Annotated in this window: 123 protein-coding genes, 2 pseudogenes and 1 riboswitch (2 of these 126 cut by a window edge); of the genes and pseudogenes, 104 read left to right on the forward strand and 21 right to left on the reverse strand. The window is 34.1% G+C overall.

Features of this window, described 5'->3' with window-relative positions:
* Both gltS and KFV12_RS02835 read left to right on the forward strand, forming a co-directional pair.
* Positions 1-98: the 3' portion of a sodium/glutamate symporter gene (gene gltS, locus KFV12_RS02830; protein WP_111714081.1), read on the forward strand. Its footprint begins 1,093 nt before the window's first position; the window shows 98 of its 1,191 coding nt (coding positions 1,094-1,191); its start codon lies off the left edge, out of view; it ends in the stop codon at positions 96-98.
* 193 nt (positions 99-291) lie between these two features.
* A complete protein-coding gene (locus tag KFV12_RS02835; RefSeq protein ID WP_254257238.1) occupies positions 292-1,260 on the forward strand; it encodes an aldose epimerase family protein in 969 nt (322 codons plus the stop codon).
* A 213-nt stretch (positions 1,261-1,473) separates the two neighbouring features.
* Here the strand turns inward: KFV12_RS02835 and isaB (KFV12_RS02840) are convergent, their stop codons facing one another.
* Positions 1,474-2,046 (reverse strand): immunodominant staphylococcal antigen IsaB family protein, encoded by a 573-nt coding sequence (gene isaB / locus KFV12_RS02840; protein WP_254257239.1) that lies wholly within the window; start codon positions 2,044-2,046, stop codon positions 1,474-1,476.
* 248 nt (positions 2,047-2,294) lie between these two features.
* On the opposite strand from isaB (KFV12_RS02840), the gene KFV12_RS02845 reads away from it, so the two are divergent.
* From KFV12_RS02845 to KFV12_RS02875, 7 genes are all read left to right on the forward strand, one after another.
* Positions 2,295-2,456, forward strand: coding sequence for a hypothetical protein (locus KFV12_RS02845; RefSeq protein ID WP_240837430.1), 162 nt, complete (start codon positions 2,295-2,297; stop codon positions 2,454-2,456).
* Positions 2,457-2,773: 317 nt separating this feature from the next.
* Positions 2,774-3,673, forward strand: coding sequence for a hypothetical protein (locus tag KFV12_RS02850; protein ID WP_254257240.1), 900 nt, complete (start codon positions 2,774-2,776; stop codon positions 3,671-3,673).
* 149 nt (positions 3,674-3,822) lie between these two features.
* Positions 3,823-4,344 (forward strand): hypothetical protein, encoded by a 522-nt coding sequence (locus tag KFV12_RS02855; RefSeq protein ID WP_254257241.1) that lies wholly within the window; start codon positions 3,823-3,825, stop codon positions 4,342-4,344.
* Positions 4,345-4,462: 118 nt separating this feature from the next.
* Positions 4,463-5,074: a hypothetical protein gene (locus KFV12_RS02860; protein WP_254257242.1), complete on the forward strand. Its 612-nt coding sequence runs from the start codon at positions 4,463-4,465 to the stop codon at positions 5,072-5,074.
* Positions 5,075-5,210: 136 nt separating this feature from the next.
* A complete protein-coding gene (locus KFV12_RS02865) occupies positions 5,211-5,855 on the forward strand; it encodes a hypothetical protein (protein WP_254257243.1) in 645 nt (214 codons plus the stop codon).
* Between the two features lie 135 nt (positions 5,856-5,990).
* Entirely contained in the window at positions 5,991-6,653 is a 663-nt protein-coding gene (locus KFV12_RS02870) for a hypothetical protein (protein WP_254257244.1), read from the forward strand.
* A 146-nt stretch (positions 6,654-6,799) separates the two neighbouring features.
* Complete coding sequence (locus tag KFV12_RS02875; RefSeq protein ID WP_254257245.1) at positions 6,800-7,720, forward strand: WYL domain-containing protein; 921 nt, start codon at positions 6,800-6,802, stop codon at positions 7,718-7,720.
* Between the two features lie 48 nt (positions 7,721-7,768).
* On the opposite strand, the gene KFV12_RS02880 is transcribed toward KFV12_RS02875, so the two are convergent.
* Positions 7,769-8,269 (reverse strand): hypothetical protein, encoded by a 501-nt coding sequence (locus tag KFV12_RS02880; protein WP_302054740.1) that lies wholly within the window; start codon positions 8,267-8,269, stop codon positions 7,769-7,771.
* Between the two features lie 312 nt (positions 8,270-8,581).
* Between KFV12_RS02880 and KFV12_RS02885 the strand changes: the two genes are divergently transcribed.
* The 10 genes from KFV12_RS02885 to KFV12_RS02930 are packed head-to-tail and all read left to right on the forward strand — an operon-like array spanning position 8,582 to position 19,174.
* On the forward strand, positions 8,582-9,874 hold the full coding sequence (locus KFV12_RS02885; RefSeq protein ID WP_254257246.1) for an ABC transporter substrate-binding protein: 1,293 nt from the start codon (positions 8,582-8,584) through the stop codon (positions 9,872-9,874).
* A gap of 57 nt (positions 9,875-9,931) precedes the next feature.
* On the forward strand, positions 9,932-10,798 hold the full coding sequence (locus tag KFV12_RS02890) for a carbohydrate ABC transporter permease (protein WP_099581315.1): 867 nt from the start codon (positions 9,932-9,934) through the stop codon (positions 10,796-10,798).
* Positions 10,798-11,610: a carbohydrate ABC transporter permease gene (locus KFV12_RS02895; RefSeq protein WP_099581313.1), complete on the forward strand. Its 813-nt coding sequence runs from the start codon at positions 10,798-10,800 to the stop codon at positions 11,608-11,610. Before KFV12_RS02890 ends, KFV12_RS02895 begins: the two co-directional genes overlap by 1 nt.
* Positions 11,611-12,621, forward strand: a complete 1,011-nt coding sequence (locus KFV12_RS02900; protein WP_111714104.1) for a LacI family DNA-binding transcriptional regulator — start codon at positions 11,611-11,613, stop codon at positions 12,619-12,621.
* Positions 12,618-13,331 (forward strand): ThuA domain-containing protein, encoded by a 714-nt coding sequence (locus KFV12_RS02905; RefSeq protein ID WP_254257247.1) that lies wholly within the window; start codon positions 12,618-12,620, stop codon positions 13,329-13,331. Before KFV12_RS02900 ends, KFV12_RS02905 begins: the two co-directional genes overlap by 4 nt.
* Position 13,332: 1 nt before the next feature.
* Complete coding sequence (locus KFV12_RS02910) at positions 13,333-14,349, forward strand: Gfo/Idh/MocA family protein (RefSeq protein ID WP_099581307.1); 1,017 nt, start codon at positions 13,333-13,335, stop codon at positions 14,347-14,349.
* Positions 14,350-15,396, forward strand: coding sequence for a Gfo/Idh/MocA family protein (locus KFV12_RS02915; RefSeq protein WP_254257248.1), 1,047 nt, complete (start codon positions 14,350-14,352; stop codon positions 15,394-15,396).
* Positions 15,397-15,408: 12 nt separating this feature from the next.
* The gene (locus KFV12_RS02920) at positions 15,409-16,377 is read left to right on the forward strand and encodes a sugar phosphate isomerase/epimerase family protein (protein ID WP_111714108.1); all 969 of its coding nucleotides are present in this window, start codon (positions 15,409-15,411) and stop codon (positions 16,375-16,377) included.
* Positions 16,378-16,387: 10 nt separating this feature from the next.
* Complete coding sequence (locus tag KFV12_RS02925) at positions 16,388-17,497, forward strand: ABC transporter ATP-binding protein (RefSeq protein ID WP_111714109.1); 1,110 nt, start codon at positions 16,388-16,390, stop codon at positions 17,495-17,497.
* Between the two features lie 21 nt (positions 17,498-17,518).
* Positions 17,519-19,174, forward strand: coding sequence for a glycoside hydrolase family 13 protein (locus KFV12_RS02930; RefSeq protein WP_254257249.1), 1,656 nt, complete (start codon positions 17,519-17,521; stop codon positions 19,172-19,174).
* A 48-nt stretch (positions 19,175-19,222) separates the two neighbouring features.
* Here KFV12_RS02930 and KFV12_RS02935 read toward each other — a convergent pair whose 3' ends face one another.
* Entirely contained in the window at positions 19,223-19,633 is a 411-nt protein-coding gene (locus KFV12_RS02935) for a DUF2188 domain-containing protein (RefSeq protein ID WP_254257250.1), read from the reverse strand.
* 194 nt (positions 19,634-19,827) lie between these two features.
* Between KFV12_RS02935 and KFV12_RS02940 the strand changes: the two genes are divergently transcribed.
* From KFV12_RS02940 to KFV12_RS02955, 4 genes are all read left to right on the forward strand, one after another.
* Positions 19,828-20,151 carry an antibiotic biosynthesis monooxygenase family protein gene (locus tag KFV12_RS02940; RefSeq protein WP_111714112.1) on the forward strand — a complete coding sequence of 108 codons (324 nt, stop codon included), beginning with the start codon at positions 19,828-19,830 and terminating at the stop codon, positions 20,149-20,151.
* Between the two features lie 147 nt (positions 20,152-20,298).
* Positions 20,299-21,861, forward strand: a complete 1,563-nt coding sequence (locus KFV12_RS02945; protein WP_254257251.1) for a hypothetical protein — start codon at positions 20,299-20,301, stop codon at positions 21,859-21,861.
* Between the two features lie 279 nt (positions 21,862-22,140).
* A complete protein-coding gene (locus KFV12_RS02950; protein ID WP_254257252.1) occupies positions 22,141-23,091 on the forward strand; it encodes a hypothetical protein in 951 nt (316 codons plus the stop codon).
* Positions 23,092-23,185: 94 nt separating this feature from the next.
* A complete protein-coding gene (locus KFV12_RS02955; RefSeq protein WP_254257253.1) occupies positions 23,186-23,407 on the forward strand; it encodes a hypothetical protein in 222 nt (73 codons plus the stop codon).
* Here the strand turns inward: KFV12_RS02955 and KFV12_RS02960 are convergent.
* Positions 23,395-23,925: a hypothetical protein gene (locus tag KFV12_RS02960; RefSeq protein WP_254257254.1), complete on the reverse strand. Its 531-nt coding sequence runs from the start codon at positions 23,923-23,925 to the stop codon at positions 23,395-23,397. The two genes, KFV12_RS02955 and KFV12_RS02960, sit on opposite strands and share 13 nt — an antisense overlap.
* Before the next feature lie 195 nt (positions 23,926-24,120).
* On the opposite strand from KFV12_RS02960, the gene KFV12_RS02965 reads away from it, so the two are divergent.
* The 5 genes from KFV12_RS02965 (at position 24,121) to KFV12_RS02985 (ending at position 28,512) form a co-directional block, all read left to right on the forward strand.
* Complete coding sequence (locus KFV12_RS02965; RefSeq protein WP_254257255.1) at positions 24,121-25,131, forward strand: hypothetical protein; 1,011 nt, start codon at positions 24,121-24,123, stop codon at positions 25,129-25,131.
* Positions 25,132-25,320: 189 nt separating this feature from the next.
* A complete protein-coding gene (locus KFV12_RS02970) occupies positions 25,321-25,839 on the forward strand; it encodes a YdhK family protein (RefSeq protein ID WP_254257256.1) in 519 nt (172 codons plus the stop codon).
* 144 nt (positions 25,840-25,983) lie between these two features.
* On the forward strand, positions 25,984-27,000 hold the full coding sequence (locus KFV12_RS02975) for a hypothetical protein (RefSeq protein ID WP_254257257.1): 1,017 nt from the start codon (positions 25,984-25,986) through the stop codon (positions 26,998-27,000).
* Between the two features lie 350 nt (positions 27,001-27,350).
* Positions 27,351-27,548, forward strand: coding sequence for a DUF805 domain-containing protein (locus KFV12_RS02980; protein ID WP_254257258.1), 198 nt, complete (start codon positions 27,351-27,353; stop codon positions 27,546-27,548).
* A 331-nt stretch (positions 27,549-27,879) separates the two neighbouring features.
* Positions 27,880-28,512: a dynein light chain family protein gene (locus KFV12_RS02985; RefSeq protein ID WP_254257259.1), complete on the forward strand. Its 633-nt coding sequence runs from the start codon at positions 27,880-27,882 to the stop codon at positions 28,510-28,512.
* Positions 28,513-28,531: 19 nt separating this feature from the next.
* On the opposite strand, the gene KFV12_RS02990 is transcribed toward KFV12_RS02985, so the two are convergent.
* Positions 28,532-28,990, reverse strand: a complete 459-nt coding sequence (locus KFV12_RS02990) for a hypothetical protein (protein ID WP_254257260.1) — start codon at positions 28,988-28,990, stop codon at positions 28,532-28,534.
* Positions 28,991-29,086: 96 nt separating this feature from the next.
* Here KFV12_RS02990 and rbsK point away from each other — a divergent pair, with 96 nt between their 5' ends.
* A complete protein-coding gene (gene rbsK, locus KFV12_RS02995) occupies positions 29,087-29,944 on the forward strand; it encodes a ribokinase (protein WP_111714136.1) in 858 nt (285 codons plus the stop codon).
* Between the two features lie 30 nt (positions 29,945-29,974).
* On the opposite strand, the gene KFV12_RS03000 is transcribed toward rbsK, so the two are convergent.
* Positions 29,975-30,403 (reverse strand): hypothetical protein, encoded by a 429-nt coding sequence (locus tag KFV12_RS03000; protein WP_254257261.1) that lies wholly within the window; start codon positions 30,401-30,403, stop codon positions 29,975-29,977.
* On the reverse strand, positions 30,400-30,828 hold the full coding sequence (locus tag KFV12_RS03005; protein WP_111714138.1) for a hypothetical protein: 429 nt from the start codon (positions 30,826-30,828) through the stop codon (positions 30,400-30,402). Before KFV12_RS03005 ends, KFV12_RS03000 begins: the two co-directional genes overlap by 4 nt.
* A 141-nt stretch (positions 30,829-30,969) precedes the next feature.
* Here KFV12_RS03005 and KFV12_RS03010 point away from each other — a divergent pair, with 141 nt between their 5' ends.
* The 12 genes and pseudogenes from KFV12_RS03010 (at position 30,970) to KFV12_RS03065 (ending at position 43,602) form a co-directional block, all read left to right on the forward strand.
* Positions 30,970-31,866, forward strand: a complete 897-nt coding sequence (locus tag KFV12_RS03010; protein ID WP_199798202.1) for a carbohydrate kinase family protein — start codon at positions 30,970-30,972, stop codon at positions 31,864-31,866.
* A gap of 71 nt (positions 31,867-31,937) precedes the next feature.
* Positions 31,938-32,960 (forward strand): hypothetical protein, encoded by a 1,023-nt coding sequence (locus tag KFV12_RS03015; protein ID WP_254257262.1) that lies wholly within the window; start codon positions 31,938-31,940, stop codon positions 32,958-32,960.
* A 372-nt stretch (positions 32,961-33,332) separates the two neighbouring features.
* Positions 33,333-33,533: pseudogene (locus KFV12_RS03020) on the forward strand (sodium/glutamate symporter); the annotation flags it as partial.
* 187 nt (positions 33,534-33,720) lie between these two features.
* On the forward strand, positions 33,721-34,479 hold the full coding sequence (locus KFV12_RS03025; protein WP_254257263.1) for a DeoR/GlpR family DNA-binding transcription regulator: 759 nt from the start codon (positions 33,721-33,723) through the stop codon (positions 34,477-34,479).
* Between the two features lie 119 nt (positions 34,480-34,598).
* Positions 34,599-35,489, forward strand: a complete 891-nt coding sequence (locus KFV12_RS03030) for a carbohydrate ABC transporter permease (RefSeq protein WP_111714142.1) — start codon at positions 34,599-34,601, stop codon at positions 35,487-35,489.
* Positions 35,486-36,310 (forward strand): carbohydrate ABC transporter permease, encoded by an 825-nt coding sequence (locus KFV12_RS03035; RefSeq protein ID WP_111714143.1) that lies wholly within the window; start codon positions 35,486-35,488, stop codon positions 36,308-36,310. Before KFV12_RS03030 ends, KFV12_RS03035 begins: the two co-directional genes overlap by 4 nt.
* 33 nt (positions 36,311-36,343) lie before the next feature.
* Positions 36,344-37,666 (forward strand): ABC transporter substrate-binding protein, encoded by a 1,323-nt coding sequence (locus KFV12_RS03040; protein WP_254257264.1) that lies wholly within the window; start codon positions 36,344-36,346, stop codon positions 37,664-37,666.
* 15 nt (positions 37,667-37,681) lie between these two features.
* Positions 37,682-39,004: a CehA/McbA family metallohydrolase gene (locus KFV12_RS03045; protein ID WP_111714145.1), complete on the forward strand. Its 1,323-nt coding sequence runs from the start codon at positions 37,682-37,684 to the stop codon at positions 39,002-39,004.
* Entirely contained in the window at positions 38,994-39,710 is a 717-nt protein-coding gene (locus tag KFV12_RS03050) for an HAD family hydrolase (RefSeq protein ID WP_254257265.1), read from the forward strand. The genes KFV12_RS03045 and KFV12_RS03050 overlap by 11 nt, the downstream gene beginning before the upstream one ends.
* Positions 39,710-40,744 carry an ABC transporter ATP-binding protein gene (locus tag KFV12_RS03055; RefSeq protein WP_254257266.1) on the forward strand — a complete coding sequence of 345 codons (1,035 nt, stop codon included), beginning with the start codon at positions 39,710-39,712 and terminating at the stop codon, positions 40,742-40,744. Before KFV12_RS03050 ends, KFV12_RS03055 begins: the two co-directional genes overlap by 1 nt.
* A 172-nt stretch (positions 40,745-40,916) precedes the next feature.
* Complete coding sequence (locus tag KFV12_RS03060) at positions 40,917-42,449, forward strand: AbgT family transporter (RefSeq protein ID WP_111714148.1); 1,533 nt, start codon at positions 40,917-40,919, stop codon at positions 42,447-42,449.
* A 1-nt stretch (position 42,450) separates the two neighbouring features.
* Positions 42,451-43,602: a M20 metallopeptidase family protein gene (locus tag KFV12_RS03065; protein ID WP_254257267.1), complete on the forward strand. Its 1,152-nt coding sequence runs from the start codon at positions 42,451-42,453 to the stop codon at positions 43,600-43,602.
* 46 nt (positions 43,603-43,648) lie between these two features.
* Here the strand turns inward: KFV12_RS03065 and KFV12_RS03070 are convergent, their stop codons facing one another.
* A complete protein-coding gene (locus KFV12_RS03070) occupies positions 43,649-43,924 on the reverse strand; it encodes a hypothetical protein (protein WP_254257268.1) in 276 nt (91 codons plus the stop codon).
* A 188-nt stretch (positions 43,925-44,112) separates the two neighbouring features.
* The gene (locus KFV12_RS03075; protein WP_254257269.1) at positions 44,113-46,182 is read right to left on the reverse strand and encodes a RecQ family ATP-dependent DNA helicase; all 2,070 of its coding nucleotides are present in this window, start codon (positions 46,180-46,182) and stop codon (positions 44,113-44,115) included.
* Positions 46,183-46,387: 205 nt separating this feature from the next.
* Here KFV12_RS03075 and KFV12_RS03080 point away from each other — a divergent pair, with 205 nt between their 5' ends.
* The 4 genes from KFV12_RS03080 (at position 46,388) to KFV12_RS03095 (ending at position 49,832) form a co-directional block, all read left to right on the forward strand.
* The gene (locus KFV12_RS03080; RefSeq protein ID WP_254257270.1) at positions 46,388-47,176 is read left to right on the forward strand and encodes a hypothetical protein; all 789 of its coding nucleotides are present in this window, start codon (positions 46,388-46,390) and stop codon (positions 47,174-47,176) included.
* A 172-nt stretch (positions 47,177-47,348) separates the two neighbouring features.
* Positions 47,349-48,467, forward strand: coding sequence for a G5 domain-containing protein (locus tag KFV12_RS03085; RefSeq protein ID WP_254257271.1), 1,119 nt, complete (start codon positions 47,349-47,351; stop codon positions 48,465-48,467).
* A gap of 172 nt (positions 48,468-48,639) precedes the next feature.
* Positions 48,640-48,789: a hypothetical protein gene (locus tag KFV12_RS03090; protein WP_254257272.1), complete on the forward strand. Its 150-nt coding sequence runs from the start codon at positions 48,640-48,642 to the stop codon at positions 48,787-48,789.
* A gap of 89 nt (positions 48,790-48,878) precedes the next feature.
* Positions 48,879-49,832 carry a hypothetical protein gene (locus KFV12_RS03095; RefSeq protein WP_254257273.1) on the forward strand — a complete coding sequence of 318 codons (954 nt, stop codon included), beginning with the start codon at positions 48,879-48,881 and terminating at the stop codon, positions 49,830-49,832.
* 12 nt (positions 49,833-49,844) lie between these two features.
* On the opposite strand, the gene KFV12_RS03100 is transcribed toward KFV12_RS03095, so the two are convergent.
* Entirely contained in the window at positions 49,845-50,273 is a 429-nt protein-coding gene (locus KFV12_RS03100) for a hypothetical protein (RefSeq protein WP_239242434.1), read from the reverse strand.
* Positions 50,274-50,567: 294 nt separating this feature from the next.
* On the opposite strand from KFV12_RS03100, the gene KFV12_RS03105 reads away from it, so the two are divergent.
* The 3 genes from KFV12_RS03105 (at position 50,568) to KFV12_RS03115 (ending at position 54,051) form a co-directional block, all read left to right on the forward strand.
* The gene (locus KFV12_RS03105) at positions 50,568-51,362 is read left to right on the forward strand and encodes a GNAT family N-acetyltransferase (protein ID WP_240837385.1); all 795 of its coding nucleotides are present in this window, start codon (positions 50,568-50,570) and stop codon (positions 51,360-51,362) included.
* A 378-nt stretch (positions 51,363-51,740) separates the two neighbouring features.
* Positions 51,741-53,375 (forward strand): hypothetical protein, encoded by a 1,635-nt coding sequence (locus KFV12_RS03110; RefSeq protein ID WP_254257274.1) that lies wholly within the window; start codon positions 51,741-51,743, stop codon positions 53,373-53,375.
* A gap of 106 nt (positions 53,376-53,481) precedes the next feature.
* Positions 53,482-54,051 (forward strand): hypothetical protein, encoded by a 570-nt coding sequence (locus KFV12_RS03115; protein WP_254257275.1) that lies wholly within the window; start codon positions 53,482-53,484, stop codon positions 54,049-54,051.
* Positions 54,052-54,321: 270 nt separating this feature from the next.
* Here the strand turns inward: KFV12_RS03115 and isaB (KFV12_RS03120) are convergent, their stop codons facing one another.
* Entirely contained in the window at positions 54,322-54,912 is a 591-nt protein-coding gene (gene isaB, locus KFV12_RS03120) for an immunodominant staphylococcal antigen IsaB family protein (RefSeq protein WP_239242430.1), read from the reverse strand.
* A 140-nt stretch (positions 54,913-55,052) separates the two neighbouring features.
* Between isaB (KFV12_RS03120) and KFV12_RS03125 the strand changes: the two genes are divergently transcribed.
* Entirely contained in the window at positions 55,053-55,535 is a 483-nt protein-coding gene (locus KFV12_RS03125; protein ID WP_111714160.1) for a DUF805 domain-containing protein, read from the forward strand.
* 111 nt (positions 55,536-55,646) lie between these two features.
* Positions 55,647-56,528 (forward strand): Ig-like domain-containing protein, encoded by an 882-nt coding sequence (locus KFV12_RS03130; protein ID WP_254257276.1) that lies wholly within the window; start codon positions 55,647-55,649, stop codon positions 56,526-56,528.
* Between the two features lie 34 nt (positions 56,529-56,562).
* Here the strand turns inward: KFV12_RS03130 and KFV12_RS03135 are convergent, their stop codons facing one another.
* From KFV12_RS03135 to KFV12_RS03145, 3 genes are all read right to left on the reverse strand, one after another.
* Positions 56,563-56,751 carry a hypothetical protein gene (locus tag KFV12_RS03135; protein ID WP_111714162.1) on the reverse strand — a complete coding sequence of 63 codons (189 nt, stop codon included), beginning with the start codon at positions 56,749-56,751 and terminating at the stop codon, positions 56,563-56,565.
* 169 nt (positions 56,752-56,920) lie between these two features.
* Positions 56,921-57,100 (reverse strand): hypothetical protein, encoded by a 180-nt coding sequence (locus tag KFV12_RS03140; RefSeq protein ID WP_099581244.1) that lies wholly within the window; start codon positions 57,098-57,100, stop codon positions 56,921-56,923.
* Between the two features lie 50 nt (positions 57,101-57,150).
* On the reverse strand, positions 57,151-57,864 hold the full coding sequence (locus tag KFV12_RS03145) for a GntR family transcriptional regulator (RefSeq protein WP_367304763.1): 714 nt from the start codon (positions 57,862-57,864) through the stop codon (positions 57,151-57,153).
* 124 nt (positions 57,865-57,988) lie between these two features.
* Here KFV12_RS03145 and KFV12_RS03150 point away from each other — a divergent pair, with 124 nt between their 5' ends.
* From KFV12_RS03150 to KFV12_RS03170, 5 genes are all read left to right on the forward strand, one after another.
* Positions 57,989-59,893 carry a beta-glucoside-specific PTS transporter subunit IIABC gene (locus KFV12_RS03150; protein ID WP_254257278.1) on the forward strand — a complete coding sequence of 635 codons (1,905 nt, stop codon included), beginning with the start codon at positions 57,989-57,991 and terminating at the stop codon, positions 59,891-59,893.
* A gap of 12 nt (positions 59,894-59,905) precedes the next feature.
* Entirely contained in the window at positions 59,906-61,345 is a 1,440-nt protein-coding gene (locus KFV12_RS03155) for a 6-phospho-beta-glucosidase (protein WP_254257279.1), read from the forward strand.
* Between the two features lie 62 nt (positions 61,346-61,407).
* The gene (locus KFV12_RS03160) at positions 61,408-62,223 is read left to right on the forward strand and encodes a Cof-type HAD-IIB family hydrolase (protein WP_111714166.1); all 816 of its coding nucleotides are present in this window, start codon (positions 61,408-61,410) and stop codon (positions 62,221-62,223) included.
* Positions 62,224-62,353: 130 nt separating this feature from the next.
* A complete protein-coding gene (locus KFV12_RS03165; RefSeq protein ID WP_254257280.1) occupies positions 62,354-62,836 on the forward strand; it encodes a hypothetical protein in 483 nt (160 codons plus the stop codon).
* A 37-nt stretch (positions 62,837-62,873) separates the two neighbouring features.
* Complete coding sequence (locus tag KFV12_RS03170; RefSeq protein ID WP_254257617.1) at positions 62,874-63,335, forward strand: DUF805 domain-containing protein; 462 nt, start codon at positions 62,874-62,876, stop codon at positions 63,333-63,335.
* Positions 63,336-63,351: 16 nt separating this feature from the next.
* Here KFV12_RS03170 and KFV12_RS03175 read toward each other — a convergent pair whose 3' ends face one another.
* Complete coding sequence (locus KFV12_RS03175; protein WP_254257281.1) at positions 63,352-63,768, reverse strand: 6-pyruvoyl trahydropterin synthase family protein; 417 nt, start codon at positions 63,766-63,768, stop codon at positions 63,352-63,354.
* Between the two features lie 223 nt (positions 63,769-63,991).
* On the opposite strand from KFV12_RS03175, the gene KFV12_RS03180 reads away from it, so the two are divergent.
* The 3 genes from KFV12_RS03180 to KFV12_RS03190 all read left to right on the forward strand — a co-directional run bounded on the left by KFV12_RS03180 (position 63,992) and on the right by KFV12_RS03190 (position 68,389).
* Positions 63,992-65,371, forward strand: a complete 1,380-nt coding sequence (locus KFV12_RS03180) for an MFS transporter (protein WP_254257282.1) — start codon at positions 63,992-63,994, stop codon at positions 65,369-65,371.
* A 180-nt stretch (positions 65,372-65,551) separates the two neighbouring features.
* Positions 65,552-67,042, forward strand: a complete 1,491-nt coding sequence (gene mqo / locus KFV12_RS03185) for a malate dehydrogenase (quinone) (RefSeq protein ID WP_254257283.1) — start codon at positions 65,552-65,554, stop codon at positions 67,040-67,042.
* A gap of 387 nt (positions 67,043-67,429) precedes the next feature.
* Positions 67,430-68,389, forward strand: coding sequence for a bile acid:sodium symporter family protein (locus tag KFV12_RS03190; RefSeq protein ID WP_254257284.1), 960 nt, complete (start codon positions 67,430-67,432; stop codon positions 68,387-68,389).
* On the opposite strand, the gene KFV12_RS03195 is transcribed toward KFV12_RS03190, so the two are convergent.
* A complete protein-coding gene (locus KFV12_RS03195; protein ID WP_239242421.1) occupies positions 68,375-68,839 on the reverse strand; it encodes a GNAT family N-acetyltransferase in 465 nt (154 codons plus the stop codon). The two genes, KFV12_RS03190 and KFV12_RS03195, sit on opposite strands and share 15 nt — an antisense overlap.
* A gap of 152 nt (positions 68,840-68,991) precedes the next feature.
* Between KFV12_RS03195 and adhP the strand changes: the two are divergent.
* From adhP to KFV12_RS03210, 3 genes and pseudogenes are all read left to right on the forward strand, one after another.
* Positions 68,992-69,159: pseudogene (gene adhP / locus KFV12_RS03200) on the forward strand (alcohol dehydrogenase AdhP); the annotation flags it as partial.
* Positions 69,160-69,330: 171 nt separating this feature from the next.
* On the forward strand, positions 69,331-70,233 hold the full coding sequence (locus tag KFV12_RS03205; protein ID WP_254257285.1) for a nuclease-related domain-containing protein: 903 nt from the start codon (positions 69,331-69,333) through the stop codon (positions 70,231-70,233).
* A 288-nt stretch (positions 70,234-70,521) separates the two neighbouring features.
* The gene (locus tag KFV12_RS03210) at positions 70,522-71,079 is read left to right on the forward strand and encodes a CAP domain-containing protein (RefSeq protein ID WP_240837344.1); all 558 of its coding nucleotides are present in this window, start codon (positions 70,522-70,524) and stop codon (positions 71,077-71,079) included.
* Between the two features lie 55 nt (positions 71,080-71,134).
* Here KFV12_RS03210 and KFV12_RS03215 read toward each other — a convergent pair whose 3' ends face one another.
* Positions 71,135-72,613 carry an aldehyde dehydrogenase family protein gene (locus tag KFV12_RS03215; protein WP_254257286.1) on the reverse strand — a complete coding sequence of 493 codons (1,479 nt, stop codon included), beginning with the start codon at positions 72,611-72,613 and terminating at the stop codon, positions 71,135-71,137.
* Between the two features lie 382 nt (positions 72,614-72,995).
* Between KFV12_RS03215 and KFV12_RS03220 the strand changes: the two genes are divergently transcribed.
* From KFV12_RS03220 to KFV12_RS03280, 13 genes are all read left to right on the forward strand, one after another.
* The gene (locus KFV12_RS03220) at positions 72,996-73,451 is read left to right on the forward strand and encodes a C40 family peptidase (protein WP_099581212.1); all 456 of its coding nucleotides are present in this window, start codon (positions 72,996-72,998) and stop codon (positions 73,449-73,451) included.
* A 92-nt stretch (positions 73,452-73,543) separates the two neighbouring features.
* Complete coding sequence (locus KFV12_RS03225) at positions 73,544-73,810, forward strand: hypothetical protein (RefSeq protein WP_254257287.1); 267 nt, start codon at positions 73,544-73,546, stop codon at positions 73,808-73,810.
* 4 nt (positions 73,811-73,814) lie between these two features.
* Positions 73,815-74,318 carry a GNAT family N-acetyltransferase gene (locus KFV12_RS03230; RefSeq protein WP_254257288.1) on the forward strand — a complete coding sequence of 168 codons (504 nt, stop codon included), beginning with the start codon at positions 73,815-73,817 and terminating at the stop codon, positions 74,316-74,318.
* A gap of 411 nt (positions 74,319-74,729) precedes the next feature.
* A complete protein-coding gene (locus KFV12_RS03235) occupies positions 74,730-75,374 on the forward strand; it encodes a C40 family peptidase (RefSeq protein ID WP_254257289.1) in 645 nt (214 codons plus the stop codon).
* A 158-nt stretch (positions 75,375-75,532) separates the two neighbouring features.
* The gene (locus KFV12_RS03240; protein WP_096077221.1) at positions 75,533-75,961 is read left to right on the forward strand and encodes a hypothetical protein; all 429 of its coding nucleotides are present in this window, start codon (positions 75,533-75,535) and stop codon (positions 75,959-75,961) included.
* A 23-nt stretch (positions 75,962-75,984) separates the two neighbouring features.
* Positions 75,985-76,191 (forward strand): helix-turn-helix transcriptional regulator, encoded by a 207-nt coding sequence (locus KFV12_RS03245; protein WP_436970161.1) that lies wholly within the window; start codon positions 75,985-75,987, stop codon positions 76,189-76,191.
* A 1-nt stretch (position 76,192) separates the two neighbouring features.
* On the forward strand, positions 76,193-76,618 hold the full coding sequence (locus KFV12_RS03250) for a DUF2178 domain-containing protein (protein ID WP_170122418.1): 426 nt from the start codon (positions 76,193-76,195) through the stop codon (positions 76,616-76,618).
* Between the two features lie 17 nt (positions 76,619-76,635).
* Positions 76,636-77,058 carry a hypothetical protein gene (locus KFV12_RS03255; protein WP_254257290.1) on the forward strand — a complete coding sequence of 141 codons (423 nt, stop codon included), beginning with the start codon at positions 76,636-76,638 and terminating at the stop codon, positions 77,056-77,058.
* Between the two features lie 290 nt (positions 77,059-77,348).
* A complete protein-coding gene (locus tag KFV12_RS03260) occupies positions 77,349-77,810 on the forward strand; it encodes a GNAT family N-acetyltransferase (protein ID WP_254257291.1) in 462 nt (153 codons plus the stop codon).
* Between the two features lies 1 nt (position 77,811).
* Positions 77,812-78,327 carry a methylated-DNA--[protein]-cysteine S-methyltransferase gene (locus KFV12_RS03265; protein ID WP_111714184.1) on the forward strand — a complete coding sequence of 172 codons (516 nt, stop codon included), beginning with the start codon at positions 77,812-77,814 and terminating at the stop codon, positions 78,325-78,327.
* Between the two features lie 11 nt (positions 78,328-78,338).
* Positions 78,339-78,683 (forward strand): zinc ribbon domain-containing protein YjdM, encoded by a 345-nt coding sequence (locus KFV12_RS03270; RefSeq protein ID WP_146608854.1) that lies wholly within the window; start codon positions 78,339-78,341, stop codon positions 78,681-78,683.
* Positions 78,676-79,818 (forward strand): DUF418 domain-containing protein, encoded by a 1,143-nt coding sequence (locus KFV12_RS03275; RefSeq protein ID WP_254257292.1) that lies wholly within the window; start codon positions 78,676-78,678, stop codon positions 79,816-79,818. The genes KFV12_RS03270 and KFV12_RS03275 overlap by 8 nt, the downstream gene beginning before the upstream one ends.
* 90 nt (positions 79,819-79,908) lie before the next feature.
* On the forward strand, positions 79,909-80,412 hold the full coding sequence (locus KFV12_RS03280; RefSeq protein WP_099581194.1) for a hypothetical protein: 504 nt from the start codon (positions 79,909-79,911) through the stop codon (positions 80,410-80,412).
* Between the two features lie 41 nt (positions 80,413-80,453).
* Here the strand turns inward: KFV12_RS03280 and KFV12_RS03285 are convergent, their stop codons facing one another.
* Positions 80,454-80,831, reverse strand: a complete 378-nt coding sequence (locus KFV12_RS03285; protein ID WP_099581192.1) for a hypothetical protein — start codon at positions 80,829-80,831, stop codon at positions 80,454-80,456.
* Between the two features lie 228 nt (positions 80,832-81,059).
* Between KFV12_RS03285 and KFV12_RS03290 the strand changes: the two genes are divergently transcribed.
* The 23 genes from KFV12_RS03290 (at position 81,060) to KFV12_RS03400 (ending at position 105,782) form a co-directional block, all read left to right on the forward strand.
* The gene (locus KFV12_RS03290) at positions 81,060-82,499 is read left to right on the forward strand and encodes a DHA2 family efflux MFS transporter permease subunit (protein WP_254257293.1); all 1,440 of its coding nucleotides are present in this window, start codon (positions 81,060-81,062) and stop codon (positions 82,497-82,499) included.
* A gap of 83 nt (positions 82,500-82,582) precedes the next feature.
* Complete coding sequence (locus KFV12_RS03295; protein WP_111714188.1) at positions 82,583-83,683, forward strand: YkvI family membrane protein; 1,101 nt, start codon at positions 82,583-82,585, stop codon at positions 83,681-83,683.
* An 86-nt stretch (positions 83,684-83,769) separates the two neighbouring features.
* A complete protein-coding gene (locus KFV12_RS03300) occupies positions 83,770-84,801 on the forward strand; it encodes an alpha/beta hydrolase (protein ID WP_254257294.1) in 1,032 nt (343 codons plus the stop codon).
* 66 nt (positions 84,802-84,867) lie between these two features.
* Entirely contained in the window at positions 84,868-85,785 is a 918-nt protein-coding gene (locus KFV12_RS03305) for an NAD-dependent epimerase/dehydratase family protein (RefSeq protein WP_111714189.1), read from the forward strand.
* Between the two features lie 224 nt (positions 85,786-86,009).
* Positions 86,010-86,627: a DUF47 domain-containing protein gene (locus KFV12_RS03310; RefSeq protein WP_111714190.1), complete on the forward strand. Its 618-nt coding sequence runs from the start codon at positions 86,010-86,012 to the stop codon at positions 86,625-86,627.
* An 11-nt stretch (positions 86,628-86,638) separates the two neighbouring features.
* Positions 86,639-87,649 (forward strand): inorganic phosphate transporter, encoded by a 1,011-nt coding sequence (locus KFV12_RS03315; RefSeq protein WP_239242405.1) that lies wholly within the window; start codon positions 86,639-86,641, stop codon positions 87,647-87,649.
* Positions 87,650-87,715: 66 nt separating this feature from the next.
* Positions 87,716-88,249: an alpha/beta hydrolase gene (locus KFV12_RS03320; RefSeq protein WP_254257295.1), complete on the forward strand. Its 534-nt coding sequence runs from the start codon at positions 87,716-87,718 to the stop codon at positions 88,247-88,249.
* 143 nt (positions 88,250-88,392) lie between these two features.
* The gene (locus KFV12_RS03325) at positions 88,393-89,082 is read left to right on the forward strand and encodes a GntR family transcriptional regulator (protein WP_254257296.1); all 690 of its coding nucleotides are present in this window, start codon (positions 88,393-88,395) and stop codon (positions 89,080-89,082) included.
* Positions 89,083-90,630, forward strand: a complete 1,548-nt coding sequence (gene gntK, locus KFV12_RS03330; RefSeq protein WP_254257297.1) for a gluconokinase — start codon at positions 89,083-89,085, stop codon at positions 90,628-90,630.
* A gap of 5 nt (positions 90,631-90,635) precedes the next feature.
* On the forward strand, positions 90,636-91,994 hold the full coding sequence (locus tag KFV12_RS03335) for a gluconate:H+ symporter (protein WP_133454260.1): 1,359 nt from the start codon (positions 90,636-90,638) through the stop codon (positions 91,992-91,994).
* A gap of 173 nt (positions 91,995-92,167) precedes the next feature.
* A complete protein-coding gene (locus KFV12_RS03340; RefSeq protein WP_111714196.1) occupies positions 92,168-92,809 on the forward strand; it encodes a Bax inhibitor-1/YccA family protein in 642 nt (213 codons plus the stop codon).
* A 113-nt stretch (positions 92,810-92,922) separates the two neighbouring features.
* Positions 92,923-93,636, forward strand: a complete 714-nt coding sequence (locus tag KFV12_RS03345) for a YebC/PmpR family DNA-binding transcriptional regulator (RefSeq protein ID WP_099581170.1) — start codon at positions 92,923-92,925, stop codon at positions 93,634-93,636.
* A 65-nt stretch (positions 93,637-93,701) separates the two neighbouring features.
* Positions 93,702-96,458, forward strand: a complete 2,757-nt coding sequence (locus KFV12_RS03350) for an acyltransferase family protein (RefSeq protein ID WP_254257298.1) — start codon at positions 93,702-93,704, stop codon at positions 96,456-96,458.
* Positions 96,455-96,832 (forward strand): GNAT family N-acetyltransferase, encoded by a 378-nt coding sequence (locus tag KFV12_RS03355; RefSeq protein ID WP_254257299.1) that lies wholly within the window; start codon positions 96,455-96,457, stop codon positions 96,830-96,832. Before KFV12_RS03350 ends, KFV12_RS03355 begins: the two co-directional genes overlap by 4 nt.
* A gap of 137 nt (positions 96,833-96,969) precedes the next feature.
* Positions 96,970-97,749 (forward strand): SDR family NAD(P)-dependent oxidoreductase, encoded by a 780-nt coding sequence (locus tag KFV12_RS03360; protein WP_254257300.1) that lies wholly within the window; start codon positions 96,970-96,972, stop codon positions 97,747-97,749.
* 153 nt (positions 97,750-97,902) lie between these two features.
* Positions 97,903-98,283, forward strand: coding sequence for a GntR family transcriptional regulator (locus KFV12_RS03365; protein WP_133422565.1), 381 nt, complete (start codon positions 97,903-97,905; stop codon positions 98,281-98,283).
* On the forward strand, positions 98,270-99,172 hold the full coding sequence (locus tag KFV12_RS03370; protein ID WP_254257301.1) for an ABC transporter ATP-binding protein: 903 nt from the start codon (positions 98,270-98,272) through the stop codon (positions 99,170-99,172). The genes KFV12_RS03365 and KFV12_RS03370 overlap by 14 nt, the downstream gene beginning before the upstream one ends.
* Positions 99,144-100,115 carry a hypothetical protein gene (locus KFV12_RS03375; RefSeq protein ID WP_254257302.1) on the forward strand — a complete coding sequence of 324 codons (972 nt, stop codon included), beginning with the start codon at positions 99,144-99,146 and terminating at the stop codon, positions 100,113-100,115. The genes KFV12_RS03370 and KFV12_RS03375 overlap by 29 nt, the downstream gene beginning before the upstream one ends.
* A complete protein-coding gene (locus tag KFV12_RS03380; RefSeq protein WP_254257303.1) occupies positions 100,069-101,049 on the forward strand; it encodes a hypothetical protein in 981 nt (326 codons plus the stop codon). The genes KFV12_RS03375 and KFV12_RS03380 overlap by 47 nt, the downstream gene beginning before the upstream one ends.
* A 50-nt stretch (positions 101,050-101,099) precedes the next feature.
* Positions 101,100-102,587: a phospholipase D family protein gene (locus tag KFV12_RS03385; protein WP_254257304.1), complete on the forward strand. Its 1,488-nt coding sequence runs from the start codon at positions 101,100-101,102 to the stop codon at positions 102,585-102,587.
* A 488-nt stretch (positions 102,588-103,075) separates the two neighbouring features.
* Positions 103,076-103,182, forward strand: a riboswitch (SAM riboswitch).
* Positions 103,183-103,252: 70 nt separating this feature from the next.
* Positions 103,253-104,269, forward strand: a complete 1,017-nt coding sequence (locus KFV12_RS03390; protein ID WP_254257619.1) for a methionine ABC transporter ATP-binding protein — start codon at positions 103,253-103,255, stop codon at positions 104,267-104,269.
* A complete protein-coding gene (locus tag KFV12_RS03395; protein ID WP_239242395.1) occupies positions 104,259-104,924 on the forward strand; it encodes a methionine ABC transporter permease in 666 nt (221 codons plus the stop codon). The genes KFV12_RS03390 and KFV12_RS03395 overlap by 11 nt, the downstream gene beginning before the upstream one ends.
* Positions 104,925-104,942: 18 nt before the next feature.
* Positions 104,943-105,782: a MetQ/NlpA family ABC transporter substrate-binding protein gene (locus tag KFV12_RS03400; protein ID WP_254257305.1), complete on the forward strand. Its 840-nt coding sequence runs from the start codon at positions 104,943-104,945 to the stop codon at positions 105,780-105,782.
* Between the two features lie 138 nt (positions 105,783-105,920).
* On the opposite strand, the gene KFV12_RS03405 is transcribed toward KFV12_RS03400, so the two are convergent.
* Positions 105,921-107,288, reverse strand: coding sequence for an N-acetylglucosaminidase (locus KFV12_RS03405; RefSeq protein ID WP_254257306.1), 1,368 nt, complete (start codon positions 107,286-107,288; stop codon positions 105,921-105,923).
* A gap of 75 nt (positions 107,289-107,363) precedes the next feature.
* The gene (locus tag KFV12_RS03410; RefSeq protein WP_111714205.1) at positions 107,364-107,909 is read right to left on the reverse strand and encodes a TetR/AcrR family transcriptional regulator; all 546 of its coding nucleotides are present in this window, start codon (positions 107,907-107,909) and stop codon (positions 107,364-107,366) included.
* A 144-nt stretch (positions 107,910-108,053) separates the two neighbouring features.
* Here KFV12_RS03410 and KFV12_RS03415 point away from each other — a divergent pair, with 144 nt between their 5' ends.
* The 3 genes from KFV12_RS03415 to KFV12_RS03425 all read left to right on the forward strand — a co-directional run bounded on the left by KFV12_RS03415 (position 108,054) and on the right by KFV12_RS03425 (position 111,106).
* Positions 108,054-108,704 carry an HlyD family secretion protein gene (locus KFV12_RS03415; protein WP_111714206.1) on the forward strand — a complete coding sequence of 217 codons (651 nt, stop codon included), beginning with the start codon at positions 108,054-108,056 and terminating at the stop codon, positions 108,702-108,704.
* Between the two features lie 12 nt (positions 108,705-108,716).
* Positions 108,717-110,492 carry a DHA2 family efflux MFS transporter permease subunit gene (locus KFV12_RS03420; RefSeq protein WP_254257307.1) on the forward strand — a complete coding sequence of 592 codons (1,776 nt, stop codon included), beginning with the start codon at positions 108,717-108,719 and terminating at the stop codon, positions 110,490-110,492.
* A gap of 83 nt (positions 110,493-110,575) precedes the next feature.
* On the forward strand, positions 110,576-111,106 hold the full coding sequence (locus tag KFV12_RS03425; protein ID WP_111714208.1) for a ribonuclease FAU-1 family protein: 531 nt from the start codon (positions 110,576-110,578) through the stop codon (positions 111,104-111,106).
* A gap of 33 nt (positions 111,107-111,139) precedes the next feature.
* Here KFV12_RS03425 and KFV12_RS03430 read toward each other — a convergent pair whose 3' ends face one another.
* Positions 111,140-112,009, reverse strand: a complete 870-nt coding sequence (locus tag KFV12_RS03430) for an SDR family oxidoreductase (RefSeq protein WP_111714209.1) — start codon at positions 112,007-112,009, stop codon at positions 111,140-111,142.
* Between the two features lie 363 nt (positions 112,010-112,372).
* Between KFV12_RS03430 and trpS the strand changes: the two genes are divergently transcribed.
* The 4 genes from trpS to KFV12_RS03450 form a co-directional block, all read left to right on the forward strand.
* Complete coding sequence (gene trpS, locus KFV12_RS03435) at positions 112,373-113,371, forward strand: tryptophan--tRNA ligase (protein WP_254257308.1); 999 nt, start codon at positions 112,373-112,375, stop codon at positions 113,369-113,371.
* Positions 113,372-113,433: 62 nt separating this feature from the next.
* Positions 113,434-114,177: a TatD family hydrolase gene (locus KFV12_RS03440; protein ID WP_254257309.1), complete on the forward strand. Its 744-nt coding sequence runs from the start codon at positions 113,434-113,436 to the stop codon at positions 114,175-114,177.
* A 15-nt stretch (positions 114,178-114,192) separates the two neighbouring features.
* On the forward strand, positions 114,193-115,083 hold the full coding sequence (locus KFV12_RS03445) for a LysR family transcriptional regulator (protein WP_254257310.1): 891 nt from the start codon (positions 114,193-114,195) through the stop codon (positions 115,081-115,083).
* Between the two features lie 73 nt (positions 115,084-115,156).
* On the forward strand, positions 115,157-115,343 hold the 5' portion of the coding sequence (locus KFV12_RS03450) for a GTP pyrophosphokinase (RefSeq protein ID WP_111714212.1). The gene runs 470 nt beyond the window's last position; 187 of the gene's 657 nt are visible here — the first part of the coding sequence; it begins with the start codon at positions 115,157-115,159; its stop codon lies beyond the right edge, outside the window.

Raw genomic sequence — 115,343 nt, forward strand, 5'->3', positions numbered from 1 at the left:
GAAAAGCGTTTTTAATTGTACCAGTCGTAGGTGCATTTTTAATTGATATATTTGCAGTACCGATTATTATTACAACTATGAATATGTTTGGAAATTAGTTGTTAAGTTTTATTGTCCTCAAAAATTTTATTTTTGAGGATTTTTTTTAAATATATAAATAAATTATATGATGAATATTGAAAATAGATTAATTAAATAATTTATTATCTTAATAACGGGTATATTCATTTAGAAATTAAAAATATATTTTGGTGAGAATGACTTAAATTTATAAATTAAGGTGTGAACACATTGAATAATCAAGGATACAAAACTTACACAATTTCAAATAACCAAATAACAATTGAATTAACAAATCTAGGTGCAATTATGAAAGGAATTTTAGTTCAACATAATAAAAAAGAAATAGATATTGTTCTTGGATTTGATAAAGAACAGGATTACTTCGAAAATGATTCAACTTATTTTAGTGCTGTAATTGGTCGTAATGCCAACAGAATAGAAGATAGTGTGTTTACATTAGAAGGTAATAAGTATCAATTAGAATCAAATGATGGTGATAATAACTTACACAGTGGTTCAGAAGGCTTCAACAAGAGAGTATGGGATGTTAAATCATATGATGATCGCAGTATTACTTTTTCAATTCTTAGTCCTCACTTAGATCAAGGATTTCCTGGGGAATTAAAGATGGAAGTAACATACGCACTTAATGACGATAATGCGCTAGAAGTGACTTACAAAGGTCAAAGTGACAGATTAACTGTATTTAATCCGACGAACCATAGTTATTTCAATTTAAATGGGCATGATAGTGGTGACGTTCTACATCACGAGTTATGGCTAAATAGTCATAAATACAGTGAATTAAATGATGAAAGTATTCCTACTGGTAAACAGATAGAAGTGACGGATACGAATATGGACTTCACAGAATTGAGAAAGTTCTCAGAAGATAAGACGGATGAATATGATGATAACTTTATTTTAAATAGTAATGATATTCATCAGAAAGCTGCAACGCTTATTGGTGATGTTACTGGTATACAGATGGATGTTTATACGAACAGTCCATGTATTCAACTTTATACCGGAAATGGTCTAGATGATGTATATGGCAAGAATGGTACGGTTTATAACAAACATAGTGGTGTGTGTTTAGAAACACAATTTGAGCCGAATAGTGTAAATTCAAATAATCCACCTTTAATTGATGGTGAGCTAGAATATAAAACGATTTATAAGTTTTCGGGATTTTAATATAGATCTAGACTGTGAAATATGCTGCAAGTCTGATTAAATAATTGAAATCCGCTTATATGTAATGTATCGATTAACAAGAAACGCTTCAAGTGGGGTTAGTATATCTAACCCCACTTGCAGCGTTTTTTATAAAATATAATCCACTCGTACACAAGCCTTTCTATTGGTTATACGAGAGGAGAAGAATTAATGGTTTTTCTCTGAATCTATTTAATAATCTACTTTATCACTGTTACTAGCAAAGAGGAAGATATCAGTCACTTTGCCTTTTTGATCGAAAGAGAATGATATTTCGCCGTACTTTGTAGGCACAGCTAAGCCTGTAATTTGTGAGTCGTCTGATTGAGTTCTTGTAGCTACCTGACCTAGGTATGCTTTCTCAATTGTCTGTATTGAAATTTTACCTTTTTTAACTGGTAAATATATGCCGATAATTTTTCCGTCTTTTTTAAATGCAACAGTATCGTGTTTTTTCACTAAATATTTCTTATCAAACTTTTTCTTATACTTAAAATCATGATACGCCTTAATTACTGGTTTTAGGTTTGTTTTCCCGAGCTGTGTCGTTACTTTCCATCCATTAATTGTTACATTACTTTGTTTCACAGCATTAATGAAATGTTTATCTGTTACAAATTGATAGCTATCTCCAGTGTAACCGTTCCATTTGTAATAAGGCTTAACTGATTTAGCAGTTGTTGTCTTAGCATCAACGGTTTGCACACCGTTCATAGTCATCAGTAAAGTTGTTGCAATCCCTAAACTTAATATCACTTTCTTCATTATAAATCCCTCTTTTCTGGCGTTTTTTAAACCCTATAATGTTATTTCTATTTTATTATAATACATTTTTTTACATTATGGAATTATTTATCTATTTGAGTATGCTAGTAAAATTATGTTTATTTTCTTGAAAACAATTTATATTTATAGATATAAGTGATAAATGAGGTGTTCATATGACTGAAAAAAAGTTGAATCAAATTTTAGAAAACTAGGAGCGTATTGAAAAACGATTAGAGAATATTGAAATGTTGCTTGTAAATCTTGCAACGTCTTTCGGTGAAGTTGAAGAATACGTTGATGTGTCATTTAAATATGATTTAATTCAGGAAAAATATGCTGATAATCATTTATTTCAAAAATTTTTACGTGACTTAGAGGAAGAGATGGATGAAGATCTACCGTTTTAATTGATTGTTATAGAAGATTAACGTAATAAAATATGCTATAATATTTCTATCACTCGTAATTCTTCAGCAAGCGTGACCCGCATTCGTATGATTGCGACCATAAGCTACGTGTAATCGTAGCCGCCCTGGAGTGGAGGATACATTAATTAGATTATTATGAGATTATATAGATGAACGCCTTTCAAATTGATTGGAGGGTGTTTTTTTACTATGTGACACATATATATTAAATTTGATTATTTTATAAAATTTTCTAGAATAATTAAGCGCTACCATTTATAATTTTTATAATAAATATTATGAATGAGGTGGCATATATGGTTAAAAAAGGTATTGCAGCATTATTATCTGTTGGATTATTAGCAAGTCCGGTACATGTTACAGAAGCCAAAACAGCAAATGCACCATATTTAATGTATCAAATTACAACAGCAACAGGTTTCGTTAATGGTTCTGGTGATGAATATGCAACGGCATATGTTTATCGAGGTAATGTAAAACTAGGAAGCACAAAAACAAGTAAATATGGATACTTTCATATACCAATTAGTGCCCCGAAAAAAGGTCAGGTTTTAACTGTATTTACAGTGAAAAACGGTGTGAAGAGTAAAGTTATAAAATTTAAGGTAACTAAAACAAACACAAAAGTTAAGCAAAAGAGTTTAAAGAAGTTTACTACTGAAGATAAAAATAAAATCAATAAAGAAATGTATAGATATTTAGCAGCTTATGCAAAGAAACATAAGAAAGGAGTTTCAGATTACTATTTCTCTCATGGTTCAGCAGGTTACGGAGACTGGTATGCAATCACTGATCAAGGGTCAGTACAGACACAAGATAACAATTACCCAGGATATTACGGATTTCCGTTACATGATGTAGGTGGTTTTATTATGTATACACCAAAGTCAGGTCAATATGGTATTGAAAGAAATCATTATGAAAAGATTACAGGTTTTGGTGGACTACATGAACTGTATAAGCCAAATACATCTGCTGTTAAATATATGATGGCTGATAACGGTAAAGTTTATGAAATTAAAGGAACGACAAATAACACGAGCGGGTTATATATTCACCCGGCAACAGGATTTGGTGAACTGACTGATAAAGGGACTTATGGACAGTATGGTCCAACTGTAAAGTTTAAACCGACGACTAATAAAGCATTGCAACAAAAGTATACAAGTGTGATCAAAAAGTATGTCAAAAAATAATTATAAAAATATGTGTCATTGAGTAGATAAAAAAACAGAAATTCCGTTCGGAGTTTCTGTTTTTCTTAAAATTACCTTAATAATCATCGAAAGCCGATTCTAATCTTATAACTCCATGATATGATGAGCGTAAGATTAGGAGGAGTAATATGGGATATATTCTAATTATGGTAGGTATTTTAATATGTAGCATGCTCATTTTAGTATTCGCCAAGTTACTGCATTTTTTGATTAAAGAAAGATTAAAGCTACAAACGATTTATACAGCTTTAATGGTAATCGTACTACTGCCATTACTTACAATATTGATTTATAATGAAATCGGAAACTATTGGTCTAACCCTACTCAAGAAGATTCCAAACGATTGGGAGAGATGATTGTAAAGACAATCAATAGCCCGGATTATAAAAAGATTGCGCGTAAAGAGACAATTTATGCGATTGAACCTATGATGTCACGTTTTAACCGTCCGAAAGATTCTTATTTATATGAAGTAAATGTCGCGACAGACAAAGATACATATACTTTTTCTTGTGATGAGAATGCATGGGTGAAAGCACCTAAATGTAAGAAGATAAGAGTCGGTGGATGGGGCGGAGCATTTTATTATGAAAATGGTCATACCTTCTTCAAAGGATATAAAGGCTTTAAAGATGGAAAGGAGCAATGATAGTCACTATCTGAGGCATATAAATATCCCCAAAATAATCATTCAAAAGTGACTGCTAAAAGATGGATTACATACTACATTACAGTTAAGTGATAATATAAACAAAGGGGGTTAACAGATGAAAAAAGTTTTAGTATCGACACTTGCTGCTGGGTTGTTATTGTCATGTTGTTCTTTTAATGAAGCAAGTGCAGCAACGAAATATAATTTAACATCAAAGTCAGTTGCGGATAAGATTAAACACAGTACTTTAGCACCAAACGGTATTAAGATAGGTAAGAAACTGAAAGAATATCGTTTCAAGAAAGCATATACATTAATGCAATCGACTCATGGAGGTTATTCACCACTAAATCCACCGACAAGATTAATAGATGAAGTAAGTACAGTTGGTGCAACAGGATTCTCAGACTTACAAGAGCATATTTCTTTTGGAAATCGTAAGGTGAAACGTATTGTATTATCAAATTATTATAATACAAATATGAATGCGATCCGTAAGGTCTATAAGAAACCTGTTCTATCAGTTACGAGCAGATCGAATATGGGTGGAATTGATATTGTTCAGGACCATTATAAGTTTGCAACGTTTGTATATACGAAGTTTGATAAGAAACTGATTAGTGTACATTTAAATAACTTTAAAACAACTGCTGAGATTAAGAAATTCAGCAAAGTACTTAAGACCAAAGAATACTATCCAGCAATTAAGAAAAGTGAATGGAAGTAAAGACTGAAGTCCAGATGAAAATCTGGGCTTTTTTTGTGGTAAAAAGTTAATTCAGTAAGACAAAATTTGTCTGAAAATGAATATATAATTTATTAAGTACATAATACTTAAACAAAATACATAGAGGTGAATGGCAATGAAAAAAATGTTAACAGTTATTCTTGCAGGGTCGATGTTAGTAGGATTAACAGGAACACATGATGCAGAAGCGGGTACAAAATTAAACTTATTAAGCAAGTCGACAATCAGTAAGGCTAAAGCTGGTAAGCTTACTCTTGATGGTGTTCAATTAGGGAAATCTATTGGTTATTATAAAGGTAAGAAAGGATATAGAATTTATGAACTACCTTATTATCCTCTTAATAAAGACGTCGATTGTGTTGTGACAGGTAAGTATGGGGAAGGAATTGCTCACTTTACATCTCATAGACCTATTAATAAAAGGTATATTACACAATTAACATACTCACCAAAAACTGAAAAATATAATATCTCTACCATTAGAAAGTATTATGGTAAGCCGATAACTAGTGCATATTATGGTTATACAATGGATGGAACTGTGGAACTAAAAGTTGATTACTATAAGAACGTTAGATTTCAATATTTAAGACATGTTGATATGGTTACGAAGAAACGTTTAACACCATATATATTATATAAAGCTCAATTGACGAAAAGTAATACCTTGCAAAAAGTTTATGGGTGGAAAAGAATTGATAAAAAATATGGAATTTTTTCAGGAGGACCGGCAGTTTTAACTAAAAGTGAATGGAAATAATGTTATAAATCTCAGGGAATTATTATTGAGATTCTCATAATAAAGAGAACCATAAAATACTTCGGAACCGACAGAAACTGACTTATTAGGTTGTTATGATGAAATTGTATTGATTAACTGTAGAGGAGAATGACGATGAAGAAATTATTAGTTTCGAGTGTTGCAGTCGGTTTATTAGTAAGTGGATTAGTAAGTGTAAATGAAGCGGAAGCAGCAAAAGCGAATATTGATTATTCAAATCCAAGTGTTGCGAAGAAAGCTAAAGCTGGGAAACTGTCTATGGATGGATTTGTGATCGGTGCGAAAGCTTGGAAATACAATAATTCACAATATTATAGAGATGGTTTCAGAGAATTTTGGCCAGAATCACAAGATGGCTATCATCCAAATGATGATGATGAAGATGATGTTGCTTACGTTGATTTTCAATCTTCAAGTAAAATAAGTAGTAAAAATAAAAAAATTACACGTATTGTTGATAAAAATATTAGAAAATTTAGAACAATTTACAGATCTAAAATGTTAAAGGTATATGGTAAACCTTTAAGAACTCAAACAACTATTGCACCATATCATTATGACTATTCAAGAGTTGTAGATGTTTATAAAAATATTACATTCTTTTATTCATATAGAGAAGGTGACAATGAGCAGCCAATGTTATCAAGCGCAGTTATTTTCCATACGAAAAATAATTCTGATTTAGAAAAATGGTATTATTATGCAGCAAATGATGCTGGATCTAATGGAAATAATATGACCGAATATATCAGTTCAAGCAAGTGGGCAAGTTACTAAGTTCAATATACTTATAGATAGAAATATACATCACCGAGACTTTTGTCTCGGTTTTTTCATTTTCTGATAGACAAAAATTATATTATGCTCCATTATATTAATTATCATATAATAATTAAATATAATATAAATTTGAGGTAGCATAGATGGAACAACACTTTGATAACAAATCGGCAGCAATGTTAGACTTATATTTTTTACTGAATAATAATAAGTATGTTACTTTAGATTATTTAATGCGCAGGTATAATCGTACAGAAAGATCGGTATTACGTTATGTGAAAGGGTTAGAAAATTTTATTAATGCAAGTGAACGTGAGTTAGATGAGCACGCTGAGCTAAGCAAGATTGATTATTTAAGACATAAAGGTGCGTATACATTAGTCTCTCCTCAAGTGGATGATCACACTGCGGCGTTATTAAGCATGCTGATTCAGATTAAAAGCTTAACGCCGTATTTATCTAAAGAAACAATAGAATTTGTTAAGAGTACGTATAAGACACATAATATTAAACAGCATTATATCCATGCGTTTATGAAAGATTTTGAGATGGATCAGGAAGTGTTCCCGCCACACCTTTTAGAAATTCAGGAAATGATAAATAATCATGTAAAGATGAGTGTGACTTATTATGATGAGGATGGTAATGAGATAACTGAGCGTGGAATCACTCCGATTCGTATTTCATACCAGTATTATCACTTCTATTTGCATTATTTCTATAAAGGTAAAGTGAATACCTTAAAGATGATTGACATTATACAGGTGAAGCAATATGGTAAGAAGGAAGCGGAAAGAGAATTTGATACGAAATCAAAGCTTATTTTAGAAATTGATGCTTCATATTTTCAGACGTTTAAAGAAGAGAATCCTGTGATTAAGCGTGAGTATTTAAGATTACCAAACGGGAACTATAAAATTGCAGTGAATATGACAGAAGAGGATGTTTATTTTCTGTGTTATCGTGTGTTCCCACGTGTAAAGATATTAGAACCTGTTGAGTATGTAAATTCATTTAAGAACAAGATGAAGGGTCTATATATGATGTATGAGGAAAGTGAGTAACATTTTTTCTAAATAAAACCCGACAGTGCCATCCACTGTCGGGTTTTGTTATGCATTTAGCAATTCATACGCCCCGGCTGTTACTGCCAGGTCATAATATGCGGCGCCAACTGATTTAAAGATGGTTACGCCTTCTGTTTCATTTTTGTCAGTTAAATCTTTTAATAACGTTGCCTGGTTGAAATCGAAATGCCCGTCTTGTTCAGCCTGAATGAATTCTCCTGCTTCATGCTGTGCACCATGTAAATCATCCAGGACAATTGTGTCTGCGTGCTTGATTGATGCTGTATCGATTTCTCGCATTTCAGGTAAGTATGATCCGACACCATTAATGTGTACGCTTGCTTGGAGGTCTTTATGGTCAAAGACACTTTCTTCTGAGCGTGTGGCACAGTTTATGATATCGGCATTTTTAACAGCTTCTGTTACATTCTCGAACACTTGAATGTCACTTGTAACACCAAAGTCTTCAAGCTTTTGTTTAAAGTCTTTCGCTTTCTCATAAGTTCTATTATAGAGATTAATCGTCTTTATATTCCTTACTTCAATAACCCCCTAAAACTTTCTTTTCTAATTTTTTCTCCATACATTTCTCCCCTATGTTGTGCATGAAATTAAACAGTACTTAAATCATCTTATTATTAAAAGAATTTTCTAACAATTGAATTTTTAAGAATTATTAGAAAATTAAACTGATATTTCTATGAGGTTATTGCACTTAAAAAGTATTGAAAAAGTGTTAGATAAAAAAGTTATGCAATCGTTTGCAAAAAAATATTGCACTATCAAAAATAATGTGATAATCTTTAGTTGTATTAAATGAAAACGTTTTCCTAAAAACTAAACAAAAGGAGATTGACGATGAAGAAAAAGACGTATTTATCGTGGGTAGCATTAATTGTATTAACCCTTGTATTAGCGGCTTGTGGTAACTCAGGCTCAGGCGGAGGTACTGCAAAAGATGGAGACAAAACAACAGTAAATGTATTCCAGTTCAAAGTAGAATTCAAACAGCAGTTTGAAGATATGGCAAAAAAATATATGGCTGAACATCCTGATGTTCAAATCAATATCGATACTGTTGGTGGTGGTAATGACTACGGTCAAGCTTTAAAAGCAAAAATCGCTTCGAAAAATGAACCAGATATTTTCAATATTGGTGGTCCAGAAGATTTAGAAGTTCACAAAAATCGTTTAGCTGATTTATCAGATATGAAAGCTACTAAAGCAGTAATTAACGAAGATTTATTAGCACCTGTTCAAAAAGATGGTAAAACTTACGGTATCCCAATGAACCAGGAAGGATATGGTTTAATCTACAACAAAGAAATCTTCGAAAAAGCTGGTGTTAAAGCTGAAGATATTAAAACTTTAGATGATCTAGAAAAAGTTGCAGAAAAAATCGATGCTAAAAAATCAGAGTTAAAACTTTCTGGCGTATTCGCTTTACCTGCAAAAGAGAAATGGGTGTTAAGTGACCATGCTTCAAGCATGTTCTTAGCAACTGACTTTGATAATGATATTAAAAAAGCTTCTGAAGCAAAAACGTTAACATTCTCTAAAGCTGATCAATTAAAACAATACTTAGATATTCAAAACAAATATTCAAAACAACCTGTTGCATCTTTAGATTACTCTCAACAAGTTGAAGAATTATTCTCAACTGGTAAAGTTGCAATGATTCAACAAGGTAACTGGGCATATCCTACAGTTGAAGGTGTAAACCCAGAACTTGCGAAAAATATTGGTTTAATCGCAGTTCCAACTGGTGATAAAGAAGTTACAATGCCAGTAGGGGTTGCAAACAACTGGGCAGTTAACAAAAAATCAGATGAAAAAGTTCAAAAAGCAGCAAAAGATTTCTTAGACTGGTTATATACTTCTGAAGAAGGTAAGAAAATCGTTGTAGAAGATTTCAAATTTATTCCTGCTTATAAAGACTATGATACTGATAAGATTGCTGATCCATTATCAAAAGAAATCTACAAATATTCACAAGAGGGTAAAACTTCTGCCTGGGTATTTAAAGGTTATCCAACTGGATACACTGATGACGCTTTAGGTGCTTATTTACAAGATTATTTAACTGGTAAATTAACATTTGATGAAGCAATTAAAAAATCACAAGATGCTTGGGCAAAAGCACGTAAATAAAAACTTAAGGGAGAACGCTTCGGTGGTTCTCCCTTTTTTAAACAAAGGAGTGAGCATATGAAGACGAAAAGTTTAGCTTTCTGGTTATTTTTATTACCTGTATTAGTAGCTTTATTTATGGTAATTATTATTCCGTTTATATATGGTATTTACTATTCATTTACCAATTGGAATGGAGACGTTAGTCAAACACCTGGATTTGTAGGGTTTCAGAACTATGTTGATTTATTAAAAGACGATACATTTATCAATGCATTAATGTTTACATTTAAATATTCGATTGCGGCGATTTTCGTCATTAACTTTATCGGTTTAAGTTTAGCATTAATTGTAACAAGTAAGATTAAATCAAAGAATTTACTAAGAACAGTATTTTTCATGCCCAACTTAATCGGGGGATTAATTCTAGGGTTTATCTGGCAGTTTATCTTTACGAAAGTATTTGCAATGATCGGTGAAGCAATCGGTTCTACTGCGCTGCAAGGTTGGTTAAGTGATACACATACAGGTTTCTGGGGAATGGTCATCCTTTCAACATGGCAAATGGCAGGTTACATTATGATTATCTACATCGCATATTTAGAAAATGTACCAGATGATTTACTGGAAGCGGCGGAAATTGATGGTGCGAATGCTTGGCAACGTTTCAAAAATATTACCTTCCCAATGGTAGCACCTGCATTTACAGTATGTATGTTCTTAACGTTATCAGGTGCATTTAAAATTTATGATCAGAACTTATCTTTAACAAATGGTGGCCCAGGTAACTCAACGAAAATGTTAGCGATGGATATTGTAGATACAGCATTTAAGATGAATCACATGGGTGAAGCACAAGCGAAAGCGGTTGTATTCTTCCTTATCGTAACAGTGATTAGTTTAACGCAAGTATACTATAACAAGAAACGTGAGGTGGAAATGTAATGGCTAAAGTCAGAAGATGGGGATTGGAAATATTAGCAATTATTTTAGGTTTAATTTGGTTATCACCGTTTTACCTGATGATTGTAAATGCTTTTAAGACAAAGTTAGAAATCTTTGATAATACTTTAAAACTTCCGGCAAACGTTACTTTCCAGAATTTTAAAGATGCTTTTGAACAGTTATCTTTTTTACGTACATTCTTTAATTCAGTGCTTGTATCAGTGATAGCAGTAACATTAATTATTATTTTCTCAAGTATGGCAGCATACGCTTTAAATCGTAATAAAAGTAAGGTTTCAGGCATCATATTCTTCTTATTCGTTGCAGCGATGCTGATACCTTTCCAATCAGTAATGATTCCACTTGTTAAGATATTTGGTGATTTACAAAGCTTAAATATCAGTGGATTAATCTTTATGTACTTAGGTTTCGGTGCAAGTTTATCTATTTTCCTATACCACGGTGCATTACAAAGTATCCCGAAATCATTAGATGAAGCAGCTATGATTGATGGTGCAAGTAAATGGCAGGTTTTCTGGTATATCATATTCCCGATGTTAAAACCAATTTCAGTTACAGTAGGTATTTTAAATATTATTTGGATTTGGAATGACTACCTATTGCCAAGTTTAGTATTAGGTGCTGGTCAGGAAACAATTCCACTTAAATTATTCTTCTTCTTTGGACAATATACGAAACAGTGGCACTTAGCTTTAGCAGGATTAACTTTATCAATCATACCGGTTATTATCGGTTACTTCTTTGCACAGAAACATATTATTAAAGGCGTATCGGATGGGGCTGTGAAATAGTTGGTAACAATCAAGGATGTAGCTAAAAGAGCGAGTGTATCACCTTCTACTGTATCGCGTGTGATTAGTAATCATAGCGGTATCAGTAGTGAAACAAAGAAGAAAGTACAGAAAGTAATGGACGAAATAGGTTATACACCAAATTTATCTGCACGTTATCTTGTAACGAAACAGACAAAAACAATATTACTCGTGTTAAAGACTGCTTCGATTGAAATGAGACAGAACCCCTTTTTCACTGACGTATTAATCAGTGTTTCAAAGGTCTGTAAAGAGAATGGATATTCAACGATTACGACAACAAGTATCGATGAGCAAGCACTATTTAAAGAAGTTAAGAATTATTTAGATAGTCGTATGATTGACGGTGTTATTTTACTATACTCAAAACAAGACAAAGTAACAGATTATCTAAAGTCAAAATCTTTCCCGTTTGTAGTGATCGGTAAAGCGCTTGATGATAATTATCCTGTTATGTATATCGATAATGATAACGTAAAGGCAAGCGAACAGTTAACGGAATATATGGTAGAACTTGGTCACAAAAACCTACTATTTATTCGTGAACAAGGTGATTATGAGGTAAGTAAAGATAGAGAATGGGGATTCATCAATGTTTGCAGAAAACACGGTATTGATTATGAAGTATTAGAAGGCACGCTTGAATTAAAAGAAGCTGAATCTATATTTAAAGAAATTAATATTGAAAGATTTAGTGGTTTGATTACATCAGACAGTATGATGAATTTGTTAGTTTTAAATATACTTTATCAGATGAAAATTAATGTACCTGAAACAATACAGACCGCAACATTTAATGACTCATTTTTAAGTGAAACTGCATGTCCATCACAAACTGTCGTCAATATTTATCCGGAATCACTGGGCAAAGTAGCAGCAACGAATTTAATTGAACTATTATCAGATAAAGCATTTCCAATATATAACGTGATTATTCCTACAACAATAATTGAAAGAAACTCAACACAAATGATTGGAGCGAGCAGATGAATATTACAGTATGGAATGAATATAGACACGAAAAAGAATCAGAAAAAGTGAGACTTCATTATCCAGAAGGGATTCATAAAGTTATTGCAGACTTTCTAGAAGGTGATGTAACGACCGCAACACTTGATATGCCTGAACATGGTTTAACAGAAGAAGTCTTAAATCGAACAGATGTATTAATTTGGTGGGGACATAAAGCACATGATGAAGTCAGTGATGAAATTGTTGAGAAAGTGCATCAAAGAATTTTAGAAGGTATGGGGTTTATTGCCTTGCATAGTGCGCATTTCTCAAAAGTATTTAAGAAACTCATGGGTACAGGCTGTGATTTAAAGTGGAGAGAAGCAGGAGAAAAAGAAAGAATCTGGGTAATCAAACCTGCACATCCTATCGCCGAGGGTCTGCCAGAATACTTTGAACTCGAAGAAGAAGAGATGTACGGTGAACACTTTGATATTCCGGCACCAGATGAATTATTATTCTTAAGTTGGTTTGAAGGTGGAGAAGTATTTAGAAGTGGTGCTACTTTTACACGTGGTAATGGCAAGATTTTCTACTTCCGTCCTGGTCATGAAACGTATCCGACATACCATAACGAATATGTTCAAAAAGTCATTAAAAATGCAGTGAATTGGGTGAAACCAACTCAATCAACATATCCAACGTATGGTAATCATCAACCGATAGAATCGTTACAGAAAGGTGAATAATATGGCACAATTAAATGTAGGTATTATTGGAGTAGGTAGCATTGCTACACATAGACATATCCCTGAATATCAGCTTTTAGAAGATGTAAATATCGTTGCATATTGTGATATTGTACAGGAGCGTGCTTCTGAATATGCAGAACAATTTGGTGGCAAAAGTTACGATAACTATAAAGCATTACTACAAGATGATTCAATTGATGCAGTTAGTATCTGTACACCAAACTATTTACATGCTGAGATTGCGATAGAAGCTTTAACAGCTGGAAAGCATGTCTTATGTGAAAAACCGATGGCAACAACGATTGAAGATGCAGAGCGTATGATCGAAGCAGCAACAAACTCAGGAAAACAATTAATGATTGCTCAAAATCAACGATTTACAGAAGCACATGAACTAGCTCGCGAAACACTTTCACAAGGTAAGCTAGGTAAAATTTATTCATTCAAAACAACTTTTGGACATGCTGGTCCAGAGTCATGGAGTGTGGACGGTGCAAATAGCTGGTTCTTTGACAAAAGACGCGCTTTTATTGGAGCTATGGGAGATCTAGGTGTTCATAAAATTGACTTAATGCATTATTTATTGAATGAAACGTTCACTGAAGTTGGTGCGATGATCGAAACAAGTGAAAAAGAAGGTACTGTTGATGATAATGCAGTCTTTATTTTGAAAACTAAAAGTGGTGCTATAGGAACAATGAGTGCTGCATGGGTGTACAAGGGTGAAGAAGATAACAGTACAATTATTTATGGTGAAAAAGGCATATTAAAACTTAACACAGATTCTGAATTTAACTATATCTTTATTGATGAAGAAGGCAATAAAGAAGCATATAAATTAGGTAAGATACAAACAAATGACGCACAAACGTCAACAGGTACGATAGAGCGATTTATTGAAGCGATTCAAGGTGGTCAACCAGTACCAGTAGATGGGCAGGATGGATTAGCATCATTAAATGTAATCGTAAAAGCTTTACAATCAGCACAAGAGAAAAAAGTGGTGAAGATTTAAATGGAACAAGTAAAGATTGGTATCGTTGGAGCAGGAGGAATCGCAACAGGTAGACACATCCCTACATTCCAGCAGTTCCAGGAAGTTAGTGTAAGTCATATTTATGATATCGATGCTGAGAAAGCAAAGATTGTGGCAACTGAGTTTGGTATAGAACATGTTTGTGATACGTATGAAGAAATGCTTGAAGCAGTAGACGCAGTAATCATTACTACTCCGAACAAGTTTCATGCACCTTATACAATCCAGGCACTCAATCGAGATGTTCATGTGATGTGTGAAAAACCGATGGCATTAACGAGTGAAGAGTGTGATGCGATGATTGAAGCAGAGGAACGTAGTGAAGGCGTATTACATATCGCATATCATTATCGTTTCATGAAAGAAGCAATAGCAGCTAAACAAATCATTGATCAAGGCGGTATCGGTGAACCTCTTGTAATTAACGTTAAAGCAATGCGACGTCGTAAAGTACCTGGTTGGGGAGTGTTTACGAATAAAGATCTGCAAGGTGGCGGTTCATTGATTGATTATGGATGTCATCTAATAGATTTAGCGATGTGGCTAGCAGGAGATATTAAACCTATTGAAGTAAATGGAACGACATATAATCGTTTAAGTAAAGACAACCATGACATCGTCAATGAATGGGGAAATTTTGATGCATCCACTTTTGAAGTAGATGACCATGTTACAGCATATGTTAAGTTTGATAATCAGGCTTCAATGTTATTTGAAACAAGTTGGTCAGCAAATATTGAACATGATGAAGAATTCATTAGTATAGCAGGTACTAAAGGCGGCATTAATGTATTTGATATGAAATACAATACAGCTTCAGAAGGTTTGATGACGACAACCACGATAGATTACGTGCAGGAGAAAAATACTTTCGAGTATTTACAGGCTAGCAATTTTATTAGAACAATCTTGCATGATTCAGTATTAAAAGTGAAATCTGTTGAAGCACGTAACGTATCTAAAATAATTGAAGCAATTTACTTAAGCAGTGCACAAAACAAAGCGATAAAAATTCAAAATAGTTAGGAGAAGATCACGATGAAATTAGGCGTATTCAATCCTTTATTTAATGATTTATCATTTACAGAAATGTTAGATTATGCACATAAAGCAGGTTTAGAAGCAGTTGAAGTAGGAACAGGAGGAAATCCTGGTAGTGCACATATTGATGTAGATTTATTGCTGGCATCAGAAAGTGCACGTGAAGAATATTTAGCAGAATTCTCAAAAAGAGGATTGATGATCAGTGCATTTAGTTGTCACGGTAATCCGATTTCACCAAATGAAGCTGAACGCGTTGATTCAGACAATGCTTTAAGAAAATCAATTAAACTAGCATCATTGATGAATGTTCAAGTTGTGAACTGCTTTAGTGGTACAAGTGGTGCAGATGATAATAGTAAATATCCAAATTGGCCGGTAGTAGCATGGCCAACCGAGTATAAAGATATTTATGAATGGCAATGGGAACAAAAACTTATTCCATATTGGAAAGAAATAGCGGAACTTGCAAAAGAGCATAATGTAAAGATTGGTATTGAGTTACATGGTGGATTCTTAGTGCATTCACCTTATACTATGCTGAAATTACGTGAAGCTACAAATGAATATATTGGTGCAAATTTAGATCCGAGTCATATGTGGTGGCAAGGTATTGATCCCGTAGCAGCAATTAAAATTTTAGGTAAAGAGCATGCGATTCATCATTTCCATGCTAAAGATACATATATTGATCAGGATAATGTCAATATGCATGGTTTGTTAGATATGCAGCCGTATGGAGATGTTCTAACACGCAGCTGGACGTTTAGAAGTGTGGGTTGTGGACATGACAAATTCGTCTGGTCAAATATGATGAGTGCATTAAGAACTTATGGCTATGATTATGTAGTCAGCATTGAACATGAAGATCCATTAATGAGTGTTGATGAAGGTTTTAGCACAGCAGTTAAGAACTTAAAAGAAGTACTAATAAAAGAAACGCCTGCAAACATGTGGTGGGCATAGGAGTGATATCATGGCAAATATTAAATTAGAACATATTAAAAAGACATATCCAGGTGGCAATACAGTCGTTAAAGATTTCAATCTTGAAATCCAGGATAAAGAATTCATCGTATTCGTTGGACCTTCAGGGTGTGGGAAATCAACAACATTAAGAATGATTGCAGGACTTGAAGATATTACTTCAGGTGAATTTACAATTGATGGTGTAAGAATGAATGACGTTGCACCGAAGAATCGTGATATCGCAATGGTATTCCAAAATTATGCGTTATATCCACATATGACGGTATTTGATAATATGGCATTCGGTTTAAAATTAAGAAAATTACCGAAAGATGAGATTAAGCGCCGTGTACATGAAGCAGCTGAAATATTAGGACTTACAGAATATTTAAATCGTAAACCAAAAGCATTATCTGGTGGACAACGTCAAAGGGTTGCACTAGGTCGTGCAATTGTCCGTGATGCAAAAGTGTTCTTAATGGATGAACCATTATCTAACCTGGATGCTAAATTACGTGTCCAAATGAGAGCGGAGATTTCAAAATTACATGAAAGAATTCAGACAACGACTATCTATGTAACACATGACCAGACAGAAGCGTTAACGATGGCATCACGTATTGTCGTATTAAAAGATGGAGATATTATGCAGGTTGGAACACCGCGTGAAGTGTATGATCATCCTGAAAATATATTTGTAGCGGAGTTTATCGGCTCCCCACCAATGAATATCTTTGATGCAACACTTACTGAAAATGGTGTAGTTATCGGCAATAAAACATTTGAAGTTCCAGGTGGTATTATGAAATCATTAAAATCTCGTGGATACGTGGGGAAAAATATTAAATTTGGTATCAGACCAGAAGATATTCATGATGAGACTTTATTTATCAATGCTTCATTAAAAACTTCATTTGATTCAACAGTGACAGTAAGTGAGTTACTTGGTTCTGAAGTGATGATCTATTCTCAATTAGAAGGACAGGAATTTATTTCTAAAGTAGATGCACGTAATGATTTATATGCAGGAGATAAGATTACATTAGCATTTGATATGAACAAAGCACATTTCTTTGATGAAGAAACAACAGAAAGAATTAAAAATGTAAACGAGTAAAAGTGCACGAAGGAGAAAGCGATGAAAAGACAGTGGTGGAAAGAAGCGGTTTGTTATCAGGTTTATCCAAGAAGTTTTAAAGATTCAAATGGAGACGGTATTGGTGATATTAACGGCATTACTGAAAAGTTAGATTACTTAAAAGCATTAGGTATTGATGTCATCTGGGTATCTCCAATTTATGATTCACCAAACGATGATAATGGTTACGATATTAGTGATTATCAAAATATTATGAGTGACTTCGGTACGATGGAAGACTTTGATCGATTATTACAAGAAACGCACCAACGTGGTATGAAACTTATTATGGATCTTGTGGTTAATCATACAAGTGATGAACATCCTTGGTTTATAGAAGCAAAGACATCTGAACACTCAGAGTACAGAGACTGGTATATCTGGCAGGATAGTAAAGATGGAAAAGAACCGAATAACTGGGCAAGTATCTTTGAAGGATCTGCATGGGAATATGACCCGGTATCTGAACAATATTATTTCCATACGTTCAGTAGAAAACAACCCGATTTAAACTGGGATAATCAAGAGATGCGTCATGCAATTTATAATATGATTAACTGGTGGCTGGATAAAGGAATTGACGGGTTCAGAGTAGATGCTATCAGTCATATTAAGAAATCATTTGATAAAGGTGATATTGAAAACCCAGTAGGATTAGAATATGTTCAATCCTTTACAAGACATATGAATCAGCCTGGTATACAGACGTACCTTGAAGAATTAAAGAGAGAAACATTTGAGAAGTACGACATAATGACTGTTGGTGAAGCAAATGGAGTTACAATTGAAGACTCAAATGAGTGGGTTGGAGAAGAAGATGGCAAGTTTAATATGGTCTTCCAGTTCGAACATCTTAAACTTTGGGAGATTCATGACAAGAAACTCAACATCTTAAAATACAAAAATGTATTGAATAACTGGCAAGTTGGACTTCATAACAGAGGATGGAATGCGCTGTTCATAGAAAATCATGATAGACCAAGAATACCGTCTACATGGGGTTCTGAAGACTATCGTATGGAAAGTGCAACTGCTCATGGTGCAGTATACTTCCTTCAGCAAGGAACACCTTTTATTTACCAGGGTCAGGAAATTGGCATGACGAATTATCCGTTTACTGATATTACTGAATTTGATGATGTACATGCGAAAAATATCTATAATATGGATCTTGCTTCCGGTAGAGAATCAGATGACATTATTGCAGACTTGCAACTCAATTCTAGAGATAATTCTAGAACACCGATGCAATGGGACAATAGTGAAAATGCTGGATTTACAGAAGGTACACCATGGATGAAAGTTAATCCGAACTATACTATGATTAACGTGCAGGAAGAAGAAAGAAATGAGCATTCAGTATTAAACTTTTACAAAAAAATGATTCAGTTTAAAAAATCACATGATATCGTTACTTACGGTGACTTCAAATTAGTTTATGCAGAAAATGAACATGTATTTGCATATCTGCGAACGTTAGATAATGAAAAGTTATATGTTATCGGAAATTTAACTGATCAGGAAGTGACATTACAATCAGAAAATATTCAATATAACTCAGAAGATATCGTTTTAAATAACTATGCAATTGAAGCACACAATGACACATCATTATCATTAAAACCATTCGAAACAAGAGTATATTATGTGAAATAAAGAAAATCCCTTGAGTTTTCAAGGGGTTTTTACTATATATTATAAAAGTTATTCACCTTTCTTATGCTCGATCACTTTACTACCTTTATTCTCAGCAATTTCTTTTGCACGGGCAACTGCCTCTTTTTTCGTATCGAATGTTTGAGATGCACGTTTAGAACCTTTTGTCTTCACTTTCCATGATTCATCTTCGTAATACACTTCAACATCATTATCCATTAAATCAACATTCACTGAATCGTCTTTTTTATGCTGAGTGATCTTTTTATTTTTTAAATCATCCAGTTCGTCTTTTGTCGCATCTTTATACCAGTCTTGAGCTTGTTTCGTGGCGATAGGGATTAAATCTTCTTCTTTGTAACCTTGTTTCAACATTGCGTTACCGATATCGATGGCTTTCTTACGCTCGAGTTCATCAAAGTTCTTCCAGCTATTAGGATAATCTTTCATTGTCCACATGTCGAAACCTCCCAAAAATTATATTCAATTTATATATAACCTGTAATAAATTTCTTAAGCACTTAATATTAAAAAATTTATTTTACTAACAAATATAGTTATATATTATTATGATGATCTCACGAAAGAATGCAGTTCTATTATCTTTAAGATGAGGTTTAATATCTGATAAAATAAATAAAAGGAGTGATAATGTGATTACAGTAAATATTTATTATACAGGAATTAACGGCAATGCACGAAAGTTTGCTGAGGAAATGAAGCGTACAGGGATAGTAGACAGAATTAAAGCACAACCAGGGAATACGCGTTATGAATATTTTATACCAGTTGATGATCCTGAAACAATCTTATTAATCGATAGCTGGGAGAATCAAGAAGCAATTGATAAACATCATGCTTCTGAAATGATGGCAGAAATAACAGAGCTGCGAGAGAAATATGATTTACGTATGAAAGTAGAGCGCTATGTATCGGATGAATTAGGAGAGCGTGATGCGAAGTTTATAAGAGAGTAGACCTTCCTTTATTGGGAGGGTTTTTTTGTATATAAATTAAATAAGTATATTAAATATTTAATTAATTTATATTAATCTAATGATATACTTAAGATATAGAATAATACCTATAATTTAATAAATTACTATATAATGGGAGCGTATATTATGATGAAAAGAAACTTAACAATTGGTGCTATGATTATTCCAACCTTATTATTAGCTGCGTGTAATACAGAGAAAAAAGAAGAAACGGTTAAAACAGAAGAACAATCAACTGATAAAAAATCTGCAAATAAAACTGATAATAAGACATCAACAGCAACTGAAGAAAAACAAGATGACATTAAGAGTTCGATTGATACAGAAGCATTAAAGAATATAGATACACTCTCAGACGATTTTAAAAATGAGTTTGAAAGTAATAACCAGATTGGATATAAAGGATTAGTTAAAGGTTTAACTTTTAAAGAAGTTAAAGCTGCAATGGGTGATTTTGAAATTAAGAATCTTTATTACAAAAATCATGGTGTCGTATTTCAAGAATATCCTAACATAGAAATTATTTTTGGTGATGGTTCAGAAGGTGTACCAAGTGATAATGAAAAAATATCAACAATTTACTTTAATCAAAATGGTACATTAATTCCCATGGAAGATTTAGAGCCAGTATGGGGAACACCTAAGCATACTGGTTTTTGGGTTGGTGGCATATTCTTAAAGTATTATGAAAATCCAGATGGTACCTATACGGAAGTTGAAATCGGCAGAGGAGAATACTCAGGCGTACGAAAGTTGACTAAAGAACAATATACCGAAGCATTACGTTCAAGTTATACAGTTAGTGATACAGATTTAACATTAAATGTAATGCATCATAATGTTGCAGAAGGATTGATCAGTAACTTCTTTAGTATTGAGAATGTAAAAGTAGGTAGCGATGCGTCTGCAGTTACTGAATTATTCGGAAATGGCAGTAAAGAAATTGGTAAATACTCGGTTGATGAAGATGGAGACATAGTAACGAAGGTTGCTATGGATATTAGTGGAGATAAAATCAATATTGAACAATTACGTGAGTTCTGGGGAAGCAAATATACTGAAGAGAATGACGGCGATCAAATCGTAACGATATATGACGTTCAACCTGATGACGGATATGTTACGAAAGCGATAAGTGATAGCAACGGTATCGTTCAGGAAGTAGGAGTATATTCAGATGACTACTCAGAAAGTTCTAGTGATTCTTCAGGAGATGCAAGTAGTTCTGAAAATGTTGTAGATGATGCCAATATCGACATGGTAGATGGTATAGCGCATTATAATCTTCCGGATATTACGACATTTAAATTTGGATATCAATTTTGTACCAATAATTTTGAAATATTAGGTTATAAAGTCGGTGACGATGCGGGAGATTTAATTGAACAGTTAGGTGACACAGTAGAAGAGAAATCGGGAAGAAGCGGTAGCCATACTTATGTATACGATAACTTTGAAGTATCGATTAAAGATGGCAAAGTATTTAGCTATATTATGCAACCGACGGATCAATATCCTGAATTCGTGAGTCTTGCAGGACAATGGGATTCTTCACCTGATTTTGAAGATGAGCATCACATGCGTTTTGATAATAATAAGACGAATGGCTTCTATGTAGAAGTTTACGACAACGGTGAAGGGTTAGTAAATGGTATTGCGATATTTGGTGAGAATTATAGTGGTAGATAATTGATATTATTATGGTTATATTTTGAAAGCTCAAAATCAACGATGAAATAATTGAATAGACTCAAATATATTTTTAAAGATGAATGTAGTTATTATATATATCATTAAGCTGAGACCATAATAAGCGATTCAAAGTCCAGATAAAAAATCTGGGCTTTTTTCTATAAAAAAATTTAATTAATAATAATATAATATGTAACATATTTACTTTAATTGATATAATTTTATATATAAACGTGTATTACATTTAAATACAAATTAAACAATAGGAGTTTTGATATGAAGAAAATCGTGAGTATTGCAGCGAGTACTTTTATTCTATTAGCAGGATGTTCAAATGAATCAGCTGATGAAGCTAAAAAAAATGAAGATACTAAACCGAAAGTTGAAAAAACAGAAGAGAAGTCTAGTGTTGAAAAGAAAGAAGTGACAGATAACAGTACAGAAACTGAAGAAAAAGTGGAATCAACAGAAAATAGTAATAGTGCAGTGAAAGTGGAAGATAAGGCAATAGATGCTGAAGATGATATAAATTTAGATGAAAAAACTAAGATCGCCTTAGCTTTCTTTGCTGATGGTATTGAAAATTATAGTTTAAATGCTGAAGAGCTACTCACTGGAAAATACGTAAAGCAAGGCCCACAGGGTGAAGAAGCTAAACGGGTTTATAGAATATTATTAAGAGAAGAACAGGGTCCAAGTGATGCTAACAACATGAAGTTTTATACTGTATATCCGAGTAAGGGGATGTTTAAATCTGTTGTAGGAGTTAGTGATGAAGAAATTTTTGTTGCCGGTACGCAGAATGATATTAATCTTATTGATATTCACGATTCATCAAATGGAGTCTTAGTCAGTACAAAAGATTTGTATGAAAAGTATAAGAATAACTCTGCACTAAAAGAATTGGCTGAAAAAATTGAAATTACGGATATAAATCCTATGCAAAATGAAGCAACAAAATCAGAGTTTGATTTACATGAAAGTGCAACTGCTATGTTAACAGCTAAGCAAAATATGATTAATGAGGTATTAGCATTTGAAGGTGTTGAGTATTTTGAAGATTTAGGGCTGATATCGGATGATGTAAGAGTAAATGAAAATACAGGGGAGTTCACGCTTAATTTAAGAAATCAAGATTTAGAAAAAGTAGCTACATATAAGTCAGCAAATTCAGGAGTAGTGAAAATAGATCCACAAGGCAATAAGATGGATAAAGGATTTAAATAAGCATTAGTGAGTAGTAACAATTTATCTTCACATTCACTAACCATTTTTTGTCCACTCCGTTTGATATACTCTTATCAAATAGGAGGGGATTAAAATGAAGAAAGTTTACTCAGGCATTCAAACTGCAATTTATAATAAAACATATGACTTAGAAGAAGCGATCGCATTAAAATTTGGGAAAATTTATATTAGTGATGAATATGTCCTAATCAACAAACCGATAGAACTTAATCGCAATATTACTTTTGAAAATTGTGTCGTCATTTTAGGTGAGAAGGGCAGAATACTGATGAAATATTTTATCTACAATTTATGAAAACCTCGTATAGCATTAATAATTTTTATTGCTATGTGAGGTTTTTTGATCTTTTTTGATATACTCGTTTTCACGACTTTTGTAATCTTGTTATAATCTATCACTTCTAATTTTCCATCCATTAATTTCAATGTTAGCCATGGATATGACGGATCTTCTTCATTAAAATCATGCATGCGACCGATGAATTCTTTGTCATGTGCTACTGTGACTTTTACAAGACTGTCTCCATGATGCCAGAGCGAAATATGATTCTCGTCTACGCTATGATCGATATCGATATTATGTTGGATGCGTTTGATATTTGTATAAAGATGATTCACCCAGTCTATTTTAAGTAATGTTTCTAAATCATATTCATAGCCAAATTGTTCTTCGAGTATATGTTCAAAGTTATAGTCCAGCGTATTTTTAGCTAAATATAAGTCTTCTCCGATTAAATCTTTTAAGTTATAAATATCATGTTCATTTAAAAAGTCACGATCTTTCTCGCGGTACGCAATAAATTTTGGTTCCATATTATCACCTTGCTTTCTTTTTTATAATTGTAAATATTAATAGATAAGCTGACAATTATTTATTATTAAACAAAATATTATGATAACCTAAAGTATCACCAATTAATCGAATAAATATTATCTTTATTTTATTTAGATTGTATTTCCTATTTAAAACTATTAAACTAAAAGAAAAAACTGTAAAAGAGGTAAATTATGAAAAAGACTGGATTAGCTTTACTAGCTTTAGGAATGTTATTACCAACAGCAAATGCTCAAGCGGCAACGAAAGTTTCAGAATTAAAGGTTGGTAACCAGGATTATAACGCAACGATATTAAAGGATACTGTAGCTTTTAACCGTGAAACTTACAATTTATCTGCAAGTAAACAGAAGACACAATTAAAAGCTGGTACGAAAGTTGTTGTTACAAAGCATAAGTTAGTTAAAGGTTATAATTTCTTAGTGCTCAAAGGTAATCGTTATATTCCTGCAGACGATAGTTTAATTGAAATCAATGAGGCATTAAAGTCAAATATTGATTATGATAAAGCACATTTAACAAACCGTGCGAAATATTTACTGAAACAAAGTGCTAAGAAAAAATATGCGAAACAATATAAATCTTTCTTAACAGTATTAGATAAAGATTATCAAAACTGGATGAACGGCAAAGAAAACATGATGGTACTAAGTTTAGTCGGTCAAAATGTATCTATTACTGGTGAGGGGCGTGACCTAATCACTTATGCTGAATGGGTTAAGCGTAAAATGCCGAAAATTAAATTGAATCCGCAGCCGAAAGATACAGCGAAGGTTGATATTTTATCGGATCAATTTATTAGTGACTTTATTAATAATAAAAATAATATTGTTCGTGGTCATAAAGTTGGAGAAAAAGCGACTGATGTTAATAAAGATTATAAAGTTAGTGATGCTATGGTAACATACGTAGGTGTATTCCAGTATGGAAGAAACGCTGGTTTCTCTGTGGATGAGAAAACTGGTAAAGTAAATAAATTAATTTATGTGCCAAGTAAAACTGTGACGTATGATCAGATTATCAGTAAATACGGTCAACCGAAAGAGACAGCATTCTCAAATAAAACGGTATTAGAGCACATCTTATCTTATGATAAATCAGACTATGGTTATAAAGTGCATGTCGGGTTAGATAGTTTTAAAGGAAATGTGAAGTATATTATTAAAGAAGAGATTAAGAAGTAATTTTTTATTTAAGTAAATAGGTACCACATAGAGATTCTGGCTTAGGCTAGAGTCTCTTTTTTGTTTTAACTTATAATACATATATTAAATGGATATTTACTTGTGAGGATATAAAACTTTAAAGTTTGACTTATACCCCTATAGGGTATAAAATGAAGTAGAATTAATAAACTTGAAGGAGTGAAACATATGAGAAGAATAATTGCAGTAGTTGCGAGTGCAGGTATTTTGTTAAGTGGGTGTGGTGCAAATGAAGAAGCGAAACATGACGAGCATGCACATATGAATCACAATAGTGAAGCTACGCCAGCAAACATGAAAGTTGCAGAGAATCCGAAATATAAAAAAGGTGACAAAGTCACATTAACTGAAGGTCATATGCCAGGTATGAAAGATGCAGAGGGTGTTGTAAAAGAGGTTTATACAACTTATGTGTATGAAGTGAGTTATCAACCGAAGAATGGTGATAAAAAAGTAAGTCATCATAAATGGGTGGTAAACGAAGAGTTAAAAGATGCACCGAAGTCTGGCTTGAAAAAAGGCGATAAAGCTGAGATGACTGCTAATCATATGGATGGTATGAAAGGTGCAGAAGCAACAATTGATGATGTTCATAAGACAGATGTCTATGTTGTGGATTATAAAGATACAAAAACAGGTAAGACGGTTAAAGATCATAAATGGATGACTGAAGACGAGTTAAAATAATTATGTAGTATAATTCTCCGTATATGTAATTACATATGCGGATTTTTTTATATTAAAAATAAGTAAATTATTAAAAATAATATTTATTCATACACAAAATTAGTAGATAATAGAAGTAATGAATAAATTTTAAAGGGGCTTACTATGAAAAAGTTATTACTATTATCTATGACAGCAATGTTGATGGCGGCATGTGGCAATGAAGAAGAAACGAAAGAAAAAGGTGCGTCAAAAGTAGAAACTGAAACATCTGCATCTACTGAAGAGAAGAAAGAAGTAAGCACTGAAGAAAAAGCGAAAGAGACAAAAAAAGTAGTAGAGAAAAAAGATTCTACGGAAGAGAAAAACTTGAGTGATAAATATCCTTACATGGATGAAGATGGCCATATCGATATTTTGTCTGATGCGTTTATCAATGCATACACGAGACAAAACCGTATTTCAGAGTTTGCAGGTATAACGCAGGGTATGGAGGTTACTGAAGTTGAAAAGATATATGGTAAACCAACTCATGATGGTAAGAGCAGAATAAGTAGTAATCATGAGCGTTTTGGTGATATTGCGATAGAAAATACAGATTATAAAGTTTCTCAGATTTATATTAATTCATCAACGCCTCATACACGGGAAGAAATTCTTGCTAAATACGGTGTTGCTACTGAAGTTTGGAAAAGTGATGATGGAGAAGTGATTTCATTAGTTTATAACAATAATCATTCAAACGGATTCCAGCTTATCCTCCACTTTGATAAGAATGATAATTTTATCGCAATGGAACAACAACCAGAAACATATCAAATGACTGGAGAATTGATCGTAAGTGATGATGATGCTCCGAGTGCAAATGAAACACAAGCTAATAAAAGTGAGGTATCTTGTAGTTATGATAATTCTCCGGAAGTATCAAATGAAAGACAACAAAAATTACGCACAATAGCTATCGCAAATAAATGTTTAGATGATTTTGAAAAAAATCCATCTGACACAGAATCTCAAACGATTGCGTGGAATTTAATGATTAGAGGTTCTTCTCCAGGTAGTTTTTCAGGTTATCCAGATGTGAGAGCAGCTGCTGAAAAAGTGTATGATAGATTAGGTAAATATGATGAAAGAGCACTTGAGTTTAAAGATGATTTTATCAATCCATGGCCGAAAGAATAGATAAAAACTTTCAGAATCCCTGCTATAGCTTTAAACTTAGGGAAAGGAAATATTCATTCATAAAATGAAGCATCGAATTGGTACAAAATCTTTAGCTCGGGAGAGTAATTATTAATGATTCTCCCGTGCTTTTGTTGTACAAAACATAAAAATTTTTTATAATTAAAGCAACAAATTACACACCGTGGAGGGCTTATGCAGAATAGATCAATGTCTTTTTGGGAAGCAACGTAGTTATTTTGGACGAGAGCATTTGATTTTAGTGGACGTTCACGAAGAAAAGAATTTTGGGTACCGGTATTCACACAAGTCTTATTTTATATTATTAGTGTAGTGATTTATCTTTTATTATGATATCAGGGTTATCTGCGATAGACACATCTTCAACTGATGGTAATCATGAGGCTTTTGCATTTACTACTATTTCAATTGCTGTAATGATTGTATTTCTATGTTTGATTAGTTTAATCTTGTTAATACCTAACATTTCTTTACTTGTACGTCGTTTGCATGACATTGGTAAGAGTGGTAAATGGGCTATTTTATGAATTGGTGTACCGAATATTTTATATTATGTTATTTCTTTTACTAAATACTCTGGTGGCGATACAGATTTAATGGGTATCTATCTTGTAATTAATTTGATTATTGTTATTACTTCTCTCGTATTTTTTGTCTGGACGATCATTTGGTGTGTACAAGACTCACAACCTGGTCCTAATCAATATCAAGACAATCAAGATCCGTATCATCTAAGATACGGTTCTTTTTCTAAATTTAATTGCACCAAATTATAGACGATTTCGTATAAATGTACTCTAAAAAACACTTATGTTATAATCTAGTTGATAATAATAATACCTAAAGGAGTGATTGATGATGAAAAAATTACTCGTAACAGGACTTGCAGCTGGATTAGTATTAACATCAGTAAATGTACAAGCAGAAGCAGCGACACCTAAGAAGATCAATATCGCAACAGAAGCTTTTGCGAACAAAGCAAAGAGCGGTAAATTGACAATCAATGGGTTAAAAGCTGGGCAAAAGGTGAGTTACTATAAGAATAAAAAAGGTGTTCACTATGAAGACTTCTTAGTGGGTAACAAACCGGGTTATGATTCAGTACGATCACCAAATGCATTAGCATTTACAAACTTCCAGGAGAACGTACCATTTATGAAACGTACGATTACGCAGGTGAACGCAGATAATATTAAAGCAGTGTCTCGTAAGAAGATTCATCAAGTTTATGGTAAACCGCTGTATTCTATCCGTATCGGTATCCATTCAGAAATGGGATATGTAGATTTTTATAAAAATATAAAAATCATTTCAAGCGAACAATATAACAAAGATCATACAAAATTAACGAACGTCGTTGTTGACCGCATTGCTTTAATCAAAGCAAATGATTTAAAAACATTGAAGAAATGGCGTAACATCGATAAAAAATACGGTGGCGATCAATGGACTATCATGTATTTAAAAGGATCTGTCTGGAAAAAAGCATAGCACACAAAAAACAGCACATTTAAATTGTGCTGTTTTTTATGTTAATGTATTCTATTTCATCTAGATTGATTTTCACGATTTGTTTACTGAATAGATGTTTTACTTCTATATTGATTTCTTTATTCTCCCAATGCGTATCTGTACTTTTGCCTTTGATGATCGTTCCGTCTTTTAACTTTATTTCGCACGATACATCACTATAATATGATACGTAATGATGGTTATAATTCAAATAGCCTTCATCCTTCGCAATATGGTCGTAAATTTGTAGGAAATCTTTTTTCATTGCTGCAATTCTGGGGATTTGTTCTATCTCATCAGGATCGAATTCATAGCCAAATTCACTAAATAATAGTTCATCATATTCATAGCCGATCATTCTAAAAATATCTTCAAAATCTTCTTCAAACTTTTCCGGATCTATATTATATTTTCTCAGCGTTGCTTTGTCTTCTTCTCTTAATATCACTGTATCCATTTAATCACCTCATTTTTGATAGTATAACAAATAAATTATGTATGTAACGTGTTATTTTCTATGTATTTCGTTATGATAATTTTAAGAGGTGAGTATATGATATATGTTATCGGAAGTATGTCTGTAGATTTAGTTGTGCAGGCAAACAGGTTACCAAAGAAAGGTGAAACAATCCTAGGAGATGCTTTCTTTATGACAGAGGGTGGTAAAGGTGCAAATCAAGCTGTCAGTGCTGCACGCCTTGGTGCAAATGTTTATATGGTAGGTTGTGTTGGGGATGATAATTTCGGTGAGATGATTGTAACGAATATGAAAGCGAATAAAGTTAACGTTGAATATATAGAGAAGATTGATGACTGTGCAAGTGGCACTGCGCATATTACATTAGCGGATAATGATAATTCAATTATTGTTGTACCTAGTGCAAATAGTGAAGTTTCAATTGAATTAGTAGATGAAGCACTAAATAGTATGGATCAAGATAGTATTATACTACTACAAAATGAAATTCCGAAATCCATCATTGAATACGTTATTGAAGAAAGTTATAAAAAGAAGATAACGACAATCTATAATCCAGCTCCGTTCATTGAAATCAATCCTGAATTACTGAAGAAAGTGACGTACTTTACACCGAATGAAACTGAAGTAAAGGCGATGTTTGGTGAGGAATTTAACGATGTGATTGAAAAATACCCAAAACAAATGATCGTGACGCTTGGAGAACAAGGAGCGACGTATTTCGATAGTGAGTTGATTAATATTCCAGGTATGAAAGCAGAAGTTATAGATACGACAGGTGCAGGTGATACATTCAACGGTGCACTTGCTGTAGGCATAAGTGAAGGTATGTCATTGAATGATGCTGTACAATTTGCGAATCAGGCAGCTGCTCTTTCAGTGGGAGGATTAGGTGCACAAGGTGGCATGCCTTATAGACATGAAATAAAATGAAAATAAAAAAACACCAGTGAAAGTAAATGATTATCTTTCACTGGTGTTTTGTCGTTCAATAAACGCTGCGTAGTCTTTTTTAAATTTCATATTTGTTCTAATCATCCCAATCGTAAATACACTCCAAATAAAGCCTATAAGATTCATTAGAAATATATCATAGTGCTGGAAATATAAATAGATACTTGAAAAGAGGTTTATTAACAACAAGCAAACTGCGAAAACTAAACTGACTTTTTGATATTTTAATCGATATGAATATTTTTGACTTTCATTATCAAAATCATCGTATTTAATTTTTGCTTCCGGCCAAATGAATAGGAGATAACCAAACATTAAGAATGAAATAAAAATAATTTCTAGTGGATGAAGATGACCATTACCCGTTAAAAATAGATATAACAAAAATGCGGTGAAAATAGAGAAGTAAATATAATATTTTACTAAATATTGCTTCAAATCGTCTTTTCTTCTTTCATTTCACGACGTAACTCATAGTAGCGCAGCCATTTAAATAGGACATACAAAATAAACATAATTATAGTCGTGTAGTGCATATTGCTTCCTGGAATGTTTGGTGGTGAGAGATGGATTACAATATAGCCGAGACCAATAATAATAGATAATACAATGCTGTATGTAATGCAGTCCTTTAAATACCATTGTGCAACGAGCCATTCTTTAGCTTTGTTGGTTTCCAGGTATCTTTTAATTTGTGTAATCGTATCTGCATAGCAAATCAATAGCATCATTGTAAATGCATATACCGCGAATAAAGTATACTTCGGATAGTATATAAAGATAAATGCACAAGCTACAATGATAAGACCAACCATACTCGTAATATAAAATTTTTTATTGTGTTTAATATACCACGATATCATGTCGCCACCCCTTTTGTTCAATATACTCATTATAAACCACAAATTAGGAAAGTTGAAGAAAATGGTATATTTTTTCTAGAAAATTTTATGATTAATTGATGAAACTGTTATAAAATGAATTTAATAAAGGTAGGTGTGCTTATGAAGTGTTTAGTGATTGGATCAACTGTTGCTGATATTATGATTTACATGGATAGATTACCGACGAGTCAAGGTGATGAACATATTAAAAAGCAGATGATGGCAGTAGGTGGGTGTGCGTTTAACGTTGTGAATGTATTGCATCAGATGGGTGTAGATTATACTTTTATATCACCAGTAGGAACAGGTATGTATGGTGATTTTGTGAAGAAAGAATTGAATCGTCTAGGTATACAAAGTGAAATACATCTAAGTGGTGCGAATGGATGTTGTTATTGTTTCGTTGAAGAAAATGGTGATAGAACATTCTTGTCCCATCACGGCGTGGAGTATTCATTTAATCCAGAATGGGTAACGGATTTAGATATGACTTCATTTGATTATATTTATGTGTGTGGATTGGAGATTGAAGAAACAGATGGCGATAAGATTATAGAAATGTTGAAAGAAGTTTCAGGTCAGATTATCTTCTGTCCGGGTCCTCGAGGTAAATTAATTGAACAGAGGAAAATGGAAGCACTTTACGCGTTGTCTCCGATCATTCATTTAAATGAACAGGAAATAAAAGAATTAACCGGGATAGAAAATATAGAAGAAGCGGTACAAAAAATGTATGACTGGACACATAATACAGTCATTGTGACGACTGGTACAGAGGGTGTAATTTATTATGATGGTAAGCTGCACAGTGTAACAGGATATAAAGCTGAGGTCGTTGATACAATAGGCGCTGGAGATAGTCATACTGGTGGCGTAATGGCAGCATTAAGCGCCGAGAAAACACTACATGAAGCCATTGATTTTGCAAATCTAGTATCGAGTAAAGTGGTCGGTGTGAATGGTGTGCATTTGGAGAACGCTGAGTATGAAACACTACGTCAACTTATGCATAATTAATATTCGAAATAGATTGTTGTTTTCTGTAAATGATAGTATGATTTAGGTAAATCGCATTGGAGGAAAATGAAATGAAAAAAATTGCTATTAGTGCATTAACTTTAAGTTTGTTGTTACCCACTTTACCTGCTCACGCCCAGGTTACACCATCAAAACCATCAGAATTAAAAGTAGGGAATAAAGATTATTCTGCAGTGATGTTGAAAGACACAAAAGTTATGATTAGAAATTCTCTGTACAATTCAAAACAAAATATCAAAACAATTAAAGCTGGAACTAAAGTAACGATTACTAAACATAAATTAGTACGAGGTTATAACTATTTAGTACTTAAAGGTAACTATTATATGCCTGTTGATGATGAAAATATTAAAATTACTAAACCTTCAAATACATCAATTGACTATAATGAATCTTTAAGTGGATTGGCCGTAAAAAGATTGAACGAGGCGAAAAATAAGAAATACTATAACGCTTATAAAGAATATACTATTTCAAAAGATTACTTATATAAACCTTGGATAGATAAAAAAGAAATTTCAATCATGCTAACTTTAGTCGGCGGAGATGGAATAATCGAAGATGATGCGTACGGGTTAATGACCTATAAAGATTGGATTCAAAGCGGTAAACCAAGCAAGGAAGTATATTCTAAACCGAAAGAAGATACAGCAAAAATTGATTTTACATCGAAACAATTTATAAAAGAATATGTGAACAGTAAAGAAAATATAGTTCGTGGCCATAAAGCTGGAGATATTTTAGGTAAGGTAAATAATGATTATCGTGTATCTCGTACGTTCAATACGACGATTGGTGAGTTTGATGCTGGTAATAATGCTGCTTATCAAGGAGCGAGAAAAGGTTCAAAGATTGTTGCGACTAAACTTATTTATGCACCTAAAGACGGGGTATCATATTACGCAATTAAACGCGCATACGGTAAACCGGTAAGTTCTAAACTTTCACGTAAACACATTGTAGAACATATTCTAAAATATGATAAATCAAAGTATGGTTATGATTTATACGTAGTGTTCGATAGCTACAAAGGTAATTTGAAGTATATGTATAAGACGCCGATAAAGAAATAAGTATTCTTGCACCTAGTTTATCTAGGTGTTTTTTTGTAAAAAATAGTTAATGACAATTTACACTCATCGTGAAATAATGGAAAGAAAGATTATAGACAAGGAGCTTTCTATAGGACTGAACAATATATTACAAAGTAAAGAATCGAGGTTATGAATCAACGAAAAACAGAAAACGAGTAATCGGCAATCTATCTAATACTAAGTAGTGGAACGAAATAAAGTTAATGATAGATGTGTTTAGTTGATTCTAGACGAAATGAAAGAAATGTATAGTATCTCTCTATCTCTGATGGAGCTTGTTATAAATGGTGAAAATCTCAATAAGGCAATAAAAAGAGTTAAGGCAAACAAAGGAGCAGCTGGAGTTGATGGTATGACAGTGCAGTGATGGTAGCTGGTTTCTTAGGTCACGGATTAGGTGCAATACCTAACGCTATGGTCAATATGGACTCCGTTACAAAATTATTCGGACCTTCACAAAGAGCATTTTTAATCGTACCTGTTGTAGGTGCATTTTTAATTGATGTATTTTCAGTACCAAACATTATTATGACAATAAATTTATTCAGTTAATACAAATATGTAAAAGCTCAGAATTTTTTCTGGGCTTTTTGTTTTTTTGTTAGATTATTACAGAGTATTATCATGATCATCAGCACTTATCCCCATCTACATTAAAATTTAATATTATTGCATAATATTTGGATTTGTGGGAATGTATAAGTATTACTGTGTAAATGCACAAAAAGGAGTGTGTATTGTGACTGTTGATGAGAGATATAATGAAATTTTAAATTTATTGTTAAAGCATAAGAAACTTCGCTCTAAAGAAACTGCGCATTTATTGAATGTGTCGTTCGAAACGATACGCCGTGATTTTGAAGCATTAGAATTGCAAGGGAAGTTAAAGCGAGTACATGGTGGTGCTGAATATATTGAACCGAAGTCGGATGTGGAGAAGAATTTCATAGAGCGTGAGAATTTATATGCAGAAGAGAAGAAAGAGATTGCCAGAAAGGCAACGCAGTTTGTAAAAGAGGGAATGTCCATTGCATTAGATGTGAGTACGACAAATACAGCGATTGCGAGACGTCTTGCCAGGAAGTTTAACCGCTTAACCATTATTACCAACAGTCTTCCCATCATAGAGATTGTTGCTAAAATAACAACTTTCACAGTTATTGTGCCAGGTGGCGTGTTATATAATCAGGAACGTTGTATTATTGGGGATGTTGCGATTGAGCATATTAGCAAATATAATATTGATTTGTTCTTTATGAGTTTAAGTGGTATTGATATGCACAAAGGTTTTACAGATTATGGTATGGAAGAAGTGAAAATAAAAAAGGCATTTCGTGCACGTGCACAAACTGTAGTGGCTGTTGCCGATCATAGTAAGTTTGATAATGTATCCCTTATACATCTGGGAGATGATCAATTATGTGATGTAATAATTAGTGATGAGCGATTGGCTGAAAATATAAAAGAGAAATATGCGAGTAAATATAAAATTATATAGATGGATGGATTAAACACACAAATTAATTTGTGTGTTTTTTATGTGTTTACACATAATTTACATATTATTAACATTGAATACATAATTACCTTGTATATTAGCATTGAAAGGAGATCAACATGAACAAGAATAAGAAGTTATTAAAAAGCAATTGGCTGACTTTATTATGTTTTATTCTGCCTTGTTTAATTCCATTAACAGCATTCTGGATTTTTCCGATGTTCTATAGCTTTTATATCAGCTTTACAGATTGGGATTTTATGAGTGAAGAATACAATATGGTTGCATTAGGTAATTATCAAAGTATTTTAACTGATGAGCAATTTTACAAAGTACTATGGAATACATTTTACTTTGTCGTTGGAACGACAATTCCTACTTTAGTATTGGGGTTATGTTTCGCGTTGCTTGTTGTGAAGAAGATTCATCTCGGTGGCATATACAGAACATTATTATTCTCGCCGTGGATTACGCCGATGGTTGCTGTGTCAATTGTCTGGTCATGGATCTTTGAACCAAAAATAGGTATTCTCAATCAAGTGTTAGGGATGCTTCATTTAGGACAACCTGGATGGCTACAATCATCACAGTGGGCGATGGTTGCCGTTATTATTGTCACAGTTTGGAAAGGTATTGGCTGGGCGATGATTTTTTATTTAGATGCTTTAAAGAAAGTGCCGAAAGAACTTTATCAGGCTGCATCAATTGATGGTACACCACCATTTAGACAGTTAATGAAGATTACATTACCGATGATCTCACCTACGACATTTTTCTTAGTGATTATTCTGGCAATTGATGCCCTGCAAGCTTATGACCAGTTCCAGATATTAACGCAAGGAGGTCCGGCAGGTTCTACTAGAACGATACTGTACATGTATTATCAGATGGCCTTTGAAGAATACAATATGGGTCGTGCGACAGCACTTGCAACGATATTAATCGTAATTACAGCGATACTTTCAGCAATACAGTTCTATGTTTCTAAGAAGTGGGTGCATTATCAATGAGGAAATTCAATTTAACGATTAGACATGTAATATTAGCGCTTGCAAGTTTCCTGATGTTCTTTCCGTTTCTATGGATGATTCTCAGCGCGTTAAAGACGAAAGATGAGATATTCCAGGTGCCATTTAAATTGTTTCCTGCATCACCGAAATGGCAGACATTTAATGAAGCTTTTCATTCAGCACCGTTTGCAACATACATATGGAATAGTACGTACACGTCTATTGCGATTGTATTAATTCAAACAGTGACTTCAGCATTATTTGCTTATGCACTGACTCAAATGCAATGGAAAGGTAAACATACGTTGTTCTCGATTGTCATGGGAACGTATATGTTACCTGCTGCGGCAACTTACGTACCGAGCTATATTATTTTGAGTAAATTAAATTTAATTGACAGCCATATCGGATTAATTATTTCGAGTGCAGCGAGTGTTTACGGCGTGTTTTTATTCAGACAGGCATTCAAACAGATTTCTAAAGAGGTGATACAAGCTGCACTGATTGATGGTGCGAGTCACTTTAAGATTTTATTTAGAATTATGTTCCCGTTAACGAAACCGACATTTGTTACGTTTATGTTGATCAGCTTTGTACAGAATTATAACAGTTATTTATGGCCTTCGTTAATCTTGCAATCTCAAGATAAGATGTTGATAACGAATGGTTTAAGACAATTCTTTATTGAAGGTGGAGCATACGGTGTGAAGTGGCCGGAAGTAATGGCAGCTTCAACGTTCACTATCTTACCGTTACTCATCTTGTTCTTTGCGATTCAAAAGGTATTTGTAAGTGGTATTTCAGACAATGGTATTAAATAAATTATTAATCATAAACTAAGGGAGAATGAAAAAATGAAAAAGTTTATTTATGCAGGTTTATCTTCTATTGTATTAGCAACAACATTAGCGGGTTGCGGTGGTACTTCAAATGGTGGATCTAATGGTAAGGTTGTAGAGTTAAAAAAAGGTGACAAGGTAGAAATCGAGTTCTGGTATGGTCTAGGTGGTAAATTAGGCGATCAAATGAAGGAGAAAATCGAGGCCTTTAATAAATCACAAGATAAAGTTGTAGTAAAAGGTGTTCAGCAAGCAGATTATGATGAAACTTATAAGAAATTACAAGCCGCTGTCGCAAGTGGTAAGACACCAGCTTTAATTTTAACAACAACGGACACTGGTAAGATTATGGCAAAGAAAAAGATTTTAACAGAGTTAACGCCATACATTGATGTTAAAGATGATTATGAAACGAAAGATATTATTGAGACTTTCCTAAAGGATGGGCAGTTTGAAGATAAGCAATTCACCTTACCAGCATACGGTACAACACAATTAATGTATTACCGTAAAGATGCTTTAAAGGAAGCGGGATTAACTGAAGATATCTTTAAAGACTGGACGAAATTTGAAGCAGCAGCAAAGAAATTAACTAAGAAGTCTGGTAATAAAGTTGAGCGTTACGGCTGGTCGCCGATGTGGGGTGCTGACAACTTAATGGATATCGCTTTCTCTAACGGTGGTCAAGTAATTGACGAATCAGGTAAGAAAGTAATGATCAACTCAAAAGAGTGGGTTGAAGCATGGTCAATTATTGATCGCGGGATTAATAAAGATAAGACGATGAAAATCAACTCTGGCGGCCAAGGTTGGGAATACTGGTATAAAACAATTGATGAAGTAATGCAAGGGAAATCAGCGGGTTATATCGGTTCTTCAGGTGACCAGGGAGATCTTGACTTTAAACAATTAGCAGCAGCTGAACAACCTGGATTTAATGGCAAGAAAGGAGCACCAGTTGCATCAAGTCAACAGTTAGCGATTCCATCTAAAGCTGAAGCGAAACAAAAAGCAGCGGCATTTGAATTTATCAAATTCTTTGAGAAGGCAGAAAATACTGCAGACTGGTCAATGAATACTGGTTATATCGCAGTGAGAAGTTCAGCAAAAGATGATGCAAAATTTAAAGCTTACGCTAAGAAACATCCACAAATCTTAAAGCCTATTGAGCAGGCAGAACATGCTTCAAGCTTATTTATCGATCCAACTAGCGGCAAGATACAAGATGCAATCAAAAAAGCAGCTGACAAAATGGAAATTGAAGGTAAGTCAGCGAAAGAAGTATTAGATGAAGCACAAAAAGAAGCACAAGCAGCTTTAGATAATAGTGCTAAATAGTAAGGGGCCAGTCAAATGAACAAAGCTATAGGTACAATTTCAATAAGAGGATTCCAATATCCTCTTATTACTTTTAATATACAATGTGAATTCTGGACTTATGTCCGTTTGTATCAGGGTGATACATTAGTGTATCAATATATCGGTAGAGATGCTGAATTAGTGGTTGATTTAGCAGATGTATCTTATGGGCAATCACAATTATTTGATGATAGCGATCTTACTTACGTCGTAATGGACGTGCAGAAGTTTACGATGCCGATTGTTAATGTTGAAGTAACTGATGGTAAGCCTGCGCATATCGAAGAGCATCATCATATTATTCAGAGTATGACAGATAAAAGTATAACAGACAAACGTTTTTATAAAGGCGACTTGCATGCGCATACGAACCTTACTGATGGTAGTTTAACACCAGGTGAATTGGTTGCACATGCAAAGGAAGTGGGCTTAGATTTCTTCTTTATTACAGATCATAACTTTTACCATACAATATGGCCAGAGAGTGATCTGTTAGTACTTCCAGGTGTTGAGTTTACAGGTAATACAGGGCATTGGAATGCATTAAACCTTCAGGATACCATCGATATGTATTCAGATGACTATAATATTGAATCTATTGAAGGCACGCATCGTTTGATGGATAGAATGCGTGATAAAGGTACGTTAGTGAGCATTAACCATCCATTCTTGACAATTTGGTCATGGTTACATGATGAACTGGATTTAACGAAGATTGATAGTCTTGAATTATGGAATGATCCAAGTTATAAGGATAATCCTCAGGCAACAGAAGATGCTTTAAAGTTCTGGCACGCATCACTTGTAACGGGGCATCGCATTACAGCAGTTGGAGGTAGTGATTTCCATCATCTAATTGATGTGAAAGATAACAATAGAACAAATGCATTAAATGATCCGACAACACATGTATATTGTGATGGACTAAATAAAGACAATTTACTCCAAAGTATCCGAAATGGCCATGTATTCGTAACGAGATTTATGGATGTTGAAGCATTCAGCGTTACTGTAAATGATAAAGCAGTAATGTTTGGTGAGACAATGAATACAAGTGGTAACTTACTAGTGTCATTTGAAGTTAAAGGAGAACCTATAACGGCAGAAGTAACGCTATTTACGAAAGATAAACGCTATGTTGCTGCTTTAGAAAATAATGTTGCTACATTTAATATTGAAGTTGAGCCTAATGATTTCTTTAGATTTGAACTAAGGAACGAAGAGCTAATAGCATTTACAAATCCAATTTATCAAGGTGTAATCGAACGTACTACAACAACATATAAAGAAGTGAAGGCATTGATGTATGAAGTATAAGTTAGTCATATTTGATAAAGATGGTACCCTGCTTAGATTCGAATCAGTATGGGTAAAAATTGGTCATAATATTGTAGACAGCTTTATAAATTCGTATGATATTCAAGTTGATAAAGAAGATATATTACAAGCATTAGGCTTAGGTGCAGATTACATCGAACCTGCTGGCATATTATCAAGTGGCACAACAAACGACATTATCAAGGTGTTTAAAGGTTACACTAATGATGCAAGAGTTGAAACATGGACGCGCAAAAATATGGACGCACTCGCCAATCAATATGAACATCAGCTTGAAATGATTAAAGGCACGGACGTTGTACTGAAAAAATTACAGGAAAAAGGTTACCTGTTAGCAGTTATTACAGCGGATGATTATATTAGTACCGATAATTTCTTAACAAAGTTTGATATTCGCCATTACTTTAATGAAATTATCACAAGTGACAGAGTCCCTGTGCAAAAACCTAATCATTTAATACTGGATTCACTTATAGCAAAATATCAAATTAAGACGAGTGAAATGGTTATGGTTGGTGATACACCTATCGATATGCAGTTAGGTAAGAATGGCAATATTGGACTTACGATAGGCGTATTAAGTGGGACGAGTAAGCATGAACATTTGCACGAGGCAGATATTATATTAAATGATGTGACAGAATTAATTAAAGACGACCAATTGATTTGGGAAGAGGGATTTTAATGCTGAAAGTAGAAAATATAAATAAAAGATATCACAAAGAGCAATGGGTTTTAAAAGATATTAACTTTGAAGTAGCTGCTGGTGAGTTCTTTGTACTTGTAGGACCTAGTGGTTGCGGGAAAAGTACTCTGCTTAAGATGATTGCAGGATTAGAAGATATTACTGAAGGTAAGTTATTTATAAATGATACGTTAGCAAATCATTTACATCCGAAAGATAGAAGTCTATCGATGGTATTTCAAAACTATGCGCTTTATCCTCATATGACGGTAGAGAAGAATATATTATTTACCCTGGAAAATAGAAAAGTGCCTAAAAATGACCGTCAGCAAAAGATGATGGAAGCGGCAAAGCTTGTAGGATTAGAAAGATATTTAAAGAAGAAGCCGGGTGAACTGTCAGGAGGACAACGTCAACGTGTAGCACTTGCTCGTGCAATTGTAAGTGAATCTAAGATATGTCTGATGGATGAACCATTATCTAACTTAGATGCAAAGCTGCGAGGCCAAATGCGTGTAGAACTACGTCAGTTACAGCAACGACTGGGGATGACGATGATTTATGTTACACATGATCAAGTCGAAGCAATGACGATGAGCGATCGTATTATGGTCTTAAATGACGGTCATATTCAACAAATCGGTACACCGTTAGAAATATACAATAATCCCGCCAATAAATTTGTAGCAAACTTTATGGGAAGTCCAGCAATGAATATTGTTAGAGGACATTTAATTGATAACGCGATTAAGTTTGGTGATTTCAGTCTCCCTGCAACGATTAATCATCAAACGATTGATGTAGGGTTTAGACCTGAAGATGTGTACATTGATCAAAATGGAACTGCAGTAACAGTTACCGCATGTGAAATATTAGGAGATACGACAATTGTGAACTTTAATATTAGCGATGAGAAATGTATCGCCAAATTCAATGAGCAATTACCATTGAATATTGGAGATGTCATTCATGTTCGTATTAAACAAGATAAAATTAAATACTTTGATGCAGAACAAGGTGCAGTCATCGCATAACTACCGGACAAAGATACTTTGTTCGGTTTTTTTAACTTAAGTGACAGCAATCATTTAATACGCTTTAGTACGATATCGTATTAAATGATTTGAAATCACTAAATATTATCGATATGATAGTAATTAAGTTATCCTTAACTGAATTTTCTAATAATTAAATGGAGGAGATGTAATGAGTGAGAATGTAAAAAAGAAAAGTATGATGGACAAGTTTTTAGACATGATTGAAAAAGCCGGTAATAGATTACCTGATCCAGTTGTTATCTTTATTAGTCTTTGTGCCATTATCTTAGTGGCATCAACAATAGCGAGTTTCTTTGGTCTATCAGCAAAGAATCCTACCGATGGAAAAGTAGTGAAAGCAGTTAACTTATTAACGCCTGATGGTATTGCGAAAATTATTTCAGAAGCGGTCCCGAATTTCGCTGCCTTTCCACCTTTAGGATTAGTACTTGTCGTGATGATAGGTGTTGGTATTGCTGAGAAGACAGGATACTTTGAAACGTTAATGAAATATACGATTGAGAAGACACCACGCAAAATTATAATTCCGATTATTATATTTGTAGGTATTATGGGAAATGCTGCAGGAGATGCAGCAACAATCGTCTTACCGCCTATTGCAGCATTAGTGTTTATAAAGCTTGGTTATCACCCAATTGCGGGACTTGTAATGGCATATGCAGCTGCGCTTGGTGGATTCTCTGCAAGTTTAGTAATAGGTATGACTGATGCACTAGCTGTGTCATTTACAGAACCTGCAACAAAACTTATAGATGGCAGTGTGAAAGTGAATGCTGCAATGAATTATTATTTCTTATGTGCATCAACAGTCTTGTTATTATTTGTAGCATGGTTTGTAACGTCAAAGATAGTTATTCCGAGGTTTGGTAAGTACACAGGACATATTGAGGAAGGTGCAGAAGAGAATCACGTATCAGATAGAGAGCGTAAAGCGATGTTATTTGCCAATATTAGTGTACTTGTTGCAATGGCAGTTGTAGCACTTTTAGCGATACCTGAAAGTGGTTTATTACGCAATGCAAAGACAGGTTCATTAATTGATGATTCACCGTTAATGAATGGGATTGTACCAATTATTACAGTTCTATTCTTAGTTCCAGGATTGGTTTATGGAATTGTTGCTGGGACGATGCGTTCAACACGTAAGTTCTCTGAAATGCTTGCAGAATCAATGAGCTCGATGGGTGGCTTTATTGTGATCGTATTCTTTGCTGCACAGATGCTGGCATTCTTTACGTGGAGTAATTTAGGAACAATTATCGCAATTAAAGGTGCTGAATTACTAAAAGGGCAGAATGGTATCGTATTAATACTAGGTATACTAATTTTGTCTGGATTTATAAACATGTTGATAGGTAGTGCCTCAGCGAAATGGGCAATACTCGCACCAATTTTAGTTCCGATGCTGATGCTTTTAGGTATACATCCAGCATTTACACAAGTTATTTACAGAGTAGGGGATTCGATAACAAATCCGATTACACCGATGATGCCTTATTTACCATTGCTATTATCGTATGCTCAGAAGTATCAAAAGGATATTGGATTAGGAACAATGATTGCAGCATTAATGCCGTATTCTGTTGCATTCGGTATCTTCTGGACGATTCTATTACTCGTATGGTTTTACTTAGGCATTCCAGTGGGACCAGGTGGACCGATTCATTTAGGAGGAAATTAATATGATAGATTATCAGCAATACGAAGATAAAGTAATACAATATCGCAGACATTTACACCAGAATCCAGAACCGTCATTTAAAGAATACGAAACGACAAAATATATAAGGGATGTGCTTCGTAGTTTAGAACACTGTGAAGTAATTGAATTAACTGAAACAGGTACTATCGGTGTTTTTAATAAAGGTGGTAATAAAAAAATTGGTCTGCGTGCAGACATTGATGCACTTCCGATACAGGAGGAGCGTAATGATTTAGACTTTATGTCACAACATGATGGCCTTATGCATGCATGTGGACATGACGTGCATACAGCAGTCTTACTCGGCGCTGCACATTACTTTAATGATCATGCACACGAACTGACAAATGAGATACATTGTATCTTTCAGCATGCTGAGGAATTAATTCCTGGTGGTGCGCGTGAATTAGTTGAAACAGGCTATTTTGAAGGATTTGACTTTATATATGGACATCATATCTGGGCAACATTGCCACTTGGGTATATTGATATAAAATCAGGTCCTGCAAGCGCCAATTCAGACTTATACCAAATTGAAATTCAAGGTAGAGGTGGACATGCCAGTCAGCCGAATAAAACGATAGATCCGCTGCTGATAGGTAGTCACTTCGTCAATGAAATTCAAAGCATTGTATCAAGAAAAGTAGATCCATTTGAACCCGTAGTCGTATCGAATACAGTATTTTTAGCAGGCAATGTTAATGGTGCTAATGTTATTCCGGATAAAGTTACATTGGCAGGGTCAGTGAGGACAACAACACCTGAAAATAGAGAAATATGTAAATCACAAATTGAAAAGACAATAGAACATCTATGTCTGGCAAATGGTGCAACCCATAAAATAGATTATACGATAGGATATGATGCAGTTTATAATGATGAAGTACATACACAATGGGTAAGAGAAATTGCAGAAAGTAATTACCCGGGAAAAGTTGTCTCTGAGCCAACGATGATGGGAGGCGAAGATTTCAGTGCGTATCAACAAGTAGCACCATGCGTATATATCTTTATAGGAAGCGGCAGTGAAGGATTTGATTATCCACATCACCACCCTAAATTCGGAATAGATGAATCAAGCTTTAAAGTAGCATTTGAAATGTTTGTCAATATCACATTAAGCTATAAATAAGAGAAACTGAAGAAACAGTGCGCTGAAACATTCAGCGCACTGTTTTTCATTGAAGATTGCCACGCTTTCTAGCTAAATAATCTTCTAAACATCTCAACCACTTTCCGATTGCGATAAGCGTATATGTAATAAGTAAGCCGATTAATATATTTAATCCTGGGATGTGATATGGCGAGAAGTGAATGACAAAGTACCCAGTAATAACAACAAAGATAATAAAGCCTGAATATGTTGCTGCATCTTTTAATAACCATTCACTGATGAGCTGCTTTTGGGCATTCACATTTTCGAAGCGACGTTTAATTTGAGTAATTGTATCCACATATACGAATAAGGGAATAAGTAGTAGACAGTATATACCAATGAATCATACTATCTATCCCCTTATAATTTTTCTATATTATAACTGTTTGATTTTAGAGGATAAATCAAAATAGGATATATTTGTTATATATATTGCTGAATTTTATATAATAATACTAATATAATGTATTAAAAAAGGCAGTTTTTTTATTCTCCGGCACCCGTATTCACAAGTGCGAATGGATATACCGCTTTTGCATGAACTAAAAGTTTTGATGCGACGACTGTCATTGTCCAGCGGGAATTGACGGTATCGTCAATGAGTAGTATGTGTTTGTCTTCTATTAAATCTTCGTTTTGAATAGCAATGGTTTCCTGGATATTTCTTTCCTGCATGATTGAGTTATGCATCTCGCTTTGTTTGTAACCAGGCTTTATTTTTACGACTGCATCGATATATTCGATATGGTTATACTCAGCTACAGCTTGTGCAAGTTTGTTAGTGAGCTTAGGTCGTCTCAAACTTGGAACTGCTACGATAGCGTCAATCTGATGTTCTTGTATCATGTCTTTAAGGAATTGGCTGATCTGTAAAGTCGTCTGTTCTGAGAAATGAAGATTGTCGCGTTCATACATAAATTTACGGCCGACAGGTGAATAGGCATCTGTTGTATACGTCCATCCTGTCTTAAATTGTAATGATTCATCAATCTTTTTATTATTCGACCAGCGTTTACGCGGTGAGATTTCCCCGTGTAATTTATTCTTATACTGGCTTGCGATAGATAGCATTGGATGATTTTTATCTATCGTTATGAATTCACGATTTCTACAATGTGCACAAATACCACACTTTTCCTGTTTATCTGGTGCATCAAGTTCGTCAGCGATATATTTCATATAACAACCGTCGTAATTGATAAATCGTTTTAAATGCTCGAGTTCCTGTAAACGCGTTACGTTTAATTGCTGCTGTAATTGAGCATTCTCTTCAGCATTAAAGGGTTTATCTGGATTGATGACGTACTTTCGCTTATCCATTAATATGTATTCATGGACGAATAAGTATTTAAGTACCGATCCAAGCTTTGTGACATTCATATTGAAGTGAGGCAGAATATCGTTTCTGGTCATACCTTCAGGATGCTGGCTAATGCGCGTTAATATTTCTGATAATAATTTCGGGTCTTTATTCGCACTTTCTATAAATGCGTTGATGATCGCTTCATCTTCATCACCATGAAGTAGCATTGCAAGCGCTGGTTTACCGTTACGTCCTGCACGTCCAATTTGCTGATAATATGAAATTAAGTTTTGTGGCAGCTGGAAATGAATAACGAAACCGATATTTGATTTATCGTACCCCATACCAAGCTTCACTGTTGCAACAATTACACGTACTTCCCCGTTATGAAATGCTTCAAGCGTAGTTACGCTAGTATCTTCGCCATATTCGTTCTGCATACCTGAATAATAAGGTGCGGCCGAGATACCTTGTTCAATTAAGAACTGTGTAACAGATTCACACTCTTTCTTCGTAAGACAATAGATGATACCTTGTTCTTTGTTCAGAAAAGGATGGTCTGTGAGAGATGCCGCTAAGAAAGCAAGTCGTTCTGCCTTCGATTGTGCTGGGTTCACTTGAATCGAAATATTTGAACGGATTAAATTACCACGAAATACCTGGAGATTTCCGAGTTGCGATTTAATATCTTCAATGACACGATCGTTTGCTGTTGCAGTTGTGCCAAGAATTGCGATTGAATCTGGTAAATCTTTAACGAGGTTCACAATACGCTGATAATCAGGTCTGAAGTCATGACCCCAGTCTGAAATAGAGTGTGCTTCGTCTACTACAATAAGCTCGATATCATTCACTTGTGATAATGCTTCAATAAATCTTGCATCAGATAATTTCTCAGGAGAAACAATAATGGCATCAACCGCACTAAGCCGTGCATAAATATCATCCCATTCATCTTTGTTATTGCTATTGATCGTTACGACATCTAAACCAAGTTTAGCAGCAGCATCAATTTGATTGTGCATTAATGCAAGTAAAGGACTGATGATAACAGCAGGACCGCTACCATTTTCTCTTAATAACTTAGTAGCGATGAAGTATACAATCGATTTCCCCCAGCCAGTTTTTTGAATCACCAGCGTCTTCTGTTTATTTACTACCGCTAATATCGCTTCCAGTTGACTTTCTCGAAAGTTAGCTTCAGCTCCGTATGTTTCATGTAACATCTCTACCGCGCGCTGTTTAAAATCCATTTAGGTGACCTCCGTAGTTAATGATATTCATATTATAACATTTGTGATATTTGAATTTGTTTGTACAGTTATTGTAAAGATTGAGTAAAAAGAGTTTATGGAAATTAATATTTTGATTTTTATTAATAATAATATAATTTTAAATCGTCTAATTAATATTTATAAGATATAATTACATTAAATAACATATGAATTGAGGACGACGATGAGAAAATTAGTATCTATTATAGGCGTTACGACACTAATGCTTGCTGGTTGTGGAGAAGAAGAAGTTAAAGAAAAAGGTGCAACAAAGATAGAAAGCAATACAACTTCAAATAGCGATACATCGAATCAAAAAACATCAAATAGTCAAACAAAGGAAAAATCTGCACAAAAAGAAATTGTTGAACAAACAACTGAAGAGAAAGAAACAGTTGAAACAACAACTGAAGAAAAGACAATAGAGCAAAATAACAAGTCCGCTGTAAGAGAATTTACGCAAGATGAACGTGAAGCAATGACTGAAGAATTTTATGCATGGGGAGCAAAGCGTGCTGAAATTGGTGGAATGGCATTAACAAGATACTGGTTTACGCATGGTGCTGCTGGTCGTGGTGATTGGTATGCAGACTCACCTGATGGAGAGATACTTACTCAAGATAATGATAATCCTGGCTTCGATGGATTCAAAATTCATGCAGTTAGCGGTGTAGCCTTCTATACGAGAAAAGATGGTGAAACAGGTGGACGTGAATTGGATAGTACAATTACAGCTGTTGGTTATAGTGAAGATGCGAAAGAAGGAACAAATATTCATAAATACTTACTTGCTGATAATGGAAAGGTTTATGAACTGATCTTACCTTATGAGAAAGCATGTTTCTCATGCGGATTTGGTGAGTATGATGATAATGGGACAAGAGGAGAATACGCTCCTGGAGTACAATTCAAAATTTCTGGCGATAGTGCTGCACAAGCTAAATGGCAGGAGATTTTAAGGAAATATCAATAATAATAAAGACACTATTATGGTGTCTTTTTTTGACTATATTTTTAACGAAAATTTGTATAAATAAGCATAGAATATTATACCAATTTAACAAAATATTCATATAATGTTAGTCTATTATTCATCTGTATGACATAAGAAAAATATTAAAATAATATTATAGGAGCAAACAATTATGAAAAAAATTCTATCTTCGATATTAGTAGGTTCAATCATCTTATCTTCAGCACCAGTTGTAAAACAACAAGAAGCACAAGCAGCAGCAAACGGTAGTGAATATTATGGGCAACAGAAATACGAATTATTATCTGGTTTAAAATACCACAAGTTAGAAATTGAAGGTTTAAAAATGGGCATGAATTTAATGGAAGCGAGTAAATTAACAAACATTCACCCTATTGAATCTAGATTTACTGGCGATCAATTTAATGGAAATTACGATGGAGTAGCTAATCGAAATAAAACTGTAGTTGGATTTGCTGATTTTCAAGAAAATGTGCCTTTAGAGAAACGTGTTATTAACCGAATTTACGTATCTGCTAATCATGAGATTTTTAAAGGTCAATTACATTATGCTGATTACGGTTCAGTAACAGGTATGGCACCGGTGTATACAATTAAAAATAATTTTAACAATAATAATACACTGGCTATTTTATATCCTAGTCTGACAATTTTATCTATAAAAAGTATGAATCATTATGGCTTCTACATGACAGATTTCGAAAACGATACTGAAGCATATAAATTCTATACATTCATAAAGGATAATCCACATGAACTGAATGCAATTAAAAAGTCCGAGTGGGATAATAATGTGACAGTACAAAACAGATTCCATCCAGAAAATATTACATTACCTTTTAAAACGATAAATAAAGATGATCCAACATTAGAAAAAGGAAAAACAGTCGTAGAAAGAGAAGGAAAAGAAGGAAAAGCAGTTCGTATACGCGAAATCTCGCAAGCAACACCTTATCCAACAGTAGCGAGTAAAGTAGAAACAATTACGCCTGCTGTTGATAAAATTGTACGTGTGGGAACAAAAGAACCGGTTGTAATCACTAAAAAGCAAGTGACTGAAAAGAAAGTTATCGCATATAAAGTTATTATAAAAAAAGATGCGAAAAAAGCTAAAGGTTATAAAAAAGTTATTAACGGGAAAAAAGGTTCAGTTCTTACGGTAAAAGAGGAAACATATGAAAATGGTAAGTTAGTAAGTACAGAAGTTATTAGTAAAACTAAAATCCCAGCAAAAAATAAAGTAATCATAATTGGTACAAAGAAGAAGTAGATTGTTTATTTATGTTATATTCGATTGATTTTTCTAATTCTATTACACCTATTTTGAAACCTTTAAAAATACATCCACTTTAATAAAGATTTTAATATATTTGGTATAGAATATGAGTTATATTCTATTGAATGGGGTATTTATTAACTATCTTATTGAGGAGGGGTTAAAGATGTCAAACGTTGATAAAGATATAACAAGTAACAGACGTGAAGTCATGCCAGAATCAGTTATTGATGGTGAGATGAACGAAAAGGTTAAAGATCAGCTTGAATTACAGCCTGGTGAGAAGAAGGTTAGTAAAGAAGATCAAGATAAATAAAGTTTAGACGTCCTTTATAGGGCGTTTTCTTTTTATAGGAAATATACATATTTATCAAGTTAATGTATAATGATGGAAGTGAATGAGAGATGAGTGATGAAATGAAACGTGTATTAATCAGTTTAGCTGTGATATTTTTATTGTCGATAGCAGCATTTTTTGTAGTTCATAATATGCAGAAAGAGCAATCTATTGTCGCAACGAAAGATATTAAAAAGATTAAAGATTCATATCAATATTACGATGAAGCTAAATTACATGTTGATGAACTTGCAATGGAACAATTGGATGATTTATCAATGCGTAATGATTTCTTTAAATTAAAAGATGGTAGCTATTTTAATTTAAGAACATATATGGGAAACAAAGTTGGTTACATTATGAATAGTTACTTAACATTTGATAAGACTGGAAAGACAAAGGTGGCGTTTCCGAAGGTTATCAGTCATCAATATATGAAAGATAACAAATTTATTGATAATACCTGGTCGATTAATACACCTGCAGGTAAACTTGATTATCAATCTGGTGCTATTGATAGAAGTGATGATTCAGTTAATCTCTTTATAGAGAGTGATGATGGTAAGCGCGGGGTATTAATGGATAAAACACTGAAAAAAGATGTGACGTTGATCGGAAATAACGGTGAATGGCTGGATAGTGAGAATAATCGTATCGGTACTGACGCATCTTTAAGAAAGTATAATGATCCACAAACCGCAGCAAATGCGGTATTGAAGCAAGTGTCAACAACGGGTCAACTTGTTGCAAAGTTGAATAATGGTGAAGCAACCTTCTTCTTTTACAGAAATAAATATGGTCCTGTAGATGAATATACGGTGATTCCTGTTTTAAAGGATAATACAGCAGGTATTTATCATAAATTTACGCTTGCAGGATTTAATGAATCGATTATCGATTACGAGTTCAAATATGCTGTAAAAGGTAATGAATATCATATTATTTTCAATGATGATTTCAAACATGCAGACAAGTTTAAACATAAAAAAGTCAGCGATAATATCATTATCGCTGTGAAATAAAGTGAACCACTTCTAATGTGAAGTGGTTTTTCTTTTGTTCAGTGCAATTTGAAGTTCTTCTTTCTCCATAAAGTAACGCACACCATATCCGAATACACCTCCGGCAGGCAGGAAAATAAGCATATAATATGGAGTAGCAAATAAATCAGGTAAGTGTTTGAAATAAATGATTGTGCCATAAATGATGAAAATTATTAAACTCTCAACGACATTGTTTCGAAAGTTAACTATATTTGCTTTATGAATTGCTATTTTGTTGGCAGGATCTATCATTTTAGTTTTATACTCAGCAATTAATTGTCTTACTGAAGTAAAGTAATAAAGAATCATAAATGAAAGTAATATGAGATCTTTATATATTCCGATATTAATCATCCATATCATTAAGACGAGATAGAATAATGTGAACATGAGGATTTTAAAAGAAATCTTCTTAGTCATAACGCACCTCGTTTACTTTTTATGTATATTATATCTTGAAATGGTTATAAAAGGAAGAGTGATAGTTTTCAACTTATTGCATTTGTTGTAAATTTAGTACTCACTATATGGTGCATCCTGTGGTGTGCTCAAGATTCTGAACATGGAACAAACAAATGGGGACCAAATCCGAAAATAATAAGGCAAGATAGATACTATAATCCTTATCAACAAAATGATACTTATCGCAGATGATACGGGTCTTTTTTAGTACATTTTAGTATGATAAATATAAAATGATAAGGGGAGAATAACATGGGAGATCAAAATATAAACAAAGCAGTCATTCAACCTAGTTTTGCAAATACGCATAATGACGCTGACGTATTTGAAGAAAACGAAAGATATATTCATTACCACACACCGAGCCAGCTCGTTAAATATTATGCCAATTACTTTCAATATAAAGTGACGCCGGATGTTGATACTTTTATGACAGACTATGAAACGCAAAAGACATTTCATGAACAACGTGGACAAAAACATGCCCTGTTTATATTTCCTGAGAATGAAGTGCTGAATGATGCGTTGCAGGAGAAAGCAAAGGCTTTAGGATTTATTGTTGAAAAGATGGAGCTTTATTTATTGAAAGAGATGCCGAAATCAAAGGATTCAGAGATTGAAGTTGTTCAAGTATTAAACGATGATGATGTATTCCTGGACTTTCTTCAAATATGTCGTGAAGGGGACTTAGAGTATGGTGAGGAATTTGCTGATCTGAAAGAGCGCACGCATCGACGTGATTTATTGAACCCGCAAATCCTGCAGTTTGTTGGGTATCAGCATGGATTTCCAGCTGGTAAAGTTGAAGCGGTGGAAAGTGCGCAGTATGTGGAATTAGATGACTTCTACGTGTTGGATGCAATGCGTAAGCAGGGCGTTGGAACAGCATTACAACAAGCAATATGGCATTATGCAGAACAAGTTGGTAAGCGAGTGATCTTAATTGCTGACGGTAATGACTCACCAAGAGAAATGTATCAAAGACAAGGGTACGAGTTAGTGAGTGAACGTTATGAATTGTTGCGCGTGCCATCAGCGGATAATTGAAAAATTTTAAATAAAGTGATTGAGTGAATCATGGCCGATAAATTGAATTTATCGGCCATGAATCTTGGATTTCCATCGATTTCATAAATGATGGCCGATAAAACGAAAATATCGGCCATGAATCTTGGATTTCCGTCTATTTCATAAAATGATGGCCGATAAAACGAAAATATCGGCCATGAATTTTATTTTTCGGCCGATTTCATAAAATGATGGCCGATAAAATGAAAATATCGGCCATTAATCTTCCTTAAATATTATCAATTGTAAAAACTAATCAAGAATAGTTCAAACATGTACATTAATTCTGGATATTTTTACATATTATAGCTCAATAATTGTAAAATAAAAGTAATTAAATCGTTCTGGAGGATATGTATGAAAAAATCATTAATCATTGCTTTGTCTTTAACGACATTACTAGCAGCATGTGGAGAAGAAAAAATTCAGGATAAAGGTGGGACAAAAATAGAAAGTAGTAATGCATCTAACGATACTACGAATACGAAGAACAGTGAAACTAAAAATTCATCTGAAAAGAAGATTGTTACAAAGTCTTCAGCAAAGAAAACAGGTAAAACTGATATTATGACATCGTCTTTTCATTCAATGTATATGCGAAATGATCATAGATTTTCAGTGGACAAAATCAAATTCGGTATGACTAAAGATGAAGTGGAAGCAATTTACGGTCCGTCACTTGGTAAAGGTAATGATCTTTATGGATTAAAGACGAGTGCATTATATGACGTATATGCAGTAAACTATGATAATCAAAATAAAGTACGTCAGATTGTCATTAATCCTAATAAGAAAATTACAAAAAGTGAATTCTTAAGAGTATATGCCAATCCTAGCTCTGAATTAGATTACCCAGGTAATACACTTGAATACAATGATAACGATAATAACGGATTTAAAATTCGAGCAGCTTTTGATGATAATGATAATTTAATAGGACTAGCTCAAGTAAATGATGCTAAAGGTATGCAAGAATCAAGCGATGATACAGCGATTGATACTGAAATGCAAGATAAATTTAAGTCTGCAATGTTTAATTATACAGAAGATAAAGGGAAAGCTATTACGGGAAGATATTTAAATCATGGTAGTGGTATCCCTACAGATTTATTCACCAATACTGAAGATGGGTTAATCTTATTACAAACGATGCTTAATCCAGGTGCCGATGTGCACGATATAATTGCAGAAGCAGGAGTTATAATGTATGACGCAAAAGACGGTACAACTGGAGAACATAAAGCAGCAAATGATCCTTCAACTGCTGAAGGCATTGGTGGTATGATGACGTCTGATTCTGATACAACCATTTATTTATTAGCGAATAACGGTAAAGTATATGAATATCACTTCAAAGGGAATAAAGGATTAGGATATTTTGCGCTATATACTGAATCATGGGGCTTCGACACTTCAAAATTGCCAGAATTTAAAGAAACAACTGATCCTGAAATTAAGAAGATTGCTTCAGAAGTATTAGCAGGTAAATCAGTGTCTAAACCTACTTCAGAAAGTAAAGAAAACAAGACAAAAACAAAAAGTCAGTACAGCTTTATAGATGAAAACGGGAAAATTGATATTAAAGACCCTGCATTTAAACAGTATTTCTTCCATGAAGCGCATACTGAAGATTTTGCAGGAATAAAGGTTGGTATGACTCGAGAAGAAGTAGAGGCATTATATGGTCCGGTTGAAAAGAACCAAGGTTATGATATGCATCAAGGTGGGCTAGATAGAGTTGGTGATATATCTTTAGCGATGGGTCAAGATGATAGAGTCGGTGCAATCTACATAACCCCAGGTGTAGAAATGACTGATGCTGAATTTAACAAAGTTTTTGGTGAACCAACTGAAATTGTAAATGATGACTTATTGGGACCAGTGAAAATATATAATACGAATAAAAATAATGGTTTCCAGATAGTGATTGGAAATGCAGGTGGGACAGTTCCGATTTTTATCAATAGGCCAGAAGGACAATATTTTAATTAATATTGAGCTCACTATTTATAGTGGGCTTCTTTTTTATTATTTCTCTGTATATAACGTGTAAATATAATTATTTTTAGCTAAGATTATCATAAGAAGGAGTGATGGTATGATTTTCGTAATTGGAGAGGTATTTAAAGAAAAATTAGCATCCGATAGTATGTCTGAAATTTTAAATACGATGCCACTTGCGCTTGCGTTACCTTTAAATGACAAAGGATATCGTATTCACTTAGGTACTCGTTTTAAAGATAGAGAGGATTTGCAGGATATTAAAGATTATTTGGCAGAAAAAGATATCTTTTTCAATCAATTTGATGACTATGATACATATACGTTAGATGACTGGGACCTTGATTACATTTATGATGCCTATGATACGGATACTTTAGCATTCTTCTCAAATGTGGGAGATGACACGATTGAGAGTATGGCAAGCTTCGGCAATAATTATGATTGTAAAAGTGTATTATATATCAATAAATTATTTATTAGTAAGGAAGCATTGCAGCTTATGTCTCATTGTTTTATAGAGGAGCAATATGTTCAGGGTTACGAAAGTGAAATCCCGAAAGATAAGATAACCATCATTCCAAAACATATCAGTGATACAGAAGCGGCACAGCTGATGATTGATAAGATTATTGAGATAGAGAAAGCATTAAATAAAAAAAAATAAAAAATTTTGCTTCACCGTATAACTAGAATATAAATTAAAAACGCTTATCCAGAAGGATAGGCGTTTTTAACTATATCGGTGCTGTGCTTTGAAAAATTTAATTATTTCATAGATATTAATAAGAGCTAAAATGATTGCAACGAAAGCAAGTGTAACTTGTCCAAAGCCATTATAATGTTCAAGTTGATAAAGAAAAATTCCTAACACAAATGAAGCAGTGAGCACTGTAAACCACAGTAACTTTCTATGTAAATAGCAGCTGTTAAAAAATTAATATCCAAAAGTAATCGTAGTTGTAGAAAGGATATATACTTTATTTAATTTTTCATTTTTATCGAAATGGAATTCTGCTGAACCAGATTTTGTTCTGATAACATAAGATTCAGTATAGAATTTTTTAGTCTTACTATCTTTTAGTTGACCTTCTTCAATTTCATATTTTCCATACAACTTCTTAATTTGTGCTAATGAAACTTTTCCTTTTTGTACTGGCATCTGAATAACGAAATACTCTTTACCAGCTTTAAGACCAAGTGTGTCATATTTCTTAGTTAATAATTTGCTGTTGAACTTTTTATGTTCATTGTATTTTGCTAATGCCATCAGCGCAGGATCAGCTTGTTTAGCAGTGACGCTCTTAGTTACTTTCATACCATTTACCGTTACGTTTGAGTTCAGTAACGCACGTTTGAAATCTTTATCCAGTACGAATTTGTGGCTGTAACCTGTGTAACCATTCCATTTGTAATAAGGTGCAACAGTCTTCGTTGATGACTTCACAGGTGTCTTAGCATCAGCGACAGCAGGTGTTAGACCAAGTAGAAGTGTTGAAGCAATTCCGACTTTTAATAAATTTTTCATAAAATATTCCCTCTTCCTTTTTTTTCTTTTAGTATAAGACGAAAAACTGTAAAAATATAGAGAATCATTTGAAATTTAAGGTAAATTTAAGGTTTAGATGAGTATATATAATGCTAGAATAATATAAAAGGAGTGATACAATGGATGCTTATATCAACTTCTGGAAAAATGCATTTAACTTCAAAGGTCGTTCAAACAGAACAGAATTTAATATGGGGTTCTGGCCACACATCTTATGTATCATCTTAGTATTTACGATTGGTCCGATGCTTGGATTACCGAAACTGGGATTTAATTTGAAGACACCTTTGTTTGAGATGTTATTCGATTTAAACTGGCAGTTATATCATCTTTTGATTGTAGTCGTATTTTTAATTCCGCTCATCTCATTAATGATGCGTAGATGTAATGATTTAAAGATTGAGGGTATTCATGCGATGCTAATTGGATTTTTTCCAGTATGTTATACATTCTATATTTTATTATTTGCGATTATGGGGCAAGGTTTACCTGGAGATGTGATATGGATAGAAATAATATTTTACGTTATTATACTGCTGCCGATTATTTATTTCTTTTATATGTTATGTATATTTTCATTTAAAAAGGGCAGCGAATATTAATATCAACTCATTTGTAAATATTTTGTAAATAAACCTTCGGACTGAGCGTAATAAAGAAATAATTTGTGTATAATGAAACCGAATACAAAATTAACCTTGGAGGTTTAAATCATGAAAAAATTATTACCTGTAGTGCTTGGTGCAACGCTAGTGTCATCCTTAATTGGTGGAGAAACAAATGCCGCTTTAAAGAAGCCGGTAACAGTTTGGAAAGTAAGTAATACTGCTGGTTTTGTGGATGTAGATGCAGCAAAGAATAGTACGGTTTATATTTATAAAGGTGGTAAATCTTTAGGTAAAGGGAAAGTCGGTAAATATGGTAGTGCTAATGTTTCGATTCAACCTCAGAAAAAAGGTACTGTGCTACGCGTATTCTATAAGACAGCTAAAGGTATAAAAAGTCCCGAAACGAAAGTAACTGTAACGGGTAACTATAAAATGAAAAAGCAATTAGCAGTGAAGAAATTTACTTTAGCAGAACGTTACGCAATTACTAATGACTTCGTGAAATGGGCATCGGTTAAGGCAAAGAAAGAACATAAAGCTGTGACAACTAAATTCTTTGATCACGGAGCTGCAGGAAAAGGAGATTGGTATGCTGGAACACCTCATGGTCATATGCAGGTGCAGGATTTTAATAATCCAGGCTATTATGCATTTGGGTTACACGCTATCGGAGGTGTAGCTTTCTATAGTCCTAAAGATAATCAGTATGGTTACTCTAAAGACGGATATAACACGTATACAGCTGAGGGCTATTTTAACATTGCTAAACCTAAGACTTATGTTACAAAATATGTACTGGGTGATAACGGCGTAGTTTATGAACTGAAGAAAAAACGTGAACATATGAGTTTCTCAGCTGGTTTTGGTGAATATAATGATAACGGATATGGCGGAACATTCACACCAGGTAAAGGTTACAATATGATTGTTTCAAAAGATAAAGCAGCACAAGCTAAACTGAAAGCAATTATGAAAAAATATCAATAATAAAGACACGCACAACCATGATGGTTGTGCGTGTTTATTTTATATTTGATTGATTTTTGATGTCTTTAAGCAGTTCAATCATTTCTTGATTTTGTCTGATGATATATTTCGTATTCTGGCGTGTGTTGTAAATATGTGATAATACGAAGCCGATGATAAGCGCAGGCAACAAATACATAAGGATGTATAGGATGGACATTACAGATACTCCAATCCATTCCATTAGAAATCATCCTTTCTGTTTTGCTTCAATAGAGCGATGATTTCTTCGTTTTGTTTAATTAACTGTGATGTATTCTGATAATTTTTATAGATGTACTTCACAATTAGGATAATACATACTATAGGGAGAAGAATTGTTAACAAGGAAAAGACTAATCCTGTTATACTCATCATAATGTTTGTCCTCCACCTTTATTATTTTGCTTCAACAAAGCGATGATTTCTTCGTTTTGTGCAATGATCTTCTCTGAATTTAATTTCGTTCTGTAACCATCCATTAGGATAAGAAAGACTATGAGAATAGGAACAAGACTAATTACGATGGATACCAATGCTTCAAACCAAGCCATAACATTACCACCTTCTACATTTTTATTCCATTATAACATAAAATGTATATTTAATAGTTTGTAGCCTGTACAAAAAACTTCGAATGTTTATAGTGGTACGTAATCTTTGAGAAATCAAATGGCTCACCTGTTGCAAGGTAGACAACTTGTTCTAAAAACAGAGCAGGATTACCTTGTTTCAGTTCAAGTTTCTTAGCATCGATGTCATTGAGTTCATCAATATGCATATAAATATCAGCAAAACTAATATTAAACTTTAAAGCATCTGTTAAGTAATTAAAGATGGATCCTTCAGCAATTTCATTGTTCAAATATGGAACAAGTTTAACCGGAAAGTAAGATACTTCAATACATAAAATATCGTTATCAATTCTTCGCAAACGTTCTACGTAATAAACTTCTTCATTCTCTTCCAGATGCAGATTCATCTTTACTTCGTCATCTGCGTTCATTCTTTCTAATTTCAGAACTTCAGATGTGATATTGAATTCCTTTAAATCTGCAGTAAATCCTCTATTCGTCAGCAAACTGACATATCCTTCACGACGTTGACGTCTCACAAATATCCCGCTTCCGCGCTGCTGAAATATTGCACCACGTTTCTCAAGTGTATCGAGCGCTTTCGTGATGGTGCTTTTTGAAACGTTATGCTGTTTCATGAGTGATTCAACGTTTGGTAATTTAGTCCCCTGTTCTAATTTCTGGTCATATATACTTTGTTGAATAGTTTCTGCGATACTTTCATATTTGTTCAAATTTAACACTCCTAAATATCTACTTGTCACTAATTATACATTATTTATATTATTTCGCACTTGTTTAATTAAACCGGTTCAATTAAAATGAAAATGTATAATAAATTAGAACGTAATCAATGGAGATGATATTATGGCAAAACAAGTGAGAAACTATGAACAACTCGCTCATGATATTTTAGGGGCAGTGGGTGGAGAAGAAAACATTGTTAATGTAGCAAGATGTGCTACACGTTTAAGATTGGTATTAAAACGTTCGAATCCTGAATTTAAAAAGAAAGTGTCAGAAATGCCTGGAGTTATAACGGTAGTTGAGAACGGCGGACAATTTCAAATCGTAATCGGACAACATGTTGGTGAAGTATATGATGCATTTACTAACATTACAAATGTAGAAGATAATACAGAGGAAAACATGCAAAAAGGATCGATTCTTAACAGAGTCATTGCTACAATGTCTGCAGTATTTGCACCATTCATCTATATCTTAGCAGCAGCGGGGATTTTACAAGGTATCTTAATATTAATTAACTTAGCATGGCCAGCTTTTGCGAAGACGGGAACTTATGAAGTATTTAGCTTCATTTCATGGTCACCATTCACATTCTTACCAATTTTCATTGCTTTAACTGCTTCTAAACATTTTAAAGTCAACACTTATATTGCTGTTGTTTGTGCTATGGCTTTAGTAAGTCCTACTTGGGCTGAAATTGCAGGACGTATTGCTGAAGGAGAAAAGATAACATTTATGGGGATTGCACTTTCACAAACAGTGTATACTTCTTCAGTATTACCTCCATTATTCTTAGTTTGGATTTTATCTTATGTTGAAAGGTTCTTTAATAAAGTTTTCCCAGAGGTTGTAAGATCTTTATTTGTTCCGTTAATGTGTATGGTAATTATGGTTCCTTTAACAATATTATTAATCGGGCCATTATCAACATTATTTGCAAATGGTGTAGCTGATGGCTATAACTATTTAGCAGAGAATTTACCAATAGTAGCTGCAATTATTATTGGTGCATTTTGGCAGGTGTTTGTTATCTTTGGTGTTCACTGGGGTATTACACCTGTTGTCCTTGCTAACTTCGATAACTATGGTCGTGACTCTTTCCAAGCTTATCAAACAATCGCTGTTATAGCACAAGTTGGTGCTGTATTGGGTGTATTCTTAAAATCAAAAGTTCAGGAAACAAAATCAGTTGCATTATCAGCAGGTATTACTGGTATTTTTGGTATCACTGAACCTTCTATTTATGGTATTAACTTGAGATTTAAAAAACCTTTTATTATAGGTTGTATATCAGGAGCTGTTGGTGCGGTAGTAGCAAGTTTCTTTAATCCATACTATTACGTTTATGCTGGATTGCCTGGACCGTTAACAATTGTAAATGGTATCAGTAAAGATAACCCATCATCGTTTATCGGAATATGTATTGGCGTTGCAATTGCAATTATTTTACCGATTGTATTAATTATGATGTTTGGTTATGGTGAAGATACAGCTAAAGCTGTTGATACGAAATTAGATACACCAGAAGATATTGAGGATGAGGATAACATTATTACTACTGAATCATTAGAACAAGTGGTTGTTTCTCCGTTATCAGGTAAGTTTATTCCATTGAATGAAGTTAAAGACCCGGTATTTAATAGTGGTGCAATGGGTAAAGGTTTTGCGATAGATCCTTCAGAAGGTATTGTATCTTCACCAGTTGAAGGTTCGATTGTTATGACAACACCGTCAAAACATGCAATAGGTATAAAGAGTAATGATGGTGTTGAAGTTTTAATACATGTTGGTTTAGATACTGTTGAATTAAAAGGTGAACATTTTGATCTTTTAGTAAACGAAGGTGATAAAGTTTCAATTGGACAACCATTAATTCATTTTGATAAAAAAGCAATTGAATCAAAAGGTTATTCAACTGTAACTCCAGTTGTTGTGACAAATACAACGAACTACAATGATGTCATTATTGACAATACAAATACGTCGGTTTCAAATTCAAATAGAATGATAACAATTATTAAATAGGAGGATTTTAAAATGACGAAACTAAGCAAAGATTTTTTATGGGGTGGCGCACTTGCCGCACATCAATTTGAAGGTGGCTGGAACAAAGGTGGCAAAGGTCCATCGGTTGTTGATGTATTAACAGCAGGTGCACATGGTGTACCACGTAGAATCACTGATAAAGTAGAAGATAATGAATTTTATCCGAATCATGAGGCGATTGATTTCTATTCAAATTATAAAGAAGATATTGCAATGTTTGCTGAAATGGGACTAAAAGTATTACGTACTTCAATTGGATGGACACGTATCTTTCCTAAAGGCGACGAATTAGAGCCGAATGAAGAAGGGCTTCAATTTTATGATGACGTTTTTGATGAATTATTAAAGCATAATATTAAACCGGTTATTACATTAAGTCATTTTGAAATACCTTTACACCTAGCGAAAGAATATGGTGGATTCAGAAGTCGTGAAGTAGTAGACTTCTTTGCGCGATTTGCGGAAGTTGTGTTTAATCGATACAAAGATAAAGTTGAGTACTGGATGACATTTAACGAAATCAATAACCAGATGGACGTTAATAACCCACTTTTCTTATGGACGAATGCTGGGATTCAAGTACAACCAGAAGAAGATGCACGTGCAGTGATGTATCAATCAGCACATCACCAATTATTAGCAAGTGCAAAAGCAGTGATTATCGGAAAGAAAATCAACCCTGATTTTAAAATTGGCGCAATGGTTTCGCATGTACCTGTTTATCCATACTCATGTCACCCGAAAGATATTATGGCTGCAGAAATTGCTAACCGTGAAAGATTCTTCTTCCCGGATGTGCATGTAAGAGGTAAGTATCCAGCCTATGCATTAAAAGAACTAGAACGATTAGGTGTTTCGCTACCGATTGAACCTGGTGATGAAGAAATCTTAGCTCAGGGTACAGTGGACTATTTAGCATTCAGTTATTATATGTCTACAACGGTTAAGCACGATGTTCACAATGATAATACCGGTGATATTGTTAATGGGGGATTATCGAATGGTGTAGAAAATCCACATATTAAGTCATCTGACTGGGGGTGGGCAATTGATCCTGTTGGATTACGATATGTATTAAACACACTTTATAACAGATATCAAATTCCATTATTTATCGTTGAAAATGGATTTGGTGCCATTGATGCGGTTGAAGCAGATGGTTCAATCAATGATGATACGCGTATCGAGTACTTCCGTTCACATATTGAAGCGGTTAAAGATGCTGTATTAGAAGATGGTGTAGACTTACTAGGATACACACCTTGGGGTATTATCGATGTTGTATCATTTACGACAGGTGAAATGAAAAAACGTTACGGAATGATCTATGTTGATCGTGACAACGAAGGTAAAGGCACAATGAAACGTAGTAAGAAGAAATCATTCGACTGGTACAAAAACGTTATTGCTACAAATGGTGAAGAACTATAATTAAAACAATAAGGATTTTGACAATTGTCAAAGTCCTTATTTTCAAATAGGAGTGTGTATTTATGGCTAAAGAAATTAAATTAATTGCTTTAGATTGTGATGGAACTTTAATAGCTGACGATAGAACAATTACAGAAAGAACGAAAAAAGTACTGATGAAAGCGCAGGAAAAAGGAATTAAGGTAGCACTTGTATCAGGACGCCCGAGAACAGGATTTAAGTTTGAGATAGAACAGTTAGCGCTTGATAAACATCATGGCATAATAGGTGCTTACAATGGCGGTATGGTTATAGATATTGAAACGAATGAAGTGAAATATAAACAGTCATTAACGAATCAGGACGCGAAAGATTTTCTGAAGGCAATAGCGCATTTAAACATTATCCACATCGTTGATAACGGTACAGATTTATATGCAAACGATGCAGATAATCAATATGTCATTCATGAATATCGTGATCATGGACTTAATTTTAATCTCACACATGATTTACATGAAAGACTTGATTTTGATCCGATGAAGATTTTACTTACAGCAGATCCTGACCGTATAGATGAAATTGATGAAGAGATATTATCGATCTGTGGGGATACCTTTGGTGCAATACGGTCAACACCATTTTATTTAGAGATTACTGCTAAAGGTGTAAATAAATCCAGTGCACTCGACCATATTTGCGAAGGATTAAATATTGCTAAAGACAATGTCATTGCATTTGGCGATCAACTAAATGATATGGAAATGGTTCGAGATGCAGGTATCGGTGTTGCCATGGGAAATGCGCATCCAGATTTAAAGCAGGTTGCTGATATTGTAACTGATGATAATAATAATGATGGTATCGCAAAAGTACTCGAAGAGATACTTGATTTATAGTTTCTGTGATGAAGGGCGTGCGAAAGTGCATCTTTTTTATTAGTTTTTTTCTGTATTTTCTGACAATAATATTTACTTTTTTTTAAGGCATTGTATAATATTGTTAATACAACAAAAAGAGGTGGGTTAAATGGGAGAAGCATATAGAAGGTTCTGGAATCTTACATTTGTAAATGACGAGCGAGACACACGATTTCAATTTTGGTCTTCCATGTTGATTCAGTTCATCCTATTATTATTATTTACCGGAATCTTTATATTTTTATTTACAAATCGTTTCCTACTTTCTTTTGTCTGGTTGCTTGTATTTTTAATTGGTATTATGGTCATTATCTGGCCAACTGCAAGTGCGGCAATGCGAAGAGTGAATGATGTTGGGATTAACTCGTCTTTGTTTAAGAGTATGAGATTTTTATATTCTATATTATTATTAGGTGGGGCTTTAATTTATTTATTAAAAATATTTTTTAATATCAAGCTATTAGAAATAAGTCATTTCAATGCTTATATGATGATGGTATTTTCGAGCTATATCATTTTTATATTGTGGTATTGCACACTGCCTAGTAATCGATATAACGGTTATAATTCATTGAAAGAATTAAATAAATAATATTATTATTTATTAATTAATATAGAGGTGAAATGTGATGCAATCCTATCTGAGATTTATTAAACATGCATTTGATTTTGATTCTAAAGATTCGAGACAACAATTTTGGCTTCCATTTTTAATACAGATGTTTATTTGTATTGTAATCTTGTTTCCTTTAATAAAGGCAGAAGAAGGGGAAAACATACTTGGAAGATTGCTGTTTGTTATGATAGTAATGCCGGTAGTATTAATACCAATATATAGTGCTTTTCAAAGAAGGATGCTTGATGTAGGAAAAGACTCAAAAATATATAAATACTTCAATATTTTTTATATGTTTTTTGGAGTGATTTTCATGATTTATGGATTATTATATTTTTTTTCTGACATTAAATTATTTAAAGATGAAATAATATTACCTATCATTTTTTTATTTTTTGGTCTAAGATTTATATTTTTGTTATATTATTGTGCGTTACCAACAAATAAATTTAAAAGTACTACGGATAGTATTTGATATCCGTAGTACTTTTTTAATTTTTATTTATAGTTACGCTGTGATTCTTTGTTTCGTATAATGTTAGAGTTTGAATAGAAGATACGTGGTCAAGTAGATGCTCAAACTGTTCCCATATGAAATAAGCGATATTCTCAACAGTTGTATTCATTTCTGGTAGTGATTCGTTGAGGATGGGTGCATTTAATAGTGGTGCAATTTTTTCATTATAGTCACGTTCTATTTGATAGAAGTCTATAGCGAGGCCATATGTATCAACTGGACTTTTGATGCTAATATCAAATTTGTAGTTATGATTGAATAAATCTTTATGTTTGCCGTTTGGAAAGAAGATACGGTTGTTCGTTGTAAATGTGAAGGTCAGGTTCAGTAAGATATCTTTTTCGTAATAAGCTGTTTTTTTGGGTTGTTGAATATGTTCTAATAGGCTCATTTTATGCTCCTTTCAGAGTTTGATGCATCGTTATTCTAATCTATTTTAATCGTAAGGTATTTTTTTCATATATTCAAATTTATATTGCGGAGATAAAAGTTTTATAATATTTCATTAGTTTTTAAACTAAATTTTCAGAAAAAACTTACTTGTTGTTATGCTAAAATAATAAAAATGTGGGTATAGATTAACTGTATAAAAAGTAAAAAAGGGAGTCTTTCGCATGGATACACCTTATAATGGTGGTAGAAAATTAGTTCTAGGTATTGTGCTTGGTATATTAACATATTGGTTATTTGCTCAGTCGCTTGTTATTGTTGTACTAGATTTGAAGCATCATTTTAACAGTAGCCTTGATGTCATCAATATCGCTGTCAGTTTAACGGCATTATTTTCAGGAATGCTTGTCGTTGGTGCTGGTGGTTTAGCGGATAAAGTCGGTCGTGTAAAGATGACGCAGATCGGTTTAATATTAAGTATCATCGGTTCATTTACAATGATCGCTACACATATGACTGCTTTTTTATTAATTGGTCGTATCATTCAAGGTATTTCTGCAGCATGTATCATGCCAGCTACGTTATCAATTATTAAAGCATATTACGATGATAAAGATCGCCAACGAGCGTTAAGTTATTGGTCATTTGGTTCTTGGGGTGGTTCTGGTTTATGTTCTTTATTTGGGGGGATGATTGCTAAGAACTTTGGATGGGAATGGATATTTATTATTTCAATTATTTTCTCAGGTCTTGCGATGATATTAATTCACGGCACACCGGAAACAAAATCTGATGAACCGAACGATATGAAGTTTGATTTAATTGGTTTAATTACGTTGATCGTTCTGTTGCTAAGTTTAAATATCGTGATTACGCAGGGTGGTACGCTTGGTGTTACGTCACCTATATTTATTGGACTTATTCTATTAAGTATTGTGAGCTTTATTGCATTTATAATGATTGAGAAACGTCAAATCAATCCATTGATCGATTTTCATCTGTTCCAGAATAAACCATATTTAGGTGCTGTTATTTCAAACTTTTTATTAAATGCAGTTGCAGGTACATTGATTGTAGCAAATACATATATTCAGGAAGGTTTAGGCTTTTCTTCAAGCAAAACCGGTATGCTTTCTATCTTATATGTCGTAATGGTTTTATCAATGATTATCGTTGGTGAAAAGTTATTGCAGAAGATGGGAGCTAAAAAACCGATGTTACTTGGTTCTGCGATAGTATGCGTAGGTATTGTGATGATTTCACTGACATTCTTACCGGAGAATATTTATATCATAAGCTGTGTGCTAGGCTTTGGTTTATTTGGATTAGGACTTGGTCTATATGCCACACCATCTACTGATACTGCAGTTGCTACAGCACCCGTAGAAAAAGTAGGTGTCGCATCAGGTATTTATAAGATGGCTTCAGCTTTAGGTGGCGCTTTTGGTATTGCAATCAGTTTGGCAATCTATAGTTTCTGTATGAAATTTGGATTAGAGAAAAGTGCGATGATTGGAATACTTGCGAATGCTGTGATGGCTATCATTTCTTTTGTTGCCATTCAAATTACAGTTCCTAAAGACGATTTAAGAAAGAAGATATAATTTTTGAAGACCTCATTGATTGAGGTCTTTTTTAGGCTTCAATCAGCTATTATTTGAAGAAATAATAATAAAATAATGAATACGGTTACAATATTTTTGGATTTTTATTATACTAGTATTACAAATGATGAAAAAAGGTCTATAATGGAAATATATTATAGATGTGTTGGGGGATATAAAATGAAAAAAGTATTTAAACAAACTGACGTAATATTAATCGGTGGCGGGATAATGAGCGCGACTTTAGGTGTATTACTTAAAGAACTTGATCCGGCAATAAATATTAAAGTATTTGAAAAACTTTCAGCACCTGGTCTGGAAAGTTCAAACGTATGGAATAACGCAGGAACGGGTCACTCTGCATTATGTGAATTAAACTATACGACTGAAGATAAAGATAAGAATATCAATATCGATAAAGCTGTGAATGTTAATGAGCAGTTTCAATTATCTAAACAATTCTGGTCTTATTTAGTGAATGAAGGCAAATTGAAGCATCCTCAGGACTTTATCATGCCGGTACCGCATTTAAGTTTTGTTGAAGGTGAAGACGATATTCGTTTCTTAAAGAATCGTTTAGCAGCTTTTAAAGATAATCCATTATTCCAAGGTATGGAGTTAACTGAAGATCATGATAAGATGCGTGAATGGGTGCCATTAATGATGGAAGGTCGCGACCCGAATGAGCGAATTGCTATCACACGTATGGCAGCTGGAAGTGATGTAAACTTCGGTGCATTAACACAAGACTTATTTGATGTGATGAAATCATTTGATGGTGCAGTGACACACTACGAACATACAGTAAAAGACATTAAGCGTGCTGAAGATGGCAGCTGGAATGTTAAAGTATATGATCAAAATAGTAAACAAACAGAAATCCATAATGCTAAATTTGTCTTTATCGGTGCAGGTGGTTATTCATTACCATTATTGCAAAAGACAAAGATTCCTGAAGCTCGTGGCGTTGGTGGATTCCCGGTAAGTGGTTTATTCTTGGTGTGTAAGAATCAAGAAGTCGTAGAACAACATTTAGCCAAAGTATACGGTAAAGCTAAAGTTGGTGCGCCACCGATGTCAGTACCTCATTTAGATACGCGTTATATCGATGGTGAACGCGGGTTATTATTTGGACCATTCGCTGGATTTAGTCCAAAGTTCTTAAAGACGGGTAAATATACAGATTTATTAGCATCAGTAAATCCAGGAAACGTAACAAACATGTTGTCAGCTGGTGGTAAAGAGATGAAATTAACACAATACTTAATCTCTCAAGTATTACAAACACATGAACAACGTATGGAAGAGTTACGTGAATTTGTTCCAAATGCAGAATCGAAAGATTGGGAAATCGTTGTTGCTGGTCAACGTGTGCAAGTCATTAAAGAAACTGAAGCTGGTGGTAAAGGTACACTACAATTTGGTACTGAAGTGATTACTGCTGAAGATGGCAGTGTTGCAGCCTTACTTGGTGCTTCTCCTGGTGCTTCTACTGCGGTATATGTTATGTTACAAGTGATCGATAAATGCTTTAAAGATAGAATGCCTGAATGGGAACCTCATATTAAGAAGATGATTCCATCATATGGCTTGAAGTTAGCAGAGCACAAAGATCTATTTGAAGAAATTAATGCAAATACTGCTAAAACTTTAGGTTTAAAAGAGAAATAATAAAGATAAGGCAATGCCAGATTTGGCATTGCCTTATACTAATTTTGATGATTTTAGTCGCCACCACCATCTCCTCCGCAAGCGTCACAACCAGCCTCGAAGAAAGATGAATCATTGCAGTCTTTATCAACAGTGCCAGATTGAAGTACTAGTAGAACCATCAAATATTGTATCATTTGAATGTGTTTGTTTTTCATTGATAAATAAAATAATTTTTTTAGAGAAATTAACCAGTATTATGATGCCAAGTTTGAATATAACAATATAGAGAAGGATTTCGAATGTTGTCATTTTAATCACATCATTTATATATTGTGCTACACTTTTAACATACCCAGATTTTTATAATAAATGATAGATAATAATTATTATTTTAGGAGAAAATCGTTGATTGATTTAATGAATAAATTTTTACAGAGAAATATCGCTTTGCTTACATTAATTAGTTTATCTTTAGGTGTCATTTTCGATGAATTTGGGCATCATTTTTTAATTGTAGTGCCGTATTTGTTCGCATTTATAACGTTTTCCGGCAGTATGAAGATGAAGTTTAGTGATTTGAATATTTTCTACAAAGCACCGAGAGACATATTGTTTTGTATGATTGTTCTGCATTTGATTATGCCGGTGTTAAGTTATCTCATTGCCAATCTAATTTTTGATGATCATTTACTTGTGATTGGTTTTGTGATGTTGATGTGTATACCAACGGGTGTTACGAGCATCATCTGGATAAATGTTGGTCGAGGAGACTTACCATTAGGTTTAGCTGTTGTATTACTTGATACATTTTTAGCACCAGTGATCATTCCACTGACGATGCATATTGTTTCAGGTGAAACTGTGAAGATTAATACGAGTGACTTAATCATGGATCTCATATTGATGATTGTCGTTCCAACAATAGTTGCCATTGTCATCAATGAAGCGAGTCATGGAAAAATACCTGACAAGATAGGTAACAGACTAAATCCTTTCAGTAGACTTGCATTGTTTGGTATTATCTTTGTCAATGGTGGGGCGATTGCACCGTATATGAAAGATTTCTCGATAGAATTAGTTATTATCATTGCGGTTGTATTCGTTGTTGTAGTGAGCGGTTATGTGATTAGCAGTGTGATGAGTCACTTTATGCAATGTAGTTATGCACGTCATGTCAGTATTACATTTTTATGTGGCATGCGAAATATTTCGACCGGAGTTATTGTCGCGACAACTTATTTTCCGCCTAAAGTTGCCTTACCAGTTGCTTTTGGCATGCTCTTTCAGCAACTTTTAGCAAGTATTGTGAGTACCCAGCTTGAGAAGAAAAGACCGATCAAAGAACATCATTTAGATGTTATTTAATATTTTTCGCATCTTCAGAAATTCATGTAATACACCGTGAGCTGCCATTAGTTCATAGTCGAGTGCTTCGAAACCACATCGTTCATACACTTTAATCGCACGTTCATTGAAAGTAGCAACTGCAAGCTCGATAATTGTAGTTTCTGGATATGTCGTTCGAATGAAAGTGATCGCCTCTCTGACGAAAGTTTCACCATAACCTTTACCTGTATATTCTGGCTTAAGTCCAAGCCCGAGTGTACAGGTATTTTTATTGTGATGTAATTCTATAAGTCCGATAAGTTCATGCTGATACACACTATAGAAATGATTAGTACGAATTGTATCATTCAGTATTTCTGCAGGGTTTTTATCAGTATTATTGATATTGTAGAAATCATAAGGTGAATCATATTGCCATGTTAATATTTCTTTAGCATCTGTAAGTGTCATTGGTTGAATAATAAACATATTTTCACTCCCTTTTCATCAAAGTACCATACTCGAAATGATTTTAGAAGAAAGTAATTTATTTAAAATTTTTATTTTGTTTGTATGTAATTTACCTTTAATATTGTTTATATACTTTCACTTATTGTTCAATAAATCACAATCAATTATATTCAAATGAAGATTTACGTGAAGCATTTGAATTCGGTGCAGAAGGTAAAGTTGTACCGATTGTTGAAACACGTTGTCTACATGAAGTGAACGATATATTTAAAGAAATGCATGACGGTAAAATACAAGGTCGTATGGTTATTGACATGCATAAACAATGTAGCCATTAAAAAAATTTGAATGAAATGCTAATTTTAAGAAACTGCAACGAAAATGCTGCAGTTTCTTTTTTAATTTGTTCCAAAATTCATTTTCTGCGTTGAAAGATGCACAATTATTGAATTGCTACAATTTGCACACAATTTCTTTCCTTTATATGATGAGCGAAAGGAGGGCTTAAAATGTTACTCAAGTCACATCATCCATCGCGGTATATATCATATTTATTAGAAGTTGATCAGCGCTTATTCTTTAAGAAAAGAGACTACCTGGCATTATCACATTATAGGAAAGGGTTAGAAGGTGAAGAAAAGTTTCTTCATCTAATAAGCGATATAGAAAATATTATTATCTTATGGGACATCAGAATAGAAATGCCTGGTGAAATACAATATGACTTTATTGTTATAACTGAAGATACTGTATTTCATTTTGATGTGAAGAACTTTAGTGGTCGATATGATTATGAAGATGGCATATTTACGAGTGAGAATGGATATGTGGAAAAAGATCTTGTGTCTTCAATAATAAAGGGACATAAGAAATTGAAACAAATCGATAAGGAGAATAGTTTTCACTTTAATGTAATTAGTAAAATCATATTTATCAATGAGACATTGGACTTAAGGAACTTTCCGGGAAGTAAAGATATAAATTTTCATTTTGATGTACATAAAATAGTGAATCATCTTAAGCGTTATCAGCATATTAATTCAGAGATGCAGCGTTTTGCAAATATATTGGTCGAACAGCATAAAAATGATTCTGAACACGAGGCGATAAATTACTATGATTTTGAACGAATGAAAGTCGGGATAAAATGTAGTAAGTGTGGAAAACTAGGGATGAGTCATAAGTTTAAGAAACAATATTTTATTTGTAGCTGTGGTCATAAAGAGAAGAATAAAGAAGTGATGATAAGAACATTTGATGCCATTGCAGCGATAAAGAAAGGAAGGGCTAAAACGACTGAAATTGCCAAATGGACAGGTTTAAATGAAAGAACGATACGATATTTTTTATCGAAGCACTATCAAAAAGTCGGTGAAGCAAGATCAACTTGTTATATCGAATATGATTTTTAGGATTTTAACGTTCCATCTTTTCCGGATAGTTGGAGTATCCGGAAAAGATGAAGTGAATAAACATTAAATATGATCCAACATTTCCGGATACTAAGAGAATCCGGAAAAGATGAAAAATAATCTAATATATTAATCTATATTATTTTCGTTATTTAATATTGTATGATATTTTTTTATAAATTTTTAAATTATATACTTTGTCATTGTACATTTACTCTAATTAAAGTAATATTATTCTCATGAATATAATATGTATTCGGTCATACATATCAAAAGAGGAGATTTATAATGAAAAAATTATTATCAGTTTCACTTACAAGTGCAATTCTATTCTCAGGTGTATCTTACGTTGCTCCAAAATCAGCAGATGCTGCAACAAATTCAGAATTTAATACGAGTAACAAATTAAGTAACTACCGTTTGAATGTTGAGTTATTAAAGCTTATTAATAAAGAAAGAAAAGCAAACGGTGTTGCGTCTATTAAATACATCAGCGATAAAAAGATTAAAACTGGTACGAATAAAAGAGCAGAAGAAGTAACAAAAGTATTCTCTCATTACCGTCCAGATGGTACACTTTTTAAAACAGCGTTTCCTAAATCTGTTCAACCGATCATTAAAGGTGAGAATGTTATGAAACGTAGCATTAAAAGTACTGAAACGCCATCAACGGATGAAAAATATTTAGCGCAATTAATGTTTAATCAATGGAAACAATCTAAAGATCATAGAGCAAATATGTTACGTCCAAATTTCAAAAGAAGTTCTATTGCAATGAAAGTTGCATATGACACTAACAAACAACGTAACTACTATTACGCTGTACAAATCTTTACTACTAAATAAAATGAAAAAATGTCCTGCTACAAATTTGTAGCGGGACATTTCATTTTAAACTAACTTATTTATAGATACCTTTTGCTGCATCAGAATAATCGATGTATAAGTTTTTAACTTGTTGATAGTGACGTAAAGTTTCTTTATACGTTTCACGACCGATACCTGATTTTTTGTAACCACCGAATGGTGAACCAGCTTGAATTTGATTATAAGTGTTAATCCAGATACGACCAGTATCCATTTGATTTGCAACTTGTAATGCACGATTAATGTTAGAAGTAAAGATACCACCAGCTAAACCGTAGATTGAATCATTCGCTTTCTCAATTACTTCTTCTTGTGTTTTGAATTTAGAAACAACAACTACTGGTCCAAAAATTTCTTCTTGAACTAAACGTGATTTGTTGTCATCGAATTCAATAATTGTTGGAGGGAAGAAGAATCCTTTATCTCGTCCATTATCCATTAAACGTTCTCCACCAGTAACGATGTTTAATCCTTCTTGCTTCGCAATTTCAATGTATTCTTCGATTTTATCGATTTGGGCTTGTCCAGTTTGAGAACCGTAATGATTGTTTGTATCTAATGGATCACCGACATTGATTTTTTCGAAAGCTTCTTTTAATTTACCAACAAATTCATCATAGATGCCTTCTTGAACATAAAGTCTTGAACCAGCTGAACATACTTCACCTTGGTTAAATAAAATACCTAATTGTGCACCTTCGATGGCTTGCTCAATATTAGCGTCATCAAAGATAATGTTCGCTGATTTACCGCCTAACTCTAAAGTAGCAGGTACTAAACGTTCAGCTGCAGCTTTGGCTACACCGTAACCAACTTCAGTAGATCCAGTGAATGAAACTTTTGCAACGTCTTCATGATTGAAGATTGCATCTCCAGATTCTGACCCTTTACCACTTAATACATTTAATACACCTTTAGGTAATACATCTTTGATTAACTCTGCTAAATGTAATAAAGAAAGTGGTGTAGATGAAGATGGCTGAATAACAACAGCGTTACCAGCAGCTAATGCAGGTGCAAGTTTCCATGCAGCAAGTAGCATTGGGAAGTTCCATGCTACAACTGCCCCAACTACACCGATAGGTTCATGACGAATAATACTTAAAGTATTTTCAGCTAAGTCTTTATTTGTACCTTCATCTGCTAAAATTACACCAGCAAAGTAACGGAAGTGATCGGCAGCCATTGGAATATCAATATTTGCTGACTCACGAATCGCTTTACCAGAGTTCATAGATTCAATCATCGCTAAATCATCTTTATTTTCATACATAATATCTGCAATCTTATTTAATAAGGCAGCACGCTCTGTGCTTGTTGTATGTCTCCATGTTTTAAAAGCTTCACCAGCAGCTTTAACAGCTTTATCTACATCTCCTGTAGTCGCTTTTGCAATATGCGCTAAAACTTCACCTGTTGCAGGACTCTTAACCTCTAACGTTTCTTTGTTTTCTGCATCAACAAATTCTCCGTTAATAAATAAACCATATTGTTCTTTTAATATGTTACTCATGTTTTTTCCTCCTATATTTAACAGTTATTTTAATGATAGTGCTTACATAATTATAAACGATAGTAATTAAATATTGCAAAAAAACAGTTTGGACATTGAAATCAATCTAAATAAACATCATATTTATATTACATTTTGTAATATTTAATCTCAGAAAATGAATCAATCTTAATGCGTAAATGCCTTTAAAGCTTGTCATATCAGGCTTTTACGAATGTTACAAAGTCTAATGCAATTTTGTAACAATGTGTCATAAAACGTATATGTTATGTAACAAGTCTATTACAATGCACATTTCGATATTTTTCGGTGTTATGATTATCTCAAGAAGTCGCACAGACAATCAAACTTATAAAAGAAAATTCTGGAGGAAATATATATAATGAAAAAATTATTATTAGCAGCAGTTACATCAGCAGTAGTATTCACATCGGTACCAACGCATGACGCAGACGCAGCAACTAAAAAGACAACTTATAAAAAATACAAAAAATACAATTCATATAATGTAGCATCAGTAGCACGTTCAATCGCAGCGAACAGAGTATACGTATACGGTGCAAACAACCGTTACGCAGTAGATTGTTCAGCTTTTGCACAACAAGTTATGCGTGCAATGGGCAAATCAATCCCTCGTACAACTTATGCACAAATGGCAGCAGGTAAACGTGTTTATAATCCAAGACCTGGTGATTTAGTATACTTCAACGGTGGAAGCCACGTAGGAGTTTACATCGGTAACGGACGTATGGTTGACGCACTTAACCCTAGAGCTGGTGTTGGTGAACGTTCAATCAGAGGATTCTACGGAACAGTTACAGGATATTACAGATTCTAATAACTTATGTTTAAGATACATCACGTCATGTGGTGTATTTTTTTGTTAAATAAAATTATTGCATTATAATAGAAGTAAAGGAGATTTTCATAATGATTTTTAATTATTTAATGTACATATTAATGTTAGCGATGGGGGGATATTTGATATATCTCAGTAAACAAATTGTTAATGCGAATGTGAATACGAAATACAAAAAAGAGAATTATAGAAAGTTATATTTGTATATGGGATATACATTTATAATATTTGCAGTCATTTCATTTATTACACGTATGACAGCACCACAATATGAATTTATTATGCCTTTTACAATGATTATTATTTTAATCGTATTAAATAAAAAGTATAGGAAGTAATAATATGAAAATAAGACAGGCTACTTTGCAAGATTTAAAAGATATCATGTATACAACAGAACTCGCTTTTGAAAATGAACCGATGAGCGATAATCAGGAACATACTTTGGTTGAAGAATTAATGCATTCAGATAGTTATATTCCTGAATTAACGGTAGTCGCAACCATTGGTAATAAGATTGTAGGACATATTATGTACTCGAAAATAAAAATAGATGAATATGATGGCGTTGCGATGGCACCATTATCAGTTCATCCTGATTATCAAAAACAAGGTATAGGTACTGCCTTAATGCATTATACATTATCGAAAATCCCATTATCAGTTCCAGTCGTAATATTAGGTCATCCTAGTTATTACACTAAATTTGGTTTTATAAAAGCATCAACATATAATATTAAAGCGCCGTTTGAAGTGACTGATGATGTATTTATGATTCGTGCATCAGAAGAAGTTAAAGAAAAAGGTATACAAGGAACTGTCATTTATCCGAAAGCATTTCAGTAAATATAAGAAAATCCGATCAATAAATTTTAATAAAAAATATTCAAATAATAAGTAATGATACAAAAAACGTGTAAAAGCGCACTGTAACAACAATGTTACAGTGCGCTTTTTTGAATTAAAGTTTCGTAATATTCTTGGATAAAGTTTACAAATTCTATATTTGAATAGCTTCTTTCTATACTATAGGTATGGGATTTTCGACAAAGTTAATAATATTACAAGGTCTGAAAAATTATATCACTTCGTTAACAAAACATTTACATCGCACTTTTTCATGTTTATCCATGTTATAGTTGGACATGTGATTACGACGAGTTGAAATTTTGTATCGAGTTCGACAAAATCACGAATTAAATCATTTAATTAAATACTATACTAATATATAAACAATTCTTGGAGGAATTAAACATTATGAAGAAAACTTTATTAACATTAACGACAGCAGCGACAGTAGCAACATTAGCACCGACGAATTCAGCAGATGCAGCAGCAGAACTAAGAACTGATGTCTCTACAACTTCTACATATTCAGCACCAGTTCAAACATCAACATACTCTGCACCTACAAATACTTACCATGCACCAGTTGCACAAACATCAACAGTAAATAATACTTTTAATACTAATAACACAAATAATACAATTTCAAACATTTCTACTAACGCAGTAACTGAAAGCACACGTGTAGTACAAAAAGCACCAACTTCAGTAGCTGTAAATAATGATGTAGCTTCAGTAGCATTATCAATTGCAGCAGGAAAATCATATGTATATGGTGCAAACTCTGCATCAGCAGTTGACTGTTCATCATTTGCACAACAAGTATTAGCAGCAATGGGTAAATCAATTCCACGTACAACTTATGCTCAAGCAGCAGCTGGTACACAAGTATCAAATCCACAACCAGGTGACTTAGTATTCTTCAACAACTACAGCCACGTAGGAGTTTATATCGGTGGTGGACAAATGGTTGATGCTTTAAACCCATCAGCAGGAATCGGTCAACGTGCAGTATCATACATCTCAGGATCAGTTGATGGATACTACAGATTCTAATTAGAACTTAATATTAATTTCAATTATCTCTCACTTGAATATTAGTGAGAGATATTTTTTTGGGGAAAAATTTATGTAAAGATATCTTTACATATGATGTTAATTATTGTATATTATCTGTAAAGATATCTTTACAGTTTTAACAAAGGGGGATTATTATGATTGCCAAAAATTTAACGAGAAAAAAGCAAATTAGAAATTCACTGATAGCTTGTTTAGGAATATTAATGAGTAATTATTATATTAATTATTTTATGCATCCAGAAAAATTGTATGATATAAATGCTTATATGCCGATGTTTATAGGAGCATTAACAGGAACTATTATTGTCTACTTCATATCAAAAAAGAAACACCCGGGAAACTTGAATACTAAAGTTACGGATGAGCGAGATGAAATGTTATCAAAGGAATATAATACATTAGTATTTCCTTTTCTATTTTTATACTTGCCATGTTTATTTATGTTGTTAGCATTACCATTTAAAATTGAAAGCATATCTTTTTTTCAACTTTCGATTGCATGGTGGATTTTATTAATGATTTACGAAATCGGATATACTATATTTCATAAAATTAACTCGTAAAATAAGTATTAACTAAGTAGGTGATCACCATCGTTATCAATTATATTAAAGAACATCGGACGTCACGTAATATTTCTCAGGTTCAAATGGCCAAGGATCTAGATATTACACGCCAAACGATTAACGCAATAGAAAATCATAAATATAACCCAAGTTTAGAACTTGCTTTAAAGCTTATGCAGTACTTCAATGTACCAATTGATGCGCTATTTAAACTGGAGGAGGATTAAAATGAAAAAAGGAATGACGAGAAGGAAGATGATTCGTAATGCAGTCGTTTATTGTGCAGTATTAGTATTATCTACTTTTTATATTAAATATTTTAAAGATCCTAATTCAGCTTATGATATTGATAGTTATATACCACCATTGACAGGTGCAATAATAGCCTATATTTTCATTTTTATTATCTCTAAGAAAAAGAATCCAGGTAATCTTGATACAAAACTTACAGATGAACGAGATGAATTAATAGCTAATAAATATAATACTTTAGCGTTACCTGTACTCCTATTTTATATCCCAGTAATTTTCTTATTTATAGCGATACCGTTAAAAATAGAAACGGTTTCAGTTGGAAATTTATCGATTGTACTTTTGTTAATGATGGCATCGTATGCAATTGGCTTTTGGTTATATAGAAATGCTAAATCATAATTTGGAGCGTGTTAAAAATGTACGTAAAAAAAGCGACAAAGAAAACTTACTATAAAAATTTAATGATAGTATTTTCATTATTAATTATATTAGAATTGTTAGATCACATTATTCTTAATGAAAAGATTCATTATGATTTTTTAATTTTTTATTTAGGTGGTGTATGCTTAGGGACATGGAATAGATACAAAAAACATAAAGAAAATATGAACGAAAATGGAGAAGTAATTATAGAAGACGAATTTACGATAAAGTTAAAATATGAATTTGATCATCGATTTCTATTGTTCATCACTGCAACAGTAATGGCGAGCTATTATATTTTAAAATGGCTAAGAATAGATTCAATAAATCTATCGGTTATAGCATGGATTATTCCAATTATGCTTTTAATATACGCGATTAGTAAATATGTATTTATAAGTGAGAGAACAGAGTAAAAACAAGTCCGATAAACGACTTAAATCGGACAAGACGCACCTCATAATCGCGTAAAATCAAAAAACAAGTCCGATATATGACTTAAATCGGACAAGACGCACCTCATAATCGCGTAAAATCAAAAAACAAGTCCGATATATGACTTAAATCGGACAAGACGCACCTCATAATCGCGTAAAATCAAAAAACAAGTCCGATATGCTCAAATTATCGGACGTTTTCTATTTAAACTTTATTATTTTCTATCCTTATAATACAATCAAATAAACATATAAAGGGGTTGAGGGATATGTGGCATTATAAATTATTTGAAGAGCTTAAACCTTTGGAGATTTACAAGATATATAAACTTAGGGTAGATACTTTTATCGTAGAGCAGCAGTGCTATTATGAAGAAATCGATGAGAAGGATTTATCATGCGTGCATATGTATAAAGATGTTGATGGTGTAATTGCTGCGTATGCGCGTATTATTCCTGAAGCGGATACGGTACATATTGGTCGTGTTATCGTGCATCCTGATTTCCGTGGTACGGGTCTTGCTAAAGAATTGATGGATCAGGCGTTACAATATATTGATACACATCATCATTATTTAAATTTACATCTCCAAGGGCAGGCACATTTAGAAAGATTTTACGGTAGTTTCGGATTTAACACAGTATCTGACGTCTACTTTGTCGATTTAATTCCACATGTTGATATGGAGCGTCCTGCTTTTGGTTTGAATTCACCGTTAAAAGGAGCGTAATATGAATATTTATATTAGTCAGTTTGATATTAATGAACGCGGTTACGTATTAGCATCAAGCGACTTAGGTGTTATCTTCTTTGCAAATGATGACACGACAGAATATGTTGATCATCATATCAAGCGATTTATTCCTGATGCAGAGCGTGTAACAGGTTACCCTGCTGATGAGAAAAATAATGAGTATATAAGAGATATCGAACGTTATTTTCAAGGTGAGTTAAAGCACTTTAACTGGCCGCTTGATCTGCATGGTACTGAATTTCAGAAATCAATCTGGGAAGCACTTTTAAATATACCTTTCGGTGAATCAAGAAGTTACAGTGATATCAGTGAGATGATTGATAACCCGAAAGCGATTCGTGCTGTCGGTGGTGCAATTGGTGCAAATCCTGTTATGATTGTAGTACCATGCCATCGTGTAATCGGAAAGAGCGGTAAGCTCACTGGTTTCAGTGGTGGTTTAGATATGAAGATAGAATTATTAGTTATAGAAGGTATACCATACGTTAATTAATAGGAGGAAAAATAATGAGTTTACCAAATTGTCCGAAATGTGGTTCAGAATATACATACGAGGATGGCTTAAATTATGTATGCCCAATGTGCGCACATGAATGGCCGATTAATCCTGAAGTTGAAGAGACAGCGGTTATTAAGGATAGTGTAGGAAATATTTTAAATGATGGAGATAGTGCTACTATTATAAAAGATTTAAAGGTTAAAGGGACTTCATCCGTCATTAAGAAAGGTACGAAAGTAAAAAGTATCCGTATTATCGAACCGGAAAATGGTCATGACATTGATGGTAAAGTGGATGGCTTTGGTCAGTTAAACTTAAAAAGTGAAGTTGTGAAAAAGTTAAATGAATAAGCGTATCGATAGCATTGATATACTTCGAGGTATGAGTATAATCGGGATATTATTTATGAATATCGTGGGCTTCCATATGAATGAAGTTTATACGGATCCTTTAGTGTATTTTAAATCGCCGCTTGATCAGTGGTTATATAAGTTAAATATTATTTTTATTCATAACTCATTTTATCCGATATTCGCGTTTTTATTTGGCTTCGGTTTAGCCATAATGGCAGAAAATATTAAAGGTCGTGGTGGTAACTTTATTCCAGTGTTATATAGAAGGATGGCAGCATTACTCGTATTTGGACTTTTACATGGTTTCTTCTTGTTCTATGGCGATATTTTAAATGTCTATGCTGTCATAGGACTTGCTGCAATAATATTTTTACTGTTTCCAAATATTATTACGCTCATCACAGCGATAATATTAATTGTATTGAATATGATGAGAGCATTACCGAGTATGTTTGCGATATTTATGCAGCCGGATTTCTTCGGTAAAGAACTCGTAAGTTTTGAAACTTCACAAAATGAATGGATTAAAGTGATGTCGAGCGGTAACTTAAGCAATATTGTTCAATATAATAGTGATTTCTTCTATCAGGGGTTTGCAATCATTAATCCAGGTACAACGCTGAGTTATTTCTTAACGATCATGCCTTTTGTATTATTAGGGATGTATGTGAAACGTGCGAATCTATTGAAGGAAATAACAGAACATAAAGTGACGATGTTCGTGATTTCATTTGTCTTTGCATTTGTAGGCATTACTTTGAAATATTTAATGATTGCTTACGAAATCAATGTGATGGCTTCTTATGATTTTATTTATTATGGTGGGGTATTGTTATCTATAAGCTACATTATATGGGTCACGTTACTGTGCGAGTATCCAGCAGTAAAGAAATTATTTGAGCCATTTCAACGTATGGGGAAGATGAGCTTTACATTATATATTATGCAGAGTTTATTAATGTTCATCGTATTTTATGTATTTAGACAATATGGTCAATTATCAATTGCACAAGTATATCTTGTTGCACTTGCAATCGTGTTGTTCCAGATGATTTTTACAAGTATTTATTTCAAAAAGTTTAAACAGGGCCCTCTCGAATGGATTTGGCGCAAGATTACCTATATGAAATAATGTCATTATTGCAATGAATTTTTTAAATAGGAATTTACGCGTTTCTATGTTACAATAACATGGCTATTCAATCATGAGGAGGTGCATCAAATGCGCGTAGAATTACAGGAAAAAATAGAATATTACGTGTTAAGTGGAGATTTTGAATCTGCTAAAGCATTGATGCAATCGACTGACTTTATGATGTTTGAAGAAGCATTTGTAAGTGCCTGTCATGATAGTGAATCTGTGATGTATTATACGTTTATATTAGAATGTATGAAAGATACAGAAACAGTGGAACTACACGATTTAGCATTCTTACTGTTAGTTTATCCTTTAAGTGAAGTAAACGGCGCATTTAATAGTGCATATTATCATGCAATGCGTTCTGTTGAAATGACCGATAGCAATGAAGTGAAAAGTTTGTTACAACTCTTATTTTTATATGCTGTGCCAGAGCCGGTGATTACGGATAAAGAAGCATTTGATACAGCGAAACAAATATTAAAGCTTGATCCTAAAAATCAGGTTGCAAGAAATATGTTAAAGCAAGCTGCTAAAAAGTTAGATAAAGTGGTCGTTGATTTCAATCAAATATCAAAGAAAGCGTAATGACCGATGTCATTACGCTTTTGCTTTGTCTAACGCCTATTTTATTCTTCTAACCATAATTCAATTGGGACGATAATCGGGAATTGTCCACGGTCTTCAGATAGTTTTGTAATAATTGATGACGCTTTCGCATATAAAGGAATTGCAAACATGCCTTCTTCCTTCTTAATTTCTGAAATAACATCAACTTCACTGCCATCTTCACTTTGGATCAGGATTGCTGCTTCGATAACGCCGTCTACTTGAGTACCAAAGTGTCCGAACATAAATGTTAATCTAAATTCATAAAGACTTGGATCTTGTTCACTTTGTTCATAATCTAATCGGTGCATTGTTGTTGGTTCTGGTGACATATCTTCAAAATCTCTTACATGCGCTTCTTTCAAGAACATATGTACAACTTGTTTGTTTAATTCCACTCTAATCGCTCCCTTAATATAAGTTATCTTCATTATAATATTATTTTACTGATTCACAAAGTTATTGATTGTATAATTATTATTTAGTTTGTAAAATTTAGTGGTGATAATGTAATTTTATACTAACATGATGTTTTGTTATTGATTCGTATTATTTAATGTTGTAAGATGTATAGACAAATAAAAGGAGAGTATTGAGCGCTAGCTCATTATTTTTTTGGAGGAAACATGAAAAAATCAACAATTATAATGATTACTTTTTTAATTGGTGCATTCTTTACGTTCTTAAATGAAACGTTACTGAATATCGCATTAACGGAAATAATGCGCGTATTTAATGTAGATGCACCTACCGTTCAGTGGCTAGCTACTGGATTTATGCTGGTGATGGGCGTATTGATGCCGTTATCTGCATCACTTATACAATGGTTTACAACGAGGCACTTATTTATCGGTTTAATGTCTTTATTTTTAATCGGAACATTGATTGCAGGTTTTGCTGTCAACTTTCCGATGATTCTTGCAGGTCGTATGATACAAGCTGCAGGTACGGGACTACTTATTCCAACGATCATGAATGCGATGCTGAATTTATTTCCGCCGCATGAGCGTGGTAAAGTAATGGGGAATTTTGGTCTTGTGATGATGTTCGCTCCAGCGATTGGTCCGACGTTATCAGGCGTTATCGTTGATACTTTAGGCTGGCGCTGGTTATTCTTCTCGGTTGTGCCATTTGTCATCTTCTCAATTATATTTGCTATGCGTTACCTGGAAAATGTCGGTGAAGTAACGAAACCGAAGATTGATATTTTATCTGTCGTGTTATCGACTATTGGTGTAGCTGGTATCATTTATGGGTTCAGTTCAGTAAGTACAGCTAAAGGTGGATTTGGTAATCCGATGATTCTTACATTTATTATTGTCGGAATTGTAGCGATGGTATTGTTTGCATTAAGACAACGTAAACTTGCTGATCCATTACTTGATCTTTCTGTATTTAAATATGCAAACTATGCGCGTGGGATGTTCATCTTTGTTGTCGTTGTAATGGCTATGTTTGCTTCAGAAATCGTGATGCCGATGTATTTACAAGGTCCGATGGCATTTAGTGCAAAAGTGGCAGGTATGATTTTATTACCCGGGGCATTATTAAATGGTGCGATGAGTCCTGTTATGGGACGTATCTTTGATAAACTAGGGCCAAGAAAAATGATTATTCCTGGAATGTTTGTACTGGCACTTGTCATGCTATTCTATTCAACCATTCATCCTGGTATCAGCGTTTATGTCTTCATCGTTGTCTATATGGTATTAATGGTGAGTATTTCAATGATTATGATGCCAAGTCACACGAATGCAATCAATCAGTTACCGAAGAAACTATACCCACATGGTACGGCAATCGGTAATATGATTCAGCCAATTGCTGGTGCGATGGGTATTTCAGTGTTCGTAAGTATTATGACACATGGTCAAAAGAAAGCGCTAGAAGGGATTTCAAACCCATCGATGACCCAAGTTAATGAAGCATTAACGACAGGGGTGCATCATGCATATTGGTTTGCGATTGCCTTAACAGTTATCGGTCTAATCACAGCATTATTTATTACGAAATCTGTGGCACCTGAGGGTGAAACGTTCGGACTTCCGGAAGAACATTCAAAATAATGTTTTATTAATATAATAGCAGGGTAAACAAACATGTCTGTCTTAACAGGCATGTTTTTTAAATACGATAAAGGAGCGTTTTGATGAGTAAAAATAATATAGAAGCAATAAAAATTGGCTTCGCGTATGTAGGTGTTATTGTAGGTGCAGGTTTTTCTACAGGTCAAGAAGTTTTAACATTTTTTACGAACTATGGTATATATAGTTACCTAGCTATATTAATCGCTGGCTTGATGCTCACTTTCTTTGGACGCCAAACTGTAAAGTTAGGTTATGGTTTAGATGCAGAGAATCATGAATCTACGATTCAATACCTATTTGGTAAAAAATTTGGAAAAGTGATTGACTATCTTTTAGTATTTTTCTTATATGGTTTAGCTACAATCATGGTTGCTGGTGCAGGTAGTGCAGCACATGAAAGTTTTGGTCTACCTATATGGTTAGGATCACTAATTATGGTAATAGCGATTATTATTACTTTATTATTAGATTTTAGTAAAATAATTGGTGCGTTAGGTATAGTAACACCTTTTTTAATAATTGCAGTAACTACGATTGCTGTATATTATTTCTTTAAAGGTTCGATATCATTTGGAGAGATTCAAAGTCATATTAATACTGATAAACAACCATTTAAACTTTCATTCTTACCAGAAAGTTCATTGTGGTGGTGGTCAGGACTTAATTATGGAGGTCTTGCTTTTGCAAGTGGATTTAGTATACTCGCAGCGATAGGTGGAGACGCTAGTCGTATGAGAGTTGCAGGAAAAGGTGCAACAATTGGTGGAATTACGTTATTAATACTATTATTGATGGTGAACTCAGGATTATTAAGTGAATTAGATAAGATTAATAATTCTGCAATACCAACATTAATATTAGGTAAAGCGATTCATCCAATTCTTGGAATTGCTTTAAGTATAATTATGTTGATGGTAATATATAATACGATTGCAGGATTAATGTACTCATTTATTGCAAGATTTTCTGAACCATATTCTAAAAAATATAAAATAATGTTATTTAGTTTAATGGGACTATCATACTTATTAAGTTTTGTAGGATTTTCTAAATTAGTTCAAACTGCTTATCCATTATTAGGCTATGTCGGTATTATTTTATGTATCGGTATTGCAAAGAAATACTTTGATCGAAAGAAAAAAGGTAAAAATCATATCGCATAAAGATAAAATGGGGATTGCCCCATTTTATTTTTTTATCATTTTAGGTGTTATGCTATAATAATGACCTACGAGAAAGGGCGGTTGCATTGAAGAAAAGATATTTAATTTACATAATTTTAATTGCGTTGATAACGATGGGAATCAGTGTGATGATGGGATGGCATATTAGTGATGATGCGAGATTATCAGAAAATGCTTTACTGAATGAGCGTGCGATAGAAGCATCAAATGTAAAGATGCTAAGAAACGTTACATATAGCGATATTGCCCCGTTATCACAGATGGATATCATTATGCCGAAAAACATCAAAAAAGGTGATAAATTACCGCTTATTATGTGGACACACGGTGGTGGATTTATTGCTGGAGATAAACGCCATAAAAATCCGTATCTTGCACAGATTGCAGAGAAGGGATTTATTGTAGCGAATATCAATTATGCATTGGCACCGGGAAACCAATATCCAACACCTATTCTGCAGGAATTAGCAGCGGCAAAATTCTTAAAGAAAAATGATCATCAATTACCGATTGATTTTACTCAGATTATCATCGGTGGTGATTCTGCTGGTGCTCAAATTGCAAGTCAGTTTGCAGCGATGCATACGAATAATAAACTGATGCATGATATGCAGCAAAAGCCTGTGTTTAAAGCCAATCAACTGAAAGCAGTAGTATTGTTTGGAGGGCTATATAATATGCAGACTGTGCGTGCGACAAAGTTCCCACGTATAGAACTGTTTATGGAGAGCTATACCGGTGAAAAGCATTGGGAGAAGCAATTCAAACCGATTGAGCAGCTCAGTACGACAGCAAATATTACGAAGCGATATCCACCGACCTTTCTAACGGTTGGCGATGCTGATCCATTTGATTCTCAGGCGCATGAACTGGTGAAAGTGCTAAAAGCAAACAATGTACCATACGCCTATTCATTTTTTGATGACACGCATGGATTACGCCATCAATATCAGTTTCATATGGAGCTGAAAGAATCTCGTCTGACATATCGTAAACTCATGATGTTTCTCGGTAATCATACAAGTCAGTCACCTTATTCATCAAATACTGTAAAAGAGAAGATACCTGAAATTAAGATAAAGCAGGATAAAAATTAATAAATCATTTTTATGCATATAAGAAATTGGGTACAATATAAGAAATAACCGTATGGAGGTCAAAAGATGAAACCACGTTTATTACTAACAGGTGCGACAGGTTATATCGGTAAAAACTTATATGAGTATTTAAAAGATGATTATGAAATTTATGCGATGAGTAAATATCCTGCTGAAGACAGCAAAGCAGATATGCATTGGGTCACAGGAGATATGTTCTCATTGAATGACTGTATAGATGCACTCGGTCAAGTGGACTTTGGTGTATATTTTTTAGACCCGACAAAACGCTCTAACAAGCTGAATGATGCGACGTTTCAGGATATTAATGCAATCAGTGCTGATAACTTTGCACGTGCGGCAGAAGCGACAAACTTAAAGGCGATCATTTACGTGAGCGGTACAGGTGAGGATGAAGAAACGATTAATATCCTGAAAAGCTATAAAACACCAGTTCAAATCACAAAGACACCCGTTAAACGAAAAGGTATCGTTGCGCAAACCCAAAACTCTAAATCGAATGATGTCCGTAGCATTCAGCGTACATTAATGCCTTCCAGCTGGACGGTTGAACGTGTGAGTAAACATTACTTTGCATGGTTAAGTGACATGGCACTGGACTTTGTAGAAGTAAAAGAAAATGACGGTCGCTTTGAAATATATGGTGTTAAGAAGCATATCTTAACGCTTGAAAAAGATGATGAGAAATCTGATGACAATCGCATTGTCTATAATATAACAGGCGGTGTATTACATCATGCACACGTTGATAGTAGGGCACGTATGGAATTCAGACGACTAAAAGGTACGGATACGTTAATCATTGCGCTACATGATTATGAGCCGACGTTACCATGGCTTGTTTATATGCTTACGCAGGCACCCATTCATCATTTAACGATGAAGATATTTGATGTGGAGATGCGTATCGAACGTTTCCAGGAAGAAAAGGAAAAAGGTATTGAGAAGAAATATACAAAATAAAGGCAAAATGGCATCCTGATGTACTATGCATCAGGGTGTCTATTTTTTTACTTTTCAGACAAGTTTACAATACTGAAACACTAAATTTACAATACTGTAATATAGTAAACGTTTACTATAAATAGTTTACTTTATTTTTACAAAACACTATGCTTTCACTGTTTTTTCCTATAGAATATCGTTGTAGTCATAAAATATGTTTTTTATTAATGGGAGGATTTACGATGTTTAACAGAAAGAAAGATAAGTTTGCAGTGCAATTAGAAGCGATGGCAGAAAATCTGGATCGTGCAGCGATTGCATTTGGTGAGATGACGTTTCATAATGCGTTTGATCTGAAAAAATATGCAGACAATATTAAAGCATACGAAACAAATGGTGATGAGTTAATGCATCAGATGATTTCTGACTTAAATCAAACATTTATTACACCGATTGAACGTGAAGATATTCTTGCTTTATCCAATGCTATTGATGATGTTATGGATGGCATGGAAGAGACGTCAGCGATGTTTGAAATGTATTCTATCGAATATTCAGATGAGTATATGGCTGAATTTGTTCAGAACATTCAAGGTTGTACAAAGGAAATTAAGACAGCAGTGACACTTGTTGCTGAGAAGAAGTTATCTCACGTGCGTGTACACTCTATTAATATTAAAGAGCATGAAACAAACTGTGATGGTATTTTAAGACAATCAATTAAACATATCTTATCTGTAGAAACAGATCCTTTAACTGTGATGAAAGTTAAAGACATCTATCAGTCTTTAGAAGATATCGCTGATAAATGTCAGGCAGTAGCAAATATACTTGAATCAATCATTATGAAAAATAGTTAAGGAGCATTTTTATGGAACCGATTATTATTTTTACGTTTGCGATTGTGTTCTTCGCGTTAGCCTTTGACTTTATCAATGGTTTCCACGATACGGCAAATGCAATTGCAACAGCAGTTTCTACTAAAGCGTTAAAGCCTCGTCATGCAATTCTAATGGCAGCTGTACTGAACTTCATCGGAGCGATTCTCTTCCACGGTGTAGCTAAGACAGTAACAAAAGATATCGTTGACCCGTTTACGTTACAAAATGGTCAAGTAGTAATATTAGCGGCATTAATTAGTGCAATCACTTGGAACTTACTTACTTGGTATTATGGAATTCCAAGTTCATCATCTCATACATTAATCGGATCAATTGCAGGTGCTGCAGTTGCCTCTGGTGGATTTGGCATATTAGAATATGCTGGATTTACGAAAATTGTTTTCGGATTAATTATTTCACCACTACTTGCATTTATCGTCGGATATATTATGTATACGATTATTAAAACATTATTTAAAAATGCGAATCTGACTAAAACAAATCGTAGTTTCAGAGTTGTACAAATCTTTACAGCAGCAGCCCAAGCTTTCGCACATGGTTCTAACGATGCCCAGAAGGCGATGGGGATTATTACGATGGCATTAATCTCTGCGGGTATGCAAACAGGTAGTACTGAACCACAATGGTGGGTACAGTTATCATGTGCTGCAGCAATGGGACTTGGTACAGCAGTTGGTGGATGGAAGATTATTAAAACTGTTGGTGGTAACATTATGAAGATCAGACCAGCAAACGGTGTTGCGGCAGATTTATCATCAGCTTTAATTATCTTTGGTGCAACACATATTCACTTACCAGTATCAACAACACACGTTGTATCATCATCAATTTTAGGTGTCGGGTCAAGTCACCGTGTGAAAGGTGTAAAATGGACAACAGCACAACGTATGATCATTACTTGGGTAATTACGATGCCAATTTCAGCTATACTTGCAGCAATTGTTTTTTATATCGTTAATTTTGTTACACATATCTTTTAATTAAATGATACATATTCGGGTAAACTAATATTAGTTTATCCGAATTTTTTTTATGGAGGGATGAAGATGAAACACATTGTATTTGTGCATAGTGCCGGCGTACAGTCGGTAACGAGTGGTAGTAATCCGCTCATCAGAAAGACGAAAGAAGAGATACCGGAATACATCTGGCATGCAAGTGATTATCCAAGAGACAACGGACAAATTTATGATAACTGGGTGAAAGTATTCATACAGAGTTTAGCTGAAGTACCGATGGATGAACCGGTTATATTAATTGGTCATTCGTTTGGTGGCACGGTTATTACAAAATATTTAACCGAAAACACAGTACAGCACAACATCGAAAAAGTAATCATGATTGGTTCACCATATTTCGGCTGCGATGAGAAATTTAGTGATCCACAAAATATCATAACTGGTGAATTAAAAGTAGCAGCCCCCTTATATCATATACAGTCAGAAGATGATGACCGCGTTCATATCAGTCATCAGAAATGCTGGCAAGAAAAGTTCCCGGAAATTCAGTTGATTACAGAACAAAGTGGCAAACATGAATTCCATGATGGTATTCAAGCCCTCAATCAACTTTTAAAATAGAGATATTTGCACGGTTTAATGTTTAAACCGTGTATTTTTTATATCTTTTTTAGTGACAATTTTGTAAACGCTTCAAAGTAACCGTTTACAAAAATAAAACTTTAAAGTAATATACTTGTATACAAGTAGACGGGGTGGAAAGAATGCTACCGAAACAGTGGATAGAAAATTTAGCGTCAGGAGAACGTATCGCTTTTCATTTAAGATATAAGATTATTTCAGGTGAGGTAAAAGGCAACGAAAAACTATCTGAAAATCAATTAGCTACATTATATGAAGTGAGTCGGTCACCTATTCGTGATGCATTAAAGATTCTCGCAAATGATCACCTGATTCGATTAGAACGTATGGGTGCTGTAGTGTGTGCTTTATCGGATAAAGATATTCAGGAATTGTACGATATGCGTATTATGATTGAAGGGTTTGCATTTGAGAAAATTGATCAGGCAACAATAGAAACATTAGTACTCGAACTTGAAAAGAAACTTGAGATGATGCGTGTTGCGGTTAAATTTAATGATGCTGCAGAATTTGCGATGCAGGATATTTTATTTCATCAGACGATGATTGAATCCATTCATCATCAGCAGTTAGAAAAACTATGGCAGGCGATTAAACCCAATATGTTAATCCTTAATCTCATTTCAATGCAGCAACGAATGAATGAAGATAAAGCAGATTTTGAACGAATATTTAATAATCATGAGATGTATATTAAAGCAGTACGTACCCAGGACAGAAAGTTATATAAGAAAGTGCTGCACATTAATTTTGATGATTTAAATGATGAGGTGGATGATTTATTCTACTCTCAAACGAAGGAGGATATTTAAATGTATATGATCGGTGTTGATATCGGTACGACAAGTACGAAGAGTGTACTTTATAACATGCGTGGAGAAATCATTGCAGTCCATCATAAAGAATATCCATTACTTACCCCACATAGTGATATAGCTGAGCAAGATGTTCAGCAAATATTTGATGCAGTGATAGAGACGATTGCTCACGTTGTAAAGATAAGTAAAGCTAAAGAAGATGAAATAGCTTTTGTAAGTTTTTCGAGTGCGATGCATAGTCTGATATTAATGGATGAGGCACATCAACCACTGACGAATAGTATTACATGGGCCGATAATCGTAGTTATAAATACAGTGAACTGCTCAATCGAGAATATGATGGTCTATCCATTTATCAGCGCACAGGTACACCAATTCATCCAATGAGTCCTTTAAGTAAACTGATGTGGTTTAAACATGAAGAGGTAGATACATTTCGTGCTGCGAATAAATTTATCGGTATTAAAGGATATGTGTTCTTCAAATTATTTAATCGTTACGTAGAAGATTATTCGATATTAAGTGCGACAGGATTATTTAATATCAATACATTAGACTATGATGAAGCCGTGCTTGAGCTCCTTGGACTTACAAAAGCCAATTTCTCAGAAGCGGTAGATACGACAGAAGTCATTACCGGTCTTAATGTTGAATATGCGAGACTGATGGGGATTAGCCCTGATACGCCATTTGTCATTGGAGCAAGTGACGGTGTATTAAGTAATTTAGGTGTTGATGCCTTCAAACCTGGAGAAGTTGCTGTAACAATCGGTACGAGTGGTGCTATTCGTACTGTGATCGATGCACCGAAGACAGATGCACACGGCAGATTATTTTGCTATGCATTAACGAAAGATAAGTGGGTTATTGGCGGACCGGTCAATAATGGTGGCGTCGTGTTACGCTGGATTCGTGATGAATTTGCATCCAGTGAAGTAGAAACTGCAAAACGTCTAGGTATAGATAGCTATGAAGTGCTTACAAAGATTGCTGAACGTGTACCACCAGCGAGTAATGGGTTGATCTTCCATCCATTTTTAGCCGGAGAACGTGCACCTTACTGGAATGCCAATGTACGCGGTTCATTCTTCGGCCTGACATTATCACATAAAAAAGAGCATATGATACGTGCTGCTTTAGAAGGTGTCATCTTTAATCTATATACCGTATTTATCGCATTAGGTGTATTGATGGATGGTGAAGTAAAGACGTTGAAAGCAACAGGTGGATTTGCGAAAAGTGCACTCTGGCGTCAAATGATGGCGGATATATTTGAACATGAAGTGATTGTTCCTGAAAGTGTTGAAAGTTCATGTTTAGGCGCAGTTACACTTGGACAAGTGGCACTTGGTATTAAACCGGATTTCAATCACATCAGTGATATGGTGGGCGTTACAAAACCGCACAAACCGATTCACGAGCATGTAGTGATCTACCGTGAAATATTACCGATTTATATGAAAGTAACGAATCAATTGATGGATGTTTATCTAGATATGGCAAACTTCCAGAGAAATCATGAAGGGAATGAAACAGAATGAATTTTATGACAGCACAATGGCCGCTAATCACGGTATTTATCGCAATACTACTATTGTTATTTCTTATTATGGGACTGAAGTTAAATACCTTTATCTCATTAATTGTTACAGCATTTACGACAGCATTGTTATTAGGGATGCCGCTAGATAAAGTAGTGGCAACAATTGAGGCAGGTATGGGCGGAACGCTTGGACATATCGCACTTATCTTTGGACTTGGTGCGATGCTCGGGAAATTACTTGCTGATGGAGGTGGTGCAACGCGTATCGCGCACACATTGATCGACAAGTTTGGTTTAAAACATATTCAGTGGGCAGTTGTCGTTGCATCATTTATTATTGGTATCGCATTATTCTTTGAAGTTGGATTAGTATTGCTTATTCCAATCGTCTATACAATCGCAAAAGAAACGAAATTACCAGCACTTTATTTAGGTATTCCAATGGCGGCAGCGTTATCAGTAACACACGGATTCTTACCGCCCCATCCAGGGCCGGTTATGATCGCCAAAGAATATGGTGCAAATTTAGGTGAAGTATTATTATATGGTTTTATTATCGGAATACCGGTTGCAATAATTGCGGGACCAATCTTCAATAAAATTGCTCAGAAAATTGCACCGACTGCTTATACACGTGAAGGTGATATTTCATCACTCGGTAAAAATGTACATTTTAAAATTGAAGACACACCAGGATTTTTTATCAGTACATTAACTGCTTTATTCCCGGTTATCTTAATGTTAATTGCTACAGTAGTGAAATTGATTGTTGAAGCGGGTGGCGTAGCACCAAATGCATTGATGAAAACCATCTACTTAATTGGTGATGCATCAACTGCAATGTTGATTTCAATTATATTAGCGATATTTACGATGGGATTAAATCGCGGCAGACAAATGAAAGATGTAATGCAGTCAGTGACAGATGCCATCTATCCAATCGGGATGATGATCTTGATTATCGGTGCAGGTGGCGCTTTCAAACAAGTCTTGATTGATGGGGGTGTCGGTAAACATGTTGAAACTTTATTTACGCATTCAGACTTCTCTCCAATATTACTGGCATGGCTGGTTGCAGCAGTATTACGTATCGCTTTAGGATCAGCGACAGTTGCTGCGATATCAACGACAGGTATCGTTATTCCAATCTTAGAATCAAGTGATGTGAATTTAGCGCTCGTTGTACTCGCAACAGGTGCAGGTAGTGTTATTGCCTCTCATGTCAATGATGCAGGATTCTGGATGTTTAAAGAGTACTTTGGATTAACTGTGAAAGAAACAGTGTTAACATGGACATTGCTTGAAACAATTATTTCAGTGAGTGGACTCATCTTTATATTAATATTTAGTATGTTTGTTTAGATTAGACAGCCTTTGGGTTGTCTTTTTTACTTTGAGTATTAATTTAATATATTGATAGGATATCCTTATAGTATAGAGTTTAACTATAAAGTCCACAATATTTGTGTAATATGACGAAACAAAGTAAAATAATATATACAAAAATAATAATTTTTAAAAGAATGAGGGATTTAATGAATAATTATAGTTATCAGGCTCCACGACAAATGTCACATGGCTCTGCAATAAGAAATGCATGGCTTTATTTCATGTATTACTGGGTGGTTTTTGCGGCTGGAACGTTTGTCGGACAGTTCGTGCCACCAGGTATGCGTATGATGGTTTCAGTCTTAATATTCGCTTTAGTAATCATTTCTTTATTTGTTAAAGCTTCAAGAAAATTTGGCGCAGTCATTTCAAACGTAATGGCATTTGCACTTGGCGTAGTAAGTTATGCTTCATTTATGTATTATATCGGAACGCTCGGGCCAACTGTATTCTATCAGAACGTAGGGTTAGCAATTGGTGCATTCCTAGCATTCGGTGCAATGGGTTACTTCGTTGTTGGTGATGCAACCAACTTAGGTCGTCTATTATTCCCGGCGCTTATTGTATTAGTATTAGCAAGCTTTGCTGGAATTTTCATTCAAATACCGATGTTCCATCTCGTGATTACGATTGCAGGTCTTGCGATTTTCTTACTATATACAATTTATGATTTTAACAGAATGAAACGTGGTCAATTTTCCCCACGTGAAATGGGCTTTAACTTATTTATTAACTTGTTAAATATCATCATGGATATTTTACGTTTAGCAAGTATTTTAAGAGATTAGCATTAAAGAATTTTGAGGATACACGTTTGTCGTGTTTCCTTTTTTTTGTTTTGTGCTATTGAAAATATAAGTGTATAATAATGACATATTAATTTGAAAGAAGCGTGTATATAATGGGTCGTAAGTGGAACAATATTAAAGATAAGAAAGCAGCAAAAGATAAAAATACGAGTCGTATTTATGCAAAATTTGGTCGTGAGATTTATGTTGCAGCAAAATCTGGTGAACCAGATCCAGAATCAAACCAAAATTTAAAATTCGTACTTGAACGTGCAAAAACATATTCTGTACCAAAACATATCATTGATCGTGCCATTGAAAAAGCTAAAGGTGGCGGCGAAGAGGATTTCGATGAATTACGCTATGAAGGTTTTGGGCCAGGTGGATCAATGTTAATTGTTGATGCGTTAACGAATAACGTCAACCGTACAGCAAGTGATGTGCGTGCAGCTTTCGGTAAGAATGGCGGTAACATGGGTGTTTCTGGTTCAGTAAGCTATATGTTCGAAAACACTGCAGTATTTGGTTTTGATGGTAAGACAGCTGACGAAACATTAGAATTATTAATGGAAGCCGATATCGATGTCCGTGACGTGTTAGAAGAAGATGGACACGTAATCGTTTATGCTGAACCTGATCAATTTGCAGCTGTCCAAAATGCGTTAAAAGAAGCAGGCGTTGAAGAGTTTACAGTAGCAGAGCTTTCAATGCTTGCACAAAACGAATTACAGTTATCAGATGCCGACTTAGAAGTATTTGAGAAACTAGTCGATGCAATCGAAGATTTAGAAGATGTACAAACAGTACATCACAATGTGGAATTATAATTGATTTGAAGTCAGGATGAATCCTGACTTATTTTTATGCAAAATAAAATCGTACAGGTGATAAAATGACTCAGGACCAATCGGTATCAAAAAAGAAGTTCAGACCAGAAATAGAAGGTCTTCGTGCAGTTGCTGCATTGCTTGTTGCAATCTATCATATATGGTTAGGTAAAGTTTCTGGTGGGGTTGATGTGTTCTTTGTCGTAAGTGGCTTTTTAATTACGACGAGTCTACTTTCTAAATTTCGTAGGACAGGCACAGTAAATTTCTTTGAGTTTATTATGGGACTGTTAAAAAGGTTGATGCCTCAAGCATTTTTTGTCTTGTTTACTGTGATTATATTAAGTTATTTCTATTTGCCAGGTGCGAGATGGATGCAGACGATAAAAGAGGTATTTGCTTCTGCATTGTACTATGAGAACTGGCAACTGGCACTTACATCGGTGGATTATTTAGATGCAGGCAATGAGAAGAGTCCTGTACAGCATTTCTGGGCGATGAGTATACAGGGACAATTTTATTTGATTTGGTTCTTTGTAATATGGTGCGCTATTTTACTATCACGTTTATTTAAACAACAGATAAAAAAACCTTTGTTTGTACTACTCGTAATATTGTTTAGTGTATCACTAGGCTACTCTATTTATCTTACACAAGTTAATCAGCCATGGGCATATTTTGATACACGTACACGCGTATGGGAGTTCAGTTTAGGTGGCATACTCTGTCTAATGATACAGCGCATTAAATTGCCATCATTTTTGTCTGCAGTAGCAGGCTGGTTTGGATTAATTATGTTGCTACTTTGTGGTATTTTACTTGAAGTTTCCACGATGTTCCCCGGTTATATTGCATTATGGCCGACGTTATCTGCTGTGTTAATATTACTTTCCGGTGAAAATCGTACTAAATTTGGTGTGGAACAGTTACTTGGTTCAAAATGGATGGTTAAGCTTGGCGGCTATTCATATGGCTTTTATTTATGGCATTGGGTATTGCTGACGTTTTACCATGTAATCTTTAACAATGAACACGTATCTATTTTACATGGCTTGCTGATTATAGCTGCGTCACTTTTATTATCAGTATTAGTCACACACTTAATTGAGCGTCCGATTCGTTTACTTAAAGCTCGTAATAATTCATGGCCAGTATTGTTAGTGATATTGCTTTGCTTAGTGCCGGTCCTTGGATTAAATTCATTATGGCAAAACCATATGCATCAGGAAATAGAAAAAAGTAAATCACTTGCTAAATCAAATCAATATCCTGGTGCAAAAGTCTTTGAAATGAATGATTTTAAAGAAAAGCCTTATATCCCACGGGATGCTAATATTAAAGAAGATCAGGCACAGCCGTATAAAGATGGTTGTCATGTATCGAGTAATTCTCCTGAAGTGAAAATTTGCGAATATGGTGTTACTAAAGGTTATGATTATACTGTTGCAGTTGTTGGTGGAAGCCATTCTACACATTGGTTTACAGCTGTTCATGATATTGCTAGGAAGCATAAGATTCGCTTATTAAACGTAACTAAGAGTGGGTGTCGTTTATCTACTGATAGAAAAGGCTTACCATCTTGTGATAAGTGGAATGAGCAAGTGGTTGAGAAAGTAAGCGCAAAGCAGCCAGATCTTGTGTTAGCCATGGCCGAAATTTCGTATTTCGACGTGACTGAAGTTCCGCAAGGTTACATCGAACAGTTTAATGCCTTTACAGAGCGTGGTATTGAAATATTTGCAATAAGAGATACACCTTATTTCAGGAAGGACGTACCTGAATGTATTCAGGCAAATGGTCGTGATAGTGATCTTTGCAAGGTTGAGAAAGCACTTGTTGTGCCAAAAACAACAGATTGGTCAAAACTTGCTGAAAAACCAAAAGGTGTTCATTTTGTAGATTATACGGATAAAATCTGTCCGGATGATTATTGTGAACCTGTTGTAGGGAATGTTGTCGCCTATTTTGATAAATCACATATGACAAAAACATTTGTATCAACACTAACACCTTACGTTGAAAAAGATATGATGCCAATATTAGAAGATATAAAAGCCAAACGTGAGAATGTCTTGTCAGCTAAAGAAGATATACCGGAAAGTTATAAGGATGGTTGTCATATTCAGGATAAATCGAAAACAGTTAAAAGCTGTATCTATGGTAAGAAAGATAACTATAAATATACAGTAGCACTCGTTGGAGACTCACATTCAGCGCATTGGTTACGGGCATTGCAAATGATATCTGAAAAGTATCCTATACGTATCGTTAATATGACGAGAAGTGGCTGCAGCCTTGAAGAGAAAGCAGTTGGACGTCCAGACTGTAAAGCATGGAATGATTCGATTATTGATAAGATAAAAGCGTTGAATCCTGATCTCGTCTTTACAACTGCTGAGAAATCATATTTTAATATCACTACTGTACCACCAGGGTATATTAAACAGTTTCATAAATTACAGAGCGCAGGCATTGAAATATTTGGTGTAAGAGATACACCTTACTTTAGAAATAGTGTACCTGAATGTGTCGCTCAAAATGGTGCAAAAAATATCAAATGTACTGTACCGAAAAATCAAGTCGTACCAAAAACGACAGACTGGTCAAAACTTAAAGAAAAACCTTCGAATGTACATTACTATGATTATACTCAATACATTTGTCCAAAAGAGCGATGCGAACCAGTTATAGATGGTGTCATAGCGTATTCAGATAAAGGTCATATGACACAAAGTTTTGTTAAAACTTTAGCACCACACATCGAATCGGATTTAATGCCGTTACTTAAAAAGACGAAATCAAACAAAGAGGATAAAAAATGATTAGAAAGTTTGAAGAAAATGATATTGATGCCATTCAAAAGATGAATGCAGCAGAAGGTTGGGACAATTTAGTGGCACGTCATGAACAGACACTTGCTGCATGGTTAAATAGTGAGAGTTACGTCTATATTGAAGAAGAACAGGTTGTTGGTTGTGCCAGAGCTATTACAGATGGACATGTTAGTCTCTATCTTTGTGAATTAATTACACATCATGATTATAGAGGCCGTGGTATTGCAAAGGCATTGGTTGAACACATTCACCAGTTATACCCGACCACACGTATGGAATTGCTGGCAACAAGTGACTCTAAAGGCTATTATGAAAAAAGTTTCAGACCATTTTATGGTTTTAGAAGGACATTTGGTGAATAAGGATTGAAATTGTGCATCTTTTCCGGATACTTTGAGTATTCGGAAAAGATGCATTTTTTATTTTAGTTTCGCAAAAAGTTAATTCCTATTATCATCGCATGATTTTTGATATATTTTAGGTAAAAGGAGCTGATAAAATGGATTTAGGTTTACAAGATAAAGTCGCAGTGATCACAGGTTCTAGTAAAGGTATCGGGAAAGAAACAGCAACAGTTCTGGCTGAAGAAGGGGCAAACGTTGTTATCGCCAGCCGTCATGAAGATGAACTGATTGAAGTGGTAAAAGAAATTAAAGAGAAAACAGGCAAAGAAGTCGCATATCAAGTATGTGACGTAACAAAAGAAGCAGATTGTAGAGCATTCGTACAAAAGGCAATTGATACTTATGGCAAGCTTGATATATTAATCAATAATGCAGGTAGTGCGTTTGCTAAAAATTTTGAAGAAGTTTCTCTGAATGATTGGCAGGATGATTTAGATCTTAAACTATTTGGTGCATTGCATATGTTACATGCCGCGATTCCAGAACTTAAGAAAAATGGTGGGGCAATCGTTAATCTTACAGCTGTCGCAGGTAAGAATCCACCAGCTAACACAACACCAACCTCTGTTACACGTGCAGCAGGATTGGCATTAACAAAGACACTCAGCAAAGATTTAGCACAATACAATATTCGAGTGAATGCTGTATGTATCGGTTTAATTCGTAGCGGACAAATTGAAAAACGCTGGCAGGAAGAAGCACCAGAATTAACTTGGGAAGAATATGCAAGAGATCCGAAGTTTGATATTCCGTTAGGTCGTATTGGTGATACACGTGAAGCGGCGAATGTTATTTCATTCTTAGTCAGTGAAGCGGCAAGTTATGTGACAGGTGTAGCAGTCAATATCGACGGCGGGAAATCACCGAGTTTATAATCTTAAATGCATATATATGATTATCCTTGAACACACTCACGTGTGTTCTTTTTTTTATCTTTTATAATTTTTTACAAATTCTGCTTGCAATTATCCGTTCTAGGTGTATTATAATAAGTAGTACAGTTAATACAGTAGAAATGGAGGGGTTATATGATTTCAATCGATAATCGCAGCCGAATCCCAATATATGAACAACTTGTCAATGGATTTAAACTACAGATCATGAATGGTGTATTACAAGCAGATGATCAATTGCCTTCTGTTCGCCAATTGGCACAGGAACTAACGATCAATCCTAATACCATACAGAAAGCATATCGAGAATTGGAACGATTAGGTTATACCTATTCAGTGCCTGGTAAAGGAAGTTTTGTCAATAAAGTAGAAGATACGATGCAAAAGGAGCGAATTGATATGTTATCTGAATCATTAGAGAAAATCGTTCAGGAGTTATTGTTCTTAGGCTTAACGAAAGAAGAGATTATAGAAAAGATTCAGTCGATGAGGGGTGATGAAGATGATTCAAATTAATGATGTAACGAAGAAGTTTGGACATTTCACTGCGGTAAGTGATACCACGTTAACAATTGAACCAGGGAGTATTCAAGGATTACTTGGAAGTAATGGTGCAGGTAAGACGACATTACTTAAGATGATTGCAGGGATTTACCGCACAGATCAAGGAGAGATTTTATTTAATGATCAACCTGTATTTGAAAATGAATCATATAAATCAAAGATGATATTTATATCTGATATTCCATATTTCTTTAATCATGCCAACTTAAAAGAAATGGGAGAATTCTTTAAAAATCTTTACCCAAATTTTAGTTATGAACGTTTCAATCAGTTGATTGAGTTGCTTAAGCTGAATCCAAATAAAAGATTGTCTAAATTATCTAAAGGAATGAAACGTCAATGTGCCTTTATATTAGCAATTGCAGCTAGACCAGAAGTGATGTTACTCGATGAACCATTTGATGGACTTGATCCAATCGTTCGACATACGATTAAAAATATTCTCATTCAGGACGTGAGTAATCACGATATGGCATTGTTTGTATCCAGTCATAACTTACGTGAGATGGAAGACTTTTGCGATGCTGTAACGCTGATGCATGAAGGACGTGTACTGATGACACGTGACCTCGATGATTTAAAAGGAAATGTAGCTAAGATTCAGATGGCTTTCAGTTCATTACCTGACGAATCATTCTATAAAGGGATGAATGTGATTGATAAATCGATAAAAGGACGTGTTGTGACTTGTATCGTAAAAGACAACCTGGACAGAGTAGAAGAATATATTACAAAAGCAGATCCTCTGCTCTATGATATATTACCACTCACATTGGAAGAAATATTTACTTATGAATTAGGAGGGTACGGTTATGCAATCGAAAACATCATTGTGGAATAAATCACTATTCAAAAATTTATCTCGCAACATTATGTTTTTAACTGTGATTAATATCATCTGTACGTTTATTTTAGTGCCGTTCTCCTATTTTATGATGGATGTAGAAGGTACGAATAATATTAGTAAGTATATTATAGGCTCATTAAATACAGCAGGCATTTATTTCTTCGGCACAATGCTCTATGCAGGCTTATGTGGAATTTTCATCACGTATTTTTTAAAGGGACAAGCTGCATCTGATTTTATTCATAGTTTGCCGATTAAACGCCATCGGATTTTAAATACAGTATACGTGACGTACTTTACGCATGTATTCTTCAATTTATTGATAAATGGTATTATCACATTATTATGTGGCATTAAATTTTATGGGATTAATATAGAGAAAGTACTTATATGGATACTATTAAGCTTATTGATTCATTTATTTATCTTTAGTCTGACTGTATTATTAAGCTTATTGATAAATAATTATTTAAGTCATATTGTAGGGACAATTGCACTGCTTATTTCCCCGGTAATCATGGGAACGCTAATCTATACGACACATATGGTGTTATTCAAAGGGCTTTCAGAATATCCAGAAATATTTCTAAATGATATAACGATACCATTGAAGTTTATGGAGTATGTGGTGACCGATCGCTACAACTTTATCTATTTAGTTGTGATGTTTGTTATTTCAATCGTCATGATAGCACTCTCTTATTATGTATATATGCGACGTCAAAATGAACGTATCAATGAACCTTATGCAAATCAGTTTATCCATTTGATCATTTATTTTATTATGCTGCTTATTGCGACACTACTTGGAGGTTTAATTTTTAGTTCTTTATTTAGTGAGATGAAGATTGTATCGTTAATTATATATAATTGCGTTTACAGTTGCTTTCATGCTGATGGAAATGATTTCACAGAAATCTGCGCGAATTACATTTGATAAGCGACTTTATATCACTTCATTTGGGATTGTAGCATTAGCTTTAATGTTAGTCATCATTTCAGGATATATGCGTGAACAATTTATACCTGATAAAAAAGAAATCTCATCTGTCGCAACAACTTTTGAAGATGCTAATCAAATGTACATGAATCAAAGTTTGCTGAACGATACGAAAGTAAGCAATCAAGCATTTATTGATAGTGTTGTCGATGCACATAAACAATTAAAGAACGCAAAAAAAGGTGTCTATAATAACGATGTAGCAGTGCGTTCGATTCACATTAAGTACACGATGAATAATGGTCGAGTTGTTGATAGAAATTATGAAGTCTTTGAAAAAGATTATGATAACTATATTAAGCGCATCAATACAAAAGACAATATGAAAGCGCTAGTCTCAGCACTTGATCTTAGTAAGCACAAAAAAGATGAAATTTCTATCACCCATGAAGTGAATAACGATTCATTAACGGGTGACAGTATGAATAACAAACAAAAGGAAAAGCTTGTTAAAGTTCTGGAAACATCGATTAAAGAAAGAGGATTTAGTTCTAATCTTGAAGCAGGAAGAACAAAGTATAGCATTACTTTCGATTATGAATATGTTAAATCAAATGGAATGGTTACAGAATCTGGAAGTTATGACGTTCCGATTTCGATATACGATACGAAGTTAATACAATTTCTAATTGATGAGGAAATCATCTCAGAGCCAAGTGATGTACTAAAAGATGGTAACGTATATGAACTTTCGCGCAAAACATCTTTTGAGCATGTCAGAAATATTGAATCAATAAAAGACGTTAAAGGTGCGAAAAAAATAGACAGAAAAGAATTTAAACGTATGGTAAATGCACAGCAGATGGATTCAAAAGGGCAAAGAATCTTCGTTATTGATAGCCCGGAAAAATCATTTATATTTATGAAATAAGCAGGGAATTTCCCTGCTTTTTGTTATAATTTTATATATGGAGGTGTGCTATGCCGAAAAAAACGAAACAAGTTACTAAACCTAAGCCTAAAAATAAACGCAGAAAAAAGAAATTTGGTTTCAAAAAAATTGCGTTCATCTGCTTTTGCGCATATATTGTTTGTGCAATATATGGTGCCAATAAACCACTGCCAGGTGGCGTGTCGAAATGGTTTGATTATAGCAAGACGAATGATGCTGAAGTGTTGATTGACAATACATATGAGAAGAATAAAGTGATGCATTATGATCATGAAATCTTTAAAGCACAATTACAGGCAATTCGCGATGCACAGGATTTTATTATTCTGGATATGTTTTTGTTTAATAATGCTTATGATGGTGAAATTGAATTTCCTAAATTAACTGAACAATTAACGGATGCATTAATTGCTAAAAAAAAGGCTCAACCGAATATTAGAATTTACATGTTAACTGACCCAATCAATTCATTCTACGGTAGTTATACACCAGAGCATTATAAAAAGTTGCGCGCAAATGGTATTAATTTATACGAGACGAATTTAGTAGCTCTAAGAGACTCTAATCCAGTTTATTCAGGTTTTTGGCGTCCGACATTACGTTGGTTTGGCAATAATGAGAATGGTTTAATCACCAATATATTTTCAAAAGATGAACCGAATGTAACAGTTCGTGGATTTGGTAGATTGCTCAATATGAAAGCCAATCACCGTAAAACGTTAGTAACGGAGAAAACTGCAATTATCGCTTCAAGTAACCCACATGATCCGAGTGGTCATCATCAAAACGTTGCTTTAAAAGTAAGTGGTCAGATTCAGGAAGATTTAATCAATAGTGAAGTACATGCGATGAACATGAGTGGTGCGGATTTAAGGATAGGTGACTTTGAGATCAATAAACGTGCATTTAATAACGGCATGGATTATACGACAACACTAGTTACTGAAGGAAAGATTAAAGCTGCGCTGTTAGAAGAGATTGGTCGAATGAGCGATGGAGATTCTGTTAAGATGGGCATGTTCTATATATCTGACCGTGATATTGTAAAATCTTTAATCAATGCAAGTAAACGTGGTGTTGATGTGCAGTTGATATTAGATGTGAACAAAGAAGCATTCGGTAAAGAAAAACCGGGCATTCCGAATAAACCTGTAGCGCATGAATTAATTGCAAAGTCAGATGATAACATCAAGATTAAATGGGCAGTGAGTCATGGCGAACAGTATCATGCGAAATTTACATTACTTGAGGATAAGGATAAGCATAAATCGACTTTAATTTTAGGTAGTGCGAATTTAACAAGACGTAATGTCGGTGACTTAAATCTAGAGACGGATGTTATGATTTCTGGACAATCGAGCTTACCAGTATTTACTAAGATTGATCAGGATTTTGATGCGAAATGGGATAATACATATGCGCATGTGACAGATCATTATGATGTAAAGAAGGATCCTTCATTCTTAAAATCCGTGATTTATCGCATTCAGGAGTTTAGTGGATTATCAAGTTTTTAATAATAGTATTTGATGGCCGACAAACTGGATTTATCGGCCAAGAATCCACAAAATTAGAGGAAAATCGAAAATGATGGCCGATAAACTGGATTTATCGGCCAAGAATCCACAAAATTAGAGGGAAATCAAAAATGATGGCCGACAAACTGGATTTATCGGCCAAGAATCCACAAAATTAGAGGAAAATCGAAAATGATGGCCGACAAACTGGATTTATCGGCCAAGAATCCACAAAATTAGAGGGAAATCGAAAATGATGGCCGATAAACTGGATTTATCGGCCAAGAATCCACAAAATTAGAGGAAAATCGAAAATGATGGCCGACAAACAGCATTTATCGGCCAAGAATCCACAAAATTAGAGGGAAATCAAAAATGATGGCCGACAAACTGGATTTATCGGCCAAAAAAACCATCTCAAAATTTTTTTAAAAATTGTGTTGACAGATATTTTGATTCACTGTAACATGTAAAACAACTTAATAAATATTTTATCAAGAGAGACAGAGGGATATGGCCCGATGAAGTCTCAGCAGCGGACTCTAATTTAGAGCACTGTGCTAATTCCATCAAGCTCACGCTTGGCAGATAAATTCGGACGTGTAACGTGCATTTAGCTACCAGCTGAGTGCACGTTTTTTATTTTGGGAGGAGAAAAAATGGGAATCATTGAAATTGATCACGTGACTAAAACGTATCAAACAAAGAAAGGTCTGATTAATGCGCTAGATGATGTATCGCTTTCAATTGAGAAGGGTCAAATATACGGTATTGTTGGATATTCAGGTGCTGGGAAATCTACTTTACTCAGATTAATTAATCGACTTGAAGCACCATCTTCTGGTTATGTTTATGTCGAAGGTAGAGATATCGTTGGATTAAAAGAGAAGGATTTACGTAAACAGCGTCAAAATATCGGCATGATATTTCAGCAGTTTAATTTATTTAAAGCAAAGACTATCAGTGATAATATTCGTTATCCTTTAAAGCTAACGAAACAATATACTAAAGCTGAAATCGAGCAGCGAGTAGACGAATTACTGGCATTTGTCGGTCTTGCTGATAAGAAAGACGATTACCCAAATCAATTATCCGGTGGACAGAAGCAGCGTGTAGGTATTGCAAGAGCGTTAGCAACAAATCCTGATATATTACTTTGTGATGAAGCAACAAGTGCGCTGGATCCTGAAACGACAGATGAAATATTAAACCTGTTAAAAGATATCAATGAAAAGCTTAATATCACGATAGTGATTATTACCCATGAGATGGAAGTTGTGAAATCAATTTGTGATGAAGTGGCTGTAATGGAAAAGGGCAGAGTGGTTGAGAGTAACAAAGTATTTGAACTATTTACTACACCTGTTCATCCAACAACAAAGCGTTTTGTGCATAGTGTACTAAATGATGACATTCCTAAAGATATTAATGTTACGAATCGTAAACTATATCGCTTTATCTTTAATCATGAGCAAATTCTTGAGCCGGTATTGAGTAAGATTGGTAGAGCAAATCATGTTGATTTTAACATTTTGTATGGCGGTATAACCGAGTTAACTGATAGATTATTTGGTAATTTATTAATTGAAGCAGTTGGTGATGTTCAAAATATTCAAAGTGCCTTATCAGAAATTACACAGCACGGCATAGAAATAAGGGAGGTAGAAGGATTTGAAAACTGATTTAAGTACATTCTGGCCAGTAATATTAGAGCACACGATCAGTACACTCATCATGGTAGCAATTACTTTAGTGCTGGCTACACTGATTGGTTTACCGTTAGGCATACTGCTCTATGCAACTGGTAAGGGTAATATTTTAGAAAATAAAGTGTTAAATACAATTTTGAATGCAATGATCAATACGATTCGACCGATTCCATTTATTATTTTCCTCGTAGCACTGATTCCGATTACAAGATTTTTAGTAGGTACATCTATCGGAATCTGGGCAGCGATATTTCCGATGACGTTAGCTGCATCATTATCTATTGCACGTGTTGTGGAAAACAATATCGTTTCAGTAGATCGAGGTGTAATTGAAGCGGCACAATCTATGGGGTCAAGTAAATTTGATATTTTATTCAAAGTATTAATTCCGGAAGCAGCAGGAGCACTCATTCTAGGCTTAACATTTACTACCGTATCACTCATCGAGTTCTCTGCAGTAGCAGGTCTAGTTGGTGCTGGTGGTATAGGATATCTCGCTTTTACATATGGCTACCAGCGTTTTGACGTTGCAGTCATGTTTATTACAGTTTTAATTTTGATTGTCTTAGTACAAATCACACAATTTATTGGTAACAAAGTAGCAAGCATATATACAAGTCGTTTATAAAAAAAGGAGAATGAAAAGATGAAAAAATTATTCGTATTATTTTTGAGTTTAATCGTAGTGCTAGCAGCATGTGGTAGTAAGAAAGATGAAAAGACAGTTAAGATCGGTGTAACTGGCGTAGACTCTAAAGTCTGGGAAGTTGTTAAGAAAGAAGCAGAGAAAGATGGCATAAAAATTGAATTTGTTGAATTCCAGGATTACACTGCACCAAACAATGCGCTTGCAGAAGGTGAAATTGATTTAAATGCATTCCAGCATTTCGCTTTCCTTGATCAGTTTAAAAAAGACCATAATTTAAAATTATCTGTAGTAGGTACAACAGTATTTGCACCACTTGGGGTATATTCTAAAAAGATTAAAGACATTAAAGATGTTAAAAAAGGCGATACAATTGCAATTCCTGATGATGTGACAAATCAAGCACGTGCCTTAAAATTGTTAGAAGCAGCTGGATTAATTAAATTATCTAGTGACTTTGGTTTATTTGGTGGACCAGACAAAATTGAAGAAAATAAACTTAATCTGAAAATTAAACCGATTGAAGCACAACAAACACCACGAGTATTAGAAGATGTAGCAGTATCTATCATTAATAATGGTGTAGCTGCACGTGCTGGACTTAATCCAAAAGATGATCCGATTTATCTGGAAGATGCGGATAATAAAGATGTCGCACCATACATTAATGTGATTGCAGCGAAAACAGAAGATAAAGATAACAAGACATATAAGAAAATCGTTGAATTATACCACTCTGATCTAGCGAAAGATGCATTAAAAGAAGATACGAAAGACGGAGAAATTGCGAAAAACTTATCACAAGATGAAATCAATAAGATTGAAGAGGGTTTGAAATAGACAGGTTGCTCCTCGGCAATTAATGTTCACTTAGTGAGACTCTAAGTGAACACCCCCCTTTAACTCCATACCCATCATCACAAAACCCCTTATCCAGCTGGATAAGGGGTTTTGTGATGATTGGATTATATGAATATATTATTTTGCATAATGTACGAAATTGAACTTTCCACCTGAAATGCCTAACTTTTGATAGTATGCATGCATGTAGTTTGCATTTGCGCGTGCCCATAATATATCTGTAGCATATTGGCTATCTCCTGGAGCAAATGGGTTCCAGCGCATTGCATATAATGTGTTTTGATTTTCAGAAACGAACCCTTTTGAAATAAATTCTGCACCGCCAATAATTGCTTCATTCGGTGTATCCCAACCGATATTTGCTGCATATTTTGCGCCATATTTCACTGCATCTTTGTCGTATGCACCAACACCATACATATTATAGAAACGTTTGTTCTTATCTTCACCTTTAACTTTAACGCCTTTAGCTAATGTACTTGTACCTTCTGCAGTTTCTAAGAAGGCATGACTGATTAAATAGATTTCATTAATATTATACTTTATACTTGCCTGTCTAAAAGCTTCCCCATGTCCTTCTAAAATGCCTTTACCTTGTAATAATATATTAAGCTGGTCTGCAGTGAGATGTTGGGGTTCGTTTAGAACTAGAAATTGATATTTTTGTACAGGATCAATCATAGCCTCTTCTGGATTCATCGCATTTAGTACATCTTTACGATGTGCATTCTTCCATTTGATGCCGTTTGAGCTTTGTGGTTTTGGATGTAGTGACATTTGAATGTTTAAGGCATCTTTAATTGAGATTGGTAATTCGATATGGTTGATGCCTTCACCTACAGGTCTTGGCTGTGCAGCGATATCTACCAAAGTTTCTTCTGCTTCAGCATCCATTGATTTTTTATCTTCAGGTTTAACTTGAGGTTTAGCTTTCTGCTGGATAGGATTACGCTTCACCGGCTTTCGCCCAACATCATTCGTAATATTAATCCAGCCTTTCATACCGCTTGGTAGTGTTCCGTAAATATAAGTTGAAGCGTTAACACGAATGGTCTTTTCAACTTTGATCACTTCATTTTTACTGATTCTATCAATCACTTGTCTAGAACTGCCGTTTGGCACTTCGAAGAGTTTTGTAGAAGCGGCTTTCATCGTATATGTCTTCATTTTTGTAGGGACAATTTTCATTGTATTGATTTTAAGGTCACTTGCTTTCACATAACCAATCGCATTGTTGATATCATCCGTTGTCTGAACGCGATAATAATTCTCACCGTTAATCGTATGTTGATCGTTAATATATAACGTGTACTGTGCAAAGTCGCCGGCAACTTTCTTTGACATCGCTGTTTTATTTGTAATAATGATTGCATTTTCGTCTTTAATCTTACCGACTTTAAGACTATCAGCTTTAGCAATGTGAGGTAATGCAAAAAGTGAAGCAGTCGCTAATGCTCCAATTGTAAGTGATTGATATAACTTCATTGTGTGCCTCCATTTATTTAATATCTATATTATTATACTCGATATTTGACATGAGTGAAATAAAACACTTTTAATTTAGCGGTTAATTTTGAGGATATTATTATAAATAATTTTACCGATGACTTCAGGAGATTCCGGACAGTCATTTTGCAGCCAAAAATATAAAATACCAAATTGGCCCCCGATTGTATAACTGACGAAATAATCAGGATAGTTTAATGAAATTGTATTATTTAGTACATTTAAATAATTTTCTCTCCAGCTGCTTAATAATTTTTGTGTGAAGTTTTGAGCAGGATGAAGTGTAAGTAAGATTTTAAAGAATTGCTTATTATCGAAAATATATTGAAATGTTTCTTTTAAATACTTTTCGACATATGGTCGCTTGTCTTCTTCGTCTTTTAAATTATTTAGATTATCGGTCATGAATTGTTCGATATTGTGAATATGAAAATCAATCATACCGTCTAACAGAGCATATTTGTCTTCAAAATAAGCATAGAATGTTGAACGGTTTATATTACTTTCTTCACAAATCATTTTTATTGTAATATCTCTAAATCGATAGTGTTCCATCAATTGAATAAATGAATATTCTATTAAAGTTTTTTTATCTGTCATTGTTTCACTCTTTCTTTTGGATGATAGCGTTATCAATACTTCATTGTAATCAAAATCCAACAATTAAACAAATTTTGTTGGTTGAATGAAAGTTAAATCGGATTATAATAATGGTTATGCGAAAAAAATAAGGAGGAATTTATTATGAAAAAACTCGTATTAATTAATATTTTAACTTTAATCATTCTTGTTGCAGGAGGATTTGCAGCGTTTCATTTCTATAATGAAGCAACGAACTATGTCAAAACAGACAATGCTAAAGTAGATGGTACGCAATTAGTCATTGCGAGTCCGACAGCAGGTAAACTGACAGCATTAGACAAAACTGTAGGAGACAAAATTTCAAAAGATGATAAAATCGGTACTGTTGTAGGTATGGGTCAAGACGGGAAACCATCAAAAACTGATATCACTATGCCTCAGGACGGAACAATCGTTAAAACGCAAGCCACTGAAAATGGATTTGTTGGAGCAGGTACACCGATTGCTTATGCATATGACTTAAACGATTTATTTGTCACAGCAAATATTAAAGAGACACAAATCGATGGTATTAAAGTTGGTCAAGACGTGGATGTATATGTAGATGGTTACAAAGATACTGATTTAACAGGTGAAGTAAAAGAAATTGGTTTAGCAACAGCATCAAGTTTTTCTATGCTACCTTCTTCAAATGGTAATGCGAACTATACAAAAGTAACACAAGTAGTACCTGTAAAAATTGAACTAGATAAAGATAAATCATTAGACATTATTCCAGGAATGAATGTAACTGTACGCATTCATAAAAACTAAGGAGGTTTTTGTATGACCTCTATGTATATTCTATATATATTATTTAGCTTACTCGTGTTCTGGGCTTTAAACAGATTCATGATGCGAAGTACGAAGAAAAAAGATAACTTAAAAACAACGACACCGTTAACAGAAAGTATGTTGGATACACCAAATGAAACAGTGAAAAGTACTACTTACACAGCGAAGTCAACAGATGAAACAACACAAGCAGAACATACTGAACTGGATGTTAATAAACCTGTACATGAGCAGGTAAAACCACAAGGTGCACTTGTTGAATATGGTAAAGGTATAACGCTTGGTAAAGTTATTACTGCTTTAATGATCGGTATGTTTGTAGCGATACTTAACCAGACGCTTATTAATGTAGCATTACCGGTATTAATCAATGATTTTAGTATTTCAACATCTACAGCACAATGGTTAACAACAGGATTTATGCTCGTCAATGGTATTTTAGTACCGATTAGTGCATACATGATTCAACGATTCACATATCGTCAGCTTTTCTTAACTGCGATGTTGTTCTTTACAATAGGATCAATGATCTGTGCCATTTCATTCAACTTCCCGCTAATGATGCTTGGACGTGTCATTCAGGCAGTAGGTGCAGGGATATTAATGCCGTTAGGAACAAACGTATTTATGACGTTATTCCCACCTGATAAACGTGGTGCTGCAATGGGGATGATGGGGATTGCAATGATTTTAGCACCAGCGATTGGTCCAACATTAACAGGTTGGGTTATTCAGAACTATCATTGGAATGTCATGTTCTATGGAATGAGTGTTATCGGTATTATTTCCTTAATTATTGGTTTCTTCTGGTTTAAGATTTATCAACCGACTAAAAACGTTAAACTTGATATTCCCGGCGTAATATTCAGTACACTTGGATTTGGTAGTTTACTTTATGGATTCTCTGAAGCAGGAAATAAAGGCTGGGATTCAGGCATCGTAATTTCAACAATGATCATAGGTATGATCTTCATCGTGTTATTTATTTATCGAGAAATGACAATGAAGATTCCGATGATGGATTTACGTGCTTTGAAATATAGTGGCTTCTCATTTACGTTACTGATCAATATTATTGTTACTATGAGTTTATTTGGAGGTATGCTTTTATTACCTGTCTACTTACAATCTATTCGTGGCTTCTCACCACTTGATTCTGGATTGCTCTTATTACCTGGATCTCTTTTAATGGGTCTGATGGGACCGATATCAGGTAAATTACTTGATAAGATTGGTATTAAGCCGATTGCAATCTTCGGTCTAGCAATTATGACCTATGCAACATGGGAACTCACGAAGTTAAGTATGGACACAAGTTATGGACATATATTAAGCATCTATATTCTGCGTTCATTTGGTATGAGTTTCATTATGATGCCGATTATGACAGCAGGGATGAACGCATTACCACTTCGTATGATACCTCATGGTAATGCAATTAGTAATACAATTCGACAGTTAGCTGGTTCTATCGGAACAGCAATTTTAGTTACAGTAATGACACAACAAACAACGGCGCATATGGGAGACATTGCTAACCAATTAGATAAAACGAATCCTGCAATAGCGAATTCTATGTCACAGATTGGACAGCAGATGGGTAGTAGTAATCTTGGTACACAAGTTGTTATGGGACAAATACAGAAGATGGCAACAATTAACGGTATTAATGATGCATTCTGGGTTGCAACTGCATTAAGCTTACTTGCATTTGTGCTGGCATTTTTCTTAAAAGGAAAAGATCATTATACAACAGACGAAGTATAATTGAATATTTTTATAAACAAGGAGATAAAATGATTTATCATCCTTGTTTATTTTTATATAATGATTGGTAAGGAGTGGGTTGTATGAAAACCAAGTATATTGATAAACGCAGCTGGCGCCGTTTAATCAGAAAAGAATATCATGAAATTGCTGTCAAAGATGAACAGTTTGAAGGCATTATCGGGGAAATTATTATGGAGAAAGTAAAGTCACCGTTAGTGGTAAATATTATTGGAGAAGACATTGTCGTTGCAGATGATGGCTATCGCTGGCTACAAATATTACCGAAAGATAAACATTACAGTATAACAGTGATGTATAATCGTGAAAGTCAACCTATTCAATATTACATCGATATAAATGAAGAAAATTTTCCTGAACTTGGTCAGGCAAGAACGCATGATCTTTATTTAGATGTATTAGTATTACCTGATGGTCGATATGAACTGGTCGATGAACAAGATGCTAAACGTGCATTACGTAAGAAAGAGATTACGAAAGCACAATATGATTTTGCGTATCAGACAGCAAATGAGATAATGCAGCATGTAAAGACAAACTTTGGTGATCTGGAAAAGTTAGCGGTCTATTGCAAAGAAAAAATAGAAAAATAAAATGTGCCTATCGAGGATGATAGGCACATTTTTTTAGCTTGAAATATAATCTCCACCATTGATGTGGATTGTTTGACCTGTAACATACGTAGAATCATTGCTTGCAAGATATACGTAAGCCGGTGCATTCTCACTTGGTTGACCACGACGTCCTAATGCAGTTTCTTCACCATGCTTTTCAACTTTCTCAGCCGGGAAAGTTGCGGGGATTAGTGGTGTGTAGATAGGACCTGGAGCAACAGAGTTTACGCGAATACCATCATCAGCAAGACTTTGTGATAATGAGCGTGTAAATGCAGTGATTGCACCTTTCGTCGCTGAATAATCAATTAAAGTCTTAGAACCACGATAAGCAGTAACACTACTTGTATTGATGATCGTATCTCCTTTAGAAAGGTGAGGAAGTGCTGCTTTTGATAAATACATCATACCAAATACATTTGTCGCAAATGTTTCCTGAATTTGATCTGCTGTAATATCTAAAAGACTATCTTGTGGGAATTGTACACCACCGTTATTAACTAATATATTTAGGTTGCCAAAGTCATTGATCACATTATCAATCAATTGTTTACAATCAACTTCTGATTTTAAATCATGTTGATAAGCTTTTACTTTTGCACCGAGCGCTTCTAATCTCTTAATCGTATCGTTAGCATCCGTAGCTTCATCGAAATACCCGATTGCAACATCAGCACCTTCCTTAGCATACAGAATAGCGACAGCACGACCGATACCAGAGTCACCACCGGTAATCAATGCAACTTTACCTTTTAATTTACCACTTGCTTTATAATTCTCATCTTCAGCGATTGGCTTAGGATCCATATCTTTTTCACTACCAGGTTGATGCTCTTGAGTGTAACCTTTAATCTCTTTGTCAATCTTCTCGAATTTATCCATCAATAACGCCTCCTAAGTAAGTATGTTTATTCTATTCCCTGAAAGCATTCTATGAAACGACGTGCAAAATTAGAATTGAAAATTAGATTAAGTTGAGTTAATATATATACAATTCAATAAGAATTTCTTCAGATGAGAAGAGTAACTTATTGACTTATGATAGAGAGCATGTGGCTGGTGGAAACATGTATAAGTTAAAAGTGAATGGGCTCATCGTTTGAATACTGGTTAACACATATACCAGTCGGAAACATGACCGATACAACATGTACGTTATGATAGTAGCGATTAGGTGGTATAGCGAGAGACTCGTCCTTATTCAGGGACGAGTCTCATTTTTATAAAAAAATAGGAGTGATGATTATGAAAACGATACTTACAGGTATTAAACCAACTGGAGAGTTGCATTTAGGTAATTATTTAGGTGCCATTAAACCGGCTATCGATTTATCTCAGGATACAGCAAATCGTTATGCGTATTTTATCGCAGATATACATGCTTTAAACAATGATCAGATTCGTAAAGAAGGGGCAATCAATACATTGTCTCATAAAATAGCAGCAGCATTTATTGCGTTAGGTTTAGATACAGATAGATGTCTTTTCTATAAACAATCTGATATACCCCAAATTACTGAAATGACGTTTTATTTAATGAATGAAACATCTAAAGGCCTGCTGAATCGCGCACATGCATACAAAGCTAAAGCACAAGATAATATTGGAAACAATTTTGATCCAGATAAAAATATAAATATGGGATTGTTTAATTATCCAGTATTAATGGCTTCGGATATATTGATAATGGATACTGATATTGTGCCAGTTGGTAAAGATCAAATACAGCATATTGAGATAACACGAGATATAGCACAAAGTATCAATCATCAATATGGCGATATATTTAAATTACCGATTGCTCAAGTGGATGAAACGACAATGTTATTACCAGGAAATGATGGTCGTAAAATGAGTAAGAGTTATGGAAATACGATACCGCTATTTTCGACCGAAAAAGAATTATATAAAAACATTATGAAGATTAAAACAGATTCTATTCCATTAGGAGAACCAATCCCAACAGATAACTCAATTGTTTACACTTTATTTGAAGCATTCCTGGATAAAAGTGAAATGATTGAGGTAAAGCGACAATTTGAAGCGGGCGTTGGCTATGGAAATTTGAAGAAGACATTATTTGAAGTGATTAATAACGAATTGAAAGACAAACGTGAGAGATATTTCGAATTATTGGATGACTATAAATATATTGATACAATATTAGAGAATAATAAAGTAATCGTGTGTGAACAAGCTCAAAAGAAAGTTGGCCAACTGAAAGATAAAATGTTGAATTATTGAATTAGAAGTGTCCAATAAGTTGATGATATTGGACACATCATTGCTAAAAGGAGAACGCTATTATGTACGACGCACATATTCATTTAGATAAATATTCTGAATCTAAGCAGCAACATATACTTCAAAACGAAGCGATTAATGGTTTGATTGCTGTTGCCATGGATTATCATGGTTCTCAAAAGTTACTCGATTTAGTCGATTATCCAAAAGTTAATATCGCGCTCGGATTTCATCCTGAACAAACGCTAAATCACACTGAAATCGATAAGATATTATCCCTAATCGATAATCATCATAATCAATTAACTGCTATCGGAGAGGTAGGTTTACCTCAATATTTAAAACGAGAACAGCCAAAGTTAAATGTACAACCTTATATAGAAGTATTCGAACAATTTATTATTAAAGCGAAACAATATCGTTTACCGATCGTACTGCATGCTGTGTACGATGATGCACTTGTAACGCTAGACTTACTGCATAAACATGCAATTGAAAAAGCGCACTTTCACTGGTTTAAAGCGAGTGATGCTGTAATCGATCGATTATTAGCTACAGATTATATGGTGAGCATTACACCTGATGTATTGTGGAATCCAAAGACACGTAAAGTTGTCACTTCTTTCCCGCTTGAAAGATTAATGATTGAAACGGATGGACCATGGCCCCATGATGGTTTTGAGGCGCATCACATTCATGCTCAGTTATCTGCTATAATAGAAGAAATTGGACATATAAAATCAATCGATACTGAAACTGTTAACCTGACAATAGAAGAGAATACGATTCGATTTTATAATCTTTAGAATTGAGGATTGTATATGAAAATTGATGATTACAGATTACTCGTTGCGCTTGCTGATGAAGAGACGTTACGTAAAGCAGCAGACACATTATATATATCACAGCCTGCAGTGAGTCAACGTCTTAAATCTATTGAAACAGAGTGGGGTACTGAAATCTTTATTCGTACGAAAAAGAAATTAATTGTTACGACAAATGGAGAAATGATTATTCAGCATGCCAGAAAGATGTTAAAAGAAGAAACGAATCTAAAGGAGATGATTCATTCTTCTGACGGTGTGGTCAACGGTAAGCTTTCAATAGGTGTATCTTCTTTGATTGGACATACAATATTACCGATAGTTCTAGGAAGATTTGTAGAACGTTATCCGAATGTAAAGATACAGCTGCAAGTCGGTTCATCTACACGCATTACAAACAATCGTCATGACTTTCATGTGTCGGTAATACGTGGGAGCAAGATTATGAATTTGCACAATGAACTGTTAATGAGTGAAAAGCATTACTTTATCTATCCTAAGAACAAAGCACATGAGCTTGATCAGTTACCGATGATTGAATTTCAGGCAGATCCCATTTACTTAAAGGAAATTGAACATTGGTATACAGAGCAATTTAATAAGGAATATGCTCCGCAAATAAAGACTGATCAAATTTCTACTTGTAAATCACTGTTATTAAATGGTGTAGGTATGACCGTATTGCCGGAAATCGTTATGAAAGACATAGATAATGATCAGTTCGAAATTCAGCTGTTAGAAGTCGCAAATAATCCATTACTGCGTGAAACTTATATTTGTTATGAAACGGATATGTTAAGTTTACCGCAAGTGAGTGCTTATATTGAATTGATGAAAGAAGTAACTGCTGAATATCTTGATATAAAGAAATATGTACCTATTATATAGTGCGAATACGATGTGTATTCGTACTTTTTTCTGTGTAAATTTGGTATATTAGTCTAGAAGAGAGGGAGTAAATATGGACGTAAATCAAATATTTAGCAAAATTGAAGAACAGACTGAGTTTGTAAAAATGGCAGAAGAATTTCAATATTTCTTTAAAGAATATGAAATGGGGCTTCTAGAACTTACAAGTGATATTGAAATTATTGACCTTGAATGGCAGGCACGACATGGCTATTCACCATTCGAACATGTTAAATCGC

It is taken from the genome of Macrococcus epidermidis (assembly GCF_024205965.1).
GTDB classification, from domain to species: Bacteria; Bacillota; Bacilli; order Staphylococcales; family Staphylococcaceae; genus Macrococcoides; species Macrococcoides epidermidis.

Bases quoted from the DNA above. Each gene is read 5' to 3' on its own strand.
- isaB (WP_254257239.1), bottom strand. From the start codon at position 2,046: ATGAAGAAAGTGATATTAAGTTTAGGGATTGCAACAACTTTACTGATG.
- KFV12_RS02845 (WP_240837430.1), top strand. From the start codon at position 2,295: ATGTTGCTTGTAAATCTTGCAACGTCTTTCGGTGAAGTTGAAGAATAC.
- KFV12_RS02850 (WP_254257240.1), top strand. From the start codon at position 2,774: ATGGTTAAAAAAGGTATTGCAGCATTATTATCTGTTGGATTATTAGCA.
- KFV12_RS02855 (WP_254257241.1), top strand. From the start codon at position 3,823: ATGGGATATATTCTAATTATGGTAGGTATTTTAATATGTAGCATGCTC.
- KFV12_RS02860 (WP_254257242.1), top strand. From the start codon at position 4,463: ATGAAAAAAGTTTTAGTATCGACACTTGCTGCTGGGTTGTTATTGTCA.
- KFV12_RS02865 (WP_254257243.1), top strand. From the start codon at position 5,211: ATGAAAAAAATGTTAACAGTTATTCTTGCAGGGTCGATGTTAGTAGGA.
- KFV12_RS02870 (WP_254257244.1), top strand. From the start codon at position 5,991: ATGAAGAAATTATTAGTTTCGAGTGTTGCAGTCGGTTTATTAGTAAGT.
- KFV12_RS02875 (WP_254257245.1), top strand. From the start codon at position 6,800: ATGGAACAACACTTTGATAACAAATCGGCAGCAATGTTAGACTTATAT.
- KFV12_RS02885 (WP_254257246.1), top strand. From the start codon at position 8,582: ATGAAGAAAAAGACGTATTTATCGTGGGTAGCATTAATTGTATTAACC.
- KFV12_RS02890 (WP_099581315.1), top strand. From the start codon at position 9,932: ATGAAGACGAAAAGTTTAGCTTTCTGGTTATTTTTATTACCTGTATTA.
- KFV12_RS02895 (WP_099581313.1), top strand. From the start codon at position 10,798: ATGGCTAAAGTCAGAAGATGGGGATTGGAAATATTAGCAATTATTTTA.
- KFV12_RS02905 (WP_254257247.1), top strand. From the start codon at position 12,618: ATGAATATTACAGTATGGAATGAATATAGACACGAAAAAGAATCAGAA.
- KFV12_RS02910 (WP_099581307.1), top strand. From the start codon at position 13,333: ATGGCACAATTAAATGTAGGTATTATTGGAGTAGGTAGCATTGCTACA.
- KFV12_RS02915 (WP_254257248.1), top strand. From the start codon at position 14,350: ATGGAACAAGTAAAGATTGGTATCGTTGGAGCAGGAGGAATCGCAACA.
- KFV12_RS02920 (WP_111714108.1), top strand. From the start codon at position 15,409: ATGAAATTAGGCGTATTCAATCCTTTATTTAATGATTTATCATTTACA.
- KFV12_RS02925 (WP_111714109.1), top strand. From the start codon at position 16,388: ATGGCAAATATTAAATTAGAACATATTAAAAAGACATATCCAGGTGGC.
- KFV12_RS02930 (WP_254257249.1), top strand. From the start codon at position 17,519: ATGAAAAGACAGTGGTGGAAAGAAGCGGTTTGTTATCAGGTTTATCCA.
- KFV12_RS02935 (WP_254257250.1), bottom strand. From the start codon at position 19,633: ATGTGGACAATGAAAGATTATCCTAATAGCTGGAAGAACTTTGATGAA.
- KFV12_RS02945 (WP_254257251.1), top strand. From the start codon at position 20,299: ATGATGAAAAGAAACTTAACAATTGGTGCTATGATTATTCCAACCTTA.
- KFV12_RS02950 (WP_254257252.1), top strand. From the start codon at position 22,141: ATGAAGAAAATCGTGAGTATTGCAGCGAGTACTTTTATTCTATTAGCA.
- KFV12_RS02955 (WP_254257253.1), top strand. From the start codon at position 23,186: ATGAAGAAAGTTTACTCAGGCATTCAAACTGCAATTTATAATAAAACA.
- KFV12_RS02960 (WP_254257254.1), bottom strand. From the start codon at position 23,925: ATGGAACCAAAATTTATTGCGTACCGCGAGAAAGATCGTGACTTTTTA.
- KFV12_RS02965 (WP_254257255.1), top strand. From the start codon at position 24,121: ATGAAAAAGACTGGATTAGCTTTACTAGCTTTAGGAATGTTATTACCA.
- KFV12_RS02970 (WP_254257256.1), top strand. From the start codon at position 25,321: ATGAGAAGAATAATTGCAGTAGTTGCGAGTGCAGGTATTTTGTTAAGT.
- KFV12_RS02975 (WP_254257257.1), top strand. From the start codon at position 25,984: ATGAAAAAGTTATTACTATTATCTATGACAGCAATGTTGATGGCGGCA.
- KFV12_RS02980 (WP_254257258.1), top strand. From the start codon at position 27,351: ATGATATCAGGGTTATCTGCGATAGACACATCTTCAACTGATGGTAAT.
- KFV12_RS02985 (WP_254257259.1), top strand. From the start codon at position 27,880: ATGAAAAAATTACTCGTAACAGGACTTGCAGCTGGATTAGTATTAACA.
- KFV12_RS02990 (WP_254257260.1), bottom strand. From the start codon at position 28,990: ATGGATACAGTGATATTAAGAGAAGAAGACAAAGCAACGCTGAGAAAA.
- rbsK (WP_111714136.1), top strand. From the start codon at position 29,087: ATGATATATGTTATCGGAAGTATGTCTGTAGATTTAGTTGTGCAGGCA.
- KFV12_RS03005 (WP_111714138.1), bottom strand. From the start codon at position 30,828: ATGATATCGTGGTATATTAAACACAATAAAAAATTTTATATTACGAGT.
- KFV12_RS03010 (WP_199798202.1), top strand. From the start codon at position 30,970: ATGAAGTGTTTAGTGATTGGATCAACTGTTGCTGATATTATGATTTAC.
- KFV12_RS03015 (WP_254257262.1), top strand. From the start codon at position 31,938: ATGAAAAAAATTGCTATTAGTGCATTAACTTTAAGTTTGTTGTTACCC.
- KFV12_RS03030 (WP_111714142.1), top strand. From the start codon at position 34,599: ATGAACAAGAATAAGAAGTTATTAAAAAGCAATTGGCTGACTTTATTA.
- KFV12_RS03035 (WP_111714143.1), top strand. From the start codon at position 35,486: ATGAGGAAATTCAATTTAACGATTAGACATGTAATATTAGCGCTTGCA.
- KFV12_RS03040 (WP_254257264.1), top strand. From the start codon at position 36,344: ATGAAAAAGTTTATTTATGCAGGTTTATCTTCTATTGTATTAGCAACA.
- KFV12_RS03045 (WP_111714145.1), top strand. From the start codon at position 37,682: ATGAACAAAGCTATAGGTACAATTTCAATAAGAGGATTCCAATATCCT.
- KFV12_RS03050 (WP_254257265.1), top strand. From the start codon at position 38,994: ATGAAGTATAAGTTAGTCATATTTGATAAAGATGGTACCCTGCTTAGA.
- KFV12_RS03055 (WP_254257266.1), top strand. From the start codon at position 39,710: ATGCTGAAAGTAGAAAATATAAATAAAAGATATCACAAAGAGCAATGG.
- KFV12_RS03060 (WP_111714148.1), top strand. From the start codon at position 40,917: ATGAGTGAGAATGTAAAAAAGAAAAGTATGATGGACAAGTTTTTAGAC.
- KFV12_RS03065 (WP_254257267.1), top strand. From the start codon at position 42,451: ATGATAGATTATCAGCAATACGAAGATAAAGTAATACAATATCGCAGA.
- KFV12_RS03075 (WP_254257269.1), bottom strand. From the start codon at position 46,182: ATGGATTTTAAACAGCGCGCGGTAGAGATGTTACATGAAACATACGGA.
- KFV12_RS03080 (WP_254257270.1), top strand. From the start codon at position 46,388: ATGAGAAAATTAGTATCTATTATAGGCGTTACGACACTAATGCTTGCT.
- KFV12_RS03085 (WP_254257271.1), top strand. From the start codon at position 47,349: ATGAAAAAAATTCTATCTTCGATATTAGTAGGTTCAATCATCTTATCT.
- KFV12_RS03090 (WP_254257272.1), top strand. From the start codon at position 48,640: ATGTCAAACGTTGATAAAGATATAACAAGTAACAGACGTGAAGTCATG.
- KFV12_RS03095 (WP_254257273.1), top strand. From the start codon at position 48,879: ATGAGTGATGAAATGAAACGTGTATTAATCAGTTTAGCTGTGATATTT.
- KFV12_RS03100 (WP_239242434.1), bottom strand. From the start codon at position 50,273: ATGACTAAGAAGATTTCTTTTAAAATCCTCATGTTCACATTATTCTAT.
- KFV12_RS03105 (WP_240837385.1), top strand. From the start codon at position 50,568: ATGGGAGATCAAAATATAAACAAAGCAGTCATTCAACCTAGTTTTGCA.
- KFV12_RS03110 (WP_254257274.1), top strand. From the start codon at position 51,741: ATGAAAAAATCATTAATCATTGCTTTGTCTTTAACGACATTACTAGCA.
- KFV12_RS03115 (WP_254257275.1), top strand. From the start codon at position 53,482: ATGATTTTCGTAATTGGAGAGGTATTTAAAGAAAAATTAGCATCCGAT.
- isaB (WP_239242430.1), bottom strand. From the start codon at position 54,912: ATGAAAAATTTATTAAAAGTCGGAATTGCTTCAACACTTCTACTTGGT.
- KFV12_RS03125 (WP_111714160.1), top strand. From the start codon at position 55,053: ATGGATGCTTATATCAACTTCTGGAAAAATGCATTTAACTTCAAAGGT.
- KFV12_RS03130 (WP_254257276.1), top strand. From the start codon at position 55,647: ATGAAAAAATTATTACCTGTAGTGCTTGGTGCAACGCTAGTGTCATCC.
- KFV12_RS03135 (WP_111714162.1), bottom strand. From the start codon at position 56,751: ATGGAATGGATTGGAGTATCTGTAATGTCCATCCTATACATCCTTATG.
- KFV12_RS03140 (WP_099581244.1), bottom strand. From the start codon at position 57,100: ATGGCTTGGTTTGAAGCATTGGTATCCATCGTAATTAGTCTTGTTCCT.
- KFV12_RS03150 (WP_254257278.1), top strand. From the start codon at position 57,989: ATGGCAAAACAAGTGAGAAACTATGAACAACTCGCTCATGATATTTTA.
- KFV12_RS03155 (WP_254257279.1), top strand. From the start codon at position 59,906: ATGACGAAACTAAGCAAAGATTTTTTATGGGGTGGCGCACTTGCCGCA.
- KFV12_RS03160 (WP_111714166.1), top strand. From the start codon at position 61,408: ATGGCTAAAGAAATTAAATTAATTGCTTTAGATTGTGATGGAACTTTA.
- KFV12_RS03165 (WP_254257280.1), top strand. From the start codon at position 62,354: ATGGGAGAAGCATATAGAAGGTTCTGGAATCTTACATTTGTAAATGAC.
- KFV12_RS03170 (WP_254257617.1), top strand. From the start codon at position 62,874: ATGCAATCCTATCTGAGATTTATTAAACATGCATTTGATTTTGATTCT.
- KFV12_RS03175 (WP_254257281.1), bottom strand. From the start codon at position 63,768: ATGAGCCTATTAGAACATATTCAACAACCCAAAAAAACAGCTTATTAC.
- KFV12_RS03180 (WP_254257282.1), top strand. From the start codon at position 63,992: ATGGATACACCTTATAATGGTGGTAGAAAATTAGTTCTAGGTATTGTG.
- mqo (WP_254257283.1), top strand. From the start codon at position 65,552: ATGAAAAAAGTATTTAAACAAACTGACGTAATATTAATCGGTGGCGGG.
- KFV12_RS03195 (WP_239242421.1), bottom strand. From the start codon at position 68,839: ATGTTTATTATTCAACCAATGACACTTACAGATGCTAAAGAAATATTA.
- KFV12_RS03205 (WP_254257285.1), top strand. From the start codon at position 69,331: ATGTTACTCAAGTCACATCATCCATCGCGGTATATATCATATTTATTA.
- KFV12_RS03210 (WP_240837344.1), top strand. From the start codon at position 70,522: ATGAAAAAATTATTATCAGTTTCACTTACAAGTGCAATTCTATTCTCA.
- KFV12_RS03215 (WP_254257286.1), bottom strand. From the start codon at position 72,613: ATGAGTAACATATTAAAAGAACAATATGGTTTATTTATTAACGGAGAA.
- KFV12_RS03220 (WP_099581212.1), top strand. From the start codon at position 72,996: ATGAAAAAATTATTATTAGCAGCAGTTACATCAGCAGTAGTATTCACA.
- KFV12_RS03225 (WP_254257287.1), top strand. From the start codon at position 73,544: ATGATTTTTAATTATTTAATGTACATATTAATGTTAGCGATGGGGGGA.
- KFV12_RS03230 (WP_254257288.1), top strand. From the start codon at position 73,815: ATGAAAATAAGACAGGCTACTTTGCAAGATTTAAAAGATATCATGTAT.
- KFV12_RS03235 (WP_254257289.1), top strand. From the start codon at position 74,730: ATGAAGAAAACTTTATTAACATTAACGACAGCAGCGACAGTAGCAACA.
- KFV12_RS03240 (WP_096077221.1), top strand. From the start codon at position 75,533: ATGATTGCCAAAAATTTAACGAGAAAAAAGCAAATTAGAAATTCACTG.
- KFV12_RS03250 (WP_170122418.1), top strand. From the start codon at position 76,193: ATGAAAAAAGGAATGACGAGAAGGAAGATGATTCGTAATGCAGTCGTT.
- KFV12_RS03255 (WP_254257290.1), top strand. From the start codon at position 76,636: ATGTACGTAAAAAAAGCGACAAAGAAAACTTACTATAAAAATTTAATG.
- KFV12_RS03260 (WP_254257291.1), top strand. From the start codon at position 77,349: ATGTGGCATTATAAATTATTTGAAGAGCTTAAACCTTTGGAGATTTAC.
- KFV12_RS03265 (WP_111714184.1), top strand. From the start codon at position 77,812: ATGAATATTTATATTAGTCAGTTTGATATTAATGAACGCGGTTACGTA.
- KFV12_RS03275 (WP_254257292.1), top strand. From the start codon at position 78,676: ATGAATAAGCGTATCGATAGCATTGATATACTTCGAGGTATGAGTATA.
- KFV12_RS03280 (WP_099581194.1), top strand. From the start codon at position 79,909: ATGCGCGTAGAATTACAGGAAAAAATAGAATATTACGTGTTAAGTGGA.
- KFV12_RS03290 (WP_254257293.1), top strand. From the start codon at position 81,060: ATGAAAAAATCAACAATTATAATGATTACTTTTTTAATTGGTGCATTC.
- KFV12_RS03295 (WP_111714188.1), top strand. From the start codon at position 82,583: ATGAGTAAAAATAATATAGAAGCAATAAAAATTGGCTTCGCGTATGTA.
- KFV12_RS03305 (WP_111714189.1), top strand. From the start codon at position 84,868: ATGAAACCACGTTTATTACTAACAGGTGCGACAGGTTATATCGGTAAA.
- KFV12_RS03310 (WP_111714190.1), top strand. From the start codon at position 86,010: ATGTTTAACAGAAAGAAAGATAAGTTTGCAGTGCAATTAGAAGCGATG.
- KFV12_RS03315 (WP_239242405.1), top strand. From the start codon at position 86,639: ATGGAACCGATTATTATTTTTACGTTTGCGATTGTGTTCTTCGCGTTA.
- KFV12_RS03320 (WP_254257295.1), top strand. From the start codon at position 87,716: ATGAAACACATTGTATTTGTGCATAGTGCCGGCGTACAGTCGGTAACG.
- KFV12_RS03325 (WP_254257296.1), top strand. From the start codon at position 88,393: ATGCTACCGAAACAGTGGATAGAAAATTTAGCGTCAGGAGAACGTATC.
- gntK (WP_254257297.1), top strand. From the start codon at position 89,083: ATGTATATGATCGGTGTTGATATCGGTACGACAAGTACGAAGAGTGTA.
- KFV12_RS03335 (WP_133454260.1), top strand. From the start codon at position 90,636: ATGACAGCACAATGGCCGCTAATCACGGTATTTATCGCAATACTACTA.
- KFV12_RS03340 (WP_111714196.1), top strand. From the start codon at position 92,168: ATGAATAATTATAGTTATCAGGCTCCACGACAAATGTCACATGGCTCT.
- KFV12_RS03345 (WP_099581170.1), top strand. From the start codon at position 92,923: ATGGGTCGTAAGTGGAACAATATTAAAGATAAGAAAGCAGCAAAAGAT.
- KFV12_RS03350 (WP_254257298.1), top strand. From the start codon at position 93,702: ATGACTCAGGACCAATCGGTATCAAAAAAGAAGTTCAGACCAGAAATA.
- KFV12_RS03355 (WP_254257299.1), top strand. From the start codon at position 96,455: ATGATTAGAAAGTTTGAAGAAAATGATATTGATGCCATTCAAAAGATG.
- KFV12_RS03360 (WP_254257300.1), top strand. From the start codon at position 96,970: ATGGATTTAGGTTTACAAGATAAAGTCGCAGTGATCACAGGTTCTAGT.
- KFV12_RS03365 (WP_133422565.1), top strand. From the start codon at position 97,903: ATGATTTCAATCGATAATCGCAGCCGAATCCCAATATATGAACAACTT.
- KFV12_RS03370 (WP_254257301.1), top strand. From the start codon at position 98,270: ATGATTCAAATTAATGATGTAACGAAGAAGTTTGGACATTTCACTGCG.
- KFV12_RS03375 (WP_254257302.1), top strand. From the start codon at position 99,144: ATGCAATCGAAAACATCATTGTGGAATAAATCACTATTCAAAAATTTA.
- KFV12_RS03380 (WP_254257303.1), top strand. From the start codon at position 100,069: ATGCTGATGGAAATGATTTCACAGAAATCTGCGCGAATTACATTTGAT.
- KFV12_RS03385 (WP_254257304.1), top strand. From the start codon at position 101,100: ATGCCGAAAAAAACGAAACAAGTTACTAAACCTAAGCCTAAAAATAAA.
- KFV12_RS03400 (WP_254257305.1), top strand. From the start codon at position 104,943: ATGAAAAAATTATTCGTATTATTTTTGAGTTTAATCGTAGTGCTAGCA.
- KFV12_RS03405 (WP_254257306.1), bottom strand. From the start codon at position 107,288: ATGAAGTTATATCAATCACTTACAATTGGAGCATTAGCGACTGCTTCA.
- KFV12_RS03410 (WP_111714205.1), bottom strand. From the start codon at position 107,909: ATGACAGATAAAAAAACTTTAATAGAATATTCATTTATTCAATTGATG.
- KFV12_RS03415 (WP_111714206.1), top strand. From the start codon at position 108,054: ATGAAAAAACTCGTATTAATTAATATTTTAACTTTAATCATTCTTGTT.
- KFV12_RS03420 (WP_254257307.1), top strand. From the start codon at position 108,717: ATGACCTCTATGTATATTCTATATATATTATTTAGCTTACTCGTGTTC.
- KFV12_RS03425 (WP_111714208.1), top strand. From the start codon at position 110,576: ATGAAAACCAAGTATATTGATAAACGCAGCTGGCGCCGTTTAATCAGA.
- KFV12_RS03430 (WP_111714209.1), bottom strand. From the start codon at position 112,009: ATGGATAAATTCGAGAAGATTGACAAAGAGATTAAAGGTTACACTCAA.
- trpS (WP_254257308.1), top strand. From the start codon at position 112,373: ATGAAAACGATACTTACAGGTATTAAACCAACTGGAGAGTTGCATTTA.
- KFV12_RS03440 (WP_254257309.1), top strand. From the start codon at position 113,434: ATGTACGACGCACATATTCATTTAGATAAATATTCTGAATCTAAGCAG.
- KFV12_RS03445 (WP_254257310.1), top strand. From the start codon at position 114,193: ATGAAAATTGATGATTACAGATTACTCGTTGCGCTTGCTGATGAAGAG.